At 51.4% G+C, this 115,343-nt stretch carries 85 protein-coding genes and 1 pseudogene (1 of these 86 running past the window's edge); 70 read left to right on the top strand and 16 right to left on the bottom strand.

All coding sequences use genetic code 11. The annotated features are described in order from the left end of the window. The 9 genes from M3194_RS17890 to glnA all read left to right on the top strand — a co-directional run. On the top strand, positions 1-202 hold the 3' portion of the coding sequence (locus tag M3194_RS17890) for a sensor histidine kinase (protein ID WP_251655449.1). The gene continues 845 nt to the left of window position 1, outside the view; the window shows 202 of its 1,047 coding nt (coding positions 846-1,047); the start codon falls outside the window, past its left edge; it ends in the stop codon at positions 200-202. Further along, positions 189-854: a response regulator gene (locus M3194_RS17885; RefSeq protein WP_251655448.1), complete on the top strand. Its 666-nt coding sequence runs from the start codon at positions 189-191 to the stop codon at positions 852-854. Before M3194_RS17890 ends, M3194_RS17885 begins: the two co-directional genes overlap by 14 nt. A 74-nt stretch (positions 855-928) precedes the next feature. After that, on the top strand, positions 929-1,342 hold the full coding sequence (locus tag M3194_RS17880; protein ID WP_251655447.1) for a YugN-like family protein: 414 nt from the start codon (positions 929-931) through the stop codon (positions 1,340-1,342). Between the two features lie 221 nt (positions 1,343-1,563). Next, complete coding sequence (locus tag M3194_RS17875; protein WP_251655446.1) at positions 1,564-3,204, top strand: S1C family serine protease; 1,641 nt, start codon at positions 1,564-1,566, stop codon at positions 3,202-3,204. Positions 3,205-3,281: 77 nt separating this feature from the next. Beyond that, on the top strand, positions 3,282-3,974 hold the full coding sequence (locus M3194_RS17870) for a response regulator transcription factor (protein WP_251655445.1): 693 nt from the start codon (positions 3,282-3,284) through the stop codon (positions 3,972-3,974). Positions 3,975-3,981: 7 nt separating this feature from the next. Further along, a complete protein-coding gene (locus M3194_RS17865) occupies positions 3,982-5,502 on the top strand; it encodes a sensor histidine kinase (RefSeq protein WP_251655444.1) in 1,521 nt (506 codons plus the stop codon). Positions 5,503-5,532: 30 nt separating this feature from the next. Next, positions 5,533-6,498, top strand: a complete 966-nt coding sequence (locus M3194_RS17860; RefSeq protein WP_251655443.1) for a 4-hydroxy-3-methylbut-2-enyl diphosphate reductase — start codon at positions 5,533-5,535, stop codon at positions 6,496-6,498. A 333-nt stretch (positions 6,499-6,831) separates the two neighbouring features. Beyond that, positions 6,832-7,893 (top strand): 3-deoxy-7-phosphoheptulonate synthase, encoded by a 1,062-nt coding sequence (aroF, locus tag M3194_RS17855; protein ID WP_251655442.1) that lies wholly within the window; start codon positions 6,832-6,834, stop codon positions 7,891-7,893. Positions 7,894-8,146: 253 nt separating this feature from the next. After that, the gene (gene glnA / locus M3194_RS17850; RefSeq protein WP_251655441.1) at positions 8,147-9,571 is read left to right on the top strand and encodes a type I glutamate--ammonia ligase; all 1,425 of its coding nucleotides are present in this window, start codon (positions 8,147-8,149) and stop codon (positions 9,569-9,571) included. Between the two features lie 48 nt (positions 9,572-9,619). On the opposite strand, the gene thpR is transcribed toward glnA, so the two are convergent. Next, the gene (gene thpR, locus M3194_RS17845) at positions 9,620-10,198 is read right to left on the bottom strand and encodes an RNA 2',3'-cyclic phosphodiesterase (RefSeq protein WP_251655440.1); all 579 of its coding nucleotides are present in this window, start codon (positions 10,196-10,198) and stop codon (positions 9,620-9,622) included. Between the two features lie 147 nt (positions 10,199-10,345). On the opposite strand from thpR, the gene serC reads away from it, so the two are divergent. Then, positions 10,346-11,434: a 3-phosphoserine/phosphohydroxythreonine transaminase gene (gene serC / locus M3194_RS17840; RefSeq protein ID WP_251655439.1), complete on the top strand. Its 1,089-nt coding sequence runs from the start codon at positions 10,346-10,348 to the stop codon at positions 11,432-11,434. A 59-nt stretch (positions 11,435-11,493) separates the two neighbouring features. On the opposite strand, the gene M3194_RS17835 is transcribed toward serC, so the two are convergent. Further along, positions 11,494-12,210, bottom strand: coding sequence for a response regulator transcription factor (locus M3194_RS17835; RefSeq protein ID WP_251655438.1), 717 nt, complete (start codon positions 12,208-12,210; stop codon positions 11,494-11,496). A gap of 167 nt (positions 12,211-12,377) precedes the next feature. Here M3194_RS17835 and trmL point away from each other — a divergent pair, with 167 nt between their 5' ends. The 3 genes from trmL to M3194_RS17820 all read left to right on the top strand — a co-directional run bounded on the left by trmL (position 12,378) and on the right by M3194_RS17820 (position 14,769). Beyond that, positions 12,378-12,842 carry a tRNA (uridine(34)/cytosine(34)/5-carboxymethylaminomethyluridine(34)-2'-O)-methyltransferase TrmL gene (trmL, locus tag M3194_RS17830; RefSeq protein ID WP_251655437.1) on the top strand — a complete coding sequence of 155 codons (465 nt, stop codon included), beginning with the start codon at positions 12,378-12,380 and terminating at the stop codon, positions 12,840-12,842. A gap of 123 nt (positions 12,843-12,965) precedes the next feature. Then, the gene (locus M3194_RS17825) at positions 12,966-13,217 is read left to right on the top strand and encodes an AbrB/MazE/SpoVT family DNA-binding domain-containing protein (protein WP_251655436.1); all 252 of its coding nucleotides are present in this window, start codon (positions 12,966-12,968) and stop codon (positions 13,215-13,217) included. A 355-nt stretch (positions 13,218-13,572) separates the two neighbouring features. Next, positions 13,573-14,769, top strand: a complete 1,197-nt coding sequence (locus tag M3194_RS17820; RefSeq protein ID WP_251655435.1) for an aminotransferase-like domain-containing protein — start codon at positions 13,573-13,575, stop codon at positions 14,767-14,769. Here the strand turns inward: M3194_RS17820 and M3194_RS17815 are convergent. Continuing rightward, positions 14,753-15,544, bottom strand: coding sequence for a DUF2161 domain-containing phosphodiesterase (locus tag M3194_RS17815; protein ID WP_251655434.1), 792 nt, complete (start codon positions 15,542-15,544; stop codon positions 14,753-14,755). The two genes, M3194_RS17820 and M3194_RS17815, sit on opposite strands and share 17 nt — an antisense overlap. A gap of 210 nt (positions 15,545-15,754) precedes the next feature. On the opposite strand from M3194_RS17815, the gene M3194_RS17810 reads away from it, so the two are divergent. The 5 genes from M3194_RS17810 to M3194_RS17790 all read left to right on the top strand — a co-directional run bounded on the left by M3194_RS17810 (position 15,755) and on the right by M3194_RS17790 (position 22,433). After that, entirely contained in the window at positions 15,755-17,650 is a 1,896-nt protein-coding gene (locus M3194_RS17810) for a PrkA family serine protein kinase (RefSeq protein WP_251655433.1), read from the top strand. Positions 17,651-17,813: 163 nt separating this feature from the next. Continuing rightward, positions 17,814-18,815: a globin-coupled sensor protein gene (locus M3194_RS17805; protein ID WP_251655432.1), complete on the top strand. Its 1,002-nt coding sequence runs from the start codon at positions 17,814-17,816 to the stop codon at positions 18,813-18,815. A 246-nt stretch (positions 18,816-19,061) separates the two neighbouring features. Then, complete coding sequence (locus tag M3194_RS17800; protein WP_251655431.1) at positions 19,062-20,522, top strand: circularly permuted type 2 ATP-grasp protein; 1,461 nt, start codon at positions 19,062-19,064, stop codon at positions 20,520-20,522. 31 nt (positions 20,523-20,553) lie between these two features. Next, on the top strand, positions 20,554-21,549 hold the full coding sequence (locus M3194_RS17795) for an alpha-E domain-containing protein (protein WP_251655430.1): 996 nt from the start codon (positions 20,554-20,556) through the stop codon (positions 21,547-21,549). Continuing rightward, positions 21,546-22,433 carry a transglutaminase family protein gene (locus tag M3194_RS17790; protein ID WP_251655429.1) on the top strand — a complete coding sequence of 296 codons (888 nt, stop codon included), beginning with the start codon at positions 21,546-21,548 and terminating at the stop codon, positions 22,431-22,433. Before M3194_RS17795 ends, M3194_RS17790 begins: the two co-directional genes overlap by 4 nt. Positions 22,434-22,516: 83 nt before the next feature. Here the strand turns inward: M3194_RS17790 and M3194_RS17785 are convergent, their stop codons facing one another. Then, positions 22,517-22,693: a hypothetical protein gene (locus M3194_RS17785; RefSeq protein WP_251655428.1), complete on the bottom strand. Its 177-nt coding sequence runs from the start codon at positions 22,691-22,693 to the stop codon at positions 22,517-22,519. 400 nt (positions 22,694-23,093) lie between these two features. On the opposite strand from M3194_RS17785, the gene M3194_RS17780 reads away from it, so the two are divergent. Then, positions 23,094-24,116, top strand: a complete 1,023-nt coding sequence (locus M3194_RS17780) for a C40 family peptidase (RefSeq protein WP_251655427.1) — start codon at positions 23,094-23,096, stop codon at positions 24,114-24,116. Between the two features lie 166 nt (positions 24,117-24,282). Here M3194_RS17780 and M3194_RS17775 read toward each other — a convergent pair whose 3' ends face one another. Continuing rightward, positions 24,283-25,020: a hypothetical protein gene (locus tag M3194_RS17775; RefSeq protein WP_251655426.1), complete on the bottom strand. Its 738-nt coding sequence runs from the start codon at positions 25,018-25,020 to the stop codon at positions 24,283-24,285. Positions 25,021-25,152: 132 nt separating this feature from the next. Here M3194_RS17775 and M3194_RS17770 point away from each other — a divergent pair, with 132 nt between their 5' ends. Next, complete coding sequence (locus tag M3194_RS17770; RefSeq protein ID WP_251655425.1) at positions 25,153-25,932, top strand: YheC/YheD family protein; 780 nt, start codon at positions 25,153-25,155, stop codon at positions 25,930-25,932. A gap of 102 nt (positions 25,933-26,034) precedes the next feature. Then, positions 26,035-26,622: a restriction endonuclease gene (locus M3194_RS17765; protein WP_251655424.1), complete on the top strand. Its 588-nt coding sequence runs from the start codon at positions 26,035-26,037 to the stop codon at positions 26,620-26,622. A gap of 57 nt (positions 26,623-26,679) precedes the next feature. Here M3194_RS17765 and M3194_RS17760 read toward each other — a convergent pair whose 3' ends face one another. Next, complete coding sequence (locus M3194_RS17760) at positions 26,680-28,116, bottom strand: SpoVR family protein (protein WP_251655423.1); 1,437 nt, start codon at positions 28,114-28,116, stop codon at positions 26,680-26,682. 166 nt (positions 28,117-28,282) lie between these two features. Between M3194_RS17760 and M3194_RS17755 the strand changes: the two genes are divergently transcribed. The 7 genes from M3194_RS17755 (at position 28,283) to M3194_RS17725 (ending at position 39,817) form a co-directional block, all read left to right on the top strand. Further along, a complete protein-coding gene (locus M3194_RS17755; RefSeq protein ID WP_251655422.1) occupies positions 28,283-30,049 on the top strand; it encodes a sensor histidine kinase in 1,767 nt (588 codons plus the stop codon). After that, complete coding sequence (locus M3194_RS17750) at positions 30,046-31,605, top strand: response regulator (protein ID WP_251655421.1); 1,560 nt, start codon at positions 30,046-30,048, stop codon at positions 31,603-31,605. Before M3194_RS17755 ends, M3194_RS17750 begins: the two co-directional genes overlap by 4 nt. Before the next feature lie 206 nt (positions 31,606-31,811). Further along, entirely contained in the window at positions 31,812-32,732 is a 921-nt protein-coding gene (locus tag M3194_RS17745) for an ABC transporter permease (protein ID WP_251655420.1), read from the top strand. Between the two features lie 37 nt (positions 32,733-32,769). Then, entirely contained in the window at positions 32,770-33,687 is a 918-nt protein-coding gene (locus M3194_RS17740; protein WP_251655419.1) for a carbohydrate ABC transporter permease, read from the top strand. Positions 33,688-33,744: 57 nt separating this feature from the next. Beyond that, on the top strand, positions 33,745-35,328 hold the full coding sequence (locus M3194_RS17735; protein WP_251655418.1) for a DUF3502 domain-containing protein: 1,584 nt from the start codon (positions 33,745-33,747) through the stop codon (positions 35,326-35,328). 294 nt (positions 35,329-35,622) lie between these two features. Next, positions 35,623-39,066 (top strand): glycosyl hydrolase 53 family protein, encoded by a 3,444-nt coding sequence (locus tag M3194_RS17730; protein WP_251655417.1) that lies wholly within the window; start codon positions 35,623-35,625, stop codon positions 39,064-39,066. A gap of 22 nt (positions 39,067-39,088) precedes the next feature. Beyond that, positions 39,089-39,817 (top strand): sulfite exporter TauE/SafE family protein, encoded by a 729-nt coding sequence (locus M3194_RS17725; RefSeq protein ID WP_251655416.1) that lies wholly within the window; start codon positions 39,089-39,091, stop codon positions 39,815-39,817. 54 nt (positions 39,818-39,871) lie between these two features. Here M3194_RS17725 and M3194_RS17720 read toward each other — a convergent pair whose 3' ends face one another. Then, on the bottom strand, positions 39,872-40,693 hold the full coding sequence (locus M3194_RS17720) for a GGDEF domain-containing protein (protein ID WP_251655415.1): 822 nt from the start codon (positions 40,691-40,693) through the stop codon (positions 39,872-39,874). A gap of 254 nt (positions 40,694-40,947) precedes the next feature. Here M3194_RS17720 and arfA point away from each other — a divergent pair, with 254 nt between their 5' ends. The 7 genes from arfA (at position 40,948) to M3194_RS17685 (ending at position 49,464) form a co-directional block, all read left to right on the top strand. Beyond that, positions 40,948-42,459: an arabinosylfuranosidase ArfA gene (gene arfA, locus M3194_RS17715; RefSeq protein WP_251655414.1), complete on the top strand. Its 1,512-nt coding sequence runs from the start codon at positions 40,948-40,950 to the stop codon at positions 42,457-42,459. Between the two features lie 13 nt (positions 42,460-42,472). Next, complete coding sequence (locus M3194_RS17710; protein WP_251655413.1) at positions 42,473-43,390, top strand: ArsR/SmtB family transcription factor; 918 nt, start codon at positions 42,473-42,475, stop codon at positions 43,388-43,390. A 276-nt stretch (positions 43,391-43,666) separates the two neighbouring features. Continuing rightward, on the top strand, positions 43,667-44,704 hold the full coding sequence (locus tag M3194_RS17705) for an LCP family protein (protein ID WP_251655412.1): 1,038 nt from the start codon (positions 43,667-43,669) through the stop codon (positions 44,702-44,704). 1 nt (position 44,705) lies between these two features. Continuing rightward, positions 44,706-46,514 carry an acyltransferase family protein gene (locus M3194_RS17700; RefSeq protein WP_251655411.1) on the top strand — a complete coding sequence of 603 codons (1,809 nt, stop codon included), beginning with the start codon at positions 44,706-44,708 and terminating at the stop codon, positions 46,512-46,514. Positions 46,515-46,625: 111 nt separating this feature from the next. Further along, positions 46,626-47,282, top strand: coding sequence for a response regulator transcription factor (locus tag M3194_RS17695; protein WP_251655410.1), 657 nt, complete (start codon positions 46,626-46,628; stop codon positions 47,280-47,282). Between the two features lie 2 nt (positions 47,283-47,284). Continuing rightward, positions 47,285-48,712 carry a sensor histidine kinase gene (locus M3194_RS17690; protein WP_251655409.1) on the top strand — a complete coding sequence of 476 codons (1,428 nt, stop codon included), beginning with the start codon at positions 47,285-47,287 and terminating at the stop codon, positions 48,710-48,712. Continuing rightward, positions 48,709-49,464 carry a hypothetical protein gene (locus M3194_RS17685; protein WP_251655408.1) on the top strand — a complete coding sequence of 252 codons (756 nt, stop codon included), beginning with the start codon at positions 48,709-48,711 and terminating at the stop codon, positions 49,462-49,464. Before M3194_RS17690 ends, M3194_RS17685 begins: the two co-directional genes overlap by 4 nt. A 55-nt stretch (positions 49,465-49,519) precedes the next feature. On the opposite strand, the gene odhB is transcribed toward M3194_RS17685, so the two are convergent. Together odhB and M3194_RS17675 are read right to left on the bottom strand one after the other, a co-directional pair. Further along, entirely contained in the window at positions 49,520-50,761 is a 1,242-nt protein-coding gene (gene odhB / locus M3194_RS17680; protein WP_251655407.1) for a 2-oxoglutarate dehydrogenase complex dihydrolipoyllysine-residue succinyltransferase, read from the bottom strand. Positions 50,762-50,767: 6 nt separating this feature from the next. Beyond that, positions 50,768-53,650 carry a 2-oxoglutarate dehydrogenase E1 component gene (locus M3194_RS17675; RefSeq protein ID WP_251655406.1) on the bottom strand — a complete coding sequence of 961 codons (2,883 nt, stop codon included), beginning with the start codon at positions 53,648-53,650 and terminating at the stop codon, positions 50,768-50,770. Between the two features lie 380 nt (positions 53,651-54,030). On the opposite strand from M3194_RS17675, the gene M3194_RS17670 reads away from it, so the two are divergent. From M3194_RS17670 to M3194_RS17645, 6 genes are all read left to right on the top strand, one after another. After that, on the top strand, positions 54,031-54,849 hold the full coding sequence (locus M3194_RS17670; RefSeq protein WP_251655405.1) for a sugar phosphate isomerase/epimerase family protein: 819 nt from the start codon (positions 54,031-54,033) through the stop codon (positions 54,847-54,849). Continuing rightward, complete coding sequence (locus tag M3194_RS17665; RefSeq protein WP_251655404.1) at positions 54,849-55,976, top strand: Gfo/Idh/MocA family protein; 1,128 nt, start codon at positions 54,849-54,851, stop codon at positions 55,974-55,976. The genes M3194_RS17670 and M3194_RS17665 overlap by 1 nt, the downstream gene beginning before the upstream one ends. Before the next feature lie 26 nt (positions 55,977-56,002). After that, the gene (locus M3194_RS17660; protein WP_251655403.1) at positions 56,003-57,205 is read left to right on the top strand and encodes an MFS transporter; all 1,203 of its coding nucleotides are present in this window, start codon (positions 56,003-56,005) and stop codon (positions 57,203-57,205) included. An 89-nt stretch (positions 57,206-57,294) separates the two neighbouring features. Next, positions 57,295-58,014: an S-layer homology domain-containing protein gene (locus M3194_RS17655; protein WP_251655402.1), complete on the top strand. Its 720-nt coding sequence runs from the start codon at positions 57,295-57,297 to the stop codon at positions 58,012-58,014. 160 nt (positions 58,015-58,174) lie between these two features. Continuing rightward, the gene (locus M3194_RS17650; RefSeq protein WP_251655401.1) at positions 58,175-59,131 is read left to right on the top strand and encodes a 3'-5' exoribonuclease YhaM family protein; all 957 of its coding nucleotides are present in this window, start codon (positions 58,175-58,177) and stop codon (positions 59,129-59,131) included. Positions 59,132-59,182: 51 nt separating this feature from the next. Further along, complete coding sequence (locus M3194_RS17645; RefSeq protein WP_285889375.1) at positions 59,183-59,974, top strand: HNH endonuclease; 792 nt, start codon at positions 59,183-59,185, stop codon at positions 59,972-59,974. A 66-nt stretch (positions 59,975-60,040) separates the two neighbouring features. On the opposite strand, the gene glsA is transcribed toward M3194_RS17645, so the two are convergent. Further along, entirely contained in the window at positions 60,041-60,988 is a 948-nt protein-coding gene (gene glsA, locus M3194_RS17640) for a glutaminase A (protein ID WP_251655399.1), read from the bottom strand. Between the two features lie 239 nt (positions 60,989-61,227). On the opposite strand from glsA, the gene M3194_RS17635 reads away from it, so the two are divergent. After that, on the top strand, positions 61,228-62,046 hold the full coding sequence (locus tag M3194_RS17635) for a MetQ/NlpA family ABC transporter substrate-binding protein (protein ID WP_251655700.1): 819 nt from the start codon (positions 61,228-61,230) through the stop codon (positions 62,044-62,046). A 259-nt stretch (positions 62,047-62,305) separates the two neighbouring features. On the opposite strand, the gene M3194_RS17630 is transcribed toward M3194_RS17635, so the two are convergent. Both M3194_RS17630 and trpB read right to left on the bottom strand, forming a co-directional pair. Continuing rightward, on the bottom strand, positions 62,306-63,661 hold the full coding sequence (locus M3194_RS17630) for a dipeptidase (protein ID WP_251655398.1): 1,356 nt from the start codon (positions 63,659-63,661) through the stop codon (positions 62,306-62,308). Between the two features lie 184 nt (positions 63,662-63,845). Continuing rightward, the gene (trpB, locus tag M3194_RS17625; RefSeq protein ID WP_251655397.1) at positions 63,846-65,009 is read right to left on the bottom strand and encodes a tryptophan synthase subunit beta; all 1,164 of its coding nucleotides are present in this window, start codon (positions 65,007-65,009) and stop codon (positions 63,846-63,848) included. Between the two features lie 193 nt (positions 65,010-65,202). On the opposite strand from trpB, the gene M3194_RS17620 reads away from it, so the two are divergent. After that, positions 65,203-66,267, top strand: coding sequence for an ATP synthase beta subunit C-terminal domain-containing protein (locus M3194_RS17620; RefSeq protein WP_251655396.1), 1,065 nt, complete (start codon positions 65,203-65,205; stop codon positions 66,265-66,267). Positions 66,268-66,321: 54 nt separating this feature from the next. Here the strand turns inward: M3194_RS17620 and M3194_RS17615 are convergent, their stop codons facing one another. Continuing rightward, positions 66,322-67,584, bottom strand: coding sequence for an MDR family MFS transporter (locus M3194_RS17615; RefSeq protein WP_251655395.1), 1,263 nt, complete (start codon positions 67,582-67,584; stop codon positions 66,322-66,324). 168 nt (positions 67,585-67,752) lie between these two features. Here M3194_RS17615 and M3194_RS17610 point away from each other — a divergent pair, with 168 nt between their 5' ends. Both M3194_RS17610 and M3194_RS17605 read left to right on the top strand, forming a co-directional pair. Continuing rightward, entirely contained in the window at positions 67,753-68,337 is a 585-nt protein-coding gene (locus M3194_RS17610) for a GNAT family N-acetyltransferase (RefSeq protein WP_251655394.1), read from the top strand. A 66-nt stretch (positions 68,338-68,403) separates the two neighbouring features. Then, positions 68,404-69,426: an S-layer homology domain-containing protein gene (locus M3194_RS17605; RefSeq protein ID WP_251655393.1), complete on the top strand. Its 1,023-nt coding sequence runs from the start codon at positions 68,404-68,406 to the stop codon at positions 69,424-69,426. A gap of 59 nt (positions 69,427-69,485) precedes the next feature. Here the strand turns inward: M3194_RS17605 and M3194_RS17600 are convergent, their stop codons facing one another. Continuing rightward, complete coding sequence (locus tag M3194_RS17600; RefSeq protein ID WP_251655392.1) at positions 69,486-70,832, bottom strand: FAD-binding oxidoreductase; 1,347 nt, start codon at positions 70,830-70,832, stop codon at positions 69,486-69,488. A gap of 286 nt (positions 70,833-71,118) precedes the next feature. Between M3194_RS17600 and M3194_RS17595 the strand changes: the two genes are divergently transcribed. From M3194_RS17595 to M3194_RS17580, 4 genes are all read left to right on the top strand, one after another. Further along, positions 71,119-72,570 (top strand): ArnT family glycosyltransferase, encoded by a 1,452-nt coding sequence (locus tag M3194_RS17595; protein WP_251655391.1) that lies wholly within the window; start codon positions 71,119-71,121, stop codon positions 72,568-72,570. A 157-nt stretch (positions 72,571-72,727) separates the two neighbouring features. Beyond that, on the top strand, positions 72,728-73,144 hold the full coding sequence (locus M3194_RS17590; RefSeq protein WP_397334358.1) for a GNAT family N-acetyltransferase: 417 nt from the start codon (positions 72,728-72,730) through the stop codon (positions 73,142-73,144). Between the two features lie 28 nt (positions 73,145-73,172). Next, a complete protein-coding gene (locus M3194_RS17585; protein ID WP_285889347.1) occupies positions 73,173-73,721 on the top strand; it encodes a GNAT family N-acetyltransferase in 549 nt (182 codons plus the stop codon). 508 nt (positions 73,722-74,229) lie between these two features. After that, the gene (locus M3194_RS17580) at positions 74,230-74,559 is read left to right on the top strand and encodes a CPCC family cysteine-rich protein (RefSeq protein WP_251655389.1); all 330 of its coding nucleotides are present in this window, start codon (positions 74,230-74,232) and stop codon (positions 74,557-74,559) included. 899 nt (positions 74,560-75,458) lie between these two features. On the opposite strand, the gene M3194_RS17575 is transcribed toward M3194_RS17580, so the two are convergent. Further along, on the bottom strand, positions 75,459-76,226 hold the full coding sequence (locus M3194_RS17575) for an AraC family transcriptional regulator (protein WP_251655698.1): 768 nt from the start codon (positions 76,224-76,226) through the stop codon (positions 75,459-75,461). Positions 76,227-76,519: 293 nt separating this feature from the next. Here M3194_RS17575 and M3194_RS17570 point away from each other — a divergent pair, with 293 nt between their 5' ends. The 16 genes and pseudogenes from M3194_RS17570 (at position 76,520) to M3194_RS17495 (ending at position 106,464) form a co-directional block, all read left to right on the top strand. Further along, on the top strand, positions 76,520-78,130 hold the full coding sequence (locus tag M3194_RS17570) for an alpha-amylase family protein (protein ID WP_251655388.1): 1,611 nt from the start codon (positions 76,520-76,522) through the stop codon (positions 78,128-78,130). Positions 78,131-78,544: 414 nt separating this feature from the next. After that, complete coding sequence (locus tag M3194_RS17565; RefSeq protein ID WP_251655387.1) at positions 78,545-79,735, top strand: glycoside hydrolase family 88 protein; 1,191 nt, start codon at positions 78,545-78,547, stop codon at positions 79,733-79,735. Between the two features lie 139 nt (positions 79,736-79,874). Continuing rightward, positions 79,875-81,029: a right-handed parallel beta-helix repeat-containing protein gene (locus tag M3194_RS17560; RefSeq protein WP_251655386.1), complete on the top strand. Its 1,155-nt coding sequence runs from the start codon at positions 79,875-79,877 to the stop codon at positions 81,027-81,029. A 41-nt stretch (positions 81,030-81,070) separates the two neighbouring features. Beyond that, a complete protein-coding gene (locus tag M3194_RS17555; RefSeq protein WP_251655385.1) occupies positions 81,071-83,548 on the top strand; it encodes a glycoside hydrolase family 2 TIM barrel-domain containing protein in 2,478 nt (825 codons plus the stop codon). A gap of 294 nt (positions 83,549-83,842) precedes the next feature. After that, positions 83,843-85,993: an alpha-galactosidase gene (locus tag M3194_RS17550; protein ID WP_251655384.1), complete on the top strand. Its 2,151-nt coding sequence runs from the start codon at positions 83,843-83,845 to the stop codon at positions 85,991-85,993. A gap of 198 nt (positions 85,994-86,191) precedes the next feature. After that, positions 86,192-86,395, top strand: a complete 204-nt coding sequence (locus M3194_RS17545) for a hypothetical protein (protein WP_251655383.1) — start codon at positions 86,192-86,194, stop codon at positions 86,393-86,395. 39 nt (positions 86,396-86,434) lie between these two features. Beyond that, complete coding sequence (locus tag M3194_RS17540; protein ID WP_251655382.1) at positions 86,435-88,237, top strand: sensor histidine kinase; 1,803 nt, start codon at positions 86,435-86,437, stop codon at positions 88,235-88,237. Positions 88,238-88,243: 6 nt separating this feature from the next. Continuing rightward, positions 88,244-89,914 carry a response regulator gene (locus M3194_RS17535; RefSeq protein ID WP_251655381.1) on the top strand — a complete coding sequence of 557 codons (1,671 nt, stop codon included), beginning with the start codon at positions 88,244-88,246 and terminating at the stop codon, positions 89,912-89,914. A gap of 106 nt (positions 89,915-90,020) precedes the next feature. Further along, positions 90,021-91,778, top strand: a complete 1,758-nt coding sequence (locus M3194_RS17530; RefSeq protein ID WP_251655380.1) for a type 2 periplasmic-binding domain-containing protein — start codon at positions 90,021-90,023, stop codon at positions 91,776-91,778. A gap of 72 nt (positions 91,779-91,850) precedes the next feature. Beyond that, positions 91,851-92,750, top strand: a complete 900-nt coding sequence (locus M3194_RS17525; protein WP_251655379.1) for an ABC transporter permease — start codon at positions 91,851-91,853, stop codon at positions 92,748-92,750. Positions 92,751-92,771: 21 nt separating this feature from the next. Then, positions 92,772-93,659, top strand: coding sequence for a carbohydrate ABC transporter permease (locus M3194_RS17520; protein WP_251655378.1), 888 nt, complete (start codon positions 92,772-92,774; stop codon positions 93,657-93,659). A 74-nt stretch (positions 93,660-93,733) separates the two neighbouring features. Next, a complete protein-coding gene (locus M3194_RS31470) occupies positions 93,734-95,626 on the top strand; it encodes a heparinase II/III domain-containing protein (protein WP_251655377.1) in 1,893 nt (630 codons plus the stop codon). Between the two features lie 30 nt (positions 95,627-95,656). Further along, the gene (locus tag M3194_RS17510) at positions 95,657-97,756 is read left to right on the top strand and encodes a hypothetical protein (protein ID WP_251655376.1); all 2,100 of its coding nucleotides are present in this window, start codon (positions 95,657-95,659) and stop codon (positions 97,754-97,756) included. A 55-nt stretch (positions 97,757-97,811) separates the two neighbouring features. Beyond that, the gene (locus tag M3194_RS17505; RefSeq protein WP_251655375.1) at positions 97,812-98,954 is read left to right on the top strand and encodes a glycoside hydrolase family 172 protein; all 1,143 of its coding nucleotides are present in this window, start codon (positions 97,812-97,814) and stop codon (positions 98,952-98,954) included. After that, positions 98,917-100,110, top strand: a pseudogene (locus M3194_RS17500) (glycoside hydrolase family 172 protein). Before M3194_RS17505 ends, M3194_RS17500 begins: the two are co-directional and overlap by 38 nt. Before the next feature lie 366 nt (positions 100,111-100,476). After that, on the top strand, positions 100,477-106,464 hold the full coding sequence (locus M3194_RS17495; RefSeq protein ID WP_251655374.1) for an InlB B-repeat-containing protein: 5,988 nt from the start codon (positions 100,477-100,479) through the stop codon (positions 106,462-106,464). Between the two features lie 587 nt (positions 106,465-107,051). Here the strand turns inward: M3194_RS17495 and yhbH are convergent. After that, complete coding sequence (yhbH, locus tag M3194_RS17490; RefSeq protein ID WP_251655373.1) at positions 107,052-108,215, bottom strand: sporulation protein YhbH; 1,164 nt, start codon at positions 108,213-108,215, stop codon at positions 107,052-107,054. A 213-nt stretch (positions 108,216-108,428) separates the two neighbouring features. On the opposite strand from yhbH, the gene M3194_RS17485 reads away from it, so the two are divergent. The 5 genes from M3194_RS17485 to M3194_RS17465 all read left to right on the top strand — a co-directional run bounded on the left by M3194_RS17485 (position 108,429) and on the right by M3194_RS17465 (position 115,100). Beyond that, complete coding sequence (locus tag M3194_RS17485) at positions 108,429-109,997, top strand: response regulator transcription factor (protein ID WP_251655372.1); 1,569 nt, start codon at positions 108,429-108,431, stop codon at positions 109,995-109,997. Positions 109,998-110,010: 13 nt separating this feature from the next. Then, complete coding sequence (locus M3194_RS17480) at positions 110,011-111,792, top strand: cache domain-containing sensor histidine kinase (RefSeq protein WP_251655697.1); 1,782 nt, start codon at positions 110,011-110,013, stop codon at positions 111,790-111,792. A 159-nt stretch (positions 111,793-111,951) separates the two neighbouring features. Continuing rightward, positions 111,952-113,262 carry an ABC transporter substrate-binding protein gene (locus M3194_RS17475; protein WP_251655371.1) on the top strand — a complete coding sequence of 437 codons (1,311 nt, stop codon included), beginning with the start codon at positions 111,952-111,954 and terminating at the stop codon, positions 113,260-113,262. Between the two features lie 211 nt (positions 113,263-113,473). Continuing rightward, positions 113,474-114,289: a carbohydrate ABC transporter permease gene (locus M3194_RS17470; RefSeq protein ID WP_251655696.1), complete on the top strand. Its 816-nt coding sequence runs from the start codon at positions 113,474-113,476 to the stop codon at positions 114,287-114,289. Further along, a complete protein-coding gene (locus tag M3194_RS17465; RefSeq protein ID WP_251655370.1) occupies positions 114,282-115,100 on the top strand; it encodes a carbohydrate ABC transporter permease in 819 nt (272 codons plus the stop codon). Before M3194_RS17470 ends, M3194_RS17465 begins: the two co-directional genes overlap by 8 nt. Positions 115,101-115,343 lie beyond the last annotated feature (243 nt).

Genomic DNA, 115,343 nt, shown 5'->3' with positions numbered 1-115,343 from the left:
TGTGCTTAGTCTTCAGGATGATGGAACGGGCTTCCGGGCGGACCAGGTAAGGCGCGGTTCTTACGGCTTGTCTACGATGCAGGAGAGAGCCCAGCAGCTGGGCGGTCTGGCTGAAATCATCAGCAAGCCGGGCAGCGGTACAAGAGTAAAGGTGACCATTCCAAAAATATGGCGGGGGAATGAAAACGATGAGCGGGACTGATACGTTAAAAGTAATGATTGTGGATGACCATGATATGGTAAGAACGGGCTTGCGCACGTATTTGATGCTGGAGCCGAAGTTTGAAGTTGTTGCTGAGGCGGGAAGCGGGCAGGCCGCAATCTCCATGTTTGAAGCGGGGATCTCCCCGGGGATGCCGGATGTCATTCTGATGGATCTGATGATGCCGGGCATGGATGGCATTGAGACGACCCGGCAATTGATTGCCAAACATCCAAGTCTGAAGATCATTATGTTAACCAGCTTCCTGGAGGATGACAAAGTGTACGGGGCGATTGAAGCGGGAGCGGTCAGCTATGTCCTGAAGACCGTATCGGCCGAGGAGCTTATTTATGCGCTTCATGGAGCGGTGAAAGGCATGCCGGTTATGACGGCGGATGTCTCTCAAGCGTTAACGAGAGGTTTGCGCCAGCGCACGGCACAATCAGGTGACGAGGAGCTGACGGAACGGGAGAAGGAAGTGCTTCTGCTTATTGCGGAGGGACGTTCCAACAAGGAAATTGGCGAAGAGCTTCATATAAGCGTAAAAACGGTCAAAACCCATGTCAGCAATCTGCTGATGAAATGCGAGCTCGATGACCGGACGCAGCTTGCGGTTCTGGCCCATCGCAAAGGCTGGGTAAAAAACACATAAAAGACAGTCTGGCAGGACATATTATCCTTTAGCGGTTAATCAAGCAAGAGATGCCAAAGGAGAGCTGAACTGTCATGATTCCAATCTCGTCTTCCCTGGAAGCCCGTCAGCAAGCATTTACCGATTCCAGGGATTGGCTGCAGCAGCATCAATTCTCGCTCGGGGGCAATTGGGACTATACAAACGGCTCCTTCGACCGGGCGCTCGATGAGGAGAATAAAGTCTGGCTTCGCCTGCCTTTTGAAGTAACCAACGGCAGCGTGGTCGATGTAACGGCAGATACGAATGCCATCATCACGTTTGAAACCCCTTATGTTCTGAGACATGAATATCAGGAAGGCAATGATCCCGAAGCAAGCGCCCGCGTCGTAGGGGCTTTATTTGATCAATTTCAGGCGCCTTCCAATCCCGATGCCCATGTGGATTCCAAGTGGGTTGATAAGGCGAAGGATGTTCTGAAAGAAGTCGAAAAGCTGTTTCCCCAATAGAATATGGCACGCCAAGCTCTCTATTGAAGAATGGAGAGTTTGGTAGAGTAATTGCGAAAAGTGCATAGAAATAACGTCGTCAGACGTTTTTTTTATGTTCGTTTTAATTCATTTTAAGTTTGTTTTAAGGTAGAATGTGCATGATAGGAATACAGGAATTAAGCGCCGATGATTGAAAGATTCGGCTGCTTTAACGGAATAGATCAAGGAGGAGAACGGAAATGGACGATCAGAACAAAAAGTACGACGATTTCTTTCAGAATCGTGCAAACGGTGAAGACAACAATCCGCGCGAAGAGGACAACACGGCATCAGCAGCAGAAGGATCGGAATCTCCGGGGAAAACTTCCTATTATTATTCATACGGGCCTTTCAAATCTTCTGCGCAAGAGGATATCGGAGCATCGGTGCCGTCCCGCTCCAACCCGCAGGATTCATACGCTGCGGCATCCGGCGACGGCGAGCCTGGGCTGGACCAGCAGCAAAGCGTTGAAGTAACGCCGCCGGCGCCGTTACGTCCTTTTACTTACAACCAGCAATCTGCTAAAGGCGGCTGGCAGTCACGCGAACCGCGGAAGAAAAATCCGATCAAAGGGATGTTCGTTTCCTTCCTGGCCGGGGTAGTCGTGGTGGGCGGCCTGATGGGCGGATTAATGTACGCATCGGATACGAATAACTGGTTCACAAGCAATTCCGTATTCTCCTCGAAGCAGGCGGACGGCGGAACGAACGCGGGATCGGGAACAACCGCGGAAGGTTCGGCTAGCGGCAACGGCGGAGCGTCGGTAGCGGCAGCAAGACCGGATAATATTGCGCAGCTGTTCGAGAAAGCAAGCCCGGCCGTTGTAAAGATCGAGACTTACGTGAAGCCGGCATCGCGCGGCGGCAGCAGCGGCAGCGGCAGTATTTTGGATGATCCGTTCTTCCGTCAGTTCTTTGGTGAGGAAGCGCCGGACGCCAATCAGCAGCAGCCAAACAATAACGGCGATGACAGCAGCCTGCAAGCTTCAGGCATTGGTACAGGCTTCTTCTTCGAATCGGATGGTTACATTCTGACGAACCAGCACGTGGTTGCAGACTCCGATAAGATTGAAGTAACGGTACAAGGCTATGATAAGCCTTTTACGGCTGAGCTTCTCGGCTCCAGCTTTGATCTGGACCTTGCGGTACTTAAAGTTACGGGCGACAAAGCGTTCCCTACGCTGCCGCTTGGCAGCTCGGACAACATCAACATTGGCGACTGGGTGGTCGCAATCGGCAACCCATACGGCTTTGACCATACGGTAACCGTAGGCGTGCTGAGTGCGAAAGAGCGTCCTATTGATATTCAAGATACGGACGGCACGCGCGAGTACAAGCATTTGCTTCAAACGGATGCATCCATTAACCCGGGTAACTCCGGCGGTCCGCTTCTGAACGTAAACGGCGAAGTCGTTGGGATTAATACCGCGGTCAGCTCGCAGGCGCAAGGCATCGGCTTTGCGATTCCTACAAGCACCATTAAAGAAGTTCTGGATACGCTGAAAAACAACAAGGAAGTGCCGAAAGAGCCGGTTCCGTTCATCGGCGCAGAGCTTGGCGATGTTACCGATGCGATTGCGAAACAGCTGGGCATGAATAAAGCCCAAGGCTCAATCGTAAGCAACGTTTACTACAACTCTCCGGCATACATTGCCGACCTGAAACAATTTGACGTAATCTTGGGCATCGACGGCAAAACGTATTCCAATACGCAAGCGCTCATCGATGAGATCCAAAAACGCAAAGTAGGCGATAAAGCCGTGCTGAACATCGTCCGCAGAGGCGAGAAGATGGATCTGCAGGTGGAAATCGGCGACCGCAACAAATTTAATGCCGAGTAAGAGATAAAGAAAAGCGCAGAGAAAGCAAGTCTCTGCGCTTTTTTTACAGCAGATAAGATATACAAGGGGAGAATGAAATGAGACAGCACATTATGGTTGTAGATGACGATGAAAAAATCACTTCTTTGCTTAGAAGAAGCCTTGCGTTCGAAGGCTATGAAGTATCGACGGCCAGCAACGGAATGGAGGGCCTGAAGCTGCTCTTAACGGCGGATCCGGACATGCTTATCCTTGACGTGATGATGCCGCAGGTGGATGGCTGGGAGGTCTGCCGACGCGTGCGCGAAGGCGGAAGTACCGTGCCTATTCTGATGCTGACCGCGAAGGATGATATCTCGGACCGGGTAAAAGGGCTGGATGCCGGTGCTGACGATTATTTGATCAAACCGTTTGCGCTGGAGGAGCTGCTCGCGAGAGTCCGGGCTTTGCTGCGCCGCAAATCGGACAAGATGGATGAATCGAGCAGCAACAAGATTGTATTTGATGATCTGGCGCTTGATCTGGATTCCCGTGAAGCGATTCGTTCCGGCAGGAGGATTGAGCTGACGGCGAAGGAATACGATCTGCTGCTCTTATTTATGCAGAATCCGCGCCGGGTGCTTACAAGAGACGCCATTATGGAGAAGATCTGGGGATATGATTTCAGCGGCGAGTCGAACGTGCTTGAGGTGTATATTGCAATGCTTCGTCAAAAGCTGGAGGAAGGCGGGGCCAAGCGTATTATTCAGACTGTGCGCGGAACCGGCTATGTACTGCGGGGAGAGGGTTGATTAGCAGATGACGATCAGGCTTCGTCTGACCTTATGGTTCTCCGGCATCCTTGCGGCAGCGCTAATCGTATTGTGTCTCGCTATTTATTTCTTCGTTAATATGAATACGTACAGCGACATGAAAGATCAGCTCCGCGAACAGGCGCTTGATTATAACGTATTAAAAGTTGAGTACGGCATGAACCAGATGGATCTTAACATTGAGAAAAAATCGCCGTTTGTGGACAAAGATTTTTATTTGCAATTAGTTAACTATAAGGATGGCATTATCAAAGCATCCGGCGCCCTGCAAAGCAACGGGATCAAGTATCCTATTCCTGAAGCGAAGACAGATCCGGACTACGGTTACGTAAAGGCCAACTTAAAGACCAAAGAGGGGGAAGTTCCTTTCCTCATTTATCAGAGGCCGATCTATAACAATACGGCAAACCAGGAATTGATCGGTCTGCTTCAGGTAGGCACCGTTATTGCCAGCGAGGAAAAATATTTGGCGGGTCTTCGCGTCATTCTTATTTTATCCTCGATGATTTGTCTTCTGCTTGCCTTTACTATCGGTTTATTCTTGGCCCGCAAAGCGTTGCAGCCGATTGAACGGGTGATCCGCACGACCGAACAAATTCAGGTTGGTTCCGACCTTAGCGTCCGTATTCCGATCGAAGGGCCAAAGGATGAAATTGGCAGGCTGGTGTACACCCTTAATATTATGCTATCTCGCATTGAAATGGCTTATAACGGACTGGATGAATCTTACAAAGCGCAGCGCCGGTTCGTCTCAGATGCTTCTCACGAACTGCGTACTCCGCTGACCACCATTCGCGGCAATATTGAGCTGCTGCAGCGGATGTGGTCCAAGACGCTGGACCCCGATGAAGCGGGAGATATCGTACTGGCGATTGATACCCAGCGATGGGAGCTGTCTAACGAGGCGATGCAGGATATTTCGGCCGAAGCGCGGCGGATGTCCACTCTGGTTAATGATCTCCTCGCGTTGGCTAGAGCAGATGCCGGTTACGAAATGGAGAAGGCAACGCTGCCCATGCTGCCAATTGTAGAAGAAGTGGGCCGAAGAGCGGGCTTGCTTCCCCGCAACGCGGAATGGCGGATCGGGGATTTGTCTGCCCTCGCCGGTTACCAGGTGTACGGGAACGCCGATTACTTGCAGCAGCTCCTGTTCATCTTTATTGAGAATGCGTTCAAATATACGCCAAGCGGCTGGATTGAGATGAGTGCCGTGCACAAGGACAATCAGCTTGGCATTATTATTAAAGATACGGGAATCGGCATGAATCCGGAGGAGGTTCCGCATATCTTCGACCGGTTCTACCGGGCAGACGAATCACGCGGGAAAACCGTGGGTACCGGGCTTGGTTTGTCCATTGCCAAGTGGATTATCGACGAGCATCGCGGCTCGATTGAGGTGACTACGATGGAGGAAGAAGGGTCCACGTTTGTCATTTGGCTGCCAATAGACTTTTCCCCCCAGCCTGCTTCGATTATAATGGAAGGAACGGATCGAAACGAAGCCTAACTTCGTTATAGAGAAAGCAGGTGTAAGCAGATGGAAATTGTTAAAATATCGCCGCGGGGCTATTGCTATGGCGTAGTAGATGCAATGGTACTCGCCTTGCAAACGGCAAAGAACTTGGACCTTCCGCGTCCAATTTATATTCTTGGCATGATTGTTCATAATGCGCATGTGACGGAAGCTTTCGAGACAGAAGGCGTGATTACGCTGGACGGGGAGAACCGTCTTGAGATTCTGGAGCAGATCGAGAGCGGAACCGTCATCTTCACGGCTCACGGTGTATCGCCCGAGGTGCGCAACCGTGCCCGCGAGAAAGGTCTTACCATCGTGGACGCGACATGTCCGGATGTTACCAAGACGCATGATTTGATTCGGGAGAAGGTTGCCGAGGATTATCATATTATTTATATCGGCAAAAAAGGCCATCCGGAGCCGGAAGGCGCGATTGGCGTAGCGCCTGACCGCGTTCATCTGATCGAGCGCGTCGAGGATATTTCCAAGCTTAACGTGCCTGAGGGCCGTATTATCATTACCAACCAGACTACGATGTCCCAATGGGATATCCGTCATATTATGAGCAAGCTTCTGGAGACGTATCCAAGGGCTGAGATTCATAATGAAATCTGCCTGGCTACGCAAGTGCGCCAGGAAGCCGTAGCGGAGCAAGCTGGACAGGCGCAGCTGTGTATCGTTGTTGGGGATCCGCGCAGCAACAACTCCAACCGCCTGGCTCAAGTATCCCAGGAAATCGCAGGTGTACCCGCGTACCGTGTATCCGACGTGTCGGAGATCAAACAGGAATGGCTGGTGGGCGTCGAGCGAGTAGCCGTAACATCCGGCGCATCGACTCCAACTCCAATTACCAAAGAGGTAATCGCGTATTTGGAGCAATACGACAATGCCATCCCGGAAACGTGGGAGATCAAGCGTACGGTCAACAAAAACAAACTCCTTCCAACGATCCGTACCAAATCGGCTTCCAGCGCAGCTGAAGCTTAATACAACTCAACCCATGATCCTTCTAGGATTCTGGGTTGAGTTTTTTTATTTCGGCTTAGGATACGGAGGATAGATGATCACGTAGTCATTATTGGAGATTCGGCTCATCGGACTCTCTGTTGCGTTTTTTATTGTTTTCTCTTGAAAAGCAAGCTCAGCGACGGAGGAGATCGGTAAGAACATTCACTTCCATAGCGGCCAATCAGCGTGCTTAAGAAAATAATAATTGACGAAACAAGAGTCCATCGTGTATATTTGCTTTAACAAGTAAAAGCATAAAAGCCACAAAGCATAGAAGCGTATAAGCGTTGAAGTGAAAAAGGAGAGATGGACATGATCGTTATTACTAACCCCAATATTGCGGAAGAGCGCATTCAAGAAATTGTGAACCATATTGAAAGAGCGGGCGTGCAAGCCCATGTATCGAGAGGGACAGACCGTACCGTTATCGGCATCATCGGCAAGGCAGAGCCAACGCTTGCCGAGCATCTGCGCCAAATGAAGGGCGTAGAGAACGTCATCAAGATTTCGAAGTCCTACAAGCTCGCAAGCCGCGACTTTCATCCCGATGATACGATTATCGACATCAAAGGCGTTAAGATCGGCGGCGATAACCTTGTTATCATGGGCGGCCCTTGTGCAGTTGAATCCCCGGAGCAAATCGATGAAATCGCCCGCCTTGTGAAGGCAGCCGGCGGACAGGTGCTTCGCGGCGGAGCATTCAAACCGCGTACGGGTCCTTACAGCTTCCAAGGCGTTGGCGTAGAAGGCTTGATCATGATGGCGGAAGCCGGCAAGAAGCACGGACTGCTGACGATCACGGAAGTTATGACGCCGGAGTACGTTGATGTATGTGCCGAATATGCGGACATCCTTCAAGTAGGTACCCGCAACATGCAGAACTTCGACCTGCTTCGCAAGCTTGGAACCATTCAAACACCGGTCCTGCTGAAACGCGGCTTCAGCTCAACCTATGATGAATTCCTGAATGCGGCGGAATACATCCTGGCCGGCGGAAATCCGAATGTTATGTTATGCGAGCGCGGAATCCGAACGTTCGAAACTTACACAAGAAATACACTCGACTTGTCCGCTATCCCTGTTCTGCAAGGGCTTAGCCATCTGCCAGTAATCTCGGATCCTAGCCACGGTACAGGCCGCCGCGAATTGGTAGAGCCGATGTCCAAAGCCTCCGTTGCGGCAGGTGCAAACGGTCTGATCGTCGAAATGCACACAGATCCGGACAATTCGATGACAGGTGACGGTGTTCAATCGTTATTCCCTGACCAATTCGCTAATTTGTTAAAGGATTTAGAGAAGCTGGCGCCAATCGTCGGAAAGCAATTTAATACTCAGAAAGAGCCGGCAGCAGCTTTCGCCGAGTGGAAAATTTAATACAAATTGTTAATGAGAAAAGCCGGGAAGCCTTGATATACAAGGCCTCCCGGCTTTTCTGATCGAATGTAAAGGCTTAATTGTGAACAAATGTTTAAACTTGTAAGTATACCTCACATATGAATAAAAAATACCTTACATAAGTATTGACGATGCCAAACCGTAGTTTTATAATTACCTCATAGTTTAGCACGAAAATTGAACAATAACTGTTCACAACTAAGCAAATGTTCGGAAATGGAGGAAATATCTGATGTCAGTTCAAAATGTTTTGAACACAATTCAAGAAAACAACATCCAGTTTGTAGATTTCCGTTTTGTGGATCTCGCTGGCCGCGCGCACCACATTACACTTCCTGCTACAGAAGTTGACGCTGATACTTTCGTAAACGGTGTAGCTTTTGACGGTTCCTCGATCCCAGGTTTCCGTGGTATCGAAGAGTCCGACATGGTAATGATGCCGGATACTGAAGCAGTATTCGTTGATCCTTTCACAGATCATCCTACACTGAACATTATGTGTAACATCCATACACCGGACGGCGAGCGCTATGAGCGCGACCCACGCAGCATCGCTCAAAAAGCGGAAGAATACCTGCAAACGACTGGTATCGGTACTACTGCATTCTTCGCACCTGAGTCCGAATTCTTCATTTTTGACGAAGTTCGCTATGAAAGCACAATGAACTCCTCTTCTTTCTTCGTTGATTCCGAAGAAGCAGGCTGGAACACGAACCGTAAAGAAGAAGGCGGCAACCTGGGCTTTAAAGTTCCCGTAAAAGGCGGCTACGTGCCAGTTGCTCCAGTTGACCAACAACAAGACATCCGCAGCGAAATGGTTCGCCTGATGCAAGAAGTTGGCCTTCGCGTTGAGCGTCATCACCACGAAGTTGCTACTGCTGGTCAAGCAGAAATCAACTTCCGCTTCAGCACTTTGACTAAAACAGCTGACAACCTCATGCTGTACAAATATATCGTTCATAACACAGCTCGCCAATACGGTAAAGTGGCTACTTTCATGCCAAAACCGCTGTTCGGCGACAACGGTTCCGGCATGCACGTTCACTCCTCGATCTTCGACGGCGACACTCCGCTGTTCTATGAAAAAGGCGCTTACGGCAACCTGAGCCAACTGGCTATGCACTACATCGGCGGTATCCTGCACCATGCACCAGCTCTGATCGCTTTGACCAACCCTTCGACAAACTCGTTCAAACGTCTGGTACCTGGTTACGAAGCACCGGTTAACCTCGTATTCTCCAAAGGTAACCGTTCCGCTGCAGTTCGTATTCCAATCGCATCGGTAACTCCAAAAGGCTGCCGTATCGAGTTCCGTACTCCAGACTCGACAGCTAACCCTTACCTGGCATTCGCAGCTATGCTGCTTGCTGGTCTGGACGGCGTGAAACGTAAATTGGATCCTGTTGCTCTGGGCTATGGTCCATTCGACAAAAACATTTACGAACTGCCAGAAGAAGAGAAAAAAGAAATCCGCAGCGTACCTGGTACACTCGACGAAGCGCTTGACGCTCTCGAAGCGGATTCCACTTTCTTGACTGAAGGCGGCGTATTTACGGAAGAGTTCATCGCTAACTATGTTGCCGTTAAACGCAGCGAAGCTAAAGCGGTATCGATCCGTATTCACCCACACGAATACAGCCTCTATTTCGGCTGCTAATTTCGAAACGCACTTATTCAAGCGGGCTCCCATGCGGGGGTCCGCTTTTTATTTGTCGAATGCTGCAACAGCGAGCGGTTCATACATAGGACTTTGGCCTAAACGCGTGCGATACAGAGTTATGCTGCTGACGTCGAACGCTGTCTGATGCTGTAGAAAGCTGCTGGAGAGCTCCTGAAGCCGCTCGGCTGTATAAGGATGAGCCGCTGTGTATTTTCTAGCCAAGGTGATATGCGGCCGGTAGGGACGTTTCTCCGGCGTATAGCCAACGGCAGAGTGAAGGGAGTGTCCGAGTAATTGGTGGAGCAGCACAAGCTCATCAGTTAAATTCTTAAGGCCAAGCCATAAGACCGAGGGCTGAGCTTCGCGGCCAAAGCTGCCTAATTCCGACACCTCCAATGAGAAGGCGGATGATCGGGAAGCGGTCTCCTGCATCGCAGCCTGGATCGCCGGAATCGAGGAGAAGGGCATGTCGCCAATGAAATGAAGCGTAATGTGGACATCCCTCGGATCTACCCACCGCTGAAAGGGCAGCTGCGATTTCCAATTGGGCAATTGGCTAACGATTTGTCCGGTAATGTTTTCAGGAATGGATATAGCGGTGAAAATCCGAATATTTTCAGCCATATGTTTGTTCTCCGTTCGACTTTTTGTCACTAACATTATGTAAATGTACTTGAAGGAAGCCTGTAAAATTGCTATCATAATCAATATCATGCAAGAAAACTTGTACTTTCTTTTAATTTTAACAAAAACAAAAGGTGGGTAACGGAAATGAAACGAGCCTATAATTTCAATGCAGGACCGGCCGCTTTGCCGCTTGAGGTGCTGCAGCAGGCACAGGAGCAATTTGTCGAATATCAGGGCGCAGGGATGTCCATCATGGAAATGTCGCACCGCAGCGCACTGTATGAGCAAGTGAACAACGAGTCACAAGCCCTCATGCGCGAATTGTTCGGTATTCCGGATAACTATCATGTATTGTTCCTTCAAGGCGGCGCTAGCCAGCAGTTTGCCATGATTCCGATGAACCTTCTTTCCCCGGGCCGTGTTGGCGCGTACGTCAAGACTGGCGCATGGGCGGACAAAGCACTGAAGGAAGCGAAACTTGTCGGCGAGACCTTAGTTGCTGCTTCGTCAGAAAACGACAAATATATGCGTATGCCAAACGTGAATGAATTTATCGTTCCAGACAATGCGGCTTACCTTCATATGACTTCCAATGAAACAATCGGAGGCACCCAGTTCCAGGAGTTCCCGACGAACCTTGGCCATGTACCGCTCGTAGCAGATATGTCGAGCGATATTCTGAGCCGTCCTATTGATATTAACAAATTTGGTCTTATCTATGCCGGCGCGCAAAAAAATCTTGGACCTTCCGGCGTAACGGTTGTTATCGTTCGTAATGACCTGGTTGCGGAAAGTCCAAAAACAATTCCGGCTATTTTCCGTTACGATACCCATACGAAGAACAACTCGCTTTACAATACGCCGCCGTCCTTCTCGGTATATATGGTTAACCTGGTACTGAAATGGATTAAAGAAAAAGGCGGAGTTGCAGCAGTCGAGCAGTTCAACCGCGACAAAACAAAGCTGATCTACGACAAGATCGATCAAAGCAACGGTTTCTACATCGGATGCGCGCATACGGACAGCCGTTCGCTTATGAACATCACCTTCCGCATGCAAAGCGAAGAGCTGGAAAAGCAGTTCGTGAAGGAATCGGAGCAAAACGGCTTTGTTGGCCTGAAGGGCCACCGCGATGTTGGCGGTCTGCGGGCGTCGACGTACAATGCGGTTCCTCTCGAGAGCTGCAAAGCGCTTGCTGAATTTATGGCTGATTTCCAGCGCCGCAACGGCTAAGAAATCAACAAAGACCGCCATTTCCATTACGGAAAGGCGGTCTTCATCTTTAGAAGCGTTTATGCCAGCGAAGAATCGGCCATATTAGGGGCGTTAAGCTTGTAGCCGACGTTGCGGACTGTCATAATATATTCGGGAGTTCTTGCGTTTTGCTCGATTTTATCTCGAAGATGGCTGATATGAACGTCAACGATCCGCGTATCGCCGAGGAAATGGTAATCCCATACTCCATGCAGGAGCTGCTGACGGCTTAATACTTTGCCTCTATGCTTACATAAGAAGAGAAGAAGCTCAAATTCTTTAGGTGTCAATTCAATGGTTCTGCCATCAATCAATACTTCGCGTTGTTCAGGACGTACCGTTAATCGGCCAATATCGAACGTGGTGGATTCGGCTTGACCCGGCAGGGATTGAATGCGGCGGAATATCGCTTGAATACGGGAAATCAGCTCTTGCGGGCTAAATGGCTTCGTCATATAATCGTCGGCCCCGTTATCGAGCCCGGCGATTTTGTCTGTAACATCCTGCAGGGCGGTGAGCATGACGATTGGTACGGCATTGCTTTGTTTGCGCAACTCACGGCATACTTGAATACCATCCATCTTCGGAAGCATCAAGTCAAGTACGATCAGGTCAGGACGGAACGGCTTTAACATCTCGAATACGGCCTCGCCATCGCTTACGCACCGGACATCATAACCGGCGAGCTTCAAATTAAATTCGATAAGCATGGAGATGGAAGGCTCGTCATCGACGACCAATATTTTCTTTTTCATCGTATCTATTCTCCTTTTGCCTCCTACATGATGTCTTCATTATGAAGGGCAAAATTTATGCGGAGATTAAGAGTACGTTAACCTAATGTAAAAATTGTCTCCCAAGCACTGATGCGGCAACGCAATGAATCGTGTATAATGACATAGAATGTGAGGTAAGTACAGTTATGGCTTTTCATATCGTATTGGTTGAACCGGAAATTCCTGCAAACACGGGCAATATCGCACGCACCTGCGCAGCAACGGGTGCACATCTTCATCTTGTCCGCCCTCTTGGCTTCCAGACCGATGACCGCACTCTTAAGCGCGCGGGTCTGGATTATTGGCATGCCGTTCATGTGGAATATCATGATTCCTTCAAGGAGCTGCAGGATGCAAATCCTGACGGAAGATTCTTTTATGCAAGTACAAGAGCGAGTAAAGTGTATACGGAGTTTGATTTCCGGGACGGAGATTTCTTCGTATTCGGGAAAGAAACAAAGGGACTTCCGCAGGAGCTGATTGACGCGAATCTGGATACTTGCATGCGGATGCCGATGACGGGTGACGTCAGATCGCTGAACCTTTCGAATTCGGCGGCTATTATCGTGTACGAGGCTTTGCGCCAGAATCAGTTCCCAGGTATGGACTGAATTTGCATGATATTAAGGATTATCCTTGATTGGGAAGGAATTCGTGAGCGACCATCGAAAGTCTATTGTGCAATGTTTTCACAGAGTTAGCTTACAAATCCAGACACAAAAGAAGGTGAAGAGATGAAACCAGCAGGTGTGGTTAGAAAGGTGGATCAACTCGGACGTATTGTCCTTCCTAAATCACTTCGTAAACGGTATCAAATGAATGAGGGGGATCCTGTTGAGATTTTAGTGCAAGGCGACCATATTATATTGGAACGCTATCGTCCAAGATGCGTGTTCTGCGGATCTATGGAAGATGTGAAGGAATTCAAGGACCGTTATTTGTGCGAGCCGTGCATGCATGAGATGGGACAGCTTCAGAACCGTTAATCGGAAATCATCCATAACAGCACTAATAAAACATACCGTGTATAAAAAAAGAAGCTTCTCCTACGCGTCAACGCTACAGGAGAGGCTTCTTTTTTTGGCCTTATTAAAGGCCTTTTGTCTTGTCGTCGTTATACGAAGACGTCAAGATGGCAGTCAGGAACAAAATAAAGACTGTCATAACAATAACGAAAGTAATAGACATTGTGTGGACACCTCCGATATGCTAGCTTCATTATAACCAAGCTTTAGGAAAAAGAAAACGTTTAAAGCGAGTTTTATTGCATGGATTCTTTCTATTATGCGACAATAATGGCAGTACAAATCATGGCTATAAATGTGGGAGGAGACGGTAAAAATGGAATTTCGTTTTGCATCCAGAATGACGCAGGTGAAGTCCTCGGTCGTAAGGGATATTCTGAAGCTGACGCAAGGCTCGGATATCGTTTCTTTCGCCGGCGGGCTGCCGGCAGAAGAGTTATTTCCAGTACAGGCCGTAAGAGAAGCGGCCGACCGTGCGATCTCGGCGGGAGCAAGTGCCCTGCAGTATGGTCTGACGGAGGGTTATCTCCCGCTGCGCGAGCAGTTGTGTATCCGCATGGCTCAGAAGGGAATGAATGTGACCCCTGAGGAAATGATCATTACAACAGGCTCCCAGCAGGCGATCAGCCTGTTAGTGCAGGTGCTAACCGAGCCGGGGGATACGGTGCTTGTTGAGCGTCCGACCTATTTGGCCTGCCTCCAGGTATTTGAGCTGCATGGACTCAAGGTTATCGCGGCGGAAAGTGACGAGCATGGCATGATTCCGGAGGATGTGGAGCGTCTGGTTCGCCAACATAAACCAAAGTTTATGTATGCCGTGCCGACCTTTGGCAATCCGACCGGGAATGTCTGGAGTCTGGAGAGAAGACAGCAGCTCCTTCAAATCTGTGTCAGCCATCAAGTGCCTATTATTGAAGATGATCCTTATGGTGAATTGAAATATGAGGAGAAGGCTACATACCCGACGTTGTTTGCTCTTGATCAGCAGCTGGGAAGCGGTGGCGTTATTTATACAAGCACGTTCTCGAAGACGGTTGCCCCTGCGCTTCGTACCGGCTGGGCGATTGGCGATGTCCGTGTCATAAAAATGCTTGCAAAAGCAAAGCAGGCTGCGGATTTGCAATCCAGCACGATGGACCAGCAAATATTAAGCCAGCTGCTGGCTCACTTCCCGCTTGATGATCACATCCGGGTCATTTCCGAATCGTATGGAGAGCGGATGCGCGAGATGCAGAATCTGATTAAGGCGCAGAATATTGAAGGCCTTCATTGGATTGAGCCAAAGGGAGGCATGTTCCTCTGGGTAGAGCTTCCGCGCGGACTGGATGCGGAAGTCCTGCTGCGGGCTGCCGTATCGAAGGGCGTAGCCTTCGTGCCGGGCAGCGCCTTTTACGCTTATGATCCAAAGCGCAACACCGCCCGGCTTAATTTCACCCATAATAAAGGCGTGAGGACGGTGCTTGGCGTTGAGCGCTTGGCTGAAGCGATTCGTGAGTTTACTGCACGTAGTTAACGGATGAGTTTTTCTTGCCATTCGATCGTTTAGGTGCTTTTGGTTCGGGGGCCGGCGGGAGGGTGAAAGTCTCTTTCCATTCGGCGATAACTTCTTCGTATTCGCTTAAAGCCAAAACTCCGGCTGCCGTTAAATGATATTGGCCGCGTCCAACCTTCTCGAACCAGCCATAATAATTGCTGCGCAGCATGGATGCGCTTTGCGGATTGCCGGTCAGCGCCGCCAGCTGGCTTGGAGACAAAATGCCGGCTTGCTGCATGGCATAGGCACCGCGAAGCGCTTTCTCCCGGTAGGCGGTGACGAGCTTCCGGCCGGTGCTGCCGCCCACATTGTAATCGCCGCTGCGCTCCCGGAATTCCCTAAGCAGCCGCGCCTGGCGGGTTCTGCGAATGCCGCGCTTTGGCATTTCGCCGGGCTCGCACAGCATCTCGATAAGCGGAGCTTTGGTCTTGAAGAAGGTAACGGTCATCAGGCCGAGACCAAGCATCCGGCACAGCTCCGTAATATCGCTGAAGCGCTGGTTATGAGCCCCGCTTTTCTTGCGGTTGCGCTCCACGGCGAGCACAACTTGATCATTTATGCGCAAACGTTCAATCCCCTGCAGCAGCAGAGCGAGGTTGAACGTTTTTTTCATTTCGACAACAACCGCTTCGCTTCCATCGGGTTTCATCGCTACAAGATCGCAGTGAAGAACCTCGCTTTTTACAGTGAAGCCCTGCTTTTCGTAATAGGTTTTGATGGGGCTATACAGCTCCTCTTCCTTGTTAACCGCCATGTTAATTCCCCTCTTTCTCCCATCATTATAGCAAATGCTTGTCGTTATTTGCCGGATTGCCGACTAAAATAGTGGTCAATTTCCTACATAACTAAGCATAGGATTGTAATACTTCAGTAAAAAAGTTGGTCCACACGATCAATGATGTAGAGATAATCCCGGGCGGAATGAAAACGAGCGGATTGCGGAAGCGATGGGAGGAGGCACGGCATGGACATTTTCAAGCGAATATCGGAGTATCAGACAGAGAGTGAGAAGCTTGCATGGACGGGGTCTTTCAGAGAGTATATTCAATTGCTCAGAGAGGACCCAACCCCGGCCATGACTGCGCACGCGCGCGTCTATGAGATGATTGAATCCTTTGGAGTAGAGGACAATAACGGAAGGAAGCGCTACAAGTTCTTCGAGCAGGAAATATTCGGGCTCGACCGGGCTGTAGAGAAGCTGGTGGAAGAATACTTCCATTCGGCGGCAAGAAGGCTGGATGTCCGTAAAAGGATCCTGCTCCTGATGGGACCAGTCAGCGGCGGCAAATCAACCATTGTAACGATGCTCAAGAAAGGGCTGGAGCGATTCTCCAGAACAGAGCGTGGTGCTGTATTCGCGATTAAAGGCTGCCCGATGCATGAAGAGCCGCTGCATTTGATCCCGCATGAGCTTCGTCCAGAGATTGAGAAGGAGCTAGGTGTCCGCATTGAAGGGAACTTGTGCCCTTCTTGCCAAATGAGGCTACGGGTTGAATATGACGGGGATATCGAGAATGTTATCGTTGAACGCGTGCTTGTGTCCGAGGAGAACCGGGTGGGGATTGGCACATTCAGCCCTTCCGATCCGAAGTCTCAAGATATTGCCGACTTGACAGGCAGTATCGACTTCTCGACGATTACGGAGTTTGGTTCGGAATCCGATCCTCGCGCCTACCGGTTCGACGGCGAGCTGAACAAGGCGAACAGGGGGCTGATGGAATTCCAGGAGATGCTGAAATGCGATGAGAAGTTCCTGTGGAACCTGCTCTCGCTGACGCAGGAGGGGAATTTCAAAGCGGGCAGGTTTGCGCTTATCTCGGCCGACGAGCTGATTATTGCGCATACGAACGAATCCGAGTATAAGTCGTTTATCAGCAATAAGAAGAACGAGGCGCTTCAATCGCGTATGATTGTAATGCCAATTCCATACAACCTCAAAGTGTCTGAGGAAGAGAAGATTTACACGAAGCTGATCGGCCAAAGCGATATGAAGCATATTCACATCGCACCGCATTCCTTGAAATCAGCGGCTATCTTCTCCATACTTACCCGCCTGAAGGAAACGAAGAAGCAAGGCATGGACCTTGTGAAGAAAATGAGAATGTACGACGGGGAAGAGGTCGAAGGCTTCAAGGAAGCTGACCTGAAGGAAATGCAAAACGAGTATATTGAAGAGGGCATGTCCGGTATCGACCCGCGTTACGTTATTAACCGCATATCGAGTGCGCTGATCAAGCAGGATATGCAGTGTATCAATGCTCTGGATGTGCTGCGGGCGCTGAAGGACGGACTTGACCAGCATCCTTCGATTACGAAGGAGGAGCGGGAGAGATACCTGAACTTCATCTCGGTAGCGCGCAAAGAGTATGACGGACTGGCGAAGAAGGAAATTCAAAAGGCGTTTGTTTATTCCTTTGAAGAGTCCGCCCGGACTTTATTCGAGAACTATCTCGACAACATTGAATCGTATTGCAATTGGGCCAAAATCAAAGACCCGCTGACCGGCGAGGAGATGGATCCGGATGAGCGCCTGATGCGGTCTATTGAAGAGCAGATCGGCGTGTCCGAGAATGCGAAGAAAGCGTTCCGCGAAGAAATTCTGATCCGGATTTCCTCGTATTCGCGGAAAGGGAAGAAGTTCGATTTCACAAGTCACGAGCGTCTGCGCGAAGCGGTTGAGAAGAAGCTGTTCGCCGACCTGAAGGATATCGTGAAAATCACGACCTCGACCAAAACGCCGGACGAAAGCCAACTGAAGCGCATTAACGAAGTAACAAAACGCCTGATTGATGAGCACGGCTATTGCCCGGTGTGCGCAAATGAGCTGCTGCGGTATGTCGGAAGCCTTCTGAACCGTTAATGCAAGCATGCAGAAGAAAGCCTGCGGAGACGTCCGCGGGCTTTCTTTTCTTGTCATGAAGAATACAAGAATGCATTCAGGCTGCTTCCCTAATTTCCGATATAATCTTTATAAGATAAAGGATAGTGCTATGTAACCATGTTTCCAGGAGGAGATAAGATCTATGATTCAAGTCTCAGAAGAACGCCGCAAGCAGCTGGAGTATACCCGTATTACGGAAGAGGATTTGAAGCGGCTCTCTGATTGCAAAGCTATATTCGAGCAGGTAGTGGAGGAGGTTGTTAACCGTTTCTATGACAGTATCGGTCAGCAGCCGCATCTCATGCAGATTATTTCCGATGTCAGCAATATCGAGCGCCTCAAACAGACACAGCGCGGGTACTGGCTCTCGCTTGCCTCGGGTGTTATCGACCAGGCTTACATCGATAACCGGATTACTATTGGTCTTGTCCATTCCCGGATTGGGCTTACAACGGACTGGTATTTGGGAAGTTATATGACCTATCTGGATATCGCGGCGTCAGTGCTGCAGCGTGTCCTGCCGGGCAGCTGGACCTCGGTCCTTCATTCGCTGTCGAAGATGTTTAATCTTGATTCGCAGCTGGTGCTTGAGGCCTACAACCGTGCCGAACAGGCCTTGATTCAGGATTTGGCCGATCAACGATCGGTTATGCTCACCACGATAACCGACTCCGTTCAGCAGCTGGCCGGTCTTATGACGGAGCTTGATCAAGGAGCTCAGTCGATAGCCGAGGCGGCAGTATCGACTTCTCAGTCGCAGGATCGTTCGCATGAGCTGCTTGGCAACTTGCAGGAAGAGCTGGCGGGCATTACGGAGATGGGGATGCTGATCCGCGGAATCGCGGACCAGACGCATCTGCTTGGTCTAAACGCCGCGATTGAGGCAGCGCGCGCGGGCGAGATGGGCCGAGGCTTTGAGGTCGTGGCCAACGAGGTTCGGAAGCTTGCTGCATCCTCCCGTACAGCGCTCGAGACGATCCAGACGAACCTGGACGAGATTCATAAGAAGATTCATCTCGTTCGGATCGAGTCGGAGAAAACATCGGTGGAAGCCCGTAATCAGGCTGCAAGATCCCAGGAGCTTGCGGTATTCGTACAAACCGTGGATTCCGTTACAAAAGATTTGCGGGAATTGAATACATAACAAGAGAATAGGCATATGATATAAAGCAGGGTTTCTTCGCCAGCGCAGAAGCCCTGCTTTCGTGCTATATAAGTTGACATGAAAATCCAAATCTTGTATGATAAACCTAACAAAAATTTACTTTAATTAGGGGTATTAACTATTTTGATGTCAGATAATCTGACATTAAGGTGGCAAGCCAACTTTGGTAGTCATCACTGAAGGCATCAAGTAAGGTGCTGTACCATCATGGAGGAGGCGGTTGGCATGTCGACGGCCAAACAGTCGCAGTCGCAATATTACGATTCGCAATCATTTTACGATGAAATGTTCGAGAAAGACTTTTCGGTTCGTCCTCACTATGACAATATCCATCGGCTGTTCACGAGAATGAAGCCGTCGGAATTGACCATGAGGCAGCATGCACTCAATCAGCGCATGATGGAGGAAGGCATCACCTTCACCCTGTACAGCCCAAACCAGAGTGAACCTCTTGAAAGAACGATTCCATTTGACTACATCCCTCGCGTAATCCCCAAACATGAATGGGAAGCGGTGGACCGCGGCGTTCGCCAGCGGACCAAAGCGCTGAATATGTTCATCCACGATATCTATCACGCCCAGCGCATTGTGACCGATGGCGTTATCCCAAGACGAATGATTGTATCCAACGTATACTTCCGTCCGGAAATGATGGGGTTAGATGTTCCGGGAGGCGTTTATATTACGTCCTCCGGCATAGATTTAATTAGAGACGAGAAAGGCCGCCATTTTGTCCTCGAGGATAATCTCCGCTCGCCTTCCGGTTATTCTTACTTATTCAAGGGCCGTACCATCATGAGCGAGCTGTTTCATGATCTATACTTGTCCTCATCCGTTCAAAGCATAGAACGCAGCCTGAATTATTTCCTTAGTTCTTTGCGTTCTCTTGCGCCAAACGGCAAGAAGGATCCGTTAATTGCGCTCCTTACTCCGGGATCGTACAACTCTGCTTATTACGAGCATACTTTCCTGGCGCAGCAGCTTGGCATTCATCTGGTGGAAGGCCGCGATCTGGTCTACAAGGATCATAAAATTTATTTGCGGGATATGAGGGGCCTTCGCCAAGTTGACGTTATTTACCGCCGGATTGACGATGATTTTCTCGACCCGCTGGCGTTCCAGCCGGATTCGCTGCTTGGCGTTCCGGGGCTGATGAACGCTTACCGCGCAGGCAATATCGCGATTGCGAACGCTCCTGGCACCGGCGTTGCCGACGATAAGGCAGTGTATGCTTATGTTCCGGATATGATTCGTTATTATCTCGGTGAGGAGCCTATCCTGCATAACGTACCGACTTATCTCTTATCCCGCAAGGCAGAGCGCGACTACGTTCTTGATCATCTGGAGCAGCTGGTCGTGAAGGAGACCTCGCTCTCCGGCGGTTATGGCATGCTGATTGGTCCAACGGCTTCCCCCAAAGAAATCAAGGAGTTTGCCGAGGAGATCAAAAAAGACCCGAGCCGGTACATTGCGCAGACGACGATGAAGCTGTCCCGCGCGCCGGTTATGGTTGACGGACGGATGGCCCCGCGCCATATCGATCTGAGAGCATTTGCTTTGATGCGGGAGGATTCCACGCATGTCATACCGGGCGGTCTGACGCGCGTTGCCCTGCGGGAAGGTTCGCTGGTCGTTAATTCTTCGCAAGGCGGAGGAGTTAAAGATACATGGGTGTTAAATCGTTAATCCTTGTTGATTAAGGAATGGAGGTATCGCTGTGCTTAACCGAAATGCTGAAGCGTTGTTTTGGATCGGTCGCTATATGGAACGGGCGGAGAACCATGCGAGATTAATTGATGTCCATTATCACCTGCAGGCAGAAGATGAATTAGGCGTTGAAGCTTGCGGCAAGGACGGCGAATGGAGCGAGGTGCCATGCAAATGGACCCGGATCGTAGATGCGCTGGGCAGCAGGGGCGCCTACGAGCAGCAATACGGCAGTTATACGGAGCAGGATGTTCTTCACTACATCACGCTCGACCGGGATAATGCCAATTCGCTCGTTTCTTGCGTCAGCCATGCAAGGGGCAACCTGCGTACCTTGCGCGAGAAGGTTCCAAGCGAGCTGTGGGATACGATTAATGCCTTTTACTTATGGCTGCGCGAGAAGCAGCCGGAGGACCTGATGAAGGAATCTCCGCATCTGTTCTACGGGCGAATTAAGGAATGGGCGGCATTGTTCCAGGGGTTATGCCAATCTGTTATGCCGCGCGAGAATGAATGGCATTTCATCGAATGCGGTCGTTTCCTGGAGCGGGCCGAGAATACTCTTCGGATTATTAAAGCGGTTGGGAATGCCGCCGCTGGCGACGGCTGGAACAATACGGGCGCCTATCCGTACCTGCAGGCCGTACTGAAATCCCTTAGCGGTCACCAGTCCTTCCGCCGTTTTTATGCAGACGGCATGTCGGTGGAGGCGATTGTGGAGTTTGTTATTCTGAACCAATCGTTCCCGCGGTCCGTTGTCTTCTCCTTCCATGCTCTTGACGAGCATATGAAGCAGATCGAGCTCTCCGATAAACAGCTCCGGACTGCCCATGATCGCGTCATCCGCCAGGTGGCGAAGGTGAAAGCGGATTTGGCTTGCCTGGAGCATGACGATATGATTGTCGACCGGAACGGCTCCATTATCGGACATCTGCTGGAAGCGTGCCAGACGCTGGGGCATTCTTTTGCCAAAACCTTTTTTCGCATGGGGGAAGCAAGCGCATGAAGCTAAATATATCTCACGTGACGCAATACGAGTACGAGGATTCAGCAACGGACAGTGTCAATGAGATCCGGCTGACGCCTAGCACGAATGAACGGCAGTCCTGCTACCAGCAGGCGATCTTTATTGAGCCTAATGCCTCGCTCTTCAGCTATGAGGATTACTTCGGCAATCGGGTGCATTCCTTCTCGGTGAATCCGCCGCATAGGCGCCTGACGATCCGGACGCAGATGACGGTAGTGACGAAGCATGCGCCGAGTCCGGAAGAGCAGGCAGCTCTTCTGAACGGCAAGCTGGCCCGGGAGGCTTGGGCATGGCTGGAGACGGAAGAAGCGGAAAACCGATTCGCGGAATTTCTGCTGGAAACCAATTATACGAACGTTACCGCCGAGGTCGGGCAGTATGCGGATACGGTTGCCAAGAAGGAAATGGAAGAAATCAGCGTGCTCAGCTGGTTGATCTCCTTGTCCGGCAAGATCCGTACCGAATTCATCTATGATCCCGAAGCGACTACGGTGACTACAAAGGCAAGCGACCTGATCGAACGCAAGCGCGGGGTGTGTCAGGATTTCGCCCATCTGATGATTGCTTGCTGCCGGGTTCATCATATACCTGCCCGTTATGTGAGCGGGTATCATTTTGTAGGGGATCTGCAGGGCGGAAGCGCGGATTTCGAGCAGGCATCTCATGCCTGGGTGGAGGCGTATGTGCCTCAGCTCGGGTGGTGCAGCTTTGACCCAACGAATGAAGCGCCGGTTGGCGAACGTTACGTCAAGCTGGGTCATGGCAGGGATTACAAGGACATCGTGCCTGTAAAAGGGGTATACCGGGGCAGCGGTGAGCAGAAGTTGAAGGTAACGGTCGATGTGCGCAAAATCGAGGACTAATAGATGTCATGGGATAAAATAAGGCTGCTTACCAAGGTTCGATGGATGCGAACCCGGGAAGCAGCCTTTGTTGTATTGTCCGGTTAACCGAGAAAGTAATCGAGCTCCACTTCAACCTCTTCGATAACGACGTCCGTGATCCGCTGATCCCTCGTATATCGCCACTGATCGTAATATTCCTCTTTCATATACACATGAACCATAAACCTTGGTCCCACATTAAACATAACCCTGTAACCTATGAACTTATCTTTGGACAACGGTATCACCTCGTATGACTAATTTCTCGGTTAGTAAGTACTAGAAAAATTATAGTGAAGATAGAGTGAAAATGCTATAAGCATCTATCATGCTTGCATGGGCACTTTTTCCTAAATTTTTTCTCATAATTGGCAACAGAGGAAATGATATTTATGGGATTTATATCCTGCAATTTTGCCCGAAAAAACCCGATAATGCCGCCCGATGGACATGGGGAAAGTCAGTCCTGGACTAGCTTTGACGCTGTTTTTCATGACGTTTCATTTATGAAATTGGTTGGAGAAATCTTGAAGATTATAGGGGCATAAGATTGGCTCAGTCTATCAATAGTGGTACTTTTTGGTCGTTGCGGTGAGAGTTGGCATATATTTTAATAGGGATGGGAGGGATGACCAAAACATGAAAAAGCAACTACTTAGCCTCGCTATTATCGGATCTTTACTAGGAACGGCCGGCATTGCAAATGCAAGCACAACATGGACTACGGCAAGTGCTGTTAAGAAGTACAACGAGTATATAAACGCAGATAGCTATGTGAAGGATGAGCTCTATAATGTGGCAGACTTCCGATCGAAGTACGCCAGCCAATCGAACACTCTCGCTTATCAAATCGTCGAACGGGCGATCTGGTATATGGAAAATGGTTACATGGTTTACGGCAGCGGAACGGATGCTTATGGCAAGTACGGTTACGAGGATTGCTCCGGGTTTGTCCGTTTTGTTTATGGTGATTTTGGATTCAATGTTACAGGAACATCCGCAAATTATAATACCGTTGGTTCTAAGGTAGCCGGTGTCGGCAAGCAAAAGGTAAATGGCAAATGGAAGCTGACCGGCATTGAAAACCTGAAGATCGGCGATATTCTGACATGGCAGGAAACCGATCATATTATGCACGTTGCGATTTATATGGGAACCAATCGCAATGGACAGCCGGTCGTTATCGGCACGCGTTCGGATGGCAATCCGACGGCACTTGGCACGGTAGACGGCTGGGAATATTGGTGGGGCGAGAACTTCAGGGAAGCCCGCCGCGTAGTCCCAGCAGCCGGATTTACCGGTATGGCAGGTAAATCCATTAAAGCGCCAACCATTCCGCAATCGTATGTGCTTCCACCGCAGAAGCAGGTACCGGCTTGGAATGGCCCGTCCAATGGCGGCGGCGGAACAACGCCAGCCAATCCGGATCCGACACCGTCGAATCCTTCACCAACGAAGACTACATACGTGGTAACAGTAAAAGGCTGGGTCAGCCTCAAGTCAGCTGCCAGCTCAAGCTCGTCAACCATTGGCAGACTGGAGCTTGGCCAAAAAGCGGAGCTTGTCAAAAAAGCCAACAGCTATTGGTATCAGGTTAAGGTGAATGGGCAGACCGCCTATATCACGACAAGCAGTACGTATACGAAAACCATTACGGAATAAAGCTTTCCGTTATCAATAAGGGGATCCGCGCTTTAACCGGTGCTTTGGGAAGGGCTTCCTGGGCGAGCGCAAGGTTACTTATGGATGACGGAAAGAGACTTCTTATTAACAGAAAAGGGCCGTTCCCTTAAGCCAGCTAGTGGCATAGGGAACGGCCCTTTATGATTTATTCCTGCAGATATGTCCGAATTCGGTTATCTACGATACTAAGATCCCACGGATAGAAGAAAACATGATCGCCGTCATCGGCGATGCTGAAGGAATAGGCAATCGGTTCATTCGCATAGAAGACCATTTGATAATAGGCGGGATCGCCATTCCGATTGTTAGGCATGTAGCTTGGCTTATGTTCACCAGAATTCAGCAGATGGATGAAATCGGCTTGTTCACCCTCCACGAGCGTCCGATAAGGAGCGGTTTCGTTCATTTTATACAGTTCAATCCTGCTCACCATGTCAAAGGGAAGATCCTTGAAGCTGCGCTGGTTAAACGCTTTGAAATACGAATCCTCCACATAAATGCGATATCCGCCAATTCTGCTCGTATCCTCGGCAGCAACAAGCTCCTCTGGCTTAAAGCCCTTCACCTCATACAGCGGTGTCCCTATGGCCAGAAAAGCAGCGTCACCCTCCTTGGTTCTGTAATCGGGATTTGTGACGACATCCCCGACTTTGAATTTCACCTTGCCCACCGTATGATTGGTTATGTCATTGCGGTCTACGAGGACGCCATCGTACAGACCGCTATAGGTATGTCCGTTAAGCTTGACGAAATCTACCCAGTCAATAGAGGCATTTCCCTTAATGGATTGGGAATGATCCTTTGTGAGCTCCCAATAAGCGACCGCGCCTAGCCCCAAGATAAGCAGCAAGCTGCAGCAGAGGATGACCGTATTTTTTTGCACAAAACACCACTCTCCTAATAATTAATTAACGGCTTCTCTCCGGATTAAGTTGCAGTTGTATAGAGGCCTATCCACATCAGCACAAGTGATGACGGGCCGCCGGTCATACACTGGGATTGGAGGGTGAGTTCCATGTATGATAAGAAGTATAACAGCCGCAGTATCTACGGGAAGCTTAAAGTATGCCGGTATTTGAATGCGCATAAGACTTTGAAGAAGCTTGTCCCTCATACCGTATCGTTCAGCCGGGAGCATATGGAAACGATGCTGGAAAGCCATTCTTCCGTGTATGTGAAGCCGGATTCAGGATCACAAGGAATGGGAATCTTCAAAGTGAAGAAAGCGAAAGGCTCTGGCTATACAGTTAAGCATATCGTCAATAAGAAGCAATTAAGCGAGCATTTGAGTTCGGCTTCAGCTGTCTATGAGCATATCAAGAAGAAGTCGGACAAAAAGCTGATTATCCAGAAGGGCATAATTCTGGACCGGGTGAACGGCAGAGCATACGATATCCGGGTCATGGTGCAGCGCAAGCCGGGCGGGTCTTGGACCGTAAACTGCTATTCGGCTAAGGTTGGGGCTCCCAAAAAAATCGTAACCAACTATTATCAAGGCGGAATGCTTTACACGATGGAGAAGCTTGGCACAGAGCAGGGCAAGTCGGCGGAAACGACTTCGACACGGAAGGCGGATTTGAAGTCGAAGGCGCTGAAGATTGCAAAGCATCTGAGCACCAAACGCAAAGGGATGCATGAGCTTGGCATCGATTTTGCCTACGACAAGAAGCAGAAGCTTTGGGTGATCGAAGTCAACTCGAATCATCCGCAGTTTTATCCCATGAAGAGGCTGGATCCAAAGGCTTATAAGAAGATGAAAGAGTTTGCGAGGAGTTATGGGAGGAAGGATGCTTAAGAAGGGCCGCATTTGCGGCTCTTTTTTGCATGATTGGCGGATTGGAGAAGATGCAATTGGGCCATGCTGGTAGGTAAAGGATAGAAGGGTTTTGATAGAAAAATGGTAAGAGTCCTGTTAAGCTTGTCCGCCGCGGTGATCGTCTACCTCATGTACTTATATTTCAAGCAAAAGAAGCTGTTAGAGCTTGTCCAGATGAGTGCGGTTGAAGCCTTTGCGTCTAATAATGAAATGAAGGAAACATTGCGAATTGGCTTGTACAACCGTTTCAGGAAAGATCCGGAACTGGATAAAGACGAGGATCCGCTGCTGTTTGAGCATTTTGTCGCGAGGATTATGACGTCCGTACGGGATGGCAGTACCCATGTGACCAAAAGCTCCGGGGATTATGGAATCGACATTGAAGAACAAACGGACAACGGGCTGTATTTGGGACAAGTCAAGTGTTATAACGACATGAATCCCGTCGGGTACGAGCCGATTGCGATTGTCCATTCCCAGATGATCAAGCAAGGCGCGAAGGGCGGATATGTCGTAACGACATCTAAATTTACTTCCCATGCAATCGCCTACGCGGAAGGCTTGAACATTGAGCTTATTGATGGAAACCACTTGGTGGAGCTCTGGCTCCAGCATTTAGAAGCGAAGCGGGAGCATTTTGCGGAGTTAACGCCAATTGTACTCATGTAGCTTGGCGAACAAAAGACCGGGAAGCAAACACTAGCTTCCCGGTCTTTCATATTCCTTCTACACAAACTTCCGACTGGTCTTCTTCCCGTCGCAGCTGAAGACAATCTTTTTGTCCTCGACGACGGTCTCGAGATGGACGTTCTTGCCCCACAAATGAACGACATATGGGAGGGTTCGCTCCACGTATTTCAAATCAAGCTCGGTTCCTTCGTAGTTATGCTTCAGGTACAACTCGCCGATCCGGTTGAAGTCGCCGTCGGTGACTACGATGCTCGGGAAGCCGCCGTTTACCTTGGAGTAAACGAGCTGCTCGCGAATGTTTTCCCACGATTTATCCGTAATTTTCCACTCCGGACCTTTCTTCTCGAAGATGTACAGGTCAAGCTCATCAACCAGATTTTTGGTCAAAAAGTTGCGGAGGAAGGAGATGTCCGAGTCGAATTCCCGGACCTCGAATATTTTCTCGCGCCCTCTGCCCGGCACTCGCCCGAATCTGGCCTGCTCCTCTTTTGTCGGATTATCCCAACGCTTCTCGATATCCTCGAAGATCTTTAGCCCGAGATAATACGGGTTCAGGCTATGCCGCGAGGGCACTACGACAGAGGAGTTCAGCTTGGCGAACTCAATTGTCTCATCGCTGGTGAGCGGCAGCTCGCGGATAATGCGCTGATGCCAGTATGAAGCCCAGCCTTCGTTCATGATTTTCGTCTCGATCTGCGGCCAGAAGTAGAGCATCTCGTCGCGCAGCATCGACATAATATCGCGCTGCCAAGGCTCAAGCTTTGGCGAGAATTCCTCAATGAACCATATCAGATCCTTCTCCGGTTCGGGAGGGAAATGCGTAGCAGCGGGACCGGAAGCGCCGTCGGAATCCTCGGAAGCTTCAAGTGACCATAAGTCTTCATATTCGGATAGAGGCGTTTGCTTCGATGAACGGGATTTTTCCTTAGTCAGCAGTTCAATGTACCTGCCTTTATCCAGCTGATAGGGCTTAATAATGGTAGGGTCAACATGCTCCTGAATAGCAAGAACGGCGTCAATAAACTTCTCGACGGCTTCCGTGCCGTGATCCATCTCATACTGATGAATGCGGTCGGCCGTAGCGGACATACTCTCGACCATGTTGCGGTTCGTCGCGCCGAAGCGGGCATTGTTCTTGAAGAAATCGCAGTGGGCCAGCACGTGGGCGACAATGAGCTTGTTCTGAATGAGCGAGTTGCCCTCAAGCAGGAAGGCATAACACGGGTTGGAGTTAATAACAAGCTCGTATATTTTACTTAGACCGAAGTCGTATTGCATTTTCATTTTGTTAAACGTCTTGCCGAAACTCCAGTGGCTGAAGCGCGTCGGCATCCCGTAGGCGCCAAAGGTGTAAATGATGTCCGCCGGACAAATCTCATAACGCATCGGGTAAAAATCGAGCCCAAAACCTGTTGCGATTTCTGTAATTTCATCGATGGCATATTCCAGTGCACGGATCTCATCCTGGTTCATTCCGCTATCCCCCCGTACTTGATAAATACCGTTCATACCATGTGTATGCGGATGCCTATAGTGGATATGCCCCCTCCGGTTCATGCAATCTCCTATTTATTTATTGGACAAATTCGTTTATGATTTCCCTATTCATTAACGATAGGACCGGGAGGACGCGGCAACCATGGACAAGCGGATGAGAACGTTCATGCCTTTTACGTACAAAATGATGATTTCCTACCTGCTGCTTGTCTTGGTTACGGATGCCATGATTGGTTATTTCTCGTATACGATGCTGATACAGTCCCGGACGGAAATGACAGAGACCAATATTAAGACAGCGATGGAGCAGACGGAAAATAACCTCAGCTACCAGCTTGACGAGATCCAGCGGATGTCGGATACCTTATTCGGGAGCTTGTCCTTCCAGCGGGCATTGCAGAAGAAAGGGGATCCGTTCCAGACCTATCTGACGATGCTCGATGAGATTGTGCCGCAGATTCAGGCGCCTCTGCACTTGTACGGCAACCATATCCGCCTGCTCGTTTATACGACCAACGGTTATCTCAATGAGGTCGACGGCGACAGCATGTACGAGGAAATCAAGGACAGCGACTATTATATTCTGCCATACAGCGAGATTACGAATAAGTCGTGGTTCAACGAGATCAAGGATTCGGACCGCGATAATATCTGGCTGCAGGTTGATACGGACCAAAGCCTGAACAATATCTCTCATTTCCGGAAGCTGGTCTCTTACAACGATTATAAGACGATTATCGGCTACGTCCGGATCACGACGAGGCTGGATGATTTGTTGGGTGATTTTAAAGCGTTTCCAACCGAGGAAGGGCTTATTTTGCGGCTGGTGGACACTAGCGCGAATTCGGTCTTGTATCAACGGGGAGACAATGAGCATGCGGAAGCGGCAAGCTCCGCGGAAGAGGATCAATCGACTTTTCTCGTGTTGCAAAATAAAATTCCGAACACCAGCTTTGTCATCGAGACGCTTGTGCCCCGCAGCTATTTGAGCAAGGATGCGGGCAAGCTGGGGGGCGTTATTTTCTCCGTCTGCCTGATCAGCTTCCTGGTCATGTCGCTTATCGGATTCCTGGTCGCAAGACTGTCCGGACGGAAAATGAGAAGGATCATCTCGTTCCTGCGCTCCTTCCAGCAAGGCAGCTTTCAGAAGCGGCTCCGCTTCAGCGGCAATGACGAGTTTGTTCATATTGCCGGAGCCTTTAACGACATGGCGGGGAACATTCAGGATTTGATCAAGAAGGTATATGTGGAGGGCATTCAGAAGAAACAGGCGGAGCTCGAAGCGCTGCAGGCGCAGATCAATCCGCATTTCCTGTACAATACGCTATCGACCATCGGCAGCCTCGCCAATCTGTCGGAGACGGAGAAGGTAACGGGGATGGTCGAAGGACTGGCGAAGTTTTACCGGCTGACGCTGAATGACGGTCAGGTGTTTATCCCGCTTGCGAAGGAGCTGGAGCAGGTGGAAGCTTATCTGGATATCCAGCGTATTAAGTATGCTGGAAAGTTTGATGTCCATATCGATATGGAGCGGGAGCTGGAGGATTGCAAGGTCATTAAGCTGATCCTGCAGCCTTTTGTGGAGAACATCTTCAAGCATGCTTGGTTTGGCAGCCATATTGCCATCCGGATCAGCGGCAGGGCTATCGGAAATAAGGTGGAGCTGAAGGTCATTGATACCGGAATCGGGATGAAGCCGGATAATCTGAAATCAGTGATGGCGCAGCCGGGTCATGCCGGCGGTTACGGGATTCGCAACGTCGATGACCGCATTAAGCTGCGTTACGGCGATGAATACGGCATTGAGATGGGAAGCGTGTTCGGCGGAGGAACCACGGTGCGGATTCTGCTGCCCATGGATAGAGAAGGCAACATGCAAGAGGAAGAGCAAAGGAGACAGCTGGCATGATTACGGTATTACTAGTTGATGACGAAGCGGTTGATCTGGAATGGATGCGGCGCAGGGTGATGGGCAGCCCTTTGCCCTTGCAGGTCGTAGGTACGGCAAGCAGCGGCTTTGAAGCCTTGAAGCTGATGGAGGATGAACGGATTGACGTCATTCTATCGGATATCCGGATGCCAATCATGTCGGGGACGGAGTTCGCGCGGAAGGCGAAGGAGCTGAACGCGCATGTGCAGATCGTCTTTATCAGCGGTCATGAAGACTTCAGCTACGCGAAGGAAGCCATTCAGATGAATGCGTCGGGTTATCTGCTGAAGCCGGTGAAGGACCAGGAGCTGCATGACATGCTGGAGACTGTATACAAGCAGGTGGAAGGCGAGCGCAAGCGTCATTCGATTGTGACGGAGGCCTTGTCGCTTGTGAACCGGGAGCTGTTGCTTCGATGGCTGGCCGATGCTTCCGAAGAGCATGAACGGGAGCATATCGCGCCATTCCTGACCTCTCTCCTGCAATATGGGGCGGCGGCGGCCATAATTGAGATTGACGATGTGGAGTGGAAAATCCCCGAGCAGGAGCGGCGCAGCCAAATTCGCAATATTTTCTCCTCTATCGAGCAGTTCGTCAGTGATCATAACGGAGGCACGGTGCTTGCCAGCCATGACGGGCGGATCGCGATCCTCTCGCCAATCTCGGATGACCGGTTCACCTCGATGCTGGAGGAGCTGGTTGGAGAAGTCGGCCGCAGCTTTCCGGTCACGATAACGGCAGGAGCGGGAAGCTCCGCTAGAGATACAGAGGAGTTGCGCGAATCTTACAGGCAGGCGCAGGCGGCCCTTAGCGCGAAGTGGCTGCTTGGCAAGAACCGGCTTATCAAGGATGTGTCCGGCACGGCAAGGGAAGACAAGCTCGAGCCAAACGTGGAAGAGAACGTGGAGCAGATGCTTGCCGCGATACTGGATTATGATCTGGTAGCGATAGATGACCGGCTTCTAAAGCTGTTTGACAAGAATGAAAATGTGTCGCAGAAGCAATATGCCTATGATCTCATTATCCGGGTAACGTCGAAGCTGCATGCGGATCTGCTGCAGCAAAGCGAGAATCTGTACGAGCTGCTGAAGTGGGATGCGCAAAAGGCGGCCGTATTGTTCCAATTCGAGACGATTGACGATATTTTGTCTTGGCTGCGGCGAAGATTCTTCGAGCTGTCGGAGATGCTGTACGTGAAGCGGCAGAAGCAGAAGCGCAAGCTGTTCGACAACATCATGACGTTTGTGGACGAGCGGCTGGAGCAGAAAATTACGCTGAAGGAAGTGGCGGCGCATTTTGATTTTACGCCGAATTATTTGAGCACCTTGTTCAAGGAAGAGACGGGCACCTTGTTCAGCGACTGGCTGAACGAGCGGCGCATGGACAGGGTCCGGGAGCTGCTGGCGGATCCATGCCTGAAGGTCTATGAGATTGCGGAGCGGGTCGGCTACAAGAACATTATTTATTTCAACCGGCAGTTCAAGCAGTTTACCGGCATGACGCCGGGCGAATACCGGAAGAAGCATAAAATCTAGTCCGTTTGACCTTAATAAATAAGCCTGCGGCCGCTATTTCCGGGCCTGCAGGCTTTCGTTTTTTCCAATGCGTATAAACGAAACCTTTTGACTGAAATCGTAGATTAAGTATTACTTTTTGTAGTTCGCCTTAATTTTGCAAGGACGGCCGGGTTTATATAATTGACCTATACACAAGAGAGAGATCTTACAGGAGGAGAAATCGGATGAAGCAACGCGGATTTTGGGGTTATGCCCTTCAGAACAAGACGCTGCTGTTCATGCTGGCGCCTGCGGTAATCTTTTTTATACTGTTCGCTTACGTTCCAATGGCCGGCATTGTGCTTGCATTCAAACAATACAACAACACGGGAGGCATATTCGGAAGTCCGTGGAACGGGCTCAGCAACTTCCGCTTTTTCTTCGAGTCGGGCAATGCCTGGATGGTAACAAGAAACACGGCGCTGTATAATATCGCCTTTATCATCGTCAACAATGTGCTGCAGATTGCGGCGGCGATTCTGCTCTTCGAAGCCGTGGGCAAATGGTTCCGCAAGTTCTCGCAGACGATGCTGTTCCTGCCTTACTTTATATCGTGGGTTGTCGTAGGCGCGATCGCTTACAACCTGTTCAACTACGATGTAGGTACGCTGAATGTGCTGCTGAAGGCCGTGGGTCTTGAGCCCCTCGATATTTACAACACGCCTTCGTATTGGCCGGTCATTCTGGTGCTGGTATCTGCCTGGAAAACGCTTGGTTATGGCTCGGTTATGTACCTGGCGGCAATTACGGGCATCGACAACGAGATGTATGAAGCGGCCGAGATCGACGGCGCTAACGTGTTCCAGCGTATCTGGCATATTACGCTGCCGAACCTGTTCCCAACCGTAATTATTCTGGTGCTGCTTGCGGTCGGTAATATTTTCAGAGGCGATTTCGGGATGTTCTACAATATGGTTGGCAACAACGGTCTGTTGTTCTCCTCGACCGATGTTATAGATACCTTCGTCTTCCGGTCGCTTACGACCTCAAACGAAATTGGATTATCGGCGGCTGCCGGCTTCTATCAATCCGTGCTTGGCTTTGCAACGATCTTGCTGGCTAACTATGCGGTACGCAAATACGACAAAGATCATGCTTTGTTCTAAAAGCACATGCTGAACAAGCATTTTGGAGGGATTATAGATGAGTGCAATTGCCCAAACAGGGAAAAGCGGGGTTAAACGGCAGGCAGACATCATGCTGCTGCAAGTGATAGGGTACATCTTCATATCGCTCTTGGCGGTTATCTGCTTCATACCGTTCCTGCTCGTAGTATCATCCTCGTTATCGCAGGAAAGCTCCATTGTGGAGAAGGGTTATCAGCTCATACCGGCAGTGTGGTCCACCGAGGCCTACAGCATGCTGTTCAAATATCCGGAGCAGATGCTCCGGGCGTATGGGGTCACCATTATGGTGACGGCTATCGGAACGCTGGTCGGATTATTCGTAACGGCGATGACGGCTTACGTCCTGCAGCGGAAAGATTTCAGATGGCGCAACCAGTTTGCTTTCTTCTTCTTCTTTACGACATTGTTCAGCGGAGGTCTTGTGCCATGGTATATGCTGATCGTTACGTATCTGGATTTGAAAGACAAATTGATCGTTCTTATCCTCCCGATGCTGCTGAACGTGTTCTATATTATCGTCATGAAGACGTTCATGAGCAGCATACCGGAGGCGATTACCGAATCGGCCAAGATCGACGGCGCAGGGGACTTCCGTATTTTCGTCCAGCTGATTCTGCCCTTGTCCAAGCCTGTTCTTGCCACCATCGGGCTGTTCATCGCTTTGGCATACTGGAATGACTGGTACAACGCGCTGCTATTTGTCAGCGACGAGAAGCTGATGCCGCTGCAGTATTATCTGTACAAAATGCTCGGCAACATGGACGGCATGCGCAAAGCGATGATTGCATCGGGAGCTGTCGTGACGACAAACATTCCGACGGAGAGTCTGAAGATGGCGATGACGATCGTCGCAACAGGTCCCATCCTGCTCGCTTACCCGTTCATTCAACGTTATTTCGTGCAAGGTCTTACGCTTGGCGCAGTAAAAGGTTAGGATGACCTCAGGGCAACCTGGTTATCATACATGACTACCATTATTAGGGGGATACACATGCGAAACAAAAAATCGGCCATGATGCTGGCAGCAACATTTATCATGTCTGCTTCAGTTCTAGGTGCATGCGGCAACAACAATGGTAACAACAACGGAACAAATGCGGAAGCGACGCAGTCGCCGGCTGCAGAATCGCAATCTCCTGCGGCAACAACGGATGCAGGCGCTGCGGATACATCGGAAGAGCTAAAGATTAAAATGCTGATGGTTGGCGGCAAACCGGTTGATTATGACACTGTCTTCGGTGAGCTGAATAAAAAGCTGAAGGAAAAAGTAAACGCAACCGTTGATGCGGAGTTCCTCGACTGGGCGGACTGGACGCAGAAGTACCCGCTGAAATTCGCGGCGAACGAGGATTTTGACATTGCCTACACGGCAAACTGGGCGTTCTATAATGACCAAGCGCTCAAAGGCGGCTTCATGGAGCTGACCGACGACATGCTGAATAAATTTATGCCGCAGACGATGAAAGCCATGCCGGCTGTTGCCTGGGAGCAGTCGAAGGTAGGCGGCAAGCAATACCTGGTACCAAACAACAACCCTGAAGTAACGGACAAAGCGGTACTGATCCGCGAAGATCTGCGCAAAAAGCATAACCTGGAGCCGGTTAACAGCCCTGAGACTTATGCGGCTTACCTGAAGGCGATTGCGGCGAACGAAAAAGGCATCAACGGCTTTAACGCTAAAGGCGCCGACGGCTGGAAATGGCATGAGCTTGACCAAATCCTGCTCGAGCAGGCGAATGATTTCAACCTGGTAGACTACAGCATGCCGCTTGCTTACAAGCTGGATGATGCGACAGGCAAAGTATTCAACATCTATGACACGCCGGAATTCAAATCCCTCCTTGCTTATTATAAAGACCTGGCGGACAACGGCGCATGGTCCAAGAACATCGTCTCCAACAAAAACGACGTATGGCAGGACATGAAGGCTGGTAAAACCGCTTCCTACGCACAAAACCTGGGTACGGTAGCAATGAATCTGGCCGAACTGAGACGCGAGCAGCCGGATGTGGAGCTGGCGATTGCGGATCTGACGCCTAACAGCAAGAAAATCGCGGCGATCTCGACGCAGAACGGCTTTGCCATTCATGCCACATCGAAGAAAGCGGAACGTTCGCTGATGGTGCTTGACCTGCTGCAAAACGATAAAGAAATCCATGACCTGTTCATGTACGGTATTGCCGGCACGAACTATGAGCCGGTAGGCGATGACAAATTCAACGCGCTTCCTGGCACGCCTAACTACACGGGCTTCTCCAACTGGGGCTCGAACTCCCCGCTGAACCGCAAGGATGCATCGTACCCGGCGGAAGCGGACGCGATTGCTACGGCATGGGAGCAAAAGGTTTATCACTTCAAGCTTGAGACCTTCGTGTTCAACGATGCCAACGTGAAGAACGAAGTTGCTAACGTAGGCAATGTCATGCTCCGTTACGCGATTCCGCTCGAGTACGGCTTGATCAAGGACATCGACAAAGGTCATGCGGATCTGATTGCCCAGCTGAAAGCAGCGGGTATCGAGAAGGTTCAAACAGAGTTGCAGAGCCAGATCGACGCGTTTTTGGCGGCTCAATAAGGGGCTCAATAAACGGAAGAGAACGAGAGTTGCGCAGGAAAGTGGCATCCCCTTCGGTCCACTGAATGTGAGTAAGTTTGATAGTTATTACTCACATTCGTTGTAACTGTTGTCTGCAGGAAATTTGAATTTAATCTCAATGGATTTCCCGCAGACAAAGGCGAACGCTTACGCTCCTCAGTGGACACCACTTTTCCTCACGCAAAAACGTTCTCAATTATGAGACTTCTAATCGGGTAGTAGGAGGGGACTAATGTCTCCTCCTTTTTAAAACCCAAAAAGGGAGGAAAAAAGATGAAAAAGTTAGCTAAAAAAAGCATTCTTTTATTTTTCACATTTACGTTAGCGCTTACATCGCTGTTGAGTATTGGACAAGTAAAGAAGGCGGAAGCGGCGGAAAGCAATCTGTCCGATCCCGATACGTTTATTAAAGGCGTGGATATTTCGACGCTTCAGGCGCTCGAGGATAGGAACGTGAAGTTTTATGATGGCGGGACCCAGCAGGATCTGCTCACCATTATGAAAAATCATGGCGTTAACTACGTTCGGCTTCGCCTATGGAATAATCCGGTGCAGGCAGATGGCTATAACGATAAGGAGCATGTGCTGGCGATGGCGGGTAGAGTGAAGGCTGAGGGGCTTAAGCTGCTTCTGGACTTCCATTATTCCGACTTCTGGGCGGATCCGGGACAGCAGGTTAAGCCTGCGGCATGGAAGGATCTTAGCTTCGCCGATCTAAAGACGGCGGTATATGATTATACGAGGGATGTTATGAGTGATCTTGCAGAAGCGGATGCATATCCGGACATGGTGCAGATCGGCAACGAAATTAACAGCGGCATGCTGCTGCCTGACGGCTCGACGGGCAATATGGATAACCTAGCCCAACTGATTAGCGAAGGCACGAAGGCAGTGAGAGATACAATGCCGATTGGCCAATCGACTCAGATTATGCTTCATTTGGCGGAAGGCGGCAGCAACAGCAAGTTCCGCAGCTTTTTTGACGCAATGGAAGCTAGGGATGTCGATTACGACGTTATCGGCATGTCGTATTATCCTTTCTGGCATGGCACGTTCCAGCAGTTGAAATCCAATATGGATGATGTAGCCGCCAGATACGGCAAGCAGATCGTTGTCGCGGAAACGTCTTATCCCCAGACACTCGAGAACGGCGACAATCATCCCAATACGGTTGGCGAGAATGAAACAAAGCTGGTTGGATTGGAAGCATCGGTTGCGAATCAGAAGCTGGTGACCGAGACGGTGCTGAATACCGTTGCGCATGTGCAGGGCGGTCTTGGACTCGGCGTCTTCTACTGGGAGCCGGCCTGGCTGGCAGGCGTAGGCTGGAAGCAAGGCGAGGGCAATGCATGGGAGAATCAGGCGATGTTTGACTATGAAGGCAATGCGCTTGACTCGCTTAATGCGTTCCAATATGTGCCGGGAAGCATGAGCACAATTGATCCGATCCTTGTCTATCCTGCAACGCCGGTTACGATTGCAACGGGGGATGCTTTCGTGCTGCCGGCCGATGCGAAGGTGCTCTATAACGAAGGAACCATTACGGCCAAAGCAGTCGAATGGGATGAATATGATTCGGAGCTTGCGAATACGCCAGGGACGTTTACGGTTCAAGGTGATGTGGCGGGAACAGCTCTTCGTACCTCTGTTGAGGTTACGGTGACGGGCAGCCCGAATCTGCTGAAGGACGGCAGCTTCGAAAGCGGCACGTTGTCGGATTGGACGGTAACCGGTGATTCCGGAGCAGTGAAGATAGAGCATAATGCCGGTAATGCCAAGGCCGGGGAATATGCCTTGAACTATTGGTCCGGCTCGGCGTTTGCTTATGAAGTAACCCAGACCGTGACAGGACTTGAGAACGGAACGTATGAGCTTCGCGGTTATGCTTCAGGCGGCGAATATGCGGATCAGGTCATTTCTTTGACGGCAGAAACCGGCGGCCAGACTTATAGCGCACCGGTAACAAACGCAGGATTTAATGTCTGGAAGCCATATACGGTTGGTGATATTCAGGTCACGGACGGTCAGATTAAGGTAGGCATCAGCGTTAACGGACCGGCTAACGCATGGGGTTATTTTGACAAGCTTGAGCTGGTGAAGGCGGAAGCTGTAGAGGTTAATGTCGCGCAAAATCCGGGCTTTGAGAACGGCGCTCTGACGCCTTGGACAATAACCGGGGAGACAGGAGCGGCGAAGGTTGAGCATAATGCTGCGAATGCCAAATCCGGCGAATATGCGCTGAATTACTGGTTTGGCACAGCCTTTAAGTATGTGATTACGCAATCGCTCGAGAATCTGGATAACGGTATCTATGAGCTGCGCGCTTCGGCTTCCGGCGGCGTGTATGACGACCAGAAGATAAGCTTGTACGCTAAATCCGGCGGGAAAACATACAGCGCCAATATCGTAAATACAGGCTGGAATGATTGGCACTCGTATACGGTCAGCAATATTGAAGTTAGAGACGGAAAAGTATCCTTCGGCTTTGACTTGGATGCTCCGGCAGGCGCATGGGGCTATATGGACGATATTGCGCTTGTGAGAACGGGTGATCTGCCTTCCGGCGGCGATGATAACGGAAATGGCGGCAGCATCGGTAACGGCGGGGCAGTGGGCAACGGTGATGTTGCTACGATTATCTCCTCGCAATTGGCTGAAGACGGGAAGGGCGGGTACGCCGTAACATTACCGGAAGGAACGACTCAAGTGATTCTGCCATCCGGTTTGTACGATCAATTGGAGAGAGGTCCTATTACCCTTTCGGCAGGGAACTTGTCCGTTACGATTCCAACGTCTGTTGCTGCTGATCTGCTGGCTAAGCTGAAGACCGAAGCGGGCAGCAAAATTACGCTAAGCTTTGTTCCGGTAACGGGAGATGCAGCGGAAAAGCTGCTTGGCAGCACGGGCGAAAACGTTCGTTCACTTAGCACCATCTATAACTTTGAACTCTCGGTTACGGATGCAGCAGGTAACGCGGAGAAGCTTTCCGTCTTCAGCAGCCCGCTCACCTTGCGAATGAAGGCGCTGCAGAACGGCAATCCCGAATTAACGGGCATTTATTATATGGGTGAAGACGGATCGATTCAGTATGCAGGCGGGCAATTGGCGAATGGGGTATGGGAAGCGTCGGTCACGCATTTCAGCAGCTATGCTCTGTTGGAATTCGACAAGTCCTATACGGATGTGCCGGCCACCCACTGGGCCTTGCAGGCAATCACTTCTCTTTCGGCAAAGCAGATCCTTAACGGAACCTCCGCTTCAAGCTATGAGCCGGAACGCGAGATCAGCCGTGCAGGATTTACCGCTATCCTTGTTCGAGCTCTGAAGCTTGCAAGCGGCACGGACCATACGCCGCACTTCAGCGATGTGCCGGCGTCGGCCTGGTATGCCGACGCTGTATCCGCTGCTTATAAGGCGGGACTTGTAAAAGGCCGTTCGTCCGTTCAATTCGTGCCTAATGGCACTATTACGCGCCAGGAGATGGCGGTTATGCTGGCCAAAGCTTACGAAATCTCGCATAAAGCCGCCGTGACATCCGCTTCTGGAGTCGATCTTCCGTTCTGGGATAAAACGTTGATTGCAGATTGGGCATTGCCTTCTGTACAATGGGCATATGAGCAGGGACTGCTGAAAGGACGAGGTGGCGACCGGTTTGCGCCGGCGGCATCGATGACGCGCGCGGAGGCAGCAGAAGTCATCTATCGCCTGCTTAAATAGAAACAGGAGTTTTTAACCGGTTATGCATCTTGATGAAATTGTAGTTGTATTTATGATTGTCCTGCTCGCGGGCTTTGTGCAGGGGTTAACGAGCTTTGGGTTTGCTCTTATATCCATGCCGCTGCTTGTGAAGCTTATGCCGCTGCAGCAGGCTGTTCCGGTCGTCGTTGCATTAAGTCTGCTGACCAATATTGCCGTAATGTACAGCAGCCGCAAGCATATCCGGATCAGGCAGATTTGGCCGCTTCTCGTCGCAAGTCTTCTGGCGGCTCCGCTTGGAACGTATGCTTTGATTTATGTTCCAGCGAATGCGTTGAAGCTTGGAGCAGGCATGCTTGTTGCCGTCGTATCCATTCTGATGCTAAGCGGAAGAAGCTTACCGCTAGGCCGGCTGGCTTATGCGCCCGTCGGGGCGTTAAGCGGATTTCTGAACGGGAGTATTTCAATGAGCGGACCGCCGGCGGCACTCTTTTTAACCAACCAAGGCCTCGACAAGATGACCTTTCGGGCGAATATTACGGCGTATTCTCTTATCTTGAACATAATTACGATCGGGACCTATGTATATGAAGGGCTGCTTAATCAGGCAGCCATGGAGACTGCAGGCTGGGCGGTTCCGGCGCTTATTATCGGTGTGATCATTGGGATTAAAGCAGTTGGCCGCTTAAATGACCGGTTATTTAAAACAATAGCTCTATGGCTGATCTTGGTTACGGGCTTATGGACAGCGGTAAACGGAATCATCGGATAAAGGATGCCCCTCAAACCAAAAAACCTTGAAGGTGCAGAGCTGATGCTCGCATCTTCAAGGTTTTTTTCGCGTCTGCTTCATCTGGTACATGGCCTGGTCCGCATCCATAATCAGCTGCTTCAAGCTGGCATAACGGCCCTGGTTAGAGCTTACGCCAATACTGGCTGTTATAGAGACTCGCTGACCGTTGATGAGAAACGGATCAAGGAAGGAGGCGTTAATTTTATCGTGAACAGCCCGTACTCCGCTATCTTCGCTCAAGTGCTGGAAGCAAATGATAATTTCGTCGCCTCCGTAACGGACGATACGGTCGCTCTGCCGAATCTGCTGCTTGAGCCGGTTCGCGATTTCAATCAATAAGAGATCCCCAAAGTCATGGCCGTAAGTATCGTTAATCTGTTTGAATTCATTCAGATCAATGAACATAACGCCAAGCGGCGCATCGTCCGAATTCCGTTCAAACCATTCATCCAGAAATCTTCGGTTGTACAATCCCGTCAGACTGTCTGTAACGGTTGCGCATTCGAGCTCAATGGTATAGCTAAGAAGCGAAGCCATGGAATTCAAGACCAACAGCTCATCCTCGCCGGGGGATAAGGGGTCGCGATCTGCCAGGTAGATTGCGCCATGAACAAGGCAATCGCCTGTTTCGAAAGGCACGGCAAAGTGGGAGCGTTGTCCAATAACCTCACTGACATCCGAACGGAAGGTCATGCCTCTTTGCGCCAAGGCATCTTTACGGTTATGGGCATGTACAATCCGATTGATTGAACCTTCTTGAATCGCAATGAAGAGCGTGTCGACATGAAGAAATCTAGCCAATAGCTGTATGACATGTCCGGCTGCATCGTCTAGTGAGCGAATTTTGCTGGGCATTTGTATTTCATCTCCTGCAATAAATGGCGAACCATCCGGAAAATTACCTGCTGATTCCAGTTTAGACGAAACAAGCCGCATACTCAACAAAGAACTTCTTAAATAATGGATAGTTTGGGCATTAAGTTGTTTTTTAGTGATTAATATTTTTATTAATTCAATTATATATGAATTCGTTATTGCATTATTGCAAGGGCTGGTGTTTAATAAAGGTATTCTTCCTATTATTTCAATAATTACGAGGTGATTCTTTAATGGCGAACCATGCAAAAATGATCGTTGACAAAGATTTTATCGTAGGTGAAGTAGATAAACGAATTTATGGATCTTTTATTGAGCATCTGGGACGCGCGGTATACGGAGGTATTTACGAGCCCGGCCACCCGTCTGCTGACGAGCAAGGCTTCCGTTCGGATGTGCTTGAGCTTGTAAAAGGATTAAATGTACCTATCGTCCGTTACCCTGGCGGCAATTTTGTATCCGGTTACAATTGGGAGGACGGCGTTGGTCCGATTGCTGACCGTCCGAAACGTCTTGAACTGGCCTGGCGGACAATCGAGCCGAACCTGGTAGGATTTAATGAATTTATGGATTGGTGCAAAAAAGCGAATACCGATGCGATGATGGCCGTTAACCTTGGTACCCGGGGACCGGAGGAAGCTCGTAATCTGATCGAGTACTCCAACCATGCTTCAGGCTCTTATTGGTCGGATCTTCGCATTAAGCATGGCTATAAAGATCCGCATAAGATAAAAACCTGGTGTCTTGGCAACGAGATGGACGGTCCTTGGCAGATTGGCGCAAAGACGGCAGTGGAGTATGGCCGGATTGCAAACGAAACGGCAAAGGTCATGCGTTGGGTTGATCCAACAATCGAGCTTGTTGCCTGCGGAAGCTCGGGGCTTGGCATGCCAACCTTCCCGGATTGGGAAGCAACGGTGCTGGACCTGACTTATGATAACGTGGATTACATTTCGCTCCATCAGTATTACGGCAATAGAGACAAGGATACTAAGAATTTCCTTGCCCAGTCGATGGGAATGGACTCTTTTATTCAAACCGTTATTTCGACTGCGGATTTCGTTAAAGCGAAGAAGCGGAGCAAGAAGAATATTAACCTCAGCTTTGACGAATGGAATGTCTGGTTCCACTCCAACGAGAGCGACCGCAAGATCGAGCCATGGTCCATTGCGCCGCCGCAGCTGGAAGATATTTATACGCATGAGGATGCGCTGGTTGTCGGCTGCATGCTGATCAGTCTGCTCAAGCGTGCGGACCGGGTGAAGATGGCTTGTATCGCTCAGCTGGTTAACGTTATCGCTCCAATCATGACCGAGAACGGCGGAGCTGCGTGGAAGCAGTCGATCTATTATCCGTACATGCACGCAAGCGTGTTTGGCCGCGGTACGGTGCTGGTGCCTTTGCTTAAATCGGATAAATACGACTCCAAGGACTATACCGATGTTCCTTATGTGGAAGCGGTAGCTGTCCATAACGAAGAGATTGGCGAAGTAACCGTATTTGCCGTAAACCGCGATCTGGACAATGCGAGAGCATTCGAAATCGATCTGCGCAGCTTTGGCTCGTTCCGCGTAATCGAGCATCTTGTGCTTGAGAACGATGACCTGCAGGCTGTGAATACGGCTGCTAATCCGGACCGCGTGAAGCCTCATGCTAACGGCAATGCCAAGCTTGAACAAAACGGTACGATTGAAACCTCGCTTGTTAAAGCTTCCTGGAACGTCATTCGAATCAAACTTCAGTAACAGGACGTGAAACATGCTAATCAAAGCCGATACAGACCATGCCTGGCTTCCGCTTTATGAAGCGCTGGCTAGTCCTGTACGATTAACTATTCTTGATCTGCTCGCTGCAGCCCCGGAGCCGATGAACGTGAAGGATCTCGCTGCCGCGCTTGGATTAAGCAGTGCCATCGTGACGATGCATGTCCGCAAGCTGGAGCAGGCGGGAGTCATTCAGACCAAGATGGTCCGGAAGCAGGGGGGCACGCATAAGATCTGCGAGATTTCCGCCTCCCGGATTCAGATTGATCTGCCTCAGACTGGATTTGTGCAGAAGAAGACCCATGAAATCAGCATACCCGTCGGGCATTATACGGAGTATGAGGTGTATCCGACCTGCGGGATCGCGACAACCGAGAAGGTTATCGGGCAATTCGACGATCCGAGATATTTTCTCGAACCGGAGCGGATGAATGCCGGCATTCTATGGTTTGGCAAAGGATATGTCGAGTACCGGATTCCCAACTATCTGCTGCCGGGACAGCGCCCCGAGGAGCTGGAGATTGTGCTTGAGATCAGCTCGGAGGCGCCGGGTTATAACGAGAACTGGCCGTCGGATATCGTCTTTGCGCTTAACGGCGTTCGGATCGGCATGTGGACCAGTCCCGGCGATTACGGCGCTGTAAAAGGGAAATACACGCCGTCATGGTGGCAGGATTTCGTCAACCAATACGGTCTGCTCAAGATTATCCGCGTCCAGAAAAACGGCACCTTCATCGATGGCCAGCAAATCTCGGATATCGGAATCGACCAGATTGGCCTCAATCGCAATCAGTGGGTATTCCGCCTAGCCGTCGAAGACAACGCCGCTCATGTCGGCGGCCTGACGTTGTTTGGCAAGGGCTTCGGCAATTACAACCAGGACATGATTTTCCGCGTGCACTATAGCGAGTGAATGCTGGGCTCGCATTGTGGCGTCGCCCGCCCAAATGGGGAGGGGCCGTTAAAGGACTGCTGATGATCACTCAGCAGTCCCTTTTTTATAAGGTCGTTTAAGCAGAGAAGACATGCAATTAAATTAACAGGGGACTGTCCCAGCGTCATTTTATGACGCATAGGGCAGCCCCTTTTTGCATCCCGACTTTACAACTTCATTACAACTCCTCCTTATTGCGATTATATCCTCGTCCTATACTGTGTCTGCACTAGGGAAGACAAGGAGGAAATTAAAGTGAGCAATAAAGCAGCAACAGGAGCCCGAAAGAAATGGACGATTTGGATAACTGCCGTTATTTTAATCCTTATTGTCTTAGGTTATTTCGGGCATCAGAGCATGGGCGTCTATCGGGCGTTGGATGGACTCGACAAGCCTAAGAACGAATTGCGGATTGGCAGCCATGCGGAAGACGAAACCTTGAAGCCCGAAGAGTGGACGGGAACAGAGCTCGTTAACATTCTTCTGATGGGAGGGGATAACAGGGGGTTGAAGAAGAACGAATCCGCACGTTCGGATTCCTTGCTTGTTGCTTCCATTAATCCTTTGACGAAGCAAGCCCGCTTGTTTTCAGTGCTGCGGGATACTTACGTCACTATAGAAGGTCACGGTGAAGGGCGAATCAATACGGCTCTCGCGCTCGGCGGTCCCAATTTGGCGATGAAGACCGCAGGCAGCCTGCTTGGCTTCCATGTTCAATATTATATCTATACCGATTTCGAGGGTTTCAAATCGCTGATTGACGCAATTGACGGTGTAGACCTGGATGTAGAAAAGGATATGAATTATACGGACAACGCGGACGGCAACGTATATGACATTCATTTGAAAAAAGGCATGCAAAAATTAGACGGAACAAAAGCTTTGCAATATGTCCGTTTTCGCCATGACGCAATGAGCGATTTCTCCCGCACCGAACGGCAGCGGAAGCTGCTTGCGGCTGTTGCGGACAAACTGAAATCCGGCTGGAATCTGACCCGTATTAAACAAATCGTGGAAAGCGTTGCTCCCTATATTCAAACAAATTTGGACGTCTCCGATATGCTGAAGCTTGCATCCCTAGGCTCCAAAAGCGAAATGGCAGGTTCTGCGCAAGTGCCGCCGATGGATATGCTTGAAGGCAGAAATTTGCATGGGGCCTCGGTTTTAGCCGTCAAAAACGAAGATAAAGTGCATGCATATGTAAAAGAACTGCTGGAAGGTCACGATAGTGACGAATATACAGCGGGTTCAAATACAAATTTCGGTGCAAAAGCAGGGAATGGAGGGGAATAATATGCCGCAAACGAACAACCGCTACATGCCTGGCCTGGATGGGGTGCGCGCCATCGCCGTAATCGCCGTAATCGCTTATCATTTTGGATGGCCTGTCGCATCAGGGGGCTTGCTCGGGGTTGGAGTTTTTTTCGTCTTATCCGGCTACCTCATTACGGATCTGCTTCTGGAAGAAAGGAGAAGTACCGGAAGAATCCATTTCCGCCGGTTCTGGATCAGGCGGTCCCTAAGGCTGCTTCCGGCCATGCTGCTTATGCTGCTTGCCATAACCGTGTATCTGGCGCTTGCCGACCGCGGAAGATTATCCGATATTTGCGGGGAAATGTTATCCGCCTTAACCTACACGAGCAACTGGTATCTGATCTATCGGCAAGTTTCTTATTTCGAAAGCTTTGGTCCGTTATCGCCAATCGGCCATTTATGGTCGCTGGCGGTGGAGGAGCAGTTTTACCTGGTGTGGCCTTTGCTCTTATGGGGGATGATCCGGTTCATTCCTTTCCCGACGCGCGGTAAGCTGGCAGTAGTGACATTGACAGCTGCAGCGGCTTCTCTCATAGCCATGGCGTTCTTGTATGTGCCGGGGACTGATCCGAGCAGGGTCTACTACGGCACGGACACACGAGCATTCGGATTATTCATTGGTGCGGCATTCGCAATTTTCATTCCTAGCCGCAAGCTTGCCGAGCCCCTCGGAAGGCGAAGCGTCGTGCTGGATGCTATAGGAGCAATTGGACTTTGTATCTCCCTTTTAATGATAACGAGCGTAGACAAGTACGACGATTCACTGTACAGGGGCGGCATGTTTGTGTTGTCTATGGCTGCCGGACTTGTCATTGTCGCTTCGGCAAGCCCGTTTAGCCTGATCGGCAAATTATTGTCCTGGAAACCGCTGCGATGGATCGGGATTCGTTCCTACGGCATTTATTTATGGCATTATCCGGTGCAAGTGCTGATGAGTAGTTCAAAAGGTCCTTATGAAGACTCGAAATTTCTTTATCAGCTAGCTCAATTAATCATGATTGTTCTCATAGCCGCTCTGTCTTATCGTTACTTCGAGCAGCCGCTTCGTAGCGGTAAACTTTTCAAATATAAGAAAAAGGAGAAACAAAATATGAAATCCAAATCCATGAAAAAAGGTATTCGCATGATCACTTTGCCGGCGATTCTGATGATCGTAATGATTTGCGCAGCTTGTGAGGGAGCAGGGAACAATCAACCTGCTCATTCCATTCAACCAACCACGGAGACAAATGCAAATGAAACGGGAACAACGTCGGACTCTACTCCGAGCCCAACGCCTAGCGGGACGGGGGAGCCGACATCCAGCATTCCGACAAATACCCAGGATTCCGGCGGAGTAACAGCGGTTGGCGATTCTGTAATGGTAGGAGTGAAAGCGGAATTGGAAAAGCTTATCCCCGGCATCGTAATCGACGGCAAAGTCAGCCGGCAATTATCGGATGCAATTGAAGTGGTAAGCCTGCTGAAGTCAGAGAACAAGTTGGGGCATGCGGTAGTGATTGAGCTCGGCACAAACGGACCGTTCACTGCAAAAAAACTAAATGAGCTTTTGAAAACGATAGGAGACGATAAGCGGGTTTATCTTGTTAACACGAATGTCCCAAGAGATTGGCAGGATACGGTGAACAAGACGCTGGCTGAAGCGGCGAAGGAACACTCCAACGTGAAATTGATTGATTGGCGCGCTTTGAGCAGCGGTAAATCAGATTGGTTCACGAAAGACGGCGTTCATTTGCAGCCAAAAGGAGCCGAAGCTTACGCGAAATTAATCGCTGATACGATCGGTTAGTCATATGGCGTTATTAGGCAACTCTTGGAATCGGCTTGTCTCAGCTTCTTTTAAGATTTGACGTATACAATGAAAGTTGCCTATCACTTCATAAGCGGGGAATTCGGTGCCATGGACAAAAAAATACTGATCGTCGAGGACGATCCCAATATTTCCAACATCATAAAGATGAATCTTACTCTCGTTCATTATCAAACGGTGCAGGTTTACGATGGACTCGCAGCGCTTGAAGGGATTGAACGGGAAAAGTTCGATCTCATTATTCTGGACGTTATGATACCTAAGCTGGATGGCTTTAGTCTGATGGAACAAATCAGGCCCAAAAATATTCCCGTTATTTTTTTGACGGCGAAAAGCGCGGTATTCGATAAAGTCAACGGCCTCAAATTAGGCGCCGACGATTATATGGTAAAACCGTTTGACGGAATCGAGCTGCTTGCGCGGATCGAAACCGTGCTTCGCAGATACGGCAAGGATGAATCGGAGATTAGCATCGACGATGTCCGCGTGTTTCCGGACAAGCGATTAACTACATTAAAAGGCGAGCCTGTAGAACTGACACCTAAAGAATTCGATCTGCTTGTCGTTCTAATCGTAAACAAAAATATCGCGCTTTCGCGCGAGCAGTTTCTCGATAAAGTATGGGGCATTGACTATTATGGCGATACGAGAACCGTAGATGTGCATATTAAGTCCTTGCGCAAAAAGCTTCGTCTTCAGGACCGGATCAAAACCATCTTTAAAATCGGTTACCGGTTGGAGGTCTAGCCATGAAATTTTGGCTTAAGATTTTCACGTTCTCGATTATCATCTTCATTTTAGTATTTAACGCGACATCTTTTATTGTTATCCAGCGGAATCACGGCAAGTTGCTTAATCGCGAAATCGATAACGCCTTAAGCCAGAACAAGAATATTCATTCGAGCGTGGATGCTATCGTGCCCATCGTCCTTATCTATGATTCCGACGAGTATGAGGAGAAAGTACTCGCGAATATTGCCAAAGGATTTGTTGGGAAGGTCGGGGATCAGGGCGTTTATATGACGATCACAAACGATAAAGGAAAAGCGGTCTATAACAATACAGACTTCGAGATGCCTATAGACCTTAACGAATCGGAACAGGTGAAGGAGGATGAAATTAAATATATACTGCGGGATGTCGATAAACGAACCATTCTGTTTACATCGAACCTTGTGAAGATCAACCAGAAAAATTACACGTTTACCTATATAAAAGATATTACCTCGGTGTACAAGGAGCATGCGGATCAATATATGTTCTATTTGAAGGTTAATATCATCGCATGTTCGACTTACATGCTCCTCATGTTCGTTGTCAGCAAAAGACTGACGATACCTATTTACCGTCTTAATCGTACTGCAAAATTTATTGCCGCCGGCGCTTTTGCCGAGCGAGCTGAGTCGGGGTCAAAGGATGAGATTGGCGTATTAGCAAGCAATTTCAACGTAATGGCATCGGTTGTCGAGGATAAGATCAAGGATTTGGAACGGCTTAACCGGGAAAAGCAATTGTTCATCGATAATTTCACGCATGAGTTAAAAACGCCGTTAACGTCGATAATCGGCTATGCGAACATTCTTAGAACGGGGAAAATAAACTCTTCCCAGCTGTTAGAAGGATTAAACGTCATTCTATCTGAGGGGAAACGGCTGGAATCCCTTTCCTTCAAGCTGATGGATTTAATCCAGCTTGAGAGATCGGAATTTCCGTTGAAGGAGTTGGATTTCTGCGACATTCTAGCCGAGATTATGCCTGCTCTCGAGATGAAAGCAAGGGAACAACAATTGACAATTAACTTGCATTGCGAGAATGCATGCTTGAGACTGGAAAAGGATTTGATTAAAGCTCTAATTTTCAACTTCGTCGACAACTCAATCAAAGCATCATCCAAGAATCAAAGCATAACAATTCGGGCAGCCCGTCAAGGCCAAAATTATGTTCTTGAAATCGAGGATGAAGGGGGCGGTATCGAAAGCGAGCATCTAGATCGTATCTTTGAACCATTTTACATGACGGATAAAGCTCGGTCGAGGAGGAACAACGGCGCCGGACTTGGATTATCCATATGCCAAAGAATTGCCAGTTTGCACAATGCCGATATTAACGTGAGAAGTGAATTAGACCGAGGAACAACGTTCATCGTTACGTTCAAGCCGGGAGGAACATCGCCATGAACAGGATAGCAGGACTTCTCGTTTCAGCTTCACTCCTAGTTTTAGTGACCGGCTGCAGTTCCTTTATTGACCCTGTCCCTAAGAATATCTATATGGTTAAAAAATATAATGCAGGCAATAAAGATAACGAAACATCAATACCCGGAGGAATGCTTTCAGTAGCAACAATCAAGTCAATTGGGCTAAGTGCTGTCGAGAAATATTTCGGTAACACGCTTTCGCCGGATAATGCTCAAATTGAAGTGTCTGCCGTTGATTTGAATGCGCTGAAAGAGCTTGTTGAGCATGATATACGCCCCGATGATAAACTAGATGCCGAAGCAAAGCTAAAAAAAGTACCAGAAGGTTTATTTTACTTAACCATTTCCTCCGCTAATAATGAGAGATACGCGCTTGTATTAAACGCGGGTAGCGGCGACGTGCTGAAAATCTCAAATGAAACGCAAACCGGAGTAGAGGGAATTGATGATCCCGGCGATAGGACGGGAAGTTTCAATCCAGAAGTTTCGTATAAGTTTCTTCAAGAGAAGGAAGCGTTAAATCCAAAAGACTTTCGGGTAGATAGAGGAATGTTTATCGAGGCGAAGGAAGCTGCCTATTACTACTTTATAAGTATGGAGGACAATAGCTTGAAGTACCTGATCGAGGTTGATTTAACCAAGAACAAGGTAAAGGGGTTTAGCAAAGACATCATGGCCCTGCTTACTTGGAACGGTAAAGTCTTTGCAAAGCTGCCAATCAAGCAAGAATAAACCTAAAAAAGGGCCGTACCCAAGTCATAAACGACCAGGTACGGCCCTTCCTTTATTAGCCCTCGAGCAACAGGGTTTCTGGATCTTCGAGCATTTCTTTTACTTTTACAAGGAAGCGTACTGCTTCCGAGCCGTCAACGATACGGTGATCGTAAGTGAGGGCGATGTACATCATCGGACGGTTCTCCGAACGTTCAGCGTCAATCGCTACCGGACGAAGCTGGATTTTGTGCATGCCCAGAATACCAACTTGCGGAGCATTCAGGATTGGAGTCGACAAGAGCGATCCAAATGTACCGCCGTTAGTGATCGTGAATGTGCCGCCTTGCAGCTCATCCAGCGCCAGCGAGTTGTCGCGCGCTTTTTTAGCCAGGGATACGATCGATTTCTCGATCTCTGCGAAGCTCAGACGGTCCGCGTCGCGAACGACAGGAACAACCAAACCTTCTTTAGCCGATACGGCGATGCCGATATCGTAGTATTGTTTAGCGATAATATCGCCGTTGTTGATCTCAGCATTCAAATTAGGGAACTCTTTCAATGCGCCAACAACTGCTTTCGTGAAGAAGGACATGAAGCCAAGACCAACCTCGTGTTTGTCCAGGAACGATTGCTTGCGGCGTTTACGAACATCCATGATCGCTGTCATATCAACTTCGTTGAAAGTAGTGAGCATCGCTGCAGTCTGTTGCGCTTCAACGAGGCGGTTAGCGATTGTCGCGCGGCGGCGGGACATTTTCGTACGAGTGTAAGGCTTGTTCGACGTAAATTCCGGTTGAGCCGCTTTAGCGGCAGGTGCCGCCGGCGCTGCTGCAGGAGCAGGAGCCGATGGACGAAGCTCGACGCGTCCAAGCGTGGATTGAGCTTCGCTGATGTCGATGCCTTTTTCTCTTGCAAGCTTGCGAGCTGCAGGAGATGCATTCAGGTGGCTGTCAGCCGCAGGAGCCGGAGCAACCGCAACCGCCGTAGCAGCAGCTGGTGCTGCAGGAGCCGGAGCGGCTGCCGGTGCAGGCGCTGCTTCAGCTGCAGGAGCAGCAGCCGGCGTTGGAGCGGCAGCACCGCTGCCAGCTCCGATTGTGCCGATGACTTCACCGATTTGTACAGTGTCGCCTTCGTTTTTCGAGATTTCTTGCAATACGCCGTCGGACTCAGCGCTGATTTCGATGTTTACTTTGTCAGTTTCGAGCTCAAGAAGCACATCGCCTTGTTTAACAGCGTCTCCTACTTTGACTACCCATTTGGAGATTGTGCCCTCCGTAATTGATTCACCCATTGCCGGTACTATGATTTGTTGCACGTGAGCTTACCTCCCAGTGTTATATGTCAACGACGGACTATATTTTAGTGTTTGCAATAAAATGTGCTGCTGTTCGAAGCTGTGTACTTGCTGGAAGCCGCTTGCCGTACTCGAGCGTTCCGGACGGCCGATGTAGCTTACGCTTGCAGCGGCTGGCGCGATTTTGCGCAGACGAGGCTCTGTGTAGAACCACGAACCCATGTTTTGCGGCTCTTCTTGTACCCAAACGATTTCCTTCAGATTTGGCAGACGTTCGATAATCGCTGCGATTTCTTTCTCAGGGAACGGATACAGCTGCTCAACGCGTACGACATGCAGCCAATCCAGCTCTTGATCGGCGTTTTTCTCAATGGCTTCTTCAATATCAATAGCCATCTTGCCGGTAGCAAGAACGAGACGTTCCACGCGGTCAGGCTTAGCGCCAAGACCCTTCTGCTCAATAACGGTCTTGAACGAACCATTGCTGAGCTCCGAAATTTCCGAAGCAACGCGCGGGTTACGAATCAAGCTCTTAGGCGCCATGATGATCAGCGGACGGGCAGCATCGCTCTCCGTGATCGAAGCTTGACGGCGAAGCAGGTGGAAGTAGTTCGCTGCGCTGGACAGGTTCACTACCGTCCAGTTCTCTTCGGCGGACAGCTGCAGGAAGCGTTCCAGACGAGCGCTGGAGTGCTCCGGACCTTGGCCTTCATAACCGTGCGGAAGCATCATGATCAGGCTGGATTTTTGCTGCCATTTTGCACGGCCGGCCGAGATGAACTGATCGATCAGCACTTGAGCAACGTTTGTGAAGTCGCCGTACTGTGCTTCCCAGATAACCATCGTCTCGGGAGCGTGTACGTTATAGCCGTATTCGAAGCCAAGAACAGCTGCTTCGGAGAGTGGGCTGTTATGAATCGCAAACGAAGCTTTTGCTTCAGGCAGATGATGGAGCGGGCAGAACGTATCGCCAGTCTCCGCATCATGCAGCACCAGGTTGCGGTGTGCGAACGTTGCGCGTTCGACGTCCTGGCCGCTGAGCCGGATTGGCTTGCCTTCTGCGAGAATCGATGCGAACGCAAGCGTCTCGGCATGGCCCCAGTCCATTTTCTCGCCGTCGTTCACGGCAGTCGCGCGGCGTTCCAGGATGCGCTGCAGCTTCGGATATACGGTGAAGTTCTCCGGCCATTTGAGCAGGTTCGCGTTCATCTCGCGAAGCTGTTCGACGGAGACAGGAGCCACTTGCTCGCCTGCCGATTGATCATTAGGCAAGCCTTGCGTCTGATGAACGGGCTCTTGGCCATCGCGGCTCTTCATTTCCTCGTAGGCTGCTTTCAGACGGCCGATGACTTCTTGCTTCAGACCTTCCGCTTCTTGCTCGGTAAGCGCGCCTTCCGCAACCAGTTTGTCCGTAAAGATACGGCTGACTGTCGGATGAGCCTTTACTTTTTTGTAAATCGTTGGTTGCGTTGTTTCCGGATCATCCGTCTCGTTGTGGCCGTATTTACGGTAGCCGATCAGGTCGATCAGGAAGTCCTTCTTGAACTTCGTGCGGTACTCGCTTGCCATACGGGCTGCCGTAATAACCGCATCCGGGTCATCGGCGTTGACGTGAACGATCGGAATCTCGTAACCCTTCGCAACGTCGCTCGCGTAATGCGTCGAACGGGAATCGTGGCTCTCCGTAGTGAAGCCGATTTTGTTGTTGACGATGACATGAAGCGTACCGCCATGGGAGTAACCCTTAAGCTGCGACAGGTTCATCGTCTCCGCAACGATGCCTTCGCCAGGGAAAGCAGCGTCGCCGTGCATAATGATGGTTGCGGCGGAATCCAGGTTTTGCTTCGGATAGCCAGCTGCCGTACGGTCATCCTGTGCGGCGCGCGTGAAGCCGTCAACAACGGGATTCACGTACTCCAAGTGGCTCGGGTTGTTCGCAAGCGTAATGCGGGTCTTAACCGTTTCGCCGGTACCGATCGAACGGTTGGCGCCAAGGTGATATTTCACGTCTCCGGTCCAGCCGTAGTTGATGCCGATGGAGCCTTCGGACGGGCTCATTTTTTTGTTCGTTGCGTTATGGAACTCGGAGAAAATCTTGCTGTACGGCTTGCCAAGCACATGCGCCAGAATGTTCAAGCGGCCGCGATGCGCCATGCCCATCGAAATATGTTTAACGCCGTCATTGGACAGCTCATGAACCATCTCGTCAATGAGGGCTACGAGAACGTCGTTGCCTTCAACCGAGAAACGTTTCTGTCCGACAAACGTGCGCTGCAGGAAGTCTTCGAATTGTTCGGCCTCGAACAGCTTCGTCAGGAGCTTCTTGCGTTCGTCCGTGCTGAGCTTGCTCGCCGGAATTTCCTTCTCGACGCGCTGCTTCAGCCAAGCGCGCTCTTCTTCGTTATGAACGTGGCTGAATTCGAAAGCAATCGTGCCCGTGTAGGCTTTGCGAAGCTTTTCGATAGCATCCCAGCCATTGGATACGTCGGCGGGTGCTTTCGTCCAGACAAGCTCAGCCGGCAGTGCGGCCAGATCGCCCTTAGTCAGGCCATAAGTTTCAAGCTCAAGCATGTTCGTGCTAACTTTCGGGCTGATGCCGAGCGGGTCGATATCCGCAGCTAAATGGCCGAAAGCGCGTATGTTCCATACAAGCTTACCAGCCGCTACTAGGTTTTGAAGTACTTTTGCATCGATGGCCGCGCCGCCGGAAGCCTGCGCTGCTACGATAGGTGCTGCCGTTTGACCTGCGTATTGCGGCGGTTCGCCATGTTGCTCGAACAGCTCGCGATACTCGGCTACGACGGATTCGGGGTTTTCTTTGAACAGTTCATATTGCTCTTGGACGTAACCAAGGTTGGGTCCGTAATAGGAAGCCCAAGGGTCTTGCTTGTGCAAATTGCCAGATGACATGACAGATACCTCCGTCTAGGATTTTGAAGTTCAAGGGACGGAAATTAGAACTTACTTATGAATCCATTATATTATAAACAGGCCTCAAAACTTAAATAACGAATATGTATCATTATTATCTTGAATATAGATTGATTCGGCGCTGCGAGCGGCAATTTTCATTCTTATTATGCTCATCTCGCCAATTTCCAACACCTCAAACGTGAAGAAAGCTGTCGTTTTCAATAAAAGCGCCTTCATTTGCGAGAACGGTTAGCCATGCTGCCCTTTATGATCATAGAAATTTCCCCCGCCTCTATTAAAAAAATAACCCTATTTCCTTGTGTTCAAGCACTATAATGGAAGGGGATGGACATATTGATCAGCGGGAGTGAGGAATCGTGAACGTATCAATTGGAGGCTATTCGTTTAACAACATGAATCTGGAAGGCAAGATGGATGTATTTGGCTATTTGGAAACGGTGAAATACCGCTACAAGCTGGACGTTGCCGATCTTTGGAACGGCTTCTTCATCGACCGGAACACAGGGCCGATCTACCGGCTTGCAGATGAAAGCTATATCCGCAAAATCCGCGAAGCGCTGGATGAGAAGGAAATGTCGGTTGTTAATTTTGCCGTTGACGGCGCTCATCTTTGGGATCCCGACCCGGAAACCAGAAAGCGCCTACACGAGAACGCGCTGGTGCATTTGCGGGCATCGGTTATTCTAGGGGCGAAGACCGTCCGGATTGATACCGGCGGCAGCTATCATGACGTGGAGACGATGACGGAAGAACAATTCGATTATACGGTCCGGACCTACCGGGAATTTTCGCAATTCGCTTCGGATAATGGCTTCCTTATTGGTCCGGAGAATCATATGGGCGCTTCGCTGCTGCCCCGCGAAATGAAACGAATCGCCGAGGCCGTTGACCATCCGTCATTTGGCTTCCTCGTGCATCTTGGCCGCTGGAGAGCGGATCAGGAAGAGGGCGATAAGCTGGTTGCCCCGTGGGCTTACCATACGCATTTCGATGAGCGGACCGCTGTGTCCGGAAATGCCCTGAATACGATTGCAGCCTTGAAGGATGCCGGCTACAAGGGGTATTGGGGAATTGAATATAACGCCCCGAGGCGGCAGTATCTGGAGACGGAGAGACTGCTTGGCATGGTGAAGAAGCTGCTTGCGGACGAAGCCGATTTAAGGAGTGAAGCCTGATGGAAGCCATAAAAATCGGGATCATCGGCGTTGGTCAGATCGGCAAGCAGCATATCGAGAAATACCGTGCCATCGCGGGAGCGCAGATTGTTGCCGTCTGCGACGTGAACGAGGCGGAAGCAAGGCGAGTGGCGGAGCAGTACGGGATTCCGCATGTGTATTCGGATTACCGTCAGCTGCTTGAGCGCGAAGATATCGCTGCGGTAGACGTTTGCCTGCACAATAACTTCCATGCGCCGGTAACCATTGCTGCGCTGCAGGCGGGCAAGCATGTGTACTGCGAGAAGCCGATTGCCGGTACCTACGAGGACGGCCGAAGAATGCTTGAGGCTGCGGAGGCAACGGGCAAGCTGCTGCATATTCAGCTGTTCACGCTGTACGGCAAGGATACGAAAGCGGCCAAGACCTTAATCGACGGCGGCAAGCTCGGCAGACTGTATCATGCCCGTTCCACCGGGTTCCGCCGCAGGAACCGTCCGTATGTGGACGGTTACGGGACGCCGTTTTTCACCCGCAAGGAGACGGCTGCCGGAGGAGCACTGCTAGATATGGGCGTTTATCATATTGCGCAGCTGCTTTATTTGCTTGGCAATCCAGAGGTTGAGCGCATCTCGGGCAAGGTCTATCAAGAGATGGCGATGCTGGAGGAGAGAAGAGAAAGCAGCGGCTTTAACGTGGAGGAGCTGGGGACCGGCTTCATCCGCTTCAAAGGCGGTTTAACGCTTGATTTGATTGAAGCCTGGTCGGTTCATATGGGCGGGTTTGAAGGCAGCAGCATTCTGGGATCGGAGGGTGGCGTAAGGCTGCCTAACGGGATGCCGGGCGAAGCTTCGCAGCCGTTCAGCTTCCACAGCACGGTATGCGATATCGATCTCGACAGCACGATTGATCTGGATATGATGGATTTGCGCTGGCACCGGATCCGCGAGAATGAAGATGCCTATGACTCCTCGCAGCATCACTGGGTTGCGGCGCTGCAAGGGCGCGTTCCGTTATTGCCGACGGCTGCCATTGCCCTGCGCACGATGCTGATCAGCGAAGGGATATATTTATCCGATGAACTAGGCCGCGAAGTAACGGCAGAGGAAGTAGTCGCCCGTTCAAGCTCGACGGCTATTCCTGTTTAGGCTTTGAGAAAGCGGTGGTAAACAACATGAACGAGATCGAAGGCAAGAAGGCGAGAATGAGCTTTCACTTCATCAAGGCCTTTAATTTTTTCAGTTACGGCACAATAGCGGTGTACAGTACGTTTTTTGCCCTTTATCTGCAGTCGATCGGGATTTCTCCTTTGAAGATTGGCGCGCTTATGGCGGGCGGACCAATCGTGTCGCTGATCGCCAATCCGTTATGGGGTTATATAAGCGACCGGACCCGGAATATCCGGCTTATTCTCATTCTGATGCTGACGGGTAACCTCGTCGCGATGCAGCTGGTTTTCTTAAGCGATTCCTATACGTTTATATTCGGCTGCATGCTTCTGTTTTTCTTTTTCCAAATGCCGTTGTTCTCTCAAAGCAACAGTCTGATTTTGAACAGCATTGAAGGGACGCGCCACAAGTTTGGGGCGTTCCGGCTGTGGGGATCATGCGGCTGGGCGATACTGGCCCTGATTACGGGACCTATTCTCGGGCAGATTGGCATCAGCCGGCTGTGGATCGTCTATACGATTATGATGCTTGTGGCCATCGCCTTTGCTTTTACGCTGCCGCGGGGTTCTTCGCCAAAGACGTCGCAAGGCGTGAATTACCGGCAGATGCTGGGCAACAGAGTCTTTCTGGTGTTTCTAGTCATCGGGCTTCTGTTGTCGATTCCAAACTCGATGAATACGACGTTTATTGGGCTGTACATGGCAGAGCTTGGGGGCCACACCGATCTTGTGGGATGGTCGGCTTTTTTGTCCTCGATCTTTGAAATTCCCGTGTTTCTGCTGCTGGACCGTTATTTATCGAAAAACACCCGGACGATGGTCAGCTGCCTTATCCTCGTCAGCGTGCTATACGCGCTTCGCTGGTTTCTCATGGCTGGTGCGGGCGATGCGCAGCAGATTATATTTATCCAGGCGCTTCATTGCCTGACGTTTGGAGCGTTCTACTATATTGGCACGCAGCTGACGGCGCTTATTGTTCCAAGCGAGCTGCGGGCATCGGGGCAGGCGGTTTATGCGCTGACATGGGGCGGATTGTCGGGAATCGCATCCGGGTTTCTTGGCGGTTATCTGTTCCAGCAAGTTGGTCCTTCTTCGATCTACTGGGCGGGAACGGGGATGGCGCTTATCGGCCTGATCGGCTTTACCCTGCTGTACGTGTATATGAAGACGACGGCGGACAACAAGCCTGAACAGAATGTAAGCGTATAGCAACATTTTCGGCGGAACCTTCGTCCATAACTTTGAACAGTTGTTCAACAACACAGCCTAGAGCTATAGGATGAAGGAGGACATACACAATGAAAAAACGTATAACTGCTGCGGCCATTTCCGCCGCTGTCTTGTTTGGGGCCGTATCCGGCCAGGCTTTTGCCGCTAATGATTCCAGCTTTACGGACATAACGAGCACAAGCAGCCGCGCGCAAATTGAAGCTCTTCAGGAGCTTGGCATTGTAAAAGGGGTATCCTCTTCGGAATTTCATCCGGAGGAGAGCCTGACAGGCGCGCAAGGCGTTGAGCTGATCGTCCGCGCGATGCAATTAAGCCTGGCAGCTATTGATTTCAAGGAAGCGCCAACGGCGGAAGGCTTCTTCACGAATGTGAAAAACGATGCCTGGTACGCGGAAAGCTTCGTTATCGCTCACTACAACGGTTTGGATCTGCCTGCTGACATCGATCCGACTAAGCCTCTTACCAAAGAGCAGTTCACGCATTATCTGGTTCAGGCGCTTGAGAAAACCGGACAATATCCGCTCATCAAGATGTACATTAACATCTTGGACGAGAAGGATATCAACGTCGATTACCAAGGAACCATCCAGCGCGCGCTGCTGTACAAGATCGTATCGCTTGATGCTGACGGCAATTTCCGCCCGCAGCAGGTTGTAAACCGCGCCGAAGCGGCTGCCGTTCTCTATGGGGCTCATCAATTTGTGGAGACTCATAAGGATAATGGGGAAGCAACTCCTGAATCTCCGGAGGCACCAGCCGCTTCAGCACCGGCGGAAGCTGCAAAATAAACCAAGCTGCAACAAACGGCAGAGGCTGTCCGCCAGACGATTAGGTCTGGCGGACAGCCTCTTTCTTTTACCACACCGCAAAGACGGCTTTCATAGTATAATAGGAGCATCATGGGCTCATAACAGGTGCATCTATGGGCAGTTGGAGAGAGGAACAAGAATGACGCAAATTAAGGATCTTCGCAATCAGGACGACTTTACCGGCTTCTATCTGCTGAAGGAGCTGGAAGTAAAGCAGACGAACGCAACAACACCAAAGGATTATTTCGATATTGTGCTGGCGGATGCCAGCGGTCAGCTGGGGGCCAAGTTCTGGGATGTCTCGCAGCAGGACAAGGAAACCTTCTTCACGATGGGGCTCGTAAAGGTTCAGGGGAATGTCCATTTGTACCGGGAGAAGCTGCAGATCAAGATTTCGCGGATGCGTCCGGCAGCTCCGGATGACGGGATTACGCTAACGGACTTCATTCGTTCGGCGCCGGTCGCTTCGGATGATCTTATCGATACGATTAATCAAGCGAAGGACAGTATCAAAGATCCCGAGATTCAGGCGATTGTCACCTATTGCGTGGGCAAAGTGGAAGAGAAGCTGACGCATTATCCGGCGGCGAAGACACATCATCATGCTTATTTTGCCGGACTTGCTTATCATATGGCCAGAATGCTGGAGATCGGGGAGTTCCTGTGCAGGCAGCGGCCGTTCCTGAACGCCGATCTGCTTAAGGCGGGCATCATTCTTCATGATATCGCGAAGCCCGAGGAGATGATCGCACAGCTTGGCATCGTATCCGACTACAGCCTTTCGGGCAAGCTGATGGGGCATATTTCCCTGGCGTCGACGTGGATTACGGAGGCGGCTATCCGCTGCAATATTAATTTACAATCAGAAAAAGTGCTGGGATTGCAGCATATGGTGCTGTCTCATCATAATCTGGGAGAGTGGGGGAGTCCCGTTCAGCCGCAGACGGCGGAAGCCGTGGCGCTGCATCATATCGATGCGATGGATGCCAAGCTGCAAATGGTTGAGGATGCCCTGCAGACAACCCCGGAAAGCGAACCGTGGACACCGGTCATTCGCGGACTGGAAAATAAGCCGATCTATCGGATGAAGCTGTAATTATTAAGGGTAATGGGGTGAAGGACGGGTGTGAAGCACCCGCTGCTACCGATGACCGATAACTTGCAAACGACTCGATATAAACAATGCGTACACTGTCTGGAGCAAAAGCCCGTATCGGATTTCCTCCGTCGTACAGGCCGGCGTTCAGGAACAGGCTCGCGGCGCGGCGCCTGCCGTAATTGCCGCAAGGTAAGGAGCCGGATCAGTACGCCGATTATGCTGCATGCCGCGGATGCGGACCAGCAGGCGGGCAAGCCTGCCGCGCCATTATATGCGCCTGAGCTGGCGGCGGCCGAGCTTGTCAGCCAGCCAGCCGTTGTTGCCGCCGGACCGGCGGCTGTTTCAGAATCTGCGGCAATGGCGGCTCCTGCCGCAGCGCCTAGGCGTCCAAGGCCGTCCAAGTCCTCCGCCCGTACCGGAGGCTTCGGGAAGCCGCGTCCCCGTCCGCTGCCGGCGAATTATTCGCCAACGGATGTTACGCTGCTGCGGACCACGCGCAAAGGGACGGTCTGGATGCGCGGCAAAACCGATAAAGGACGGCGCTGGCATCAGGAGATTGAGCTGGAGCTTGCCGTGACGCTTGTGAAGGAACGGGCCGCTGTTATTGTGAACCGGACAACAATCCGGCGACTGTTCAGCAACAAGGATTTCCGAAGCTACATTCTGACGAGAGACAATTACACCTGCCATTTCTGCGGACAATATGGCGATACGATCGACCATATGCTGCCGAGAGCAAAGGGCGGCCATACTACTCCGGATAATTGCGTAGTTGCCTGCAATGAGTGTAACCAGTCCAAAGCGGATAAAGATATTGAGGAATTTATGCGGGAGTTGTAAGGGAATAGGGGTGTGCATGTAGGGTAGCCAACCGGCTGCCTCATGCACACCCCTATTTATGTTTTGCTAGAATAGGCTCCAGTTCAGTTCTCTTGAGAGTGTCTCCAGCAGATGAACGCCCGCGATGCTGTTGCCTTTTGTATTAAGAGCAGGACCAACCACCCCGATGCCAAGCCTTCCCGGCACCATCGTCAGAATCCCGCCGGATACGCCGCTTTTTGCCGGCAGACCAACTTGTATGGCAAATTCCCCTGAAGCGTTGTACATCCCGCATGTAATCATAAAGGTCTTTGCGATCTGCACATACCGGCGAGGAATTAAGGAAGCGCCGGTTATCGGGTCGTTGCCGTTGTTCGCAAGAACAAGGGCCATACGGGCCAGATCATTGCAGGTAACATCAACCGAGCAATGGCGGAAGTAGACATCAAGCACATCCTCGACTTGTCCTTCCAAAACGCCGTTATCCTTAAGCAGATAGGCCATCGACCGGTTCAGATTGGCGGTGTCCGATTCCGACCGGTATACGTCCATGTCATAGGTTAACGTTGGATTGCCTGCAAGCGCTTGGAAGAAGGAGAGAATCCGGGAGCTTTTCTCAGCCGAGTCTTGGCCGTGAATCAAGGATGAGATAGCAATGGCGCCCGCGTTAATGAGCGGGTTGAACGGAATGCCGGGGCGGACGAGCTCCAGCTTCAGCATGGAGTTGAAGTTATCGCCGGTAGGCTCCATGCCGACCTTCTCGAATACGGCCTCTTCCCCATTGTCCATCAAGGCAAGGATCAGCGTGAACACTTTAGAAATGCTCTGCATCGTAAAAGAAAGACTGCAATCGCCGCTTGAAACGGCAGTGCCATCCGTTGCAATGAGATGAATGCCAAGAGCGTGCTGTGGAGCTTTGGCCAGCTCCGGAATATAGGAAGCCGTCTTGCCGTAAGCGGATCTGACTTTGCTTGCTTCTACCCATACCGGGAGCTGAAGGTTTAATAATTCGAGTTCTTGTTCTGTAAATGACACCGTATGTCTCCTCCATCCATAAGGCTTGCCTGTTCTATGTTTGTATTATTGCTATTATATTTCATATTCCAAATTGCGAACAGTGCGAGCGAATCTCTAGATTGATTTATGAAAGGGACTCGCTTAGACTATGGTTCTACAAGCGGCTGACTGCCAGATTTGGCATAGAGACATAATAAACAAGCCGGATAGAGAAACGGGAGGAATGGAAAGTGAGAAATAAAGTAAAAGGGCTCGTTATGCTCGCACTTCTTGTGGCGATTATCGCAGGATGCGGTCAAAATAATAATGCGGACAAGCAGAACAACCAAACTGCAAACGAGGGAAAAGACGGACAGGAAGTGAACCTGAAGGTAGCGGTTCTCATTCCGCCGATGAGCGAAATTCTCGAACTCGTGAAGCCGCTTCTGAAGCAGGATGGCGTTAACCTGGAGATCGTGACGCTGTCGGATAACGTTCAGCCTAACACGGCTCTGCAGCATAAAGAGGTAGACGCGAACTTCTTCCAGCACGTTCCGTACATGAATGATTTTAATGCTACGAACAAAGCGAATCTGGTGCCGGTCAAAGCGATCTATAACGCGGTATACGGCGGCTATTCGAAAAAGTACAAAAAAATCGAAGACCTTCCGGACGGCGCAACAATCGCAATTGCCAACGATCCGTCCAATATCGGACGCTCGCTTGTTATGCTGGAGAACAACGGCTTGCTCAAGCTGAAAGAGGGTGTCGGCATTAAGGCAACCCAGGCCGACATCGTGGATAATCCGCATAAATTCAAGTTCCAGGAAGTTGATCTGCTTATGCTGGCCCGCGTCATTGATGACGTAGACATGGTCCTCATGACCCCGGCTTACGCGAAGCCGCTTGGTCTTACGCCGAAGAAGGATGCTCTGATTAAAGAAGGCAGCGAATCCGACTTCGTCATTACTTTGGTAGCCCGCGAGGACAACGTAAACTCGCCGGCTATTCAGAAGCTCGCTGAGCGGATGACTGGCCCGGAGGTCAAGAAATTCCTCGAGGACAATTACAGCGATATCGCGGTTCCAGCGTTTTAATGCGAAAAGCAGCCCGGAGGGCTGCTTTTTTATGTGCCGGTAAAGCTATCGTTCTACATTGCACGTTCTACAGCATATTAGCGCTTTTTAGCCCAGTGACGCGGAATATCCTGTACATAGTGCAGGATATTAGGACAATAACAGCCTGGCTAGACTTGTTTCGGTGAAATATGCTGCACTATGTACAACTTAATACCCCGTAACGCTCCGATCAAACCAGATATCCTGCATAACATACAACGCAGAAGGCAGCTAGTGATTAAACTCTTTTCAAAAACTCCACAATTGTCAGAAGACCTTTGTCAAAGTTCTCGAGGTTGAAGTGCTCGTTCGGGGCATGGAGATTCTCGTCCGGCAGGCCAAAGCCCATCATAATAACCGGCGCGGACAATACGCGGGAGAAGGTCTCGACGATTGGAATCGAGCCGCCGTCCTTCGTGAACAAAGCACGAGTGCCATATACCGCCTCATAAGCGTCGGCTGCCGTTTGCAGAAGCGGGATGGACGGATCCATATCGAAGGCGCGTGCTTTCTCGCCCGGCTTAACCTTCAGCGTAACACCCGGCTGAACGTTCGCGTGGAGATGCGCGATGATCGCGTCCAGAATACGCTGCGGATCCTGCTGACCGACCAGGCGGCAGGTAATCTTCGCGTGGGCTTCTTTTGGAATAACCGTCTTGGTGCCTTCGCCTTGGAAGCCGCCCCATACCCCGTTCAGCTCCAGCGTTGGACGAGCGCCGGTGCGCTCTACGAAGGAATAACCCTCTTCTCCGTAAGTTGTGCTGAGGCCCAGCGTTTTCTTCAGCTGCTCTTCGTTGAAGTTTTGTTTTTCAAACTCCTCGTGCATAGCAGCCGTCAACTCAGGCACGCCTTCGTAGAAGCCCTCTACGGTAATGCGTCCTTGCTTGTCATGGAGCGAAGCGAGCAGCTCAACCATCGCATGAAGCGCGTTTGGTACGCCGCCGCCGTAGGTGCCCGAATGCAGATCCGTGTTGGAAGCGTTAATGGACACCTCAAGCGAGCAAAGTCCGCGCAGGCCAATCGAGATTGCAGGCTTGCCTTTTTCGATCAGAGAGGTGTCCGAGATAAGAACCGCGTTGGTCGCCAGCTTCTCCTTCTGCTCATGCAGGAAGGTCAGCAGGCTTGGGCTGGAGATCTCCTCTTCGCCCTCGATGCAGAACTTCACATTCACGGGAAGCTGCTGCTCCTGCTTCAGCAAGGCTTCAATGGCTTTGATATGCAGGAAAATCTGACCTTTATCATCGGTTGCCCCGCGCGCATACAGCTTGCCGTCGCGCTCCGTTGGTTCAAATGGCGGTGTCTCCCACAGATTAAGCGGATCAACCGGCTGTACATCATAATGGCCGTATACAAGAATGGTTGGCTTGCCCGGCGCATGAAGATGATCGGCATACACAATCGGATGACCTGCGGTCTGATGAACCTGCACGTTCTCAAGTCCCGCCAGCTCAAGCTTGCCTGCCACCCATTCGGCGGCTTTGATCATGTCCTGCTTATGCTCAGACAGCGCCGAAATGCTTGGAATGGTCAGAAACTCTTTAAGCTCACCCAGCTGCTGTTCTCTACGTTCCGAAAAATACGATTCATAACTCATTTCTTATGTACCTCCCCAAAAGAATGATCACACAAACAGATTGGATTAGTCTGTTCGCAATGATTCTTGCTTCGTAACCATAAGCTTGGCAGCTGCAGACTTACAAAGCCTATTCCAAGTATACGCTTCCGGGCAGCCAAAAAAAAGCAGCCCTGCCCAAGAGGCAGAAGCTGCGAGTATAGGATTACTTATGAAGCATGTTGTAAACCTGCTCTACGTCTTTGTCGCCGCGGCCGGACAAATTCACGATAATGATCTGGTCCTTGTTCATGGTAGGCGCCAGCTTCTTGGCATGGGCAACCGCATGCGCGCTTTCGAGCGCGGGGATAATGCCCTCCGTACGGGAGAGCTCTTGGAAAGCTGCAAGTACTTCTTCATTGCTTATCGTTACGTATTCCGCGCGGCCGCTGACTTTCAAATGGCTGTGCTCAGGTCCGACACCCGGATAGTCAAGTCCGGCTGCGATGGAGTACGTTTTTCTGGGATTGCCTTTCTCGTCCAGCAGGACGAGACATTTAAATCCGTGGATAATGCTGGGAACGCCTTCGGTCAAGGTTGGTGCCTGGTCCGGCTCCACGCCGATCAGGCGTACAGACGGCTCATCGATATAATGGGCGAAAGCGCCAATCGCATTGCTGCCGCCGCCCGCGCAGGCGATAACCGCATCCGGAAGACGGCCTTCCTTGGCCAGAATCTGGCGTTTCGATTCCTCGCTGATAATGGATTGGAAATGCTTCACCATCGTGGGGAAAGGATGCGGACCAACCGCGGAGCCCAGCAGATAGAACGTATTTTTATAGTTAGCTACCAGATCGTTCAGCGCTTCATCGACGGCATCCTTCAGGCGTCCTTGACCTTTGTCTACCGGAACAACGGTAGCGCCAAGAAGCTCCATCCGGAATACGTTCAGCGCTTGACGGCGCGTATCTTCCGCACCCATATAGATGACGCAGTCCATGTTGAACATCGCGCAGGCCGTTGCCGTTGCTACGCCGTGCTGGCCGGCACCTGTCTCGGCGATGACGCGTTTGGCGCCCATCCGCTTGGCAAGCAGGATTTGCCCGACAACGTTGTTGATCTTGTGAGCACCGGTATGGTTCAGGTCCTCGCGCTTCAGATAGATTTTCGCGCCGCCCCACGCGTTAGTTAATTGCTCCGCGTAGGTCAGCGGATTCTCGCGGCCAACGTATTCCTTGAGGTAGTATTCGAGCTCTTCTTTGAACTCCGGGTCATCCTTGAACTTGTTGAATTGCGCGCTTAAATAATCCAATACTTCCTTCAGCTCGGGCGGGACAAAGCTGCCCCCAAACTCACCGAAATACCCTTCAGCCACTTGATCCTGGTTCATTTGTAAGCGCCTCCAATCGGATATGTAATCTACTGGTTCAATCCATATGGTAGCACAATTTATGACAAATTTCTTGTTAAAAAAAGGAATTTGGCAGAATAGGCCGTTCAATTGTCGTTCACCATATTTTACAAATTATCGTTGCGCTTTAGAGTAAAGCTGATTACTATATAGAGTAAGGAGGTGCTAATAAATGGATGAAGAGCTACAGCTTAACGTACCGCTATTACGCCGTCGCGTACCCAATCTAACCTCAGCGGCACAGAAGGCTGGTCTTCGAGCAGCAACCGTATCCAATCTTTGCACGGGAAAAATTCCCGTTGGCCGGGCAGAAGTTCGGACGTTGGTCGCTTTGGCCGCATTATCAGGGTGTAGTCTGGATGAACTCATTATTAGAGGGAGCGGGATGAGGATGATTGAAACCGGAATTAAGGCACTCGATTTGCTTGCACCCGTCGTGCGCGGCGGTACCGTTGGTTTCGTTGCAAGACCCAGTATGGGGCAGCTGGTGTTATTGGCGGAGCTGATGCACCGGATGAACAAACGCGGGTACGCTACGATTTTCTGGGATCCGGGTACCGACGCTCCGGGGATCAGCCATGTTAAAGAACAATCCGGCTATGTTCTCTCCACAAGAGAGGAAGTGTACCATCAGATCGTCAATCTTCGCGAGGAGAAGGATATTCTGCTCGGCGTTGACCGCAGCACCGTACTGTCGGGTGAGCTCTTTACTCTGCGGGAAAGCCTGAAGGAAGCGGGAGCAAGGCCCATCACGGCCGCGCTGGTTGATATGGCTTGCGAGGCTGCCGACGAATCGGCTTCAGAAGCTTATGGCCCTCTCGATACGTTATGGCGCTTTGATCCGGATTTAATCAGCCGCGGCATTTATCCCGCAATTGATCCTATTACCTCCACTTCAACGATTACCGAAGGCAATTATTTGGATGCCGCGCATCTTGCCGTCCAGCAGCGGACGCGGAAGCTGCTTCGACGTTACAGAGAGCTGAGATCGCTAGTCCAGGTGCATGGTCTTGGAAAAATAGCAGAGTCCGACGTGCCGTTATATAAGCGGGGAGAGAGACTTGAAGCTTACTTGGCTCAACCGTTTTTTGTCTCCGAGCCTTATACGCAGAAGTCCGGCGAGTGGCTGTCGCTCTATGAGACGCTAGATGACGCGAAGAGGATTCTGGACGGCGAGACGGATGACGTAGAAGCGACGGAGTTGTTTTTCAAGGGGAGACTTGAGGTTAGAAGTTAATAGATAGAAGAAAAAGGCTGTGCCCTGACGAGAAGGGTACAGCCTTTTATGCGATCAGGCATGCTGCCTGTCGAATTGTTTGAACATCGCGTAATAGATTAGGGCAGATAAGACCGCAAGCACGGTCAAGAGACCAAACGTTCCGTCATAGCCGATCCATTCGCTGAGCGGAATTGACATGGGCGCGAGCGTTCTGCCGATCGTGAACCGCAAGCTGGCTGCCGCAAAATATTGCCCTCGCATATGCTCGGGAGCCAGCCTGGACACAAATGTCTGCTGAGGTCCCGCGGTCATTAGCTCTGCTAGAGTAAATACGATTATGGCGGCCGTTAAACCCCAGAACGTAGACATCTGGCCAAACATTCCGATCCCTGCCGCATACAGAAGGCTGCTTCCGATAAATACAAACCGGTCGCGGAATTGCAGCATCCATTTGGTCACCGCTACCGTAAACAGGGCGACGAACAGACCATTCTCCGATACGATAAGTCCAAACAGCTTCTCGCCGGATAACTGCAGCTTCCAATCTCCAAACGAATAAATGGTGGTCTGATGAACCGTCTCCTTCAGGAATACAGGGAACAGCAGGTCAAGCTGCATGAAGGTCTGGGCTAACAGGACGCCCGCAAGGATAAACAGCAGAAATACCCGGTCCGTTGCAATGACTTTATAGTCTTGAAGCTGGGCTCCCACTGCTTTGTACCACGGTTCTGATTCCGTGCGCTTAGCGTGGACGTGATCTTGTACTCTTGTCTCTTTCGTAAAGCGTGCCAGCATAAGGGTGAACAGAAGGCAGACGGCGCTGGCTGCAAACAAAATGACGTGGGGGGAGTCCAGGAAGAAGGTTGCCCCAATTAACGGACCGATAACGACAGCCATGTTCACCGCGGTATAAAAGACGGCAAAAACGCTGGAACGATGCTCCTCCGGCACAACATCCGCAACCATCGCCTGGCTTGCCGGCCAATATAACGTGCCGCATAAGCTGGCCAAGGTAAAGCCAACAAAACTGACGGCGGGGAGGTCCAGCCAAGGGGATGCCGTACAGGCGAAGATCCCGTAGCCAACGGCTTGTCCGCACGCGGCGAAGACCATCACCGTCTTCCGGCCGAGCCGGTCCGCGAAATATCCGCCAAACAGATTAACCAGCACGGACAGCGCTTGCGATAGGACGAGTAACAGCCCGGTCCAGCTTTTGCCGAAGGATTGGGCGAAATAGATCGATAGAAACGGATAAAATATCCAAAAAATAATGTTAAAGCTAGTTTCTCCTAATAGCCGGATTTTTAAATTTTGATCCCAATCTCTAATTCTCATGATGTCTTGATCCCTCTAGTTCTTATTGTCAATCCTACCATCATAATGCTCTTCTTAAAACGGAACAAGTGGTGCAAAAAGGAATCGTTGCAGCCGTATACAGTCGGGACTATAATTGTATAAATATGACAGGCGAACTAATCGGAATGACTAAAGGGAGGGCTTATTATGAGTCAATCTGGTTTGAATCCCATGCTGATGACCATACCGGAGAGCTTCGAAAGCGCGCGGCTTATCATTCGTGCCCCATTGCATGGAGACGGGGCGGCAATTAACGAGGCAGTCATTGAAAGCCTGGAAGAGCTGCGTCCTTGGATGCCTTGGGCTAAAGGGGCTCCTACTATGGAAGAATCCGAGATCAGTATAAGGAAGTCCCGATTGGAATTTCTGGGAAGAACGGATTTCAGACTCCTGCTGTTTCATAAAGAGACGGGGCAGCTTGTCGGCAGCAGCGGACTACATCGTATGGATTGGCACGCTCGTTCATTCGAGATTGGATATTGGGCAAGAACCTCCTATGCCGGTCAAGGGTATATAACAGAGGCGGTCGAGGCGATTGCGAGCTTTGCCATTCAAGTGCTGGAAGCCAATCGGATTGAGATTCATTGTGATGCCCGCAATAAGAAGAGCGCCAATGTGGCCGAGCGTACCGGGTTTACGCTTGAAGGCGTGCTGCGAAATCATAAAAACGCCAATGACGGCTCGCTGCGCGATACGATGGTTTTCTCGAAGGTACGCGGCGTGGAGTTTTAATGAGAAAGGTAAATAGCAATATTTGTTGATGTAAATGGAGGTTACAACATGTTTAAGAGGATACTTATGTTATCACTAACAGCGTTTATTATTTTATCCGGGATTCAACCCATTAAGCTGGAAGCGGCGGATAAGCCCCTATCCTTCACCGATACGAAAGGACATTGGGCTGAAGCTTATATTAATTGGGCCGTTCAAGAGGGAGTCGTAAACGGATATTCCGATGGTACGTTTAAACCGGATTCCAATGTTTCGGAGGCGGAATTTCTAGTCATGCTGCTTCGTGCCTTTCATGCGCAATTACCGGAAATAACAAACAAATCCAGCTGGTCGGATTCCTTTTATGCGTTTGCTTCCGAGATGAACTATCCGTTGTATGGGCATTCGGATTTTGAAGCTCGCAATAGAGCGATTCTGAGGGAGCAGGTCGCAATTGTCATCTCGGCGGCCGACGGCGTGAACTTTATTAATTCGCCAAGTTTAGCGGTCTCCTATTTATACAACAAGGGGTATGCTAGCGGGGTTGATCCCAACATCACAACGGTTGATAACTTTCAGCCGTTCTCGCAACTGACACGAGCTGAAGCCGCTGCTTTTATCTATAAGCTGCAACTAAGCGGCTTTTCCCAGTTGAAAAAATGTCCTGCAGAGCCTTCAAGTTCCATTGTATTGCCGGAGACAGCCTCAGATTTGAAAAACATGAAGGTTGGCATAGAGTTGGCATTGCATAAAAAGCTTGCGGAAACGCAATACGGCTCCTATGTAATAGTGCGTAATCCCGACAAGCCTAAGATTAGCGTTGCTTATAGGTCATCCATAACAACAAATATTCTGGTCGTTGATTATGCGGAAGTTGGCGGCGAACATAAAATAACTCTATACGACAGCTTTACAAACACACTAGATCTTGCAATAACGGTGTTAAAGGGAGCTAAATTAACGGTTCAGGATTCACTTGCTTCGGAGCTCAAAAATCTATTTGCTGAGGGAGGCACCTATAACGGTTCCAACTTCCGTGCAGAGAGACCCGAAAATGATAATGGACATGTTATTATCTACTTTAAAAATATGGGAAGAACACCGCAGTAAAGTCAACAATAAAGCGGCAGCCTTGGACTTTCGTCAAGTCCAAGGCTGCCGTTATTTGTTTATTTCGCAGGAGGAATGCTCTGCGGATTATTAAACACATTCTGAGGATCATATTTCGCTTTGACTCTGCGCAGTCTCGCATAGTTCTTGCCGTAATAGACCGGGCCGGAGCATTTAATGCCCTGGTCGGGCACGTTAATATAAGAGCCAACGATATACGGCTGCAGCTTCTTCCTGGTGTTGCGGGCCAAGGCAATGTTTCTAGCCGCATGCGATGGTTTCACCCACGAGCTGTTCCATTCCACGTAATATTTCGGATCCCGCCAATAGAAGGCGGTAGCCCGAGGCGCAATGCGTCGTATAGCTCCTCCCCAGTTCAGGAAGTAGAAGCCGGCCGGAGTTCCGCCCTCGGCTTTCTCCAGAAACTCGCGCATATATTTAAAAGCCTTATCCGGGAATGGACGCCTGCCGAAGCCGCTGGAGAACTGGTTGCTGAACCTTTGGGTCAGCACCGGATCGGGAGCGAGCAAAAACTCTGTTGCCTGCAGGTACGGAAGATACCGGATGTCTTTTTTCGTAGTCGTTCCCACGCTAAGGATAGGCTCCAAAAATTTAAGGGCTTTCTTTTTGCTGCCAAGGTAAACCCCCAGCATGCTGACATTTCCGCCTTTTTTGGGACCTACGGATAATTCGCTGCCCAGCTTTGTACTAGTGAAGGGTGCCCAACGCTGCCATGCTTCGACGACTTCTTCGAACTGGTCCCACGGCCAGGTGACGCTAAATACGGCAGCCTTAACCGGAGCGCGCCTTACTTTAAATTTGTATTTGGTATATACGCCGAAGTTGCCGCCGCCACCTCCTCGGGACGCCCAGAGGAGATCGGAATTGCGCTTTTTGCTGGCACGAATGATTCTTCCCTTTGCATCGACCATTTCAAGCGCGATAAGGTTATCGCTTATGAGTCCCGTCGTACGCTGAAGCGGTCCAATTCCGCCGCCGGGCGTGATGCCGCCAATGCCGACGGAAGGACTGTCGCCAAATGGGGCCATATAGCCTTGCCTCGCAAGCGTGTCAACGATTCTGCCTACCCGGTTGCCGGTCTCGACAACAGCGGTACTGCATTTTTTATTCAGTGTAATTTTCTTCATCTCGCTTGTATCGATGACAAGTCCGCCGTTAACCTGCGACAGGTTAGTCTCCAGCGCGTGCCTGCCGCTTCTAGGGCGGATAGGCACCTTATTGGCGCGAGCCCACTTTATCGCATTTGCTACATCTCTCGTTTTTTGCGCAAAAACAAATACCTTGGGAAAGCGGTCTGTATGAGGATCCCAGTTCTTTCGAGCGGTATCATAACCCGGATCACCTTTGAATATGACTCGCCCCGTAAGCTGTGTCTTGGATTTCACGTATCCAGCTCCCTATGAGTTAATGGTTATCTTACATGCAGTTCAAACATTTAGGCAGGTACCGTATAGCGTATGAGGGAGCATTGATGAGGGTATGGGCAAACGAATTACTGGGCGGAATGAAAATTTCAGCTCCATGCTTCGATAAATTCCCCGGGAAATTGACAAAGCTTTTCTAAAAAGGGCTCTCAGGTATATCCTAATGAAAGTAGTTCCATGCAATCATACTCATAGGAAGAAAATTATGGTAACATAGCTGGATGACATAATAGGGATAGGAGCAGCTATGACTTTTCGCACACGTATTTTTTCTGCAGCCGGCGGACTATTTTTTCTGACCATCTTTATTTCTTCTTTCGCAAATATCTGGAGTATCTATGATTCTCCTTGGACAATGATCGCTGCACTCGCTGCAACGGTAGTTGTCACTTTGTTTGTCGTCCATTGGGCTATCACACGCTTAAGCCGTAAAATGTTCCTGCTCGTGTTTCTCTCGCTCGGGTTGGGTTGCCGGGTGACTTGGATTCTATGGAATCCGGCATTGCCGGAATCGGATTTTCTGTTTATGTACAATGCTGCCAAAGAGGCGGCATCGGGAAGCTTTGCTTTTAGCGATACGCCCTACTATACGAGCTTTCCTTATCAGCTTGGCTTTACGATGTATGAGGCTGGGGTTATTAAAGTCTTCGGCAATCATCTGATCTTCTTAAAAATGATAAATGTCCTGATCAGTATCGGGACGGCGGTTGTGCTATATCTTTCTGCCTCGAAGGTATTTCATGAAAGCTGTGGCAGAATCGCCGCGCTAGTGTATCTCTTCTATGTACCGAATATCATCATGTGTTCCGTATTAACGAACCAGCATTTATCGGTGTTTTTATTTTTGATAGGATGTCTATTTCTGATTAGGGGTAAAGACTCGATTATTTATTGGCCGCTCGCCGGGTTAGCGATGGGGCTTGGTCATCTTATGCGTCCAATCGGGATTGTCTATTTGGCAGGTGCTTCCTTGTTTGTTCTTCTGATGATAGGGCAGCCATGGCGTGATTCTATTAAAAAGCAGGCAACTGCTACGGCAGGCAAGCTTGGTATTGTTATTGTTGTATATTACTTGGTGCAGCTGCTTGCCAGCACTACACTAATCTCTTCCGGTATCACTCAGCATTCATTGTCCGATGGCGATAATTACTGGAAATTCATGGTTGGACTAAATGCGGAAACGAATGGCGCCTGGAATAAGGAGGACGCGAACTACGCCAATCAGTTTGAGGTTGGTGAAGAACGCCATCAAGCAGAGCTTGTCAAAATCAAAGAGCGTCTCGAAGACAAGTCCGAGCTGACAGCACTTCTTGGCAGGAAGCTTGTCACCATGTGGGGTTCCTCGGATTCTTCTCCTTATTGGAGCTTGCAGGGATTAAACCAATGGGAGCTGGAGCAATCCCTTCATAGATGGGAAGGGCCTATGTATGTGCTGATGAGCGCATTTGGCGTTATGAGTATGATAGCCTTATGGCGATCGGGCAAGGGGAACGAGGCATTATTGTACCTGATCCTGTTGTTACTTTATGTTGGTGCTCATTTGCTGGTCGAGAATCAACCGCGTTACAGGCTGGATTTTGTCCCTGTTCTGATCCTTTTGCAGAGTTACGGGGCTTATCAGGCGTATAGCTGGATTCAAGGAAGAGGATCGGCGGTTATGGACAACCGATGGAAAAGGGAACGCGGAATTGACGCTTAAGGGTTTTCTTCAACTGAATTTTGCAGTAAAGTGTCATATAGGAATTATGATAGGAGATGAACAACAACATGGAGCATAACCGCGGCATCCAACCATAAAACAGGTGGTTGTGTGAAACAGCCACCAATTCATTGGGATGAAGGTGGTCAATATGACAGTGAACAAATATGAAATTATCGAGCGTTTCCCTACGGTATTGGAGCATAAGACATTATGGGAAGCTGTCGGTTGGGGAAATATTCATATAGAGATGTCCGAGCAATCGCTTGCCGGCTCACTCCATGGCGTTGTTGTTAAGAGTAACGGAGAGGTTGTTGGCATGGGGCGAATCGTAGGCGACGGGGCGATGTATTTCTATATCCAGGACGTAGCGATTGCACCCGAGCATCAGAAGCATGGTCTCGGCAAGCTTATTGTAGAGTGCCTGCTGGATTATATTAAAGAGCGTCGCCATGAGAACGGTCTGGCTTTTGTAGGTCTGTTTGCCTCACGTGGCAACGATAAATTCTACGAGCAGTTCGGATTTAAGGATCATTCTCCCGGAATGACGGGCATGTTTACGGTATTCGAATAGAAAAGCCATAATGGAAGGAAGCATATCATTGATTCAAGCCGACAATCAAGTGTATATTCGCTTTTTTGAAATGAAGGATGCTGAAGATTTACTTGATATTCAAATCAGAAATAAAGAATTATTCCAGAAATATTCACCTGCTTTTCCTGATGATTTTTATACGCTTGCTGCAAAAAAACAATTTATTCAAGATGCGGTCAAAGAACGAGAAGAGGACAAAAAATACAACTTTGGTATCTTCCTGCGAGAGAATGACCGTTTAATTGGCGATGTGACGTTGTTCCACCTTCAAAGAGGGCCGTTGCAAAAGTGTTTAATTGGGTATGCGTTGGATGCAGTGCATAGTGGCAAAGGCTACGCGACAGAGGCTGTTAAGCTAGCGGTAGAATATGCTTTTCAACAATTGAAATTACATCGAATTGAAGCGGGAGCAATGCCTCGAAATGGGGGATCGATGCGAGTTCTTGAGAAGGCTGGTTTTCAAAAGGAAGGCATTGAGCGAAAAGGCGTAAAAATCAATGGCGTGTGGGAGGATCACCAAATTTTCTCGATCATTGAAGAAGAATCTGGTGAATAGAGCCTGGGGCAGCTTTTCTAGGATAAAAGGGTAAGTAAATAGAAAAAGATGACTCTTGAAGGGTCATCTTTTTTATTTATCTGTTAAAGGTAATGAAATCATTTAAGTAGTCAAACGTATGTAAAGCAGGAAAGTTTTTGGAGGAGAGGGAATACCGTGGGCTTTGTTTTTTTAGCTATTGGAGCGCTATATTTGTGTTTTCCTGTTACGGCTTGGAAGTGGGGACGGTTTAGTTATAACTCTGAGAGTAACGCATCTAATAAGGATCTTGAGAAAATGATGCCGTCGAAAAAAACGGTAAAATACTTCAGAATGGCTGGAGGCTTGTTGATTGCTATTTCAGTTATTATATTCATCTCTTTCTAAGACAGCTAGATTCTATTATAAGTTTTTATTAAGGCAGTAGCTGGAGGGAAGCGATTGAGTACTAAACTACTTCTGGTTTCATAGAGAGTTTGACTACTACGACTGTTTTGCCGGCGCTATACTGGGAATCATTTTTGGAAATATGAATTGGAAAGATAAACAGAAACGGGTTCATGCTGAAATTGTAAGATCGACCTTAGGCAATGTTCAATGTCCTTGCTGCGGTTACTTTACGATATGTAGCGATGATGAAGTCATCGTAGATATTTGCGAGGTTTGCTTTTGGCAATATGATCTTGCAGCGCATGAAAGGCCTCATATAAGCATTGGGGCAAATAAACTATCCCTAAATGAGGCTATTAAAAATTATAAAAAGCAAGGGGTCTGCAAAGTGAAGATGAAGCAATTAGTCAGAGAGCCGCTTGCAGAGGAATTTCCGGAAAATAATAGGGTGAGCGAAGAAAAAGTTTGAAGATGCCAATAACTATGGGGAGAAAAGATGATCTATTTTTATGATGATTGGTTTGCATATTTCGAGGTTGACGAAACGACCAATACTGCTTTACGGCAAATTGAAATAAAATCTTCTGGTTAAGGGCTAGCAATAATGAAGAAGCTATTGCCCTTGCGGATTATTGGCTGTGCAAAAAACTAGCGCCCAAGGTTAATATTTCTGTCGAAGTCAGCGTTCGCGGCACCGTAATTGGCTACGACGAAACGAATTTATGGATAAACATTTGTCCTACAATAGTGAGAAGAATTTTAATATTTAGCCCTTACTTATTGTTTAGCAGGGGGAGAAGCTTTATGTTGAGCTTGCGGGGATTGTCTTTTTCTTGATTTTGATTTGTCTGCTTTTGTATCCTATTTATGGTCGAAAACCAATGCAAACGAAATGCTTTATTTTGCGTAAGGAAGAAGAACAGATGAGTACAATGAATGGCGGCTCACTCACCACCAGAAGGGTGTTTGTTGATTTTGGCTATATTGTTGATCATCAAGGGATTGCAGAATAAAAGGAAGATTTCAGTAACGGTTTATTGTGTTTTATTCTTAATCTTCCTGGTAGCGTCTCACTTAATTAAACCTACCCTAGGAACGGTGAGTGCGCAGATTATCCTTTGTTTGGTTTGGATGATTTATCTTTATACTTTAAAGCGAGGAGTACATAAATGAGAAAACCGGCCGTCCCCTGGACGACCGGTTTCCTTTTTACCCTACAACGCTTTCCCGCTTGCGGGAGAACGACTTCCGGGCGTTATACACTTCGCCTTTCTCGCGAATGACGTAGCACGTTAAGTGCTGCATATTAATTTGCTTATACGCGGACATATAAGGCGGTTATTATTTTTGCAAATCGCATCTGTTATTCTAACGGACTTCCAAACGCGTCAAATAGACAAGCTCGTCCCGCTTCTGTTTGCGGAACTGGCCGGGAGTCGTCCCCGTCCACTTGGAGAACTGCCGGATGAAGCTCTGAACATTATCGTAACCGATACGGAGGGCGATTCGCTCCAGGGAATCCCCACCACTGAGAAGAAGGTGCATCGCTTCTTGCTGACGCAGCACGAACAAGTAATCGCGCGGAGACATCCGGAACGTGCCCATGAATGCCCGGTAGCAATGCCTTCGGCTGTAGCCGAGCCGGCGCGCGATCGATTCCATCCAATTCTCTTCTTTCTCCCGGTCCTCGTCCCCTTGGACGGCGACGAACGCTTCGATCTCCCTCGCGATTTGAGCGGGAAGGGAAAGGTTTTCCTCCGAAGCGCCTGGTACCGGCAAGATGCGGTTGAGCTCGCTCTCTAGCAGATCGAGCATCTCGTACAGCGATCGATAGAGCTTGATTCGGGAGGCCCCCTGCGCCATGCGCTCCCGGAGGGCCTGCACGGCTGCGACCAGCTTGCGGTTCAACGGGTGGCCGCGATCAACGAGCAGCAGGCCGGATTCGGCCAACCTTTGCAGGAAGGCAGGGTCGTCGATCTGCACATGAAGGACGAAATAGCGGAGTGGTGCTTCGGATCGGAACGAGTGCAGTCGCATCGGGGGCACGAGAAGGAGGTCTCCCGCTTCCTGGCGGTAGGGGATTCCGCTGACTTCGGCCAGCTGTGTCCCTTCGATAACGAGGTTGAGCTCGAACATGAGGTGATGCAGGTGCCTTCCGCAAGCCCAGCCCGCAGGGACGGCGGCGGAGTGGGCGCCGTATAGGTACGCTTCCGATTTGCTGTTTGGATAAGACGCGTAGTCCTCCCAATGGTGATCTGCCACTGCAATGCCTCCTTCGATCCGAATGATGTCCCAGTTGGTTAACGTTCCTCCCCGATCGGACCCTTTTCGCCCTAACCACTGTTGCCATAGCCGTTTATACTTTTGGGATACGTTACTATTATTCGCTATTGCGAGCAGTTGCGCAATATTTGAAGGAGGCCAAGGCCGTGAAGTTGTTTAAAAGAATGGAGAGCCCTTCCGCCGCGTTCGTTCGTCTGAACGGCGGATGGCGGGCGCTGACGCAGGTTCAGCCCGGAACATGGGAGTCCGAAGGGGTTACAGTTCGTCTGACGAATGATGATGGCCTCATAGCGGTGACTTTGGAGGCGCCGGCGGCTGCGCCGAGAGCCGTCAAGCTCCGGTGGGACGAGCGGGTCGAAGGGAATTGGCTCGTTCTGGGGGATCATTGGGAGCGGGCATACGGCGATTTGGAATGGCGGGGGCTGGTGCCCGAAAGGGTCCTGCCTTGGTATTTCCTGGCTCATGACGGTGTCCGGACGGCAGGCTGCGGGGTGAAAACGGGAGCGGGAGCGTTCTGCTTCTGGCAGCTTGATTCCGATGGTCTGACGTTGACTGCCGACGTCTCCTGCGGCAGCGAAGGCGTTCGCCTCGGCAATCGCATACTGCCAATCGCCGAGATCGTCACGGATCCGGGAACGGAGGGAGAACGGCCTATTGTGGCGGCGCGACGGTTCTGCTCGCTTTTATGCGACCGTCCCCGAATGCCGAAGCAGCCGGTCTATGGCGGAAATAACTGGTATTACGCCTATGGCAACAGCTCGCACCGGGATATTCTCGAGGATTCGAGATTCATGTCTTCGTTGTCCGAGAACGCAGGGAATCGACCCTATATGGTCATCGATGACGGCTGGCAGTCGAAAAGCGGAGGGGGAGCCTGCAATGGCGGTCCTTGGACGGGTAACGGCAAGTTCCCGGATATGGGGCGGCTGGCACGGGTGATGAAGGAGATTGGCGTCAAGCCCGGACTTTGGTGCAGGCCTCTTCTGACAGCGGAGGAGGTGCCGGCAGAATGGATTCGCTATTCGTCGAGCGGCGGCCATGTACTCGACCCGACCGTTCCCGGAGCGCTCGAATCGATCCGTGAGGCGGTCCGCACGATGGTTGGATGGGGCTTCGAACTGTTGAAGCACGATTTTACGACGTACGACCTGCTTGGCCAATGGGGATTCACGATGCGTTCCAGGCCAAACGGGCTTTCGCACCCGTTCCGTGACCGATCGAGGACGACCGCGGAGATCACGTTGGAGCTGTACAAGGCGATTGCGGAAGCCGCTGGTGAGGCAGACGTGATCGGCTGCAATACGCTTGGCCATCTGGCAGCGGGCTTATTCTCGATTCAGCGGACCGGTGACGATACGAGCGGCAAGTGGTGGGAGAGGACGCGCTATATGGGCGTCAATACGCTCGGCTTCCGAATGCCGCAGCACGGAACGTTTTTCAGCCATGACGCGGATTGCGTCGGTCTCACGGCAGACGTGCCATGGAAGCTGAATCGCGAATGGCTTCGCTTGCTGGCTGGCAGCGGCACGCCGCTGTTCGTCTCGGCGGATCCGTCCGTCTTGACGAAGGAGCAGGTGGCCGAGCTTCGGCGGTCGTTCGAGCTGGCGGCAGTCGAACGGCCGGCGGCGGAACCGCTCGATTGGCTGCACACGACATGTCCGAGCCGCTGGCTGCTGAACGGAGAAGAGACGACATTCGCTTGGAACCAGGTTACAGGGGAAACGTTGGATGAGAAAGACAACGGCTGGTGGCTGTGAAGCTGGAGCAAGGGATCCCGACGGCATGGTTCAACGAAGGGCTTTGTTCGATCAGGTCGTAAAGGATAAGATTCACTAAAAAAACGAACGCGGGCTTGCGATTATCGGGAGGTTATCTTCCGGGAATACGCAAGCCCGCGTTTGTTTAAAAGCCCGTTAAAAGGATATGAAAAGACAGCGATTCCATAAAGATTACTATAGGTGCGGCCGTTCAGCGATTTTATAATAAATACGAATACGGCAAAGCCAGAGAAATTAGGATAGCCGCGTCGATCTGAGCGATGGGCGGCTGCGGGACAATTGGGGGCTGGAGGTTCACCGGATCTTGCTGAAGCTGGCGTCTCCGATGGCGGAAGGAGAATTCAAGTTGCGCTTCTCGCTGGAGGGCAGAGAAGCTGAGGGAGGAATGGAAGCATGACAGAGCAGAAATTGAATCCCGGCATGGAATGGGATTTGGGCTGGGTGGATGAGGCTTGGTGCCGGGCGGAAGCCAAAATCGGGCGGAGCGCCCGGACGATCGGAGCCGCCTTTCCGAACGGGACGAAAGACGGGCGTTATGTCAGGGGGCCTGAGCACGACTGGGTCGCCGGCTTCTGGCCGGGACTGCTGTGGCTTGCGTACCGCGAGAACGGCGATGAGGAATTGCGACGAGTCGCCGAAGCATGCGAACGGCAGCTAGCGGATACGCTGCAGACCTACGACCTGCTGCATCATGACGTCGGCTTCATGTTCAGCTTGAGCAGCGTTGCCCAGCATCGTCTGTCCGAAGCGTCAGGGCGCGGGGCAGATGAGGGCGCGAAGCGGCATGCGCTCATCGCGGCCAACCTCCTTGCCGGAAGGTACAATCCGCAAGGCGAGTTCATCCGTGCCTGGCCGAATTGGGACGAAGAGGATCATACCGGCTGGGCGATCATTGATTGTCTGATGAATTTGCCGCTGCTGCATTGGGCCGGTCGCGAGATCAAGGACCCGCGGTACAAGCATATCGCAATCCGGCACGCCGACTCCGTCCTGCGAGATTTTCTTCGTCCAGACGGTTCGGTATGCCATATTTTCCGTTATGATCCGGAGACAGGAGAGCCGATTGAGGCGCTGGCCGGGCAAGGCTACGCGGCGGATTCCGCTTGGGCGCGCGGAGCTTCCTGGGCGCTGTACGGCTTCGCGCTCAGCTATCGGTACACGGGCGAGGCGCGGTATCGCGAGGCCGCGCTGCGGGTCGCCCGGTTCTTCGTCGCACGGTTGCCGGAAGACGCCGTCCCTTACTGGGACTTCTTCCTGCCGGAAGCTGGCCGGGAATTAATGCCGAGAGATTCGTCCGCCGCGGCGATCGCGGCGTCCGGTTTGTTGGAGCTGGCCGATTTGTTGAAAGCAGGCGATGTAGCGGCAGTCGAAGACGCCGCTTGGTGCCGAATATCAGCCGAGCGGATCGTTTGGTCGCTGTGCGACCGCTATGGGCAATGGGGCGACGAGCATGAAGGCCTTCTGCGGCATGCGACAGGTTATTACTCGCGCGGCGTCTACGTAGACGAATCGCTGATCTATGGCGATTATTTCTTCGTAGAAGCGCTCGCGAAGCTGCGGGGACGCAAGGAACTGTTCTGGTAAGCGACGAAATCGGAGATTCCGCAATGCGGTGGACGTCCTATCATCCCATCGTAAGGAAGAACTGACTTCGTGCTTCGATCGGGGCTCCTTGAGTCTCGGGAGCTGCAATTAATATTTTCATAACGAGAGGGTGTAGGGGATGAGAGATCCGATGCTGCGCAATCGTACGATCGAAGTGACTGCGGGAGGCCCGCAAAGCGACTATCCGGGCTTCACCTCCATGGCCGTTCAATCGGCGGTAGATGAAGCGACCAGGCATGGCGGGGGCATCGTGCGGCTGGAACCGGGAGTGTATGACGTGTACGGACCGATTCGGTTGACGGACCGGGTTACGCTGGCCGGCGCCGGACCGGAGACGGTACTGCGCAAGACGGACGGCTTCAAGAGCTTTTTCATCGTCGACGCGGACTACGGCGAGCTGCGCGTAGAGGTGGCGGACCCGAGCGGCTTCCACGTGGGGATGGGCCTGCAGATTTTCGACGATTCGCAAAAATGGGGTTGGGATGAAAGCACGGCTGTCGTCACGGCGGTGGACGGCCATGTGCTGCGCTTCGACCGGTACCTGGAGCGCGATTACCGGTCGGACGACGGCGGCATGGCAACGAATGCCTGCTCAATTATCGAGGCGGTGGACGTTGAGCAGGTTCGCGTGCGCGACCTTGCAATCGACGGTAACAAGGCAGCCAACGAGCCGATCGGCGGCTGCCGAGCGGGCGGGATCTATCTGAGGAAGGCGCGCGATTGCATGATTGAGCGCGTCTTCGTGCGCGACTTCAACGGAGATGGCATTAGCTGGCAGATTACCGAAAATATCTCGGTGCTTCACTGCGACGTTCGAGGCTGCAGCGGATCGGGGCTGCATCCCGGCGCCGGCTCTCAATCCTCTCGCGTCAAGGACAATACGTGCAGCGGCAACGGCACGGCGGGGCTGTTCATCTGCTGGCGCGTCCAGTTCGGCGAGTTCGAGCGCAACGTGCTGGAGCATAACGCCGTGTCCGGCATCTCGATCGGACATAAAGACTCTGACAATCGGTTCGCCGACAATGTCATACGCTGCAACGGGAATGGCGGCGTTTATTACCGCCCGGAGAAAACGTCCAATGGGGCGAACCGCAACAAGTGGCTCCGCAACGTGATCGAGGATAACGACGGATTCGGATTTTTCGTGAACGCCGGGTCCGTTGACAATGAGCTGAAGGACAATCTTATACGCGATATGGGAGCGGGCAGGCAGACGGGAGACATTTGGCTGGCGGATGGAGCAGATCGTTTCCGGGCCATTGTGGAGAAATAGAAGCGGATTACCAGAGAGACCTTGCGAAGGAGTCTTGCAACATGACCTATAGAAGATTAGAATCTACCATCTCGTACGTGGAGCGGATGCTTGACGGCACCGGTTACCGCAGCATTACATCTTTAATGGACAATTGGCGCTGCCATGCGGGGGACGCTCCGGGCGCGGAAGCAGCCTTCTATGACGACTCGGCATGGCGGATCGTACAGCTTCCGCACGACGCTTCGGCGGAGTCGGATTTCGATGCCGCCTATCCGGCGAACGGGTACGTTCGCTCGGGCGTCTTATGGTACCGAACGTCGTTCGCTTCTCCGCAGCGGCATGTCGACGGCAAACGTTACCTGATGTTTGACGGTGCCGCGATGAACGCCGAGGTGTGGGTGAACGGTCGCTGCCTGGGGACGCATCCCTACGCATTTACGCCATTCTGGTATGATCTTACGCCTCATCATCGTCCCGCCGGGGAGGAGAACGTCCTTGCGGTCAAGGTGGACGCTTCTCTGCAGCCATTTGGCCGATCCTATCAAGGAAACGGGCTGTTTCGCCGCGTGCAGTTGATCGTCACAGCCCCCCTGCACATTGACGTATGGGGCGTGGTTGCCAAAACGGAGTCCATCGACTCCGAGAGCGCCGCGATATCGGTCACAACGAACGTCTCCGTGGGGCGTTATCCCGAGACGAAGTGGAACGCTTTTGTCTGGCAAGGGAACGGAATGGCGGACAATAACGAGATTAGCAAGAACTGTCGATTAAGAACGACGATCCTCGATCCGGAAGACCGCGAGGTGGCCGTAGCCGAGTCGGAGACGATCGTGCCGCAGTTCGGCAAACATCGGTTCGAGCAGCGGCTGCGCGTGACCAACCCCGCTCTTTGGAGTCCGGATCAGCCGAATCTGTACCGGGTTCGTTCGGTTCTGTTCGTCGAGAACGAGCCAACTGACGATGCGCTGACCCCGCTTGGCATTCGCACGTTATCGTTTACTGCCGGGAACGGCTTCGAGCTGAACGGCGTCGAGACGAAAATCAAAGGCGTCTGCCTGCACCAGGACGCGGCGATTTTCGGCGGTGCGGTTCAGACGCATACATGGGCGAACAGGCTGGCCATGTTGAAGGAAGCCGGTTGCAATGCGGTCCGCACGTCGCATCACCCTTTCCCGACGGAATTTTATCATGCGTGCGATTACCTCGGAATAATGGTCATGGACGAAGCATTCGATGAATGGCGATTAGGCTGGGACCGCGGTTATTCGGACTCGCCGTACGGCAAGAACGCCTACGGATATTATCTTTACTTCGACCAATGGTACGAGACCGACCTTCGGGCGATGCTGCGGCGGGATCGCAACCATCCGAGCGTCATCATGTGGAGCGTGGGCAACGAAATTCCGGATCTCTATTTCGACGAAGGAATCCCAATCTTGCGGAGGATGGTTGAAATCTGCAAGGAGGAGGACGACACCCGGCCCGTGACCGTATGCGCGGAAGGCAATCACTTGCTGCGCTTGCGGGAAGGCATCATGGATCTGGTGGACGTGCCGGGGTATAACTATGTTGCCAGCCGGGAAGGCGACGCGTACTACGAACATTTACACGCCGAGCGCCCGGAGCGGGCTCTGCTCGGCTCCGAGACGGAGTTCGAGCCGGAGCATTGGAAGCGCATTATGCAGAATCGCTACGTCATCGGCCAATTCTTGTGGGTCGGCATCGATTATTTGGGAGAAGGCGCCGACGTGCTCGGCGAGGACTCCGCGCTGGGCAATACGTTCGATATCTCCGCGCTTGCGGGAGGGCGCCGCGGTTGGGGGTTCGGGCTCGTCGATTCGGTCGGCACACCGCGAGGAGAGTACTACTACCGCCGAAGCATCTGGGACGATGAGCCGTTCGTTCGCCTCGCCGTCAAGCAACCCGTTCCCGCTGCCGGCGAAACGTACGCCTACATGAATTCGCAGCTTCACTGGAATTGGAACGAAGGCGAGCGCAAGACGGTATACGTCTTCACCAATTGCGATGTGGCGGAGCTGTTCCTGAACGGGCGTTCGCTCGGAGTATTGGCGAAGGATACGGAGAGCTACCGCGCGATCGAGCTGGACGTCGACTATGTTCCCGGAATGCTCACTGCCGTCGGCCTGAACGGAGGGCATCAAGTATGCCAGGACACGCTGGTTACTGCAGGGTCAGCGGCGCGGCTGGAACTGAGCTGCGACAGCGAACGGTTGTCCGCGGACGGACGGGACTTCGCGGAGCTGCGAATCGTTGTTGTCGACAAGGGTGGCCAACTTGTGCCTGACGCTGCGCATTTGATTTCCGTCACGGTAGAAGGCAGCGGAAGCCTGCTAGGCGTTTACTCGGCGGACGTGACGAGCAGCGAGAGCTACCGTTCCGCAGGCTGCCGCGCCTACCGCGGAATCGCCGCCGCCGTCGTGCGGGCGGGAAGGGAGCCAGGAGCGATTACAATTGAGGCTTCGACTCCAGGGCTGGCTTCAGCAAATTGGACGCTGCCTTGTGTCAGGCATGAATGAATAGGCTTGCTTCGGCCAATTATACTCGTCCCGAACCGCACCTCATCAAGAAAGGCATCCATTTTGGGTGCCTTTCTTGATGGTGGACCGGATTATCCCTCCATACATGATCCGCGCTCTCAAGATTTTACCGGAAAATCGGATATGAAAATGCAAGATAAATCATTAAATGACCATATCCATGGTCTGGGCCACCATTCAATATAGAAGGAAGGACGATCGCGATTCCACCCGCGCACGCGTCCGTCAAGATAGAGCAATATACATATGCGTGAGATGAACAGGGAGGATAAGGTGATTCCATTGCCGGACTTTAAGATCGCTGCGCAACAAATGTTTTTTTGTTGGAATACGGATAAGGACCAGGCCGTACTTGAACGGGATGGCCGCATCGTGTGGCAAGGAAGTCTGCTGCCTTCGTTTGAGCTCTCGGATGAATACGGACAGACTTATTATACGGATGCGGTTATCTCGAATGTGTCAACGCTTTCGGATTCTCGCTATGAGATCGCGCTTGAATTCGGTGAGATAGGAAGAGGCTCCCTTCAGGTGGACACCGAAGCGTGGGGAATCCGATTTTCCAGTCTGGAAGTCGTGTGGCATCAGCCGACCTCTATTATAGCGCTCTATTTTGGAACGAAGGAAATGACGGACAAGGAGCGCCGGGCCGCACCATCGCTTGCCAAGCCCTTCTGGCCGAACTGGAAGGCGGAAGGGTACTGTCTGCCGTGCGCAGGCACGAATCCGACGCGCAGCTTTTGGCGTTTTTTTGATATGGGCGATTCGCTGCTGCCTCTCGGCAGCTTTGGCGATGCGATGGGAACGTCTTATGCGGCTGCTTATCCGAGGCCGCTTTATGCGGCGGCGATGGGTGGCGGTGATGGATGGCTGTCGTTTGGACCCGGAGCGATTCCGGATGCGGCGATATCGTTGCAGTTAAAATCCGCCACCTCTTGTATGCAGTATTTATACAGGGAGGATTTGTGGGAAGCGCCTGACCTGCTGAATCGAAGATGGAGCGAACCGCTCAGACTTGCCTGGGGGATGAATGGATACGATGTCTACGACCGGCTGTATCAAACCTTTCCGGTAAGCGGTCCAAAATCGCCCATTCAAGCGAAATCGTTTGTATGTACATGGGGCGATTTCAAGGAAGGGCAGTTTGATCTAAGGGCCATTATGGAACGGGTTTCGCGATTGGCCCCTGCCGATATGATCGTGCTCGACGAATATTGGGAGACTTGCGACAGCAGCGGAATTCCGGACTATAAACGGTTTCCGGAGTTTGACAGGGACGTTGCGCATATGCGGGCGGAAGGCTTCGAAATTGCGGTATGGCAGTCAATCGGCTGGATTGACCAGCCTGAGGCGTTTGGCCTGACCGATAAGGATTTGTTGTGCGGAGTGGACGGGAAGCCGAGGCTCTGGCGCTGGTCGGGCGATCCGATATACGGCAAGTCCTATCATTACTGCCTAGATCCCAGCTCGGAGCGGACCAGATCGTTTCTAACCGAACGCACCAGGACCGTCATCAACCGGCTGAATCCTGCAGCGCTGAAGCTGGATTTCGGCTATGGCTTGCCCGGACCGGACGTAAGCGTGCCCCGTTGTCCGGAACTGCGGGGAGAACGGCTTTGCTCGGAACTGCTCAAGATCATTACGGACGCGGCGAAGAAGGCAAAGCCGGATATCGCGATCATCTATTATGGGCTGCATCCGCTGCTGCACGACCACTTCGACGTGATCAATATCGATGATCTAGGCGACGCTGGAGACAGTGCGGAGTATGAGGCTCTTGGGCACAATCAGCGCTGCATGTGGTCCGCGCTCGCGGCGCGCCGCGGCATGTTGGTCAACACGTCGACAGGCTATTATTGGGAAACGTTGGAGCAGATTTTACTCAACACCGCCGTTGTCGGCACCAATGGCTTGACGCTTGGTGCAACCGACCGTACCGGTAAGGCGATGACCGACTCACAGCGGCTCCGCTGGCTTGCGCTGGGCAGGTGGCGCAGGCCCGGAAGCGGCTGGTCTCCGTTATGGCTGGACGCCGATTTCGGAGATGTGAGCCGCGAGCCGGTCATTAGGTCATGGGGACGGGTGGAAGCCCATCAGGACGGCGACAGGATAACGGCTCTCGCATTACGGCATGCGTCAGGTGATGAGATGGCTTTTCCGCAAGTGTCCGGTATTCGTTTCACGGGGGAGTGGGCGCTTATTTCTCAAGATAACGAAGATATCCGGCAATGCTCCAAGCTGGCCTGTATCCCGTTCGCGTCCGGTGCTCTTACCATTGAGGGAGTCTTCGAGGCCGTTATTGAATTTCGTCATCAAGAAGAGCGCGAAACGAGTAAGGTGTCGGCTTCCGATCATAGCGGAAACGTGAACGTAAGCATAAGCGGTAATGAACTTAACGAGATTATCGGATTTATGCTCGTACGATAATAAAAACGGAAGGGGCTGCCCAGGCGGGCAGCTCCTTCGTCATGTCTATCAACAAAATCCTATCATTGATTTATTGGAACTTCGCACACTTGGATTCGAAGCGATTTGGGTCGTAATCTTTTTGAAAGCGCTTTATAATAGGGTGGTACGATTTGTATGCAATCACAAATGCTGGACTGTTGAGAGGGGCGACAGGGGATGGAAGAGAATCGCGAATGGCATGCCAAATGGATAGGGCTGGATAAGGACGAGGCGTCCGTCACGAAGAAAGAGCGCGCGTATTTACGCAGAACGTTCCGCGTAGCGAAAGCGGCGAATCGGACGAAGGCGGCAAGGTTGAGGCGAGCGGCAAGCTCGATTAATCGATGCTCTAGCAGAGGAAGCCTTCACGCTTGTTACTGAGATCATATGTTGAATTTTATGCGCAAGGGGCGGCTCGAAATGAAGATTTTTCGTAAAGCACAGCGGAGAATGACGATATTTCCGAAGCTGATCATAGCCTTCCTGCTTGTGGTCGCTCCGATCTACGGAATCGGTCTTTGGATGAATCAGCTGGGCGAGAAGAGCGTCCGCGAGGAACTGTCCAAATCGCTCCAGTCGCGGGTCGATTTCTACCTGAGCTCGCTTGAGGCAGGAAATGAGCAGATGAGCGGGCTGCTGCAGCAATATGCTATCGACAAAGACATCCAACACGCCGCATTTATTAGCAATACGATGTCGATCGGAGCATGGACGGAGACGGTGCAGCGCATTCAGGACAAGCTGCAGCAGATCAAGTACTCGAGCCTCTACATCAAAAACGTAAGCGCTCATATTCTGACGCTGAAGCGGACGATATCGAGCAACGAAACGATCAGCGACACGATTAATCCCGATTATGAGGCTGTTGCCTCCGTAGCCAAACTCCGGGGCGTCGGCAATTATTACTGGAAAGACCGGCTGTTCATGGCGGTCGCCTATCCCGGCTCCGATCTGCCGAACATGAAGGAAACGTTCGCGCTTTCGATCGAGATCAACCAGGATGCAATGAAGCAGTCGCTGCAGAACTTCTCCGACTACCAGAACGCGGGAGCGATGCTGGTCAATCCGAAGAACGGCTGGAGCCTCGGCAATCAAACGGACGAAGTACTTGCGAAAGAGCTTTCGGACTATTTGAAAAACCGTCCCGAGGACAGCGCAGACGAAGGCTATAAGCAAATTTCAGCGGGAAACAGCTCCTATCTGGTCGCCTATAAGCGCTCGCCGACGTTCGGCTACTACTTGGTCGCCTACGTGCCATCGGTCGAATTGCTCGGTCCGATCTACAAATACCGGATACTGCTATGGCTGCTGTCGTTTGTCTCGCTCGTTTTTATCATCGCATACTCTTACTGGCTGTATCAGCTCATCCGGAAGCCGCTGCATCGGATGATTACCGGATTCCGCAAGGTAGAGGCGGGAATGATGGAGCCGATTCCGCTGCCCAAGTCTCGCGATGAGTTCCAATACCTGTTCCAACGATTCAACATGATGACGAACAATTTGAAGGTGCTGATCCAGGAAGTGTACGAGCAGAAGCTGCGCGCCCAGACGTCGGAGCTGAAGCAGCTGCAGTCGCAGATCAATCCGCACTTTTTGTATAATACCTACTTTATCCTATACCGCTTGGCGAAGATGCACGATAATGACAGCGTAATCCGGTTCAGCCAGCATCTTGGGGAGTATTTCCAATACATAACCCGCAACGGCTCCGATGATGTGCCGCTCGAAGCGGAGATCAAGCACTCCCGTTCATATGTGGAAATTCAGAGCATCCGCTTCGCCAAGAGCCGCATTACCGTCGATTTCAGCGAACTGCCCGAAGGCTGCGGGGATATGCGGGTACCGAGGCTTATCCTGCAGCCGTTCATCGAGAACGCGTACCAGTACGGGCTCGAGACGAAGCGCAGGGATGGCAGAATCGCCGTGAAGATGTCCGAGCGGGATGGACAATTGCTCATTTCGGTCGAGGATAACGGCGAGCGGCTAACGAACGCCGACCTTCAGCAGCTCGAAGCGAATTTAGAGAAACAGCGCGCGGGTATGGAATATACCGGCATGCTGAACGTTCACCGCCGGCTGCAGATCCGGTTCGGCGCCGAGTATGGCGTGTCCGTCGCCCGCAGTGAATTGGGCGGCATGAAAGCGACGCTGAGGCTGCCGATGCCCCAGTTCTCGGTTAAACCCGAGGAACCATCAGATACTTTAGACGCGAAAGGAGATTGAATAGCCATGTACCGGTTGTTGATCGTAGATGATGAGCCGATTATCGTCGAAGGCTTAAGCGAGCTATTCTCGCAGTCCGACTATCCATTGGAGGTCTATCAAGCGTTTGACGGACTGGAAGCGCTGGCGGTCGCGCGGAAGCTGCGCATCGACATTCTGCTGACGGATATCGAAATGCCGGAGATGAACGGCATCGAGCTGCAGAAGGAGGTGCTGCGCCTGTGGCCGCGCTGCAAGTCGATTTTCCTGACCGGCTATAACGAGTTCGGCTATATCCAATCGTCTATTCGGGGAGGAGCGATCGATTACGTGCTGAAGACGGAAGGAGACGATTCGATCGTAGCCTCTGTCAAGAAGGCGACTCGCGTCATTGCCGAGGAAGTGACCTACGAGGGCCTGATCGAAAGCGCTCGCTCGTCCCTTAAGCTGGCGCTGCCGGCACTGCGCAAGGAGTATTTGACCGGGCTGCTGGAAGGGGAAGCTTCGTCGTCCGCCGCGCGGAGAGAGCGGTTCGCGCAGTTTGAAGTGCCGCTCGATCCCGACTTGCCGGTCGTCATGGCCGTCGCCCGGATCGACCGCTGGCGCGAGGATAGGACGGGAGGCGATAAGATGTTGTTCGCTTACTCGATCAACAACATCTTCGAAGAATTCGTAGCGCTGGAATTCCACCTGACGTACTTCAGAGGCAATCACGAGCGGCTGATCTGGCTGCTGCAGCCGAAGGCGGAGTCGGGGTATCGCCAGGCGATCGTTGGCAATCCGCCGCTGCTCATGGGCGAGGAAGTCGATCCGGAGGCCAGTCTGCACGCTTACTTGCTTGGGATGCTCGAATCGGTGCAAGACGCTTGCAGCCGCTATTTGAAGCTCGCGTGCTCCTTCGTCGTTTCCAGCGAACCGTTCGAGTGGGACATGCTCTCGTCCAAATACGAAAGGCTGTCGCAGCTGTTCGGACGCGGACTTGGACTCGGCAGCCAGATGCTGCTCTCGGACGACCGGGCGAAGGAAAGCGGAGACGAGAAGGCGCGAAGCAAGGTCAAGCGCATCCGGATGCTTGACCAATACTTGGTGCAGAAGGAACGGGCGAAATTCGAGCAGCTGTTCGACGAGATTACGGAAGCCGTCGGCGAGCCGGCGACGCTTGCGGCGGGCTTGCCGCTCGAGGTGTTCTACGAGCTGTCCGCGATCTTCATCCCGCATCTGAATCGGTTCGAAGCGCTCGGGGACGCTCGAGGTCACGCCATCCCGGGCAAGCTGTTCTCTATCCGCGAGCATCGTTCGTGGAGGGAGGCTTCCGGCTTTTTCCGCGAGCTGGCGGAATTGCTGTTCGAACGCATGGAAGGCGGCAATGAGCAGGAGACGAGCGAAGTCGTCGAGCAGCTTCATCAATATGTGGAGGAGCAAATCGATGGGGATCTGTCGCTGAACCGCCTGGCCGAGCACGTCTATTTGACGCCTTTTTACCTCTCCAGATTGTATAAGCAGAAGACGGGCCATACCATCAGCGACTATATCACGGGGAGGAGAATCGAAATAGCGAAGCGGATGCTCGGCGAGAGCAACCTTAAAATTCATGAGATCGGCATGCGGATCGGGTACGACTCGGCGTCCTATTTCACCCGGTTTTTCAAAAAAACGACCTCGCTGACGCCTCAGGAATACCGCGATTCGCTCAAGTAGATATGAAAGGATAAGGAATGTAAACGGTTTATTATATTCGCCGTGTCGGATCTGCCTCATACTGAAAGCGTACCACATTTAACCCAGGAAACAGGGGGGCATACAGATGGTGTTGAAGAAAGCGAAAGTGAAAGCGAAATTGAAGGGCTCGGCAATGCTCTCATTACTGCTTCTTATGACAACTGTAACAGCTTGCACGAACAGCGATAACAGCAACGCGGTCTCCAACGCCGGCAACTCGCCAAGCGCATCGACGAGCACGGGAGAAAGCCCGGCAGCAACGCCTGGAAATTCGGTTCCGAGCGGCCCGGAGGGCAAATACGATCCTCCGATCGAAGTAACGACGGTACGCTCCCTCAATCAGGCCGCTGAACTTGCGCCTGGCGAAACGTACGACGAGAACATTTGGACCAAAACGTTCGAAAGCGATCTCGGCATTAAGGTGAAGAATACCTGGAAAGTAAATGCGGAGCAATATCAGAACAAGATCGCCGTAACGATGGCTTCGGGCGATATGCCTGACTTCATGAATGTCGACGCTCAGCAGTTCCAGATCCTCGTGCAAGCCGGAACGATCGCGGATCTGACCGATGTGTACGCGAAGTACGCTTCCGATCTGACGAAGAGTTCGTTCGAAGGAACAAACAGCCTGCGTCTCAAAGCGGCGACGGTAGACGGCAAAATCATGGGGATTCCGGCAGACGGCGGAGAAGCCGCCGATACTCAGCTCATCTATATTCGCAAAGACTGGCTTAATAATCTGGGGCTTCAGCCGCCGAAGACGATGGACGATGTTATCAACATCGCCATGGCATTCACGAAGAACGACCCGGACAAGAACGGCAAGAACGATACGTACGGATTAAGCCTCGACAACAACTTGTTCAACGGCTGGTCCGGTCTTGACGGCTTCTTCAACGGCTACCACGCGTATCCGTTCAATCCGACCAAGGGCACGGGCACGAGTCTGAACTTCATCAAAGGCGCGGACGGCAAGGCGCAATGGGCCGACGTTCAACCTGAAGTGAAGACCGCTCTCGGCAAGCTGGCCGACTTGTTCAAGCAAGGCGCGATCTATCCGGAATTCAGCGTTATCGACGGCAATAAGTCCGCAGAACTCGTTACGTCCGGCAAAGTCGGAATGACGTTCGGCGCATTCTGGGTGCCGACATGGCCGATCAACAATATGTACAAGGACGTTCCGGGCGCGGATTGGGGCATCTATCCGCTCGTGTCGTCCGACGATCAGCCGGCGCTCTCGCAAAGCATGGGCGGATTGCCTTCGCACTACTTTGTCGTAAGCAAGAAGTCCAAACATCCTGAAGCTCCGTTCTTGCTGCTCAATACGTATATTGAGAAAATTTACGGACACTTCGATAAGAATTACCATACGGTTACCGTGGATGGCAAAGACTACGGCGAATTTGGACTTGCGCCGATCAACGGAGGCTTGCCGGGCAACAACCCGAGGGCGGCTGCCGCGGTTCAGGCAGCGAAGAAATCCGGCGATACGTCGGCGCTGAATGACGAACAGAAGAATTACTACGATCAAGTAGCTAAATTCGAGGCCGGCGACGCAACCATGTGGGCCGCGAACAAATTGTGGGCGGAAGGCGGCGTATTCAGCCTCCTCGGCCAATACGTAGACAATAAGCAAGTGTTCACATCGGCGTATGTGGGCAACCCGACTCCGACGATGATTGCGAAAGGTCCTTCGCTTCGCGACGAAGAAGTCAAGATGATGACTTCGATCATCATGGGCTCCAAGCCGCTCGACTACTTCGATGAGTGGGCAGCGAATTGGCTTGCATCCGGCGGCCAGAGCATTCTCGACGAAGTCAACGCCAGCGGCATGGTTCAATAAAACGTAACAAGGGGATAGGGGCTAGCCGCTAGCCGCTATCCCCTCTTTGTAACCGGGCAGGAGGGGAATCTATTGAGCCGCAGAAACTGGAGATTGGAATTGCCGCTGCATCTTATGCTGGTGCCGGGTATTATCGTCGTGCTGCTATTCAGCTACGGCCCGATGGTCGGCATCGTTATCGCCTTTCAGAACTTTATCCCGGTGAAAGGGATTTTTCACTCCGAATGGGTCGGATTGGATCATTTCCGATATATCTATAACTTGTCCGAGACAAGGGGAGTGCTTCGGAATACGGTATTTATCGCATTCATGAAAATTATCGGTGGACTCTTCGCGCCGCTAGTCACCGCGCTTCTGCTGAATGAGATCAGGAAGAAGTTCTATAAGCGCAGCGTCCAAACGATTATCTATATGCCGCACTTTATGTCCTGGGTCATTATGGCCGGTATCTTGATTGACGTGCTCTCTCCAACTTCCGGGATCGTCAATCAATTCATGGGGTGGCTCGGATTCGATAAAGTGTTCTTCCTTGGCGATGATAAGTGGTTTCCTTACGTGCTGGCGGTGACCGACGTATTGAAGGAATTCGGCTTCGGAACGGTTGTCTATTTGGCCGCCATCACTGCCGTAAATCCGTCTTTGTACGAAGCAGCCGTCCTCGACGGCGCGAACCGCTGGAAACAAACGCTTTACGTTACGATTCCCGCGATCATTCCGATTACGATATTGCTTACGACGCTCGCGCTCGGGAACGTGCTGAATGCCGGCTTCGACCAAGTCTTCAATCTCTATAACCCGTCTGTCTATTCGACCGGCGACATTCTCGATACTTACGTCTACCGGATTGGCCTGGCCAGCGCTCAATATGGAGTGGCGACCGCCGTCGGACTATTTAAGTCAGTGATCTCGCTCGTCCTCATCGCGATGTCCTATTTCTTAGCTTATCGTTTCGCAAATTACCGCATTTTCTGACCAGCTGCAAGGAGGATTGTCATGGTTCAACCCTACTCATGGAGTCGCAAGCTGTTCGTTGTTTTCAACTATACCTTCCTTGCCGTTTTGTCTCTTATCAGCATTCTGCCTTTATTGAACCTCTTCTCTGTCTCCTTAAGCTCGGCGGCCGCAATTGAAGCGGGCAAAGTTACGCTATGGCCGGTCGACTTCTCTTGGAAGGCTTACAAGTTCGTTGCGGAGAAGCATGAGTTCCTGGTCTCGACGGGCGTCTCCGTACAGCGCGTGTTGTTAGGCGTCAGCATTAACATGCTGCTAACGGTGCTTACGGCCTATCCGCTGTCCAAGGAAGCAGCGAGTCTGAAGTTCCGAACGGGATATGCCTGGTTCTTCGTCTTCACCATGCTGTTTTCCGGTGGTTTGATTCCGTCCTATATGATCGTGCGTAATTTGCACCTGCTCGACAGCATCTGGGCGCTTGTGCTGCCGGGTGCGCTGCCTATCTTTAACGTCATTCTGATGCTCAATTTCTTCAGAGGCTTGCCGAAGGAGCTGTCGGAGTCCGCATTCATCGACGGCGCCGGACATTGGCAGACGCTCTGGCGGATCATCATTCCGCTCTCGATGCCTTCGATTGCTACGGTAACGCTGTTCGCGATCGTGTCGCACTGGAACGAATGGTTCAATGGACTGATCTATATGGACGATCCGGTCCACTATCCGCTCGCCAGCTACTTGCAGACGATTATCGTCCGCATGGATATGTCTACCATATCCGATCCTTCCATGCTTCTATTGTTGTCGCAGTTAAATGACCGATCGGTGCGCGCGGCTCAAATTTTCCTCGGCATGGTACCGGTGCTGTGCGTATATCCGTTCCTGCAGCGGTACTTCATGAGCGGCATGACGCTCGGAAGCATCAAGGAATAAGACATTGCCCGATAAGCCGTCCTGTTCATCAGATCAGGGCGGTTTTCTAACAGAGATGGGGAGGCGAAAGAACGGTGTTATATGAACGTTACGGCTCGGCACGGCTTGAGGAGCTTGGCTTCGGCGAGGCCCCCTACGCGCCGTTTCCGAAGGAGGAAGACCGCGCAGCCTGGGGGGCGATCTCGCGTGAGAAGAGAGAGAATTGGCTTCGACTTGCGGACCATTATGTTGATTATGGTTGGCCGGTTCTTAAAGTGTCGGACTATCGTGCCTATTGGACAAGCGGCGACCTGTCGCGCCTCAGTCTTGCCTATTTCGAACGGAGAAGCGTGCTCGGCATTCTCGTGATCGCCGAATGCATGGAGGGCGAGAGCAAGTATCTTGATCAAATCATGAACGGGATCTTCGCCATCTGCGAGGAGACGACCTGGGTGTTCCCGGGCCATCGCAGCCACTGGAAGGAATTCGATAAGCAAGAGAGCCTCCCTAGCCGTACGGAATACGGAGTCGAGCTGTCCTCCGTGGAAACGGCGCGGCTGCTGCTATGGACCCGCTATTTGCTAGGAAGCAAGTTTGACGCAATCAGCTCGCGAATCAACCAGCGCATTGTTTCGGAGACGAAGGATCGAATGCTGACGCCTTACCTCGAGCATGACGATTACTGGTGGCAAGGCTTCACCCCGGGCGAGCGGGTCAACAACTGGAATCCTTGGTGCAACGGCCCGGTGCTGGCGGGATTCCTGCTTATCGAGGAGGACCCGGACGTCAGAAGAGCGGGAATTGCCAAGGTCCTTAGAAGCCTCGACGCGTTTATCGCCTCTTATCCGGCCGACGGCTGCTGCGACGAAGGACCGTCATATTGGAGCGCGGCGGCGGGCGGTTTGTATGAATGTCTGGAGATGCTGTGGCTGGCGTCACAAGGACGTTTCGACATTTTCGGGGAGCAGATCGTTAAGGATATTGGCGCTTATATGCCCAAAGTTCATATTCATGGTGAATATTATGTCGCCTTCGCCGATTGCGATGCAAAGGCGAGTCCGGGAGGCGGGGGCTTGTATCGCTACGGCCTCAGCGCGGGGGATGATTCGCTCGTCCGTCTCGGCGCCAGCCTGCCGCCAAGCGGCGATCCGAGCACGCGCATTTGGTTTAACTTGTATGGCTATACGCGGGATTTGTTCGTCGAGAAAGAGCGGCTCGCCCAGAGAACCAATGCTCCCTATATGCGCGATGCCTGGTTCAACGTTACCGAAGTGATGACCGCAAGGCAGATGGAAGGCACCGAGCAAGGCTTGTACGTCGCGGCCAAAGGCGGCAATAACGGAGAGGCGCACAATCATAACGACGTCGGCAGCTTCCTCGTCTTCGCCGACGGCTATCCGCTGCTCATCGATCTTGGTACGGAGGAATATAAGGCGCAGACGTTCAGCGCGCAGCGCTACGAGCTGTGGTACTTGCAATCGCAGTACCACAACCTGCCGACGGTGCGAGGGGTGCTGCAGCAGAGCGGCGGGCGGCATAAGGCGCGAAATGCGAAATACTCGCTGCAAGACGGCCGCTCCGAGCTGCGAATGGACATCGCCGAAGCGTATCCGGAAGAGGCGGGCATCGCAAGCTGGGAGCGCACGGTTCGGCTGGATCGGGACGGCGTTGCGACAGTGACGGTCAGAGACGCATTCGCCATGAAGGACGACGCTCCGGCGGAGATGTTCCATTCGTTGATCACGCCGTGCGAGCCTGCGGTTCACGGCGAAGGCAGCGGCGAGATCCGGCTGACTTATGCGCCTGGCAAGCAGGCGGTCATCCGCTACGACGCCGAGTATCTTCGCGCGCGAATCGAGAAGATCGATGACATGGATAGCCGCCTGAGAAGAAACTGGGGCGACCGTATGTACCGCATCGTATTGGAGGAAAGGCAGCCGGTCGCTGCCGGCGAGAGAGCGATATTCGTTACGCTTGATAACGGCTGATCCGATCGCGCTTAACAGGAGGGAATGTTGATGTCGAACTTATCCGACCGATCGCAAGGCGATGGCGCATCGCTCGCGGCTGTAAGCCTGATGCTCGCCCCGGAATACGCCCCTTTTATTGGTTCGATTGAATATGGCGAGCTCGGGGGAGAGCTTCCGCGGACGTCCATCGTCTATGAAGAGCCGGGGCGGGCGAGGATCCGCCTGAGCTTCCGTCTGACCGAGGATATCCGGCAGGACGACTGGCGCGTGACGATCCGCCCGGCGTTCGCGCCGACGTTTCATTGGTCGCCGCATCTGACGCCGACGGGCGATCACGTTGTTGATCAGCATTCGTTCCGATCGCCTGCGTTGATTGCGGGCGACCGCGAACTGCTGCTGACGATCGTCCCCGACCCGGACGCGATGCTGGCGATGCCGGAGACATCTGCGTCCGGCGCCGCCGAGTCGCCGCGCTGGTACATGGATCTGGACGCTCCCCGCAATGAGCTGACCCTTGGTCTGTCAGCCACCGAAGTGCGGGAGCACGTGCTGTACGTTCGGCGGCCGGGCGCCGTGTTCCCGGCGGGCGAGCTTGAATTCGGCTTCTATGTAAACGTGTCGACCGAAGCCGACGATCTCGCGAACCCGTGGCGACAAGCGCTGGCGTTCCTGTGGGAAGGCTGGGGCGGCAAGCTGTATCGTTCCGGCGAACCGCTGCGAGGCTCTCTCGAGCCGTACGCCAAATACGCTTACGAGTGGGCATTCCGCGGCTGGAAAGACGCTATTTGGCAAAGTATCGACCTTGGCGATCGCAAAGTAGGAGCGCCGGTCTTCATCGTTAATGTAACGCAAAGTCCGAATTATCCGGGGGAGACGAGCGAACGGGAGCTCCGCTCCGTCTGGAACCAGGCATGGTTCAGCTCGCTGCGCTCGGCGCAAGGGCTATTCCGCTTCGGCCAGCGCACCGGCAACGAGGATTATGTCAAGCGCGCGCGGCAAACGAAGGAGCTGGCGCTGGCGGCTCCGCAGAACGGAGGCTTTTTCCCATCGGTCCTCACCGCGGAGATGGAGTTCGTGGATGAGAACGGCCGGAAGATCAATCGATCCAAAGGCTGGCAGACCCATTACTGGGGCAATTCGAATCGCAATCCGTTCACCGACGTCGTTAAGGATGCGCCTCTGCATGCGCTCGATATGAGCTGGACTGCCCTGCAGATGCTTCGTTGGCATGAAGAGTTGGAGCCTGACAGGCGATTGCTCGAATACGCTGTCCGGTACGGCGACGCGCTGCTGCGGCTGCAGGACGCGCGTGGCTTCTTCCCCGGCTGGATCGACGAGAAGACGTACGAGCCTTGCGGCGTACTCGACGACAGCCCGGAGACGTCGATGTCCGTTACATTCCTGCTGAAGTTGTACCAAATTACAGGCAATGAATCGTATCGCGCTGCTGCGCTGCAGGCGATGGACGCGGTCGCTGAGCATGTTGTGCCCGTCGGGCGCTGGGAGGATTTCGAAACCTATTATTCCTGCAGTCCGTTCGGACGTGACGAATGGATCGGCCGTAAGGTTGAGCGCAACAACATGTATAAGCAGTGCAACTTCTCGATGTTCTGGACGGCGGAGGCGCTGCTCGAAAGCTACGGAACGAGCGGCGATCCCGCGTATTTGCAGCTCGGCCGTCGCTGCCTTGACGAGCTGCTGATGACGCAGGCTTCGTGGCAGCCTCCCTATATTTTCGTTCCGGCGGTCGGCGGCTTCGGCGTCATGAATGCAGACGGAGAGTGGAATGACGCTCGCCAAAGCCTGTTCGCCGAGACGATTATCCGGTACGGTCTGGAGCTGGGAGCCGAGGAGTATGTCGAGCGGGGAATCGCGGCACTCCGCGTCTCGTTCGCGCTGATGTACTGTCCGGAGAATCCGGCGGCGAAGGCGCGCTGGGAGCATACATGGCCTTTTTTTGGTGAAGCGGACTACGGATTCATGATGGAAAATTACGGCCACGGAGGCCGGACGAGCGCCACGGACGATTACATGGGCGAATTCGCGATTTATGATTGGGGAAACGGCGCCGCGGCGGAAAGTTTTATGAGGCTTGCCGCCCATTACGGAGAGGCGTTCCTGGACCGAGTCGGAGTCGAGCGCGGCTAGCGCCGGGCACCCTGCTGATGGACACAATAACGAGGTAAAGGGAGAGCGATACTGGATGAGCCTGCTTAACGATATTTACAAGATCAAGGACGGCATTCGCACCAAACGGGTATCGAGCTACGACCGCACGGGGGGCAACCAGGATTACGTGACGATTCCGGCGGGCGAGACGGCCGTGCTGGCGGACATTCCCGGCGCGGGCATTATCAAGCATATTTGGATTACGGTCAACACGCTTGACAAGATGATCCGCCGCAATGCCGTACTGCGCATGTATTGGGACGGAGAGACGGAGCCAAGCGTGGAGGCGCCTCTCGGCGACTTCTTCGGCCAAGGCTGGGGTGAAGAGTACAATTTCATCTCTCTGCCGCTGGCGGCGGCACCTGCCAAGGGAAAAGCGCTGAACTGCTATTTCCCGATGCCGTTCGGCAGCGGTGCGCGGATTACGCTGCAGAACGAGTCCGATGAACCGATCCGGTCGTTCTATTACTACATTGACTATGAGGAGCACCGCGAGATGCCGGCTTCGATGGGCCGTTTCCATGCCTGGTGGAACCGCGAGCTGACCGATGTGCATCCGGAAGCCGGGGAGAATGAATGGAGCATCCTCGCGCCGGAAGGCAAAAATCCGAGCGACGCGAACAATTATTTGTTCGCCGATATCGAAGGCAAAGGCCATTTCGTCGGGGTCAACTATTTCGTGGAAAATCCGGGCCCGATGTGGTACGGCGAAGGCGATGACATGTGGCTCGTCGACGGCGAGGATTGGCCGGGATCGCTCCAAGGTACGGGGACGGAGGATTTCTTCAACAGCTCCTGGTGCCCGAACGAGGTTTATTTGCATCCGTATTTCGGCTATGCCCGCGTGCCGGATAAGCTGGGCTGGATGGGCAGGACGCACTGTTACCGGTTCATGCTGGAGGAGCCAGTCTACTTCGACAAGTCGCTTCGCGCGAGCATCGAGCATGGACATGACAATAACCTGACGCTTGATTTAAGCACCGTTTCGTACTGGTACCAGGCGGAGCCGCATAAGCCTTTCCCGGCGTTCCCGGCGAAGGAGAAGCGGCAGAATATGCCGGAAATTACGATTCCGGACGTTCATCTCTGGCGACACGAATGGCGGCAAGCGCTCGGCGGAGGCACGCGGCTGTGGGGCAATGAACGAAAGGAGAAGCCGTCAGATGATACAAAATAGGATGGGAACGGAAATCGGAGCGCATGGAGAAAATGCGCTGTACGCGATGCCCGAAGGGGTGGAGACGCGCTGGGCGTGCCCCGAGAACCGGACGGGTGCCAAAGGTTCCGCAGCCCGCGCCGGAGGCGGCCGCAAAGGCTCGCCGTTCCTGCCGATCGCTCCCGGGGAGACGGTCGTGCTGGCCGAGGAGCAAGGGGTCAGCGGTATCGTCCGGCGCATCTGGATTACGATAAACGACAGAAGCCCGCGCATGCTGCGTTCGCTCCGCCTCGACATGTATTGGGACGGTTCAGCGAAGGCGGCGGTCAGCGCCCCTCTCGGCGATTTTTTTGGCACAGGTCTCGGTCTCGTCACGCCGTTCCAATCGGCGTTGTTCAGCAGTCCGGAAGGCAGGAGCTTTAACTGCGCCGTTCCGATGCCGTTCCGTACCGGGATGAAGATCGCGGTGACGAATGAAGGAGACGAGGCGCTGCGAATGTTTTTCTATGATGTCGATTATACGGTGGGAGACCGCCATGCGGCGGACGTTCTGTACTTCCACGCGCACTTTCGGCGGGAATATCCGACGACGCAGCGGCGGGATTACGAGATACTGCCGAAGCTGCAGGGCCGCGGCCGCTTCCTCGGTACGAACATCGGCGTTAAGCCCGATACGTCCCGGTATGGCCTATCCTGGTGGGGCGAAGGCTAATGCAAAATATACCTGGATAGAGACGATGACTACCCGAGTCTTTGCAGCACAGGAACGGAAGATTACATCGGCACCGGCTGGGAGCAGGGGACGTTCAGCAACCTGTATCAAGGCTGCCATGTAGCCGACAAGACGAGCATGGCATTCTGCTTCTACCGCTATCACGTGCCCGACCCGGTCTACTTCCAGCGCGATATCAAGGTAACGATGCAGCAGATCGGCTACTGGGATCCGCAGACGCGCGACAAGTTCAAGGAGTCGGGCGTACGGGCGATGGCGGCGCGCGAAGGAGAGCGGATCATCGACTTTGCCGCCGACGAGCCGGAGAGCATTCCGGATTACGGCAATTTCGAGCGTGAGGACGATTGGTCGAGCTGCGCTTATTTCTACCTGGACAGCCCGGCATCCAATCTGACCGAGCTCGCGGACGTGAAGTTGAGAATCGCCGGATTGGATGCGCGGTGACAACGGACGAGAGAAAATAGAGTATTTCATTAAGCGGCGATCGAGTTTCGGTAATCATCCGAAGAGCGGTCGCCGCGTTTTTTTTGGGATCATTCGTGCTTGTCGATGCGATTCCCCGCTATATTTCCGTAAAGCCATAAAAAGTAAACGAAAGGCAATGAAATGCCATATATACCGCCAATAGAATGTGTTACTTTATACGCACCGGGCCAGTCATCATTTTCATAGGAAGGAAGGGTGTTTTCGTGTTCGCTGAGCATGTTCCCGCTTATCCCGGAATCGTTAGCCCGGTCTGTTTCCGCGGGGTCACCGAAAAAGGCGTTTTGTAGGGCACACCTGGATTCACTATTTTTATAAGGAGGGAAAATGATGAAACGAAGGCTATTGGCAGTTATGATTACGGTAATCATGATCTTGTCGACAAGCATCCCGGTCCAGGCTTTTGCGGGCACCGCGGCGGGGATCGACGTATCCCTGAACGCGGATAAAACATCCGTGGAACCGGGTGAGACGGTAACTTATATGGTTACCGCATCCAATAATGGCAGCAAGGGTACATACAACAATATCAGCATCGTTGCGGGAGAGAACATCTGGGCTATCAAACAGATCAAAAAAGGCAATTCGCAAACCTTTACCTTTAACACCGCCTATAACGAGCCGGGAGAATACACGCTTATAAGCAAAGCACAGGACAAAAAAGGCGACCTAATTTCCCAGTCCGGCCAACTGACCGTTAATGTGACGAGCGCTGTCGAAGGCGACAACGACGGATGGGTCACCATAGGCGACAAAGAGGTTGTTGACGTGGATAGATCCTGGCTGGGCACGAAAGGCGAGGATACGACCCCCGGCAATCCGTATCTGCTGTTCAGCGGATACGAGACCTATAAGGAATTCACCACGTTCGATCAGATCAGCGCGGCGAGTCCGTCCGGCTACTGGCCTATCCTAAGCCAAGAGGACAAGTTAATCCCGAACGGCAATACCGACAAGGTATGGAGATCGGCAGCCGGAGGAGCATGGAACACGAACAGAGTCCTTGAAATTGATCTTAAACAGCGGCATGAGCTTGAGGAGATATGGTTCTTTGACGGAGGAGCGTACCGCCCCTCGGCTTATTGGAACTTTACGGATCCGGATAACCCCGTTCCCGACGTTCCGAACGATCCTGAAGGCGTAGGCAGCAAGTGGGAGGTCATTGGCGGGTCTATCAATGTGTACGGCTACTTGGAAGACGAGGAGAGGTATGAGCTGCTATTCTCCTATGATATGAACAACGATGATAGCTGGGTGCAGGTAGACCTTAGGGATCTGAGCGATTTCGCCAGCCATACCAGTCTCACCTACGATGAGATCAAGAGAGTCTCGAAAATCAAAATCGAAAAGGTGAGCGAGGATAAATACAACTGGTGGGAAGGCGCTGACGTATACAGAAACTTCGACACCGACGTAAACCTTTCGAGCTTTGTCATGTTCGGCAAGCCCATCACCCGCAGCAAGGTGGCGGCGGTGCAGAGGTCTTGGCTGGGCAACGACGGCAAGGCTGAGAGCGACGGATCGCCTTACCTGTTGTTCGACGGATACGAGAACTACAAGGACTTCACGACGTTTGACCAGATCAGCGCCGCAGCTCCGAACGGCTACTGGCCCAAACTCAGCGACGAAGTGAAAGCGCTTCCGGTAAATGACAGTGTATGGAGAACGGCCGAGGGCGGCAGCAGCACGCTAGAGATCGCACTCAATCAGAAGCATACGCTTCAGGAGATCTGGTTCTTTGACGGCGCGAAGTATGGGGCCACATCAGACGCCATAGCGGACCAGACCAGTGAGTGGCAGGTCGCGGGCGGTTCTGTCAGGGTGTCCGCTTATGTGGACGGCCATTATGTGCAGCTGTTCACCCACGCTATGAACAACGACGACAGCTGGGTGCGAATGGACCTTACTAGCCCCGCCAGCTTCGGCGGTGGCTACAATTACGACGAGATTAAGAACGCCTCGAAAATCAAAATCGAAAAGCTGAGCGGCGGGACGTACAAATATGTTAATTTCGCGGACGATATCATTACAGTCGACCGCGACGTCAACCTATCCGAGTTTGTTATTCTCGGCCTTCCGCTGGAACCGCTGATCGCGGATACCGGCAAAAGGGAAATCGTACCAATAGATTGGAACAAAGAACCACAGACAGTACCTGAATCCGATACGGACTTCGGTACGTTTGTCGGCACAAACAGCTTCTTTAATGATCCTGATCTTAATGGCAGCGTCGTCCCTGTCAGCGGAACGACGAGAGAATACCACACTTGGTCCTGGACGGAATATATGGCCGGGAACGATCTGGACGCCGGCGACAACGATCCGCGCATGATCGACGATCCGGATAGGCCGCTGGTGGCGTTCGTCAACACCTGGGGCGCATTTGACGCTTACTACAGGAACATGAAAGCCGCCGGTGCGGAAGTATATCTGGACGTGCAGAATCTGCATGTCGGAGATGCCGAAAGAAAGGATCCCGCGTTCAGCATTCCCAATTACCAGGGTGATGGGGACAGAGAGAACCCCGATTCCTATCTGGGCCATGCCATGAGCCTATGGCAGCATGTAGCTAGATACGGAAGCGCAAAGAGCACGGAGGAGGGCGGCACCATCGATCCCGATCTGGTGCACGTTGCCCCCGGCACCTCCAAGGAAATCGGGTTGAACCTGATCGAGACTTATGAGAACGGCAACGAATTGAACCTCAAGGGAGTGAACGGCTATGAGTTCGCGGCCATGACCAGCGCGGACTACGACGGCCACATGAACTCGATGAAGTCGTGGATACACGATACGGACATCGATGTTAACTCCCGGAGCGGGAATTACATCTACACCGAGAAAGCCACCGGCAAGCCTTATTCCGGCGTGGGCATCAAGAACGCCGACCCTAATGCCAAGCTGTCCATAGCTGGCGTAGGCGGTCTCGATCTCAAGTTCCTGGAAGAGATGACAGAGTGGTTCCTGACCTACAGAACCGAGGACGATTACCTGGATATTAACTACGTCTTCGAAGGCGGTTCGTACTATAGGAAGCATGATGCCGAGAAGTTGAAGCCTTACACCAGAGAGGAAGCCCTGCTCGGAGAGGAAAATCCCGAGGAACAGCAAAACTTCTTGTACAGGTTCGAGCAGTTCCCGGTAGACATACTGAATGTGCACCACTACACCCCCGACTCCAAAGACGTCGCGAACGGCAGGTCGATAGGCGGCGTCGCGCCAGAGGAGGACCAGTGGACCAAGCAGACGTGGAGCCAAGACGTTCCCCTTGAGTACGGCATGAATTGGGTCATGAATCTTCGCGCGTTGTATTATCCAAACGCCGAGGTGTGGATATCCGAGCTGGGCTGGGACAGCGCCCAAGGCACGGCGACCACCGCCAAAGCGAATCAGGATTATTATCCCGGCGTCAACGCGGAGCTCGAATTAAATCCGGAGCTTTATCCGAGCTTCCCTGGAAAGGACAATCCGGCAACCCTGCAAAACGTAATCGGCGGTTTTGAAATTCAAGGCCGCTGGATCGTGAGGGAATTTCTGCTCCTGGCGTCCTGGGGCGTGGATCGTGCCCAGCAGTTCATGCTGCGCGGTTCAGGAACGGGTACCGCCGGCAAATTCAATACCAGCGGGTATCTGGATACCCAAGAAGTGTTAGGCGAGGGTCCAAACGCTAAGAAACCTTCCTGGTACTATGTCACGGCCATGCGCAACTGGCTAGGCGATATGCGCTTCGAGAAGGAAGTGGAGACTCCCGCCTATACCAAAAAAGTAGAAGCGTGGGACACGTCGGGCAACGCCTTTACCAATAACAATACTACGCCCGAGAACGCGCTGAACGTTCTTCGGTTCGGCTTCGAGGACGCTAATGTTGGGAAAGACGAGCAAGACAAAAATAACGGCAAGGGCTACGCGCTCTGGCTTGGAACCTCCAAGGGCGATGTTGACGGCAACGATGTGGATTACGAGCTTGATCTTTCCGATATTCCTCAGGCGGATATCGAGGACGTAACGCTAGTCGAGCTGGTTGACAAGAGCGATACCGGTTCCGCCACCTCTATAAAGTCTCAACTCATTGACGGAAAGGTGACCGTAAGAGTTACGGAGAAGCCGGTGTTCGTCATTGTAAAGGCTTCTACACCGGAGCCGGCGGCGCACAATATTACGATCGGCCAGCTGGAGAACGGAAACGTTACAGCTAATAAAGCTCAGGCGATAGAGGGCGAGCTGGTCACCCTCGCTGTTGCTCCAAATCCCGAATACAAAATGCAGAGCGGCTCGCTCAAGGTCAACGGCAGCGCTGCAGGACTGTCCGGTCTCGGCGATAACAAGTACCTGTTTGCCATGCCGGGCGAGGACGTCACCGTGACGGCTTCGTTCGCCGAGATAGAGCCGGGCGACGGATACGCTGTGTTGTACGACGAGAACTTTGACGACAGTAATAGTGTCGGCGGAGGAGCATGGGCCGGCGATAGAGCAGCGATTGTTGACCGTCCGGAGGGTGACGAGGGTAATAAGGCGGTAGAAATTACGCAGGGTGCCGGCAATAACCTGTATCAACTCCCTGGGATCAGCTTTGAGCCGGGCATCGACTATACCCTTGAATATGACTTTAAGGGTGACGGCGGCATCGACGGAACAAGTTTTTATTTGAACGACAGTGAGCGGCTATTCGACGGCGACGCTCCGGTGGACGGCATGATGAATGTGCGGTCGGCCAGCACTTGGAGCGCGAAGGCCTATAGCCAAAACCAGTGGCACCATTTCAAATTGCAGTTCAGGCATGACGGCGTGAAATGGTCGTTTACGCTCTACATCGACAATATCCTTATGGCTAACGGCCCTGTCGCTAGCGCTACTGCTATCGGGAACCAGACGGTGAAGCTGAAGAACGGCTATCTGAGTGATAATGGCGGCAAAGCGTACTTTGATAACTTCTTCCTTTATAAGGGTCAGCAGGAGGGCGAGACGACGCCACACAGCTTTACGGTACCCGGTGAGATCACCGGAGGTTCGGTCACCGCGGACAAGGCAACTGCTGCCGAAGGCGAAACGGTTAACCTGACCATCACCCCGGACGACGGCTATACACTGTCCTGGCTCAAGATCAATGGCGTGGAGCAGACGCTGGCCAGCGGCAGCCATGTATACCTCATGCCGAGCGAGGACGTCGTCGTAACGGCAGAGTTCGAGGAGCTTGAAGTTCAATACGCGGTCCTGTACGAAGAAAACTACGACTCGCGCAGCGCTCCGAGCGAGGTTGTTGGATGGGCCGGCACCGGCAGCGCGATTGTCACCGCTCCGGGCGGAGTGGGCGGGAAGGCGCTTGGGATTACTCAAACTGACGGCAATAGCTTATATCAATTCCCCGCGATCGCGTTTGAGCCTGGGATCGACTACACCTTGGAATATGATTTTATGGGCAGCGGCACGAGCACCGGGAACGCTCTCTATCTCGGCTGGAGCGAGAGATTTTATGACAGCGACGGCGGAAGCGATGCGAGCAAGCTGAATCTGCGCATGTGGCAGAGCTGGGTCGCTAAGTCGTATACGAAAGACGAGTGGCATCATTTCAAAGCGGAGTTCAAGCATAGCGGCGCGAAGTGGAGCGTTAGACTCTTCCTCGATGGCGTGCTCGTAGATGAAAACGATGTAAACGGCGCGGTTTCTCTCACCCAGCAACTGATGTTGAAGGTTGGCGGGGCCGGCGGAAACAACTACTTCGACAACGTCGAGCTCTACCAAGGCAAAAAGCCGGAGACCCCATATAACGTCCTGCTAGAGGAAAATTTCGACTCGCGCAGCGCTCCGAGTGAGGTTATCGGATGGGCCGGCACCGGCAGCGCGATTGTCTCCGCTCCGGGCGAAGTGGGCGGGAAGGCGCTTGAGATCACCCAGACTGACGGAAATAGTATGTATCAGTTCCCGGCGGTTACGCTTGAGCCGAACGTCAGCTACAGATTGGAATATGACTTTATGGGCAGCGGCGTTACGACCGGAAACGCTCTCTATCTCGGGTGGAGCTCGAGATTTTATGACAGCGACGGACCCGCGCAAGGCAGTGATTTAAATCTGCGTTCGTGGAACACTTGGGGCAATGCTTACTATACCAAGGATGCGTGGCATCATTTCAAAGTGGATTTTACCCACAACGGCACGAAATGGAACTTTGCGCTCTATCTGGACAACGTTTTGGTGTCTTCCGGCCCTAGCGACGCGAATGTTACCGGAAGCGTGCAGCTGATGTTAAAGCTCGGCGCGACCGCCACGGGCGGCAAAGGGTACTTTGACAACATCGCCCTCTACCAAGCAGAAGTGTAGCAAACTATCAGCGCGCACGGCTCAAGCTCGATAAAATAGAATAGGGATTCCAGGTAGGTTAGCCTACCTGGAATCCTTTTTTATTGTAATCGAGAAATGTGTGACCAAATCCATAAATGTAACAGGTTACTTGATGAAAAAAGCAAGATAATAGAGGAGCAGATTACTTATCTTTTAGAGCAGTCGGCAATAGGAGATGGAACAAAGAACAGATGAAAGGATAAGAGAATTCAGTAAGTAGAGTCAATCCATGGGGAAGTTTATGAAAATAAACGAGCTGTTCCAAATGGCTCAATTCAATACCGATCCATGGTGCGTTGGAATTCCTCCAATGAAATCAGGGTTCAAGGAAGTTGTTGGAGGCTATGTTGGATTCACTCCAATATAAGGGTGCAGAATAAAGCCGCTATCCTCTAAATACGCTGATTATCCTGCAGAAAATCCAACGTAGATCAAGCTACCAGAGAAAAACGTTCTATCATGCTGTGCGAAATCCAATGAAGCTCTACCTCGCTTGAGCAAGGAGAAGCATAAAGGGGCTATCCCAAGGTCAATTTAATGACTTTTGGGATAGCCCCTTTTCTTATTTACCCCACAACGCCTTCCCGCTTGCGGAAGAACGATTTCAGAGCGTTATACACTTCGCCTTTCTCGCGAATGACGTAGTACATGAAGTGCTGCATATTAATATGCTTATATGCGGACATGAGCGTACTCGAGCGGTTGTACTGGTTCACTTCGCCGTAGCCGAACAGGTTGGAGCGCTTGAGCAGCTCGCCGATCAGCTTGACGCAGCGCTCGTTGTCGCTGGTCAGGTTATCTCCGTCGGAGAAGTGGAACGGGTAAATGTTGTACATGCTTGGCGAGAACCTGCTGTCGATAATCTCAAGCGCCTTAATATAGGCGGAGGAGCAGATCGTGCCGCCGCTTTCGCCGCGGGTGAAGAATTCTTCCTCGGTAACTTCCTTCGCTTCGGTGTGGTGGGCAATGAATACGATTTCGACTTTCTCGTATTGATGCCGCAGGAAGCGGGTCATCCAGAAGAAGAAGGAGCGCGCTACGTATTTCTCGAAGGAGCCCATCGAGCCCGACGTATCCATCATGGCGAGAATAACGGCATTGGACTGCGGTCGCACAATCTCTTCCCAGGTTTTGTAGCGCAGGTCATCCGGCGTGATGCCGTGGATGCCCGGCGTGCCTGATGTGGCGTTGCGCCGCAGGTTTTCCATGATCGTCCGCTTCTTGTCGATGTTCGACATGATTCCTTTTTTCCGAATATCGTTGAACCGGATTTCTTTCGTCTCAAGCTGGTCTTTATCCTTCTGGCGAAGGAAAGGCAGCTCCAGCTCTTCGAACAGCATGGTCTCCAGCTCAGCTAAGCTGATCTCCGCTTCAATGACATCCTCGCCGGGCTGATCGCCGGCACCTTCGCCTTTGCCGGGGCCCTTGGCTGCTTGCGGATCGACGCCGAGCACGTCGCCGACCTGGCTGTCACCGTCTCCTTGACCTACATGTTTATTTTTATTGTAGTTATACACAAATCGGAATTCGTCAAGGCTCCGAATCGGCACTTTGATTACTTGCTTGCCGTCAGACATGACAATGCTTTCTTCAGACACGAGGTCGGGTAAGTTTTGTTTTATGGCTTCCCGCACCTTTTGCTGGTGCCTGGCTTGATCCTGGTAGCCTTTGCGATGCAGCGACCAGTCCTCCTGAGATACAACAAACAGTCTATCTTCTGCTGAACCCATTTTCGGAGCACCTCCTTGCACAGTTTTTTTGGGTTTGTTATTCAATATATTCAAGTCCTCCCCGGATATGTGAAGCAAAAGTTGCCCGATTCTAGCAAACTTCCAAATAATTCGCCAAAATCTTACATGGACAGCTCCTTTATAATGGGGAGAAATCGGCTCGCTTTATCGGTTATAATGTACTTTACATATGTAAGTGCAGGAGGGGAAATCATGTCAAACTACTGCAAGCTGCTTATCGTCGACGACGAGGCCCTGATCCGGCAAGGCATCAAGCACTACATGAATTGGGAGCAGGAAGGCTTTCAGATCGTAGGGGAAGCCTCCAACGGGAAAGAAGCGCTTGAGCTTATCGCGGTGACGCAGCCTCATATTGTGCTGACGGATCTTGTCATGCCAATCATGGACGGCGAAGAGCTGACCCGGCAAATCAAGCTGAAATATCCGGATATTGAAGTGATTGTCCTTAGCAGCTTTGGAGATTTCGATTACGTGCGCTCCACTTTTCAAAGCGGCGTGCGGGACTATATATTAAAGCCGAAGCTCGACACCGGCCATATGCTGAACGTGCTCAAGGCTGTCGCCGATAAAATCCCGTCCTTGCAAGGTGACGTATCGTCCACGATTCAAGGACCAACCATCGATTCGGTATTGGAGAAGCTGATATCCGGCTACGAAATAGATGACAAGCAGGTCGAAGCGGAGCTGGCGGATCATTTTCCGCATAGCGCCTTCTGCCTTCTTGGCGTTGATCTGCGCGGAAGAGAGATCGCGAAGGAGCAGGTGAATGCCATTCGGCAGACGATGCTGGATGAACTAGGCAAGCAGGCCTTGCACGCCGATCAGCTGGTCTACCATGTTCTGAAAGCGGAAGCGCCAATGATTATGCTGCTCCTCAATCTGGACTATACGATGCTGAGTCTGCTTCCTTATTGGGGAAGAACGATGGCCAGCTCTATCGATCAATTGAAGCAGGAAGTGGCTGTTGTGGTGAGCGAGCCTTTCTCGGCGATTGCGGAGCTGGAGCAAGCGCATAAGACCAGTCTGCTGAAAATGATGGATTACGCGTTTTATTTCCCGGACAAGCATCTGTTATTGTTCCATGAGTTTCCGGAATCCGTGCAGGCTGCGGAGTCTTTTAACCTAAACAGCTTTACGGAGTCCTTCAAGCGCGAGCGGTTTGATACGGCGTTTGAATATTTGCACGATCATTTGGAATTATTCAAGACGAACTATACGACGGATGTATTCGAGTTCAAGTCCTTCCTGAGCAACGTCATTTTTAATATTACGGTGCTTCTGGGCAATATGAACTATAGCACGCAGCAGCTGGAGACGAAGAAATACTATTATTTCAAAGCAATCGAAGAATCCCGGAATGCGAATACGGCAGCAGAGCTGCTCGCGGAGTTTATCGGGGAGGCGAAGCTTTGCATCGCCGAGAAAGCCGAGCAATCCGGCAATGCCAACATGAAGCGGCTGCTCGATTATATTCATGAGCACTATGCGGAATCTCTGAATTTGACGGAGATGGCAAAGCATTTTCACTTCAACCCGTCTTATCTATCGAGCTATTTCTCTACGCATCATAACGAGGGCTTTGTTGATTACCTGCACAGGGTGAGGCTGGAGAAGGCTTCGGAGCTGCTGCGCGCAGGCGAGGCCTCGATCTCGGAGATCAGCGGGATGGTTGGCTATTCGGATCATAGCTATTTCTGCAAAGTATTCAAGAAGCATACCGGCTTATCGCCAAGCCGCTACCGGCAACAATCCTTAAGATGAGTGAGTGATGGCCTTGAGAAATGTACTCGACCGATTCAAATATAACGGCCTGTTCGTGAAAATGTTCATCATTATGGTGGTGAGCATCGTGGCCGTCTCCATTACCGCGACCTGGACAACGATGAACGTGTCCGGTCGCGTTTTTATGGAAACCTTCAGCATTACGAATTCCAAAATTATTACGCAGATCAGAAGCGGCATGGACTCCTTTAATTACTCGATTGTCCTGACATCTAACAAAATTGCCCAGAGCGGTACGATTAAGCAGTTCCTGACAGAGGGCAGCGGTGACTCGAGCACTTTGGTTAGAAGCTATTTTCAAATGGGGCAGCAGATGAACCGGATCCGCTCCAGCGTGGACGCTTATGAGGTAGGTATTACGGTTGCGGGTATTAATGGCCGGCGTTATTCGACAGACCGCTCCTACTGGCCGGTACCCGATGATGCTCTTGTGAACCACCCCATAACAAAACGCTCGCTCGCCGAACCACGCAAGTTAATGTATTCCTATGATGATGCCGAGACATCCGGAACTCCGGGTATTGAGCCTACAATCATTGCATCCAAGGCTCTCGTTGACCGAAGCGGCGCGGTATACGGGATGGTGTATTTTGCCGTGCGCGAGTCTTATTTTGCCAGGTTCTATGACAGCAACACGAGTCTTGGGAATGATGTAGCGGTTATGGATAAACGAGGAACGATTGTGTCCTCCAACCGTAATGACTGGATCGGACAGCGTTCTCCCGATCTTCTTCAGTATGCGGTGGAGATAGATGAGAAGAGCCTGGATTACAAGAACGCCGATATTATGGGCAAAGACCATCTTCTCTTATCGGAGCATATTGCCGGATTAGATCTGTATATGGTGAATGTCATTGATAAGAAGCAGATCCTTGGTCAACTGACGGATACGAAGCAGATTGCCTTGCTGGTAATGGCGATTATAGCCGTTGCCGTCATTATAGTGTTCTTGATCTCAAGAAGCATGACCAGATCGTTGACCCGCCTCGTGAAGCAGATTTCCACGATCTCCAAGTACGAGTTTGACCGTCATGTGAAGGTGGACGGCAGCTACGAAACCAGGCAGCTTGGCATTGCCTTTAACGCAATGATCGACGAGCTCAATGATTATGTCAGCAAGCTTGTGGAGACGCAGAAGCAGCAGCGTAATGCTGAGCTGGAAGCGCTTCAGCAGCAGATTAATCCGCATTTTCTATACAATACGCTCGCATCGGTTAAATTCATGGTACAGCAGGGCAATAAAGAAAAAGCGGCCGAGACGATTAATGCGCTGATCTCCTTGCTTCAGAATGCTATCGGCAACGTGAGCGAAATGATTACCGTCCAGCAGGAGCTGGATAATATGAAGAACTACGTATTCATTAATCAAGTTCGATATGGAGAGCGGATCAGGGTGAGCTATTTCATTGCGCCGGATTGTCTGGATTACCGGATTCCGAAGCTGATGATTCAGCCTTTTATCGAGAACGCGTTCTTCCATGCCTTTAATGAGAAATCGGAAGGTTATATTTACATTATGGTCGCTCAAGAGGGGTCGTCGCTTGTCTGTGAGGTTGTCGATAATGGTGATGGCATGAATATTAACGGCGGAATTCCGAAACAGGTGAGCAAACGTCAATTATTCAGTGGCATTGGTGTCCGCAATGTAAATGACCGTATTAAATTGTTGTTTGGGGAAGAATACGGCGTAACGATTACGAGTGAAATTCGGGAGGGTACACGTGTAAAAATCAGGATTCCGCTGTTGCAACCTAATAATGATCCTAATTTCTAAAGATTGTCCTAGTACGAATAGACCACTTGGGGGCAACTCATAATAATATGACAATTCGTTGTAAAGATCGTTCTAACGAGGGGGATAGGGGGAGTGCTATCATTAAACTCGTAAGACGGAAAACGCTTACAACACACATACAGATACGGAGGTCTTGAAGTGAAGAAACTTATCACAGTACTTGCACTTAGCGCAGTAACGTTGTCGGCTTGTGGTTCCAACACGGGCAACAATACAAATAACGGCACAGACAGCGGAGCTAACGGCGGTGGAGACAAGGCAAGCAAAATTACCGTTTGGGCTTGGGATCCTAACTTTAACATTAAAGCGATGAACCTGGCTAAAGAAGCTTATGCTGCAACAAATAAAGACTTGACAGTTGATATTGTAGAGAACGCTCAGAACGATATCGTTCAAAAGCTGAATACAGGCATGAGCTCTGGTACGACTAAAGGTCTGCCGAACATCGTACTTATCGAGGATTACCGCGCACAAAGCTTCCTGCAAGCTTACCCAGATATGTTCTATGATCTGAGCAGCGTAATTAAATCAACGGACTTTGCTGATTACAAGCTTGGACCTACAAGCGTTGACGGCAAATATTACGGCGTTCCGTTCGACTCCGGTGTTACAGGTCTGTATGTAAGAACGGACTACCTGGAGAAAGCTGGTTACACAATGGATGATCTTCAAGACATCACTTGGGATCAATACATCGAGATCGGCAAGAAAGTAAAAGAAGCTACAGGTAAAGATTGGATCTCCCTTGATCCTAACGACCTTGGCATTATCCGTATGATGATTCAATCCGCTGGTTCGTGGTACATGAATGAAGACGGTAAAACGCCTAACATTGCAAACAACGCAGCTATGAAAGAAGCATTCGAAGTCTACAAAAACATGATGGATGCTAACATCGTTAAGCCTAACTCTGATTGGAGTCAATATGTATCCTACTTCAATACTGGTGATGTTGCATCGGTTCCAACAGGTAACTGGTTCACGCCTTCCATTACGGCTGAGGCTTCGCAATCCGGCAAATGGGCAATTGCTCCAATTCCTAAGCTTGCAAAAACGCCTAACTCTGTACATGCAACAAACCTCGGCGGCAGCTCGTGGTACGTTCTGAACGTTCCAGGTAAAGAAGCAGCAGCTGAGTTCCTGAAAGCAACTTTGGGTTCTGATGTTGATCTGTACCAAAAATTGGTTACTGAAGTGGGCGCTATCGGTACTTACAAACCAGCTACATCCGGTGAAGCGTATATGGCTACCAGCGAATTCTTCGGCGGCCAAAAAATCGTACAAGACTTTGCAAAATGGACCAATGAAATTCCTAGCGTGAACTACGGTATGAACACTTATGCAATCGAAGACATTCTGGTTGTTAAAATGCAGGATTACCTGAACGGCAAATCGATTGACAGTGTATTGAAGGATGCTCAATCTCAAGCTGACGCACAAGTAAAATAGAGAAAAAATGACCTGGGAGCACGTCTCTGCGATCAAGCTGCTATGTTGTTAAGGGCTTGCCCTGTGGGGATGTGCTCCAATGTCGTTATATAAGATCGCTCAGGATAGGAAGGAGCTGGCTGACGCTGTGAGTAAAGTGAAAACAAACAACTTGAATATTAATGCGAGAACCAGCGTGATCGGCTGGTCGTTTATTGCGATAGCTGTTATTATGATCTGCGCCTTTTATTTCTACCCCATGATTAAGGCACTGATGCTGTCGTTCCAAACCGGAATAGGCACGAACTTGCATTATGTTGGCGGAGACAACTATGCAAGACTATTTAAAGACCAGACATTTATTGCAGCACTGAAAAATACGTTTATTTTCTTGATTATTCAAGTGCCGATCATGATTGTGCTTGCCATGTTTATCTCGGTATTGCTGAATGACAGCAAACTGAAATTTAAAGGATTTTTCCGTACGGCGATCTTCCTGCCGGCTGTAACATCGCTTGTCGCTTACTCGGTTATTTTTAAATATTTGTTTGGCGCTGACGGCTTAATTAATGCAATGCTTACCAAAATGCATCTTATTGATGCACCAATTCAATGGATTACCGACCCATTCTGGGCTAAAATTACGATTATTATTGCCATCACTTGGCGTTGGACCGGATATAATATGATTTTCTATCTGTCTGCCCTACAAAATATCGATAACTCCATTTATGAAGCAGCACGGATAGATGGGGCGTCTGCATTCCGTCAATTCAGCCAGATTACAATCCCGCTGCTTAAACCGATTATTTTGTTTACTTCGATCACTTCCACAATCGGTACGCTGCAGCTGTTCGATGAGGTTATGAATATTACGAAGGGCGGGCCAGGCAACTCAACTACAACGCTGTCCCAATATATTTATAATCTGTCGTTCAAATATACGCCTGATTTCGGTTATGCCGCGACTGTCTCGTATGCCGTTGTTATTCTTATTGTAATCTTCTCGATACTTCAGTTTAAACTGGCAGGTGATAAAAATGGCTAAACGGATATTCACCTATGTATTCCTAAGCATCGCGGCCATTGTCTCGATCTTCCCATTTATCTGGATGATTATAAGCTCGACCAATAAATCGGTTGACGTTACAAAAGGCACATTGATGCCTGGCGCTAGTCTAGGTGCTAACTGGTCTAAGATTATCGACCAAATTGATCTTGGACCGGCACTCCTCAACTCGGCCAAAATTTCGATCTCGACAACGATTCTTGCTCTGCTAATTGCTTCTTTGGCCGGTTACGGCTTTGAAATTTTCCGCAGCAAGGCGAAGGATGTTGTGTTCAATATTCTATTGCTGTCGATGATGATTCCATTTGCGGCTTTAATGGTGCCACTATACCGGATGTTTGGTACAATTACACAGAATATACCTGCTATCGGCATTAATACGATGACAGCGGTCGTACTGCCGTCGGTGACAACTGCGTTCTTGATTTTCTTTTTCCGTCAAAGCACGAAGATGTTTCCGAAGGAAATGCTTGAAGCAGGTCGAATAGATGGATTAAACGAAATGGGCGTATTCTTCCGCATCTATGTGCCAACGATGAAAACCTCGTATGCGGCAGCCGCTATTATTACGTTTATGTCCAGCTGGAATAACTATCTGTGGCCGCTCGTTGTGCTGCAATCGCCCGAGAAACGGACGGTTCCGCTTCTAATCTCGAATCTGGGCTCCAGCTACTCGCCGGACTACGGCGTGAACATGCTTGTTATTCTTATCGCGACGCTTCCAACGGCCATTGTGTTCTTCCTGATGCAAAAGCATTTTGTGGCGGGAATGACCGGATCGGTGAAATAGGGTCGTACGTAATGAATCATCACAATAGCCCGTATAACGGGCTATTGTGATGATAATTCATTAAGTTAATGCTTACGAAGTAATGAATCATCACGATTGCCCGTACAAACGGGCTGTTGTGGTGATAATTCATTAAAGTTAATGCTTACGAAGTAATGAATCATCACGATTGCCCGTACAAACGGGCCATTGTGGTGATAATTCATTAAAGTTAATGCTTACGAAGTAATGAATCATCACGAT

The organism is Paenibacillus glycanilyticus, assembly GCF_023715145.1.
GTDB lineage: Bacteria > Bacillota > Bacilli > Paenibacillales > Paenibacillaceae > Pristimantibacillus > Pristimantibacillus glycanilyticus_A.
This window is presented reverse-complemented; position numbering and strand designations above follow the sequence as displayed.

Bases quoted from the DNA above. Each gene is read 5' to 3' on its own strand.
- M3194_RS17530 (WP_251655380.1), top strand. From the start codon at position 90,021: ATGGTGTTGAAGAAAGCGAAAGTGAAAGCGAAATTGAAGGGCTCGGCA.
- M3194_RS17710 (WP_251655413.1), top strand. From the start codon at position 42,473: ATGCTAATCAAAGCCGATACAGACCATGCCTGGCTTCCGCTTTATGAA.
- trpB (WP_251655397.1), bottom strand. From the start codon at position 65,009: ATGAACCAGGATCAAGTGGCTGAAGGGTATTTCGGTGAGTTTGGGGGC.
- M3194_RS17575 (WP_251655698.1), bottom strand. From the start codon at position 76,226: ATGTTCGAGCTCAACCTCGTTATCGAAGGGACACAGCTGGCCGAAGTC.
- M3194_RS17655 (WP_251655402.1), top strand. From the start codon at position 57,295: ATGAAAAAACGTATAACTGCTGCGGCCATTTCCGCCGCTGTCTTGTTT.
- M3194_RS17615 (WP_251655395.1), bottom strand. From the start codon at position 67,584: ATGAGAATTAGAGATTGGGATCAAAATTTAAAAATCCGGCTATTAGGA.
- M3194_RS17805 (WP_251655432.1), top strand. From the start codon at position 17,814: ATGATTCAAGTCTCAGAAGAACGCCGCAAGCAGCTGGAGTATACCCGT.
- M3194_RS17885 (WP_251655448.1), top strand. From the start codon at position 189: ATGAGCGGGACTGATACGTTAAAAGTAATGATTGTGGATGACCATGAT.
- M3194_RS17520 (WP_251655378.1), top strand. From the start codon at position 92,772: ATGGTTCAACCCTACTCATGGAGTCGCAAGCTGTTCGTTGTTTTCAAC.
- M3194_RS17470 (WP_251655696.1), top strand. From the start codon at position 113,474: ATGATCTGCGCCTTTTATTTCTACCCCATGATTAAGGCACTGATGCTG.
- M3194_RS17770 (WP_251655425.1), top strand. From the start codon at position 25,153: ATGTATGATAAGAAGTATAACAGCCGCAGTATCTACGGGAAGCTTAAA.
- M3194_RS17810 (WP_251655433.1), top strand. From the start codon at position 15,755: ATGGACATTTTCAAGCGAATATCGGAGTATCAGACAGAGAGTGAGAAG.
- M3194_RS17635 (WP_251655700.1), top strand. From the start codon at position 61,228: ATGCTCGCACTTCTTGTGGCGATTATCGCAGGATGCGGTCAAAATAAT.
- M3194_RS17620 (WP_251655396.1), top strand. From the start codon at position 65,203: ATGGATGAAGAGCTACAGCTTAACGTACCGCTATTACGCCGTCGCGTA.
- M3194_RS17610 (WP_251655394.1), top strand. From the start codon at position 67,753: ATGAGTCAATCTGGTTTGAATCCCATGCTGATGACCATACCGGAGAGC.
- M3194_RS17790 (WP_251655429.1), top strand. From the start codon at position 21,546: ATGAAGCTAAATATATCTCACGTGACGCAATACGAGTACGAGGATTCA.
- thpR (WP_251655440.1), bottom strand. From the start codon at position 10,198: ATGGCTGAAAATATTCGGATTTTCACCGCTATATCCATTCCTGAAAAC.
- M3194_RS17565 (WP_251655387.1), top strand. From the start codon at position 78,545: ATGACAGAGCAGAAATTGAATCCCGGCATGGAATGGGATTTGGGCTGG.
- M3194_RS17800 (WP_251655431.1), top strand. From the start codon at position 19,062: ATGTCGACGGCCAAACAGTCGCAGTCGCAATATTACGATTCGCAATCA.
- M3194_RS17735 (WP_251655418.1), top strand. From the start codon at position 33,745: ATGCGAAACAAAAAATCGGCCATGATGCTGGCAGCAACATTTATCATG.
- yhbH (WP_251655373.1), bottom strand. From the start codon at position 108,215: ATGGGTTCAGCAGAAGATAGACTGTTTGTTGTATCTCAGGAGGACTGG.
- M3194_RS17820 (WP_251655435.1), top strand. From the start codon at position 13,573: ATGGAATTTCGTTTTGCATCCAGAATGACGCAGGTGAAGTCCTCGGTC.
- M3194_RS17825 (WP_251655436.1), top strand. From the start codon at position 12,966: ATGAAACCAGCAGGTGTGGTTAGAAAGGTGGATCAACTCGGACGTATT.
- M3194_RS17595 (WP_251655391.1), top strand. From the start codon at position 71,119: ATGACTTTTCGCACACGTATTTTTTCTGCAGCCGGCGGACTATTTTTT.
- M3194_RS17835 (WP_251655438.1), bottom strand. From the start codon at position 12,210: ATGAAAAAGAAAATATTGGTCGTCGATGACGAGCCTTCCATCTCCATG.
- M3194_RS17740 (WP_251655419.1), top strand. From the start codon at position 32,770: ATGAGTGCAATTGCCCAAACAGGGAAAAGCGGGGTTAAACGGCAGGCA.
- M3194_RS17815 (WP_251655434.1), bottom strand. From the start codon at position 15,544: ATGGCGGTTAACAAGGAAGAGGAGCTGTATAGCCCCATCAAAACCTAT.
- M3194_RS17630 (WP_251655398.1), bottom strand. From the start codon at position 63,661: ATGAGTTATGAATCGTATTTTTCGGAACGTAGAGAACAGCAGCTGGGT.
- M3194_RS17675 (WP_251655406.1), bottom strand. From the start codon at position 53,650: ATGTCATCTGGCAATTTGCACAAGCAAGACCCTTGGGCTTCCTATTAC.
- M3194_RS17745 (WP_251655420.1), top strand. From the start codon at position 31,812: ATGAAGCAACGCGGATTTTGGGGTTATGCCCTTCAGAACAAGACGCTG.
- M3194_RS17780 (WP_251655427.1), top strand. From the start codon at position 23,094: ATGAAAAAGCAACTACTTAGCCTCGCTATTATCGGATCTTTACTAGGA.
- M3194_RS17605 (WP_251655393.1), top strand. From the start codon at position 68,404: ATGTTATCACTAACAGCGTTTATTATTTTATCCGGGATTCAACCCATT.
- M3194_RS17700 (WP_251655411.1), top strand. From the start codon at position 44,706: ATGCCGCAAACGAACAACCGCTACATGCCTGGCCTGGATGGGGTGCGC.
- serC (WP_251655439.1), top strand. From the start codon at position 10,346: ATGAAACGAGCCTATAATTTCAATGCAGGACCGGCCGCTTTGCCGCTT.
- M3194_RS17685 (WP_251655408.1), top strand. From the start codon at position 48,709: ATGAACAGGATAGCAGGACTTCTCGTTTCAGCTTCACTCCTAGTTTTA.
- M3194_RS17720 (WP_251655415.1), bottom strand. From the start codon at position 40,693: ATGCCCAGCAAAATTCGCTCACTAGACGATGCAGCCGGACATGTCATA.
- M3194_RS17580 (WP_251655389.1), top strand. From the start codon at position 74,230: ATGAATTGGAAAGATAAACAGAAACGGGTTCATGCTGAAATTGTAAGA.
- aroF (WP_251655442.1), top strand. From the start codon at position 6,832: ATGATCGTTATTACTAACCCCAATATTGCGGAAGAGCGCATTCAAGAA.
- M3194_RS17755 (WP_251655422.1), top strand. From the start codon at position 28,283: ATGGACAAGCGGATGAGAACGTTCATGCCTTTTACGTACAAAATGATG.
- M3194_RS17730 (WP_251655417.1), top strand. From the start codon at position 35,623: ATGAAAAAGTTAGCTAAAAAAAGCATTCTTTTATTTTTCACATTTACG.
- M3194_RS17545 (WP_251655383.1), top strand. From the start codon at position 86,192: ATGGAAGAGAATCGCGAATGGCATGCCAAATGGATAGGGCTGGATAAG.
- M3194_RS17535 (WP_251655381.1), top strand. From the start codon at position 88,244: ATGTACCGGTTGTTGATCGTAGATGATGAGCCGATTATCGTCGAAGGC.
- M3194_RS17510 (WP_251655376.1), top strand. From the start codon at position 95,657: ATGTCGAACTTATCCGACCGATCGCAAGGCGATGGCGCATCGCTCGCG.
- M3194_RS17865 (WP_251655444.1), top strand. From the start codon at position 3,982: ATGACGATCAGGCTTCGTCTGACCTTATGGTTCTCCGGCATCCTTGCG.
- M3194_RS17875 (WP_251655446.1), top strand. From the start codon at position 1,564: ATGGACGATCAGAACAAAAAGTACGACGATTTCTTTCAGAATCGTGCA.
- M3194_RS17725 (WP_251655416.1), top strand. From the start codon at position 39,089: ATGCATCTTGATGAAATTGTAGTTGTATTTATGATTGTCCTGCTCGCG.
- M3194_RS17465 (WP_251655370.1), top strand. From the start codon at position 114,282: ATGGCTAAACGGATATTCACCTATGTATTCCTAAGCATCGCGGCCATT.
- M3194_RS17560 (WP_251655386.1), top strand. From the start codon at position 79,875: ATGAGAGATCCGATGCTGCGCAATCGTACGATCGAAGTGACTGCGGGA.
- M3194_RS17760 (WP_251655423.1), bottom strand. From the start codon at position 28,116: ATGAACCAGGATGAGATCCGTGCACTGGAATATGCCATCGATGAAATT.
- M3194_RS17695 (WP_251655410.1), top strand. From the start codon at position 46,626: ATGGACAAAAAAATACTGATCGTCGAGGACGATCCCAATATTTCCAAC.
- M3194_RS17660 (WP_251655403.1), top strand. From the start codon at position 56,003: ATGAACGAGATCGAAGGCAAGAAGGCGAGAATGAGCTTTCACTTCATC.
- trmL (WP_251655437.1), top strand. From the start codon at position 12,378: ATGGCTTTTCATATCGTATTGGTTGAACCGGAAATTCCTGCAAACACG.
- glnA (WP_251655441.1), top strand. From the start codon at position 8,147: ATGTCAGTTCAAAATGTTTTGAACACAATTCAAGAAAACAACATCCAG.
- M3194_RS17880 (WP_251655447.1), top strand. From the start codon at position 929: ATGATTCCAATCTCGTCTTCCCTGGAAGCCCGTCAGCAAGCATTTACC.
- M3194_RS17540 (WP_251655382.1), top strand. From the start codon at position 86,435: ATGAAGATTTTTCGTAAAGCACAGCGGAGAATGACGATATTTCCGAAG.
- M3194_RS17870 (WP_251655445.1), top strand. From the start codon at position 3,282: ATGAGACAGCACATTATGGTTGTAGATGACGATGAAAAAATCACTTCT.
- M3194_RS17505 (WP_251655375.1), top strand. From the start codon at position 97,812: ATGAGCCTGCTTAACGATATTTACAAGATCAAGGACGGCATTCGCACC.
- M3194_RS17495 (WP_251655374.1), top strand. From the start codon at position 100,477: ATGATGAAACGAAGGCTATTGGCAGTTATGATTACGGTAATCATGATC.
- M3194_RS17860 (WP_251655443.1), top strand. From the start codon at position 5,533: ATGGAAATTGTTAAAATATCGCCGCGGGGCTATTGCTATGGCGTAGTA.
- M3194_RS17665 (WP_251655404.1), top strand. From the start codon at position 54,849: ATGGAAGCCATAAAAATCGGGATCATCGGCGTTGGTCAGATCGGCAAG.
- M3194_RS17690 (WP_251655409.1), top strand. From the start codon at position 47,285: ATGAAATTTTGGCTTAAGATTTTCACGTTCTCGATTATCATCTTCATT.
- M3194_RS17555 (WP_251655385.1), top strand. From the start codon at position 81,071: ATGACCTATAGAAGATTAGAATCTACCATCTCGTACGTGGAGCGGATG.
- M3194_RS17765 (WP_251655424.1), top strand. From the start codon at position 26,035: ATGGTAAGAGTCCTGTTAAGCTTGTCCGCCGCGGTGATCGTCTACCTC.
- M3194_RS17650 (WP_251655401.1), top strand. From the start codon at position 58,175: ATGACGCAAATTAAGGATCTTCGCAATCAGGACGACTTTACCGGCTTC.
- M3194_RS17485 (WP_251655372.1), top strand. From the start codon at position 108,429: ATGTCAAACTACTGCAAGCTGCTTATCGTCGACGACGAGGCCCTGATC.
- arfA (WP_251655414.1), top strand. From the start codon at position 40,948: ATGGCGAACCATGCAAAAATGATCGTTGACAAAGATTTTATCGTAGGT.
- M3194_RS17750 (WP_251655421.1), top strand. From the start codon at position 30,046: ATGATTACGGTATTACTAGTTGATGACGAAGCGGTTGATCTGGAATGG.
- M3194_RS17645 (WP_285889375.1), top strand. From the start codon at position 59,183: ATGACCGATAACTTGCAAACGACTCGATATAAACAATGCGTACACTGT.